Annotated in this window: 84 protein-coding genes, 1 tRNA gene and 1 riboswitch (2 of these 86 running past the window's edge); of the genes, 40 read left to right on the top strand and 45 right to left on the bottom strand. The window is 32.8% G+C overall.

Features of this window, described 5'->3' with window-relative positions; all coding sequences use genetic code 11:
* Positions 1–87, bottom strand: partial view of a hypothetical protein gene (locus GQR95_RS05860; RefSeq protein ID WP_159022275.1) — the start only. It extends 264 nt beyond the left edge of the window; 87 of the gene's 351 nt are visible here — the first part of the coding sequence; the start codon lies at positions 85–87; its stop codon lies beyond the left edge, outside the window.
* Position 88: 1 nt separating this feature from the next.
* The gene (locus GQR95_RS05865; RefSeq protein WP_159022276.1) at positions 89–649 is read right to left on the bottom strand and encodes a hypothetical protein; all 561 of its coding nucleotides are present in this window, start codon (positions 647–649) and stop codon (positions 89–91) included.
* A 233-nt stretch (positions 650–882) separates the two neighbouring features.
* On the opposite strand from GQR95_RS05865, the gene GQR95_RS05870 reads away from it, so the two are divergent.
* Both GQR95_RS05870 and GQR95_RS05875 read left to right on the top strand, forming a co-directional pair.
* A complete protein-coding gene (locus tag GQR95_RS05870) occupies positions 883–1,218 on the top strand; it encodes a single-stranded DNA-binding protein (RefSeq protein ID WP_159022277.1) in 336 nt (111 codons plus the stop codon).
* Between the two features lie 486 nt (positions 1,219–1,704).
* Positions 1,705–4,290 (top strand): phosphoenolpyruvate carboxylase, encoded by a 2,586-nt coding sequence (locus tag GQR95_RS05875; RefSeq protein WP_159022278.1) that lies wholly within the window; start codon positions 1,705–1,707, stop codon positions 4,288–4,290.
* Between the two features lie 311 nt (positions 4,291–4,601).
* On the opposite strand, the gene GQR95_RS05880 is transcribed toward GQR95_RS05875, so the two are convergent.
* The 6 genes from GQR95_RS05880 to metG form a co-directional block, all read right to left on the bottom strand.
* Positions 4,602–5,120 carry a ferritin gene (locus GQR95_RS05880; RefSeq protein ID WP_159022279.1) on the bottom strand — a complete coding sequence of 173 codons (519 nt, stop codon included), beginning with the start codon at positions 5,118–5,120 and terminating at the stop codon, positions 4,602–4,604.
* 56 nt (positions 5,121–5,176) lie between these two features.
* Entirely contained in the window at positions 5,177–6,064 is an 888-nt protein-coding gene (locus tag GQR95_RS05885; protein WP_159022280.1) for a DMT family transporter, read from the bottom strand.
* 236 nt (positions 6,065–6,300) lie between these two features.
* Entirely contained in the window at positions 6,301–7,206 is a 906-nt protein-coding gene (locus GQR95_RS05890; protein WP_159022281.1) for a histone deacetylase, read from the bottom strand.
* 1 nt (position 7,207) lies between these two features.
* On the bottom strand, positions 7,208–9,331 hold the full coding sequence (locus GQR95_RS05895; protein WP_159022282.1) for a Tex family protein: 2,124 nt from the start codon (positions 9,329–9,331) through the stop codon (positions 7,208–7,210).
* Positions 9,332–9,634: 303 nt separating this feature from the next.
* A complete protein-coding gene (locus tag GQR95_RS05900; RefSeq protein ID WP_159022283.1) occupies positions 9,635–10,393 on the bottom strand; it encodes a copper resistance protein NlpE N-terminal domain-containing protein in 759 nt (252 codons plus the stop codon).
* A gap of 27 nt (positions 10,394–10,420) precedes the next feature.
* Positions 10,421–12,508, bottom strand: coding sequence for a methionine--tRNA ligase (gene metG, locus GQR95_RS05905; RefSeq protein WP_159022284.1), 2,088 nt, complete (start codon positions 12,506–12,508; stop codon positions 10,421–10,423).
* Positions 12,509–12,623: 115 nt separating this feature from the next.
* Here metG and GQR95_RS05910 point away from each other — a divergent pair, with 115 nt between their 5' ends.
* The gene (locus GQR95_RS05910) at positions 12,624–13,586 is read left to right on the top strand and encodes an LD-carboxypeptidase (RefSeq protein ID WP_233266012.1); all 963 of its coding nucleotides are present in this window, start codon (positions 12,624–12,626) and stop codon (positions 13,584–13,586) included.
* A 139-nt stretch (positions 13,587–13,725) separates the two neighbouring features.
* Here GQR95_RS05910 and GQR95_RS05915 read toward each other — a convergent pair whose 3' ends face one another.
* Positions 13,726–15,633, bottom strand: coding sequence for a S9 family peptidase (locus tag GQR95_RS05915; protein WP_159022286.1), 1,908 nt, complete (start codon positions 15,631–15,633; stop codon positions 13,726–13,728).
* A gap of 223 nt (positions 15,634–15,856) precedes the next feature.
* Between GQR95_RS05915 and GQR95_RS05920 the strand changes: the two genes are divergently transcribed.
* The 5 genes from GQR95_RS05920 (at position 15,857) to GQR95_RS05940 (ending at position 20,197) form a co-directional block, all read left to right on the top strand.
* Positions 15,857–16,216 (top strand): YraN family protein, encoded by a 360-nt coding sequence (locus tag GQR95_RS05920; protein WP_159022287.1) that lies wholly within the window; start codon positions 15,857–15,859, stop codon positions 16,214–16,216.
* Between the two features lie 63 nt (positions 16,217–16,279).
* Positions 16,280–17,242, top strand: coding sequence for a D-2-hydroxyacid dehydrogenase (locus GQR95_RS05925; protein ID WP_159022288.1), 963 nt, complete (start codon positions 16,280–16,282; stop codon positions 17,240–17,242).
* Between the two features lie 240 nt (positions 17,243–17,482).
* The gene (locus GQR95_RS05930) at positions 17,483–18,370 is read left to right on the top strand and encodes a hypothetical protein (protein WP_159022289.1); all 888 of its coding nucleotides are present in this window, start codon (positions 17,483–17,485) and stop codon (positions 18,368–18,370) included.
* 101 nt (positions 18,371–18,471) lie between these two features.
* Positions 18,472–19,275, top strand: coding sequence for an aspartate/glutamate racemase family protein (locus GQR95_RS05935; RefSeq protein WP_159022290.1), 804 nt, complete (start codon positions 18,472–18,474; stop codon positions 19,273–19,275).
* A gap of 235 nt (positions 19,276–19,510) precedes the next feature.
* The gene (locus tag GQR95_RS05940; RefSeq protein WP_159022291.1) at positions 19,511–20,197 is read left to right on the top strand and encodes a GNAT family N-acetyltransferase; all 687 of its coding nucleotides are present in this window, start codon (positions 19,511–19,513) and stop codon (positions 20,195–20,197) included.
* Positions 20,198–20,305: 108 nt separating this feature from the next.
* Here the strand turns inward: GQR95_RS05940 and GQR95_RS05945 are convergent, their stop codons facing one another.
* Both GQR95_RS05945 and mfd read right to left on the bottom strand, forming a co-directional pair.
* Positions 20,306–21,607 (bottom strand): TlpA disulfide reductase family protein, encoded by a 1,302-nt coding sequence (locus tag GQR95_RS05945; protein WP_159022292.1) that lies wholly within the window; start codon positions 21,605–21,607, stop codon positions 20,306–20,308.
* A 5-nt stretch (positions 21,608–21,612) separates the two neighbouring features.
* Entirely contained in the window at positions 21,613–24,942 is a 3,330-nt protein-coding gene (mfd, locus tag GQR95_RS05950) for a transcription-repair coupling factor (protein WP_370514534.1), read from the bottom strand.
* A gap of 194 nt (positions 24,943–25,136) precedes the next feature.
* On the opposite strand from mfd, the gene GQR95_RS05955 reads away from it, so the two are divergent.
* Positions 25,137–25,568, top strand: a complete 432-nt coding sequence (locus GQR95_RS05955) for a TerB family tellurite resistance protein (protein ID WP_159022294.1) — start codon at positions 25,137–25,139, stop codon at positions 25,566–25,568.
* 66 nt (positions 25,569–25,634) lie between these two features.
* Here GQR95_RS05955 and fbp read toward each other — a convergent pair whose 3' ends face one another.
* On the bottom strand, positions 25,635–26,648 hold the full coding sequence (gene fbp / locus GQR95_RS05960; protein ID WP_159022295.1) for a class 1 fructose-bisphosphatase: 1,014 nt from the start codon (positions 26,646–26,648) through the stop codon (positions 25,635–25,637).
* Between the two features lie 112 nt (positions 26,649–26,760).
* Here fbp and GQR95_RS05965 point away from each other — a divergent pair, with 112 nt between their 5' ends.
* The 4 genes from GQR95_RS05965 (at position 26,761) to GQR95_RS05980 (ending at position 33,358) form a co-directional block, all read left to right on the top strand.
* On the top strand, positions 26,761–27,240 hold the full coding sequence (locus tag GQR95_RS05965; protein WP_159022296.1) for a GNAT family N-acetyltransferase: 480 nt from the start codon (positions 26,761–26,763) through the stop codon (positions 27,238–27,240).
* A complete protein-coding gene (locus GQR95_RS05970; protein WP_159022297.1) occupies positions 27,241–28,488 on the top strand; it encodes an aspartate kinase in 1,248 nt (415 codons plus the stop codon). It begins immediately after the preceding gene.
* Positions 28,489–28,510: 22 nt separating this feature from the next.
* Complete coding sequence (locus tag GQR95_RS05975; protein WP_159022298.1) at positions 28,511–30,361, top strand: lysophospholipid acyltransferase family protein; 1,851 nt, start codon at positions 28,511–28,513, stop codon at positions 30,359–30,361.
* A 312-nt stretch (positions 30,362–30,673) separates the two neighbouring features.
* Positions 30,674–33,358 carry an AsmA-like C-terminal region-containing protein gene (locus GQR95_RS05980; RefSeq protein ID WP_159022299.1) on the top strand — a complete coding sequence of 895 codons (2,685 nt, stop codon included), beginning with the start codon at positions 30,674–30,676 and terminating at the stop codon, positions 33,356–33,358.
* Positions 33,359–33,528: 170 nt separating this feature from the next.
* On the opposite strand, the gene GQR95_RS05985 is transcribed toward GQR95_RS05980, so the two are convergent.
* The 10 genes from GQR95_RS05985 to GQR95_RS06030 form a co-directional block, all read right to left on the bottom strand.
* Positions 33,529–35,742, bottom strand: coding sequence for an endonuclease (locus tag GQR95_RS05985; protein ID WP_159022300.1), 2,214 nt, complete (start codon positions 35,740–35,742; stop codon positions 33,529–33,531).
* A 249-nt stretch (positions 35,743–35,991) separates the two neighbouring features.
* Positions 35,992–36,930, bottom strand: a complete 939-nt coding sequence (locus GQR95_RS05990; protein ID WP_159022301.1) for a 2-hydroxyacid dehydrogenase — start codon at positions 36,928–36,930, stop codon at positions 35,992–35,994.
* A 132-nt stretch (positions 36,931–37,062) separates the two neighbouring features.
* A complete protein-coding gene (gene mgtE, locus GQR95_RS05995) occupies positions 37,063–38,436 on the bottom strand; it encodes a magnesium transporter (protein ID WP_159022302.1) in 1,374 nt (457 codons plus the stop codon).
* Positions 38,436–39,221, bottom strand: a complete 786-nt coding sequence (gene rsmA / locus GQR95_RS06000; RefSeq protein WP_159022303.1) for a 16S rRNA (adenine(1518)-N(6)/adenine(1519)-N(6))-dimethyltransferase RsmA — start codon at positions 39,219–39,221, stop codon at positions 38,436–38,438. Before rsmA ends, mgtE begins: the two co-directional genes overlap by 1 nt.
* Before the next feature lie 11 nt (positions 39,222–39,232).
* On the bottom strand, positions 39,233–39,556 hold the full coding sequence (locus GQR95_RS06005) for a DUF4286 family protein (RefSeq protein WP_159022304.1): 324 nt from the start codon (positions 39,554–39,556) through the stop codon (positions 39,233–39,235).
* 162 nt (positions 39,557–39,718) lie between these two features.
* A complete protein-coding gene (locus GQR95_RS06010) occupies positions 39,719–40,237 on the bottom strand; it encodes a GNAT family N-acetyltransferase (protein WP_159022305.1) in 519 nt (172 codons plus the stop codon).
* A 3-nt stretch (positions 40,238–40,240) separates the two neighbouring features.
* A complete protein-coding gene (locus GQR95_RS06015; RefSeq protein ID WP_159022306.1) occupies positions 40,241–42,019 on the bottom strand; it encodes a tetratricopeptide repeat protein in 1,779 nt (592 codons plus the stop codon).
* Positions 42,020–42,474: 455 nt separating this feature from the next.
* On the bottom strand, positions 42,475–43,746 hold the full coding sequence (gene serS / locus GQR95_RS06020; RefSeq protein WP_159022307.1) for a serine--tRNA ligase: 1,272 nt from the start codon (positions 43,744–43,746) through the stop codon (positions 42,475–42,477).
* A 238-nt stretch (positions 43,747–43,984) separates the two neighbouring features.
* Positions 43,985–45,298 (bottom strand): HTTM domain-containing protein, encoded by a 1,314-nt coding sequence (locus GQR95_RS06025; RefSeq protein ID WP_159022308.1) that lies wholly within the window; start codon positions 45,296–45,298, stop codon positions 43,985–43,987.
* Positions 45,291–46,229 (bottom strand): bifunctional riboflavin kinase/FAD synthetase, encoded by a 939-nt coding sequence (locus GQR95_RS06030; RefSeq protein ID WP_159022309.1) that lies wholly within the window; start codon positions 46,227–46,229, stop codon positions 45,291–45,293. Before GQR95_RS06030 ends, GQR95_RS06025 begins: the two co-directional genes overlap by 8 nt.
* A 178-nt stretch (positions 46,230–46,407) precedes the next feature.
* Between GQR95_RS06030 and GQR95_RS06035 the strand changes: the two genes are divergently transcribed.
* Positions 46,408–49,746: a reprolysin-like metallopeptidase gene (locus GQR95_RS06035; protein WP_159022310.1), complete on the top strand. Its 3,339-nt coding sequence runs from the start codon at positions 46,408–46,410 to the stop codon at positions 49,744–49,746.
* A 208-nt stretch (positions 49,747–49,954) separates the two neighbouring features.
* Here GQR95_RS06035 and GQR95_RS06040 read toward each other — a convergent pair whose 3' ends face one another.
* The 4 genes from GQR95_RS06040 to GQR95_RS06055 all read right to left on the bottom strand — a co-directional run bounded on the left by GQR95_RS06040 (position 49,955) and on the right by GQR95_RS06055 (position 54,347).
* The gene (locus GQR95_RS06040) at positions 49,955–51,946 is read right to left on the bottom strand and encodes a T9SS type A sorting domain-containing protein (protein WP_159022311.1); all 1,992 of its coding nucleotides are present in this window, start codon (positions 51,944–51,946) and stop codon (positions 49,955–49,957) included.
* A gap of 105 nt (positions 51,947–52,051) precedes the next feature.
* A complete protein-coding gene (gene pth, locus GQR95_RS06045; protein WP_159024245.1) occupies positions 52,052–52,618 on the bottom strand; it encodes an aminoacyl-tRNA hydrolase in 567 nt (188 codons plus the stop codon).
* 143 nt (positions 52,619–52,761) lie between these two features.
* Positions 52,762–53,382: a 50S ribosomal protein L25/general stress protein Ctc gene (locus tag GQR95_RS06050; RefSeq protein ID WP_159022312.1), complete on the bottom strand. Its 621-nt coding sequence runs from the start codon at positions 53,380–53,382 to the stop codon at positions 52,762–52,764.
* 29 nt (positions 53,383–53,411) lie between these two features.
* Complete coding sequence (locus GQR95_RS06055; RefSeq protein ID WP_159022313.1) at positions 53,412–54,347, bottom strand: ribose-phosphate pyrophosphokinase; 936 nt, start codon at positions 54,345–54,347, stop codon at positions 53,412–53,414.
* Between the two features lie 164 nt (positions 54,348–54,511).
* Between GQR95_RS06055 and GQR95_RS06060 the strand changes: the two genes are divergently transcribed.
* Both GQR95_RS06060 and GQR95_RS06065 read left to right on the top strand, forming a co-directional pair.
* Positions 54,512–54,593 (top strand) — tRNA-Leu (locus GQR95_RS06060).
* A 289-nt stretch (positions 54,594–54,882) separates the two neighbouring features.
* Positions 54,883–56,058, top strand: a complete 1,176-nt coding sequence (locus GQR95_RS06065) for a dicarboxylate/amino acid:cation symporter (protein WP_159022314.1) — start codon at positions 54,883–54,885, stop codon at positions 56,056–56,058.
* A gap of 205 nt (positions 56,059–56,263) precedes the next feature.
* Here GQR95_RS06065 and GQR95_RS06070 read toward each other — a convergent pair whose 3' ends face one another.
* The gene (locus GQR95_RS06070) at positions 56,264–56,638 is read right to left on the bottom strand and encodes a cupin domain-containing protein (RefSeq protein WP_159022315.1); all 375 of its coding nucleotides are present in this window, start codon (positions 56,636–56,638) and stop codon (positions 56,264–56,266) included.
* A gap of 558 nt (positions 56,639–57,196) precedes the next feature.
* Positions 57,197–57,384: riboswitch (cobalamin riboswitch) on the top strand.
* Between the two features lie 213 nt (positions 57,385–57,597).
* On the opposite strand from GQR95_RS06070, the gene GQR95_RS06075 reads away from it, so the two are divergent.
* Together GQR95_RS06075 and GQR95_RS06080 are read left to right on the top strand one after the other, a co-directional pair.
* The gene (locus GQR95_RS06075; protein WP_159022316.1) at positions 57,598–58,872 is read left to right on the top strand and encodes a ribonucleotide-diphosphate reductase subunit beta; all 1,275 of its coding nucleotides are present in this window, start codon (positions 57,598–57,600) and stop codon (positions 58,870–58,872) included.
* A 2-nt stretch (positions 58,873–58,874) separates the two neighbouring features.
* Complete coding sequence (locus GQR95_RS06080) at positions 58,875–60,668, top strand: ribonucleoside-diphosphate reductase subunit alpha (protein WP_159022317.1); 1,794 nt, start codon at positions 58,875–58,877, stop codon at positions 60,666–60,668.
* 110 nt (positions 60,669–60,778) lie between these two features.
* Here the strand turns inward: GQR95_RS06080 and GQR95_RS06085 are convergent, their stop codons facing one another.
* Positions 60,779–61,885 (bottom strand): permease, encoded by a 1,107-nt coding sequence (locus tag GQR95_RS06085; protein WP_159022318.1) that lies wholly within the window; start codon positions 61,883–61,885, stop codon positions 60,779–60,781.
* 5 nt (positions 61,886–61,890) lie between these two features.
* The gene (locus tag GQR95_RS06090; RefSeq protein WP_159022319.1) at positions 61,891–63,078 is read right to left on the bottom strand and encodes a histidinol-phosphate transaminase; all 1,188 of its coding nucleotides are present in this window, start codon (positions 63,076–63,078) and stop codon (positions 61,891–61,893) included.
* A 487-nt stretch (positions 63,079–63,565) separates the two neighbouring features.
* Here GQR95_RS06090 and GQR95_RS06095 point away from each other — a divergent pair, with 487 nt between their 5' ends.
* Positions 63,566–64,156, top strand: a complete 591-nt coding sequence (locus GQR95_RS06095; protein ID WP_159022320.1) for a DUF6515 family protein — start codon at positions 63,566–63,568, stop codon at positions 64,154–64,156.
* Between the two features lie 237 nt (positions 64,157–64,393).
* Here the strand turns inward: GQR95_RS06095 and GQR95_RS06100 are convergent, their stop codons facing one another.
* Positions 64,394–65,143 (bottom strand): DeoR/GlpR family DNA-binding transcription regulator, encoded by a 750-nt coding sequence (locus GQR95_RS06100; protein WP_159022321.1) that lies wholly within the window; start codon positions 65,141–65,143, stop codon positions 64,394–64,396.
* A 167-nt stretch (positions 65,144–65,310) separates the two neighbouring features.
* Between GQR95_RS06100 and GQR95_RS06105 the strand changes: the two genes are divergently transcribed.
* From GQR95_RS06105 to nagB, 7 genes are all read left to right on the top strand, one after another.
* Positions 65,311–66,417, top strand: coding sequence for an acyltransferase family protein (locus GQR95_RS06105; RefSeq protein WP_159022322.1), 1,107 nt, complete (start codon positions 65,311–65,313; stop codon positions 66,415–66,417).
* A gap of 138 nt (positions 66,418–66,555) precedes the next feature.
* Positions 66,556–69,741: a SusC/RagA family TonB-linked outer membrane protein gene (locus GQR95_RS06110; RefSeq protein WP_159022323.1), complete on the top strand. Its 3,186-nt coding sequence runs from the start codon at positions 66,556–66,558 to the stop codon at positions 69,739–69,741.
* A 10-nt stretch (positions 69,742–69,751) separates the two neighbouring features.
* Positions 69,752–71,242, top strand: coding sequence for a SusD/RagB family nutrient-binding outer membrane lipoprotein (locus GQR95_RS06115; protein ID WP_159022324.1), 1,491 nt, complete (start codon positions 69,752–69,754; stop codon positions 71,240–71,242).
* Between the two features lie 212 nt (positions 71,243–71,454).
* Entirely contained in the window at positions 71,455–72,915 is a 1,461-nt protein-coding gene (locus tag GQR95_RS06120) for a sodium:solute symporter (protein WP_159022325.1), read from the top strand.
* 17 nt (positions 72,916–72,932) lie between these two features.
* On the top strand, positions 72,933–73,757 hold the full coding sequence (gene murQ, locus GQR95_RS06125) for an N-acetylmuramic acid 6-phosphate etherase (protein ID WP_199269645.1): 825 nt from the start codon (positions 72,933–72,935) through the stop codon (positions 73,755–73,757).
* 39 nt (positions 73,758–73,796) lie between these two features.
* Positions 73,797–76,712 (top strand): glycoside hydrolase family 3 N-terminal domain-containing protein, encoded by a 2,916-nt coding sequence (locus GQR95_RS06130; protein ID WP_159022327.1) that lies wholly within the window; start codon positions 73,797–73,799, stop codon positions 76,710–76,712.
* Positions 76,713–76,771: 59 nt separating this feature from the next.
* Complete coding sequence (gene nagB, locus GQR95_RS06135; protein ID WP_159022328.1) at positions 76,772–78,703, top strand: glucosamine-6-phosphate deaminase; 1,932 nt, start codon at positions 76,772–76,774, stop codon at positions 78,701–78,703.
* A 52-nt stretch (positions 78,704–78,755) separates the two neighbouring features.
* Here the strand turns inward: nagB and nadD are convergent, their stop codons facing one another.
* From nadD to GQR95_RS06150, 3 genes are read right to left on the bottom strand one after another with little or no spacing between them, the layout of a single operon-like run.
* Positions 78,756–79,334: a nicotinate (nicotinamide) nucleotide adenylyltransferase gene (gene nadD / locus GQR95_RS06140; RefSeq protein ID WP_159022329.1), complete on the bottom strand. Its 579-nt coding sequence runs from the start codon at positions 79,332–79,334 to the stop codon at positions 78,756–78,758.
* Positions 79,335–79,340: 6 nt separating this feature from the next.
* Positions 79,341–79,916 (bottom strand): guanylate kinase, encoded by a 576-nt coding sequence (gene gmk, locus GQR95_RS06145; protein WP_159022330.1) that lies wholly within the window; start codon positions 79,914–79,916, stop codon positions 79,341–79,343.
* Position 79,917: 1 nt separating this feature from the next.
* Positions 79,918–80,775 carry a YicC/YloC family endoribonuclease gene (locus GQR95_RS06150; RefSeq protein ID WP_159022331.1) on the bottom strand — a complete coding sequence of 286 codons (858 nt, stop codon included), beginning with the start codon at positions 80,773–80,775 and terminating at the stop codon, positions 79,918–79,920.
* A 113-nt stretch (positions 80,776–80,888) separates the two neighbouring features.
* Between GQR95_RS06150 and GQR95_RS06155 the strand changes: the two genes are divergently transcribed.
* Positions 80,889–81,368 carry a thioesterase family protein gene (locus GQR95_RS06155; protein WP_159022332.1) on the top strand — a complete coding sequence of 160 codons (480 nt, stop codon included), beginning with the start codon at positions 80,889–80,891 and terminating at the stop codon, positions 81,366–81,368.
* 1 nt (position 81,369) lies between these two features.
* Here the strand turns inward: GQR95_RS06155 and GQR95_RS06160 are convergent, their stop codons facing one another.
* From GQR95_RS06160 to GQR95_RS06175, 4 genes are all read right to left on the bottom strand, one after another.
* Complete coding sequence (locus GQR95_RS06160; RefSeq protein WP_159022333.1) at positions 81,370–82,254, bottom strand: DMT family transporter; 885 nt, start codon at positions 82,252–82,254, stop codon at positions 81,370–81,372.
* Positions 82,247–82,600, bottom strand: coding sequence for an arsenate reductase family protein (locus tag GQR95_RS06165; RefSeq protein ID WP_159022334.1), 354 nt, complete (start codon positions 82,598–82,600; stop codon positions 82,247–82,249). The genes GQR95_RS06160 and GQR95_RS06165 overlap by 8 nt, the downstream gene beginning before the upstream one ends.
* 32 nt (positions 82,601–82,632) lie before the next feature.
* Positions 82,633–83,358 (bottom strand): DUF3298 and DUF4163 domain-containing protein, encoded by a 726-nt coding sequence (locus tag GQR95_RS06170; protein WP_159022335.1) that lies wholly within the window; start codon positions 83,356–83,358, stop codon positions 82,633–82,635.
* A 117-nt stretch (positions 83,359–83,475) separates the two neighbouring features.
* Entirely contained in the window at positions 83,476–84,222 is a 747-nt protein-coding gene (locus GQR95_RS06175; protein ID WP_159022336.1) for a glutamate dehydrogenase, read from the bottom strand.
* Positions 84,223–84,440: 218 nt separating this feature from the next.
* On the opposite strand from GQR95_RS06175, the gene gdhA reads away from it, so the two are divergent.
* Positions 84,441–85,784, top strand: coding sequence for an NADP-specific glutamate dehydrogenase (gene gdhA / locus GQR95_RS06180; RefSeq protein ID WP_159022337.1), 1,344 nt, complete (start codon positions 84,441–84,443; stop codon positions 85,782–85,784).
* A 66-nt stretch (positions 85,785–85,850) separates the two neighbouring features.
* Here the strand turns inward: gdhA and GQR95_RS06185 are convergent, their stop codons facing one another.
* The gene (locus tag GQR95_RS06185; RefSeq protein ID WP_159022338.1) at positions 85,851–86,876 is read right to left on the bottom strand and encodes a low specificity L-threonine aldolase; all 1,026 of its coding nucleotides are present in this window, start codon (positions 86,874–86,876) and stop codon (positions 85,851–85,853) included.
* Between the two features lie 218 nt (positions 86,877–87,094).
* Between GQR95_RS06185 and GQR95_RS06190 the strand changes: the two genes are divergently transcribed.
* From GQR95_RS06190 to GQR95_RS06230, 9 genes are all read left to right on the top strand, one after another.
* Positions 87,095–88,561, top strand: coding sequence for a circularly permuted type 2 ATP-grasp protein (locus GQR95_RS06190; protein ID WP_159022339.1), 1,467 nt, complete (start codon positions 87,095–87,097; stop codon positions 88,559–88,561).
* A gap of 6 nt (positions 88,562–88,567) precedes the next feature.
* Positions 88,568–89,512 carry an alpha-E domain-containing protein gene (locus GQR95_RS06195; RefSeq protein ID WP_159022340.1) on the top strand — a complete coding sequence of 315 codons (945 nt, stop codon included), beginning with the start codon at positions 88,568–88,570 and terminating at the stop codon, positions 89,510–89,512.
* Positions 89,513–89,566: 54 nt separating this feature from the next.
* Positions 89,567–90,415: a transglutaminase family protein gene (locus GQR95_RS06200; RefSeq protein WP_159022341.1), complete on the top strand. Its 849-nt coding sequence runs from the start codon at positions 89,567–89,569 to the stop codon at positions 90,413–90,415.
* A 61-nt stretch (positions 90,416–90,476) separates the two neighbouring features.
* Positions 90,477–91,587 (top strand): peptide chain release factor 2 gene (gene prfB, locus GQR95_RS06205; protein WP_159022342.1). Its coding sequence is split into 2 segments (ribosomal slippage): positions 90,477–90,539 and positions 90,541–91,587, totalling 1,110 coding nucleotides; the frame shifts between segments, so codons are not numbered across the junction.
* Positions 91,588–91,599: 12 nt separating this feature from the next.
* Entirely contained in the window at positions 91,600–91,941 is a 342-nt protein-coding gene (arsC, locus tag GQR95_RS06210; protein ID WP_159022343.1) for an arsenate reductase (glutaredoxin), read from the top strand.
* Between the two features lie 120 nt (positions 91,942–92,061).
* Positions 92,062–94,530 (top strand): TonB-dependent receptor domain-containing protein, encoded by a 2,469-nt coding sequence (locus GQR95_RS06215; protein ID WP_159022344.1) that lies wholly within the window; start codon positions 92,062–92,064, stop codon positions 94,528–94,530.
* Positions 94,531–94,643: 113 nt separating this feature from the next.
* Positions 94,644–96,983 carry an ABC transporter substrate-binding protein gene (locus tag GQR95_RS06220; RefSeq protein ID WP_159022345.1) on the top strand — a complete coding sequence of 780 codons (2,340 nt, stop codon included), beginning with the start codon at positions 94,644–94,646 and terminating at the stop codon, positions 96,981–96,983.
* Positions 96,983–97,702 carry a DNA repair protein RecO gene (gene recO / locus GQR95_RS06225; RefSeq protein WP_159022346.1) on the top strand — a complete coding sequence of 240 codons (720 nt, stop codon included), beginning with the start codon at positions 96,983–96,985 and terminating at the stop codon, positions 97,700–97,702. The genes GQR95_RS06220 and recO overlap by 1 nt, the downstream gene beginning before the upstream one ends.
* A gap of 21 nt (positions 97,703–97,723) precedes the next feature.
* Positions 97,724–99,751 carry a TonB-dependent receptor plug domain-containing protein gene (locus GQR95_RS06230; RefSeq protein WP_370514535.1) on the top strand — a complete coding sequence of 676 codons (2,028 nt, stop codon included), beginning with the start codon at positions 97,724–97,726 and terminating at the stop codon, positions 99,749–99,751.
* 431 nt (positions 99,752–100,182) lie between these two features.
* Here the strand turns inward: GQR95_RS06230 and GQR95_RS06235 are convergent, their stop codons facing one another.
* From GQR95_RS06235 to GQR95_RS06250, 4 genes are all read right to left on the bottom strand, one after another.
* On the bottom strand, positions 100,183–101,841 hold the full coding sequence (locus GQR95_RS06235) for a T9SS type A sorting domain-containing protein (protein WP_159022347.1): 1,659 nt from the start codon (positions 101,839–101,841) through the stop codon (positions 100,183–100,185).
* A gap of 487 nt (positions 101,842–102,328) precedes the next feature.
* Positions 102,329–102,820, bottom strand: a complete 492-nt coding sequence (locus GQR95_RS17075) for a lamin tail domain-containing protein (protein ID WP_370514549.1) — start codon at positions 102,818–102,820, stop codon at positions 102,329–102,331.
* 175 nt (positions 102,821–102,995) lie between these two features.
* Positions 102,996–103,895 carry a hypothetical protein gene (locus tag GQR95_RS06245; RefSeq protein WP_159022348.1) on the bottom strand — a complete coding sequence of 300 codons (900 nt, stop codon included), beginning with the start codon at positions 103,893–103,895 and terminating at the stop codon, positions 102,996–102,998.
* 477 nt (positions 103,896–104,372) lie between these two features.
* Positions 104,373–108,857 (bottom strand): choice-of-anchor D domain-containing protein, encoded by a 4,485-nt coding sequence (locus tag GQR95_RS06250; protein ID WP_159022349.1) that lies wholly within the window; start codon positions 108,855–108,857, stop codon positions 104,373–104,375.
* A gap of 192 nt (positions 108,858–109,049) precedes the next feature.
* On the opposite strand from GQR95_RS06250, the gene GQR95_RS06255 reads away from it, so the two are divergent.
* Positions 109,050–109,523, top strand: a complete 474-nt coding sequence (locus tag GQR95_RS06255; protein WP_159022350.1) for a regulatory protein RecX — start codon at positions 109,050–109,052, stop codon at positions 109,521–109,523.
* Between the two features lie 57 nt (positions 109,524–109,580).
* Here the strand turns inward: GQR95_RS06255 and GQR95_RS06260 are convergent, their stop codons facing one another.
* The 3 genes from GQR95_RS06260 to GQR95_RS06270 are packed head-to-tail and all read right to left on the bottom strand — an operon-like array spanning position 109,581 to position 112,849.
* A complete protein-coding gene (locus GQR95_RS06260; RefSeq protein WP_159022351.1) occupies positions 109,581–110,075 on the bottom strand; it encodes a DUF6646 family protein in 495 nt (164 codons plus the stop codon).
* Positions 110,076–110,116: 41 nt separating this feature from the next.
* The gene (locus GQR95_RS06265) at positions 110,117–110,980 is read right to left on the bottom strand and encodes a cupin-like domain-containing protein (protein WP_159022352.1); all 864 of its coding nucleotides are present in this window, start codon (positions 110,978–110,980) and stop codon (positions 110,117–110,119) included.
* Positions 110,981–111,028: 48 nt separating this feature from the next.
* Positions 111,029–112,849, bottom strand: a complete 1,821-nt coding sequence (locus tag GQR95_RS06270; protein ID WP_159022353.1) for a TonB-dependent siderophore receptor — start codon at positions 112,847–112,849, stop codon at positions 111,029–111,031.
* A 71-nt stretch (positions 112,850–112,920) separates the two neighbouring features.
* Here GQR95_RS06270 and GQR95_RS06275 point away from each other — a divergent pair, with 71 nt between their 5' ends.
* The gene (locus GQR95_RS06275) at positions 112,921–114,429 is read left to right on the top strand and encodes a PLP-dependent aminotransferase family protein (RefSeq protein WP_159022354.1); all 1,509 of its coding nucleotides are present in this window, start codon (positions 112,921–112,923) and stop codon (positions 114,427–114,429) included.
* A gap of 265 nt (positions 114,430–114,694) precedes the next feature.
* Positions 114,695–115,343: the 5' end (the start) of a sugar MFS transporter gene (locus tag GQR95_RS06280; protein ID WP_159022355.1), read on the top strand. The gene runs 692 nt beyond the window's last position; only the first 649 of its 1,341 coding nucleotides appear in the window; its start codon is at positions 114,695–114,697; its stop codon lies beyond the right edge, outside the window.

Below are 115,343 nucleotides of genomic sequence, written 5' to 3' on the forward strand. Positions count from 1 at the left end.
ATAGGCATTTCTGCAATAATCGTTACAAAACTTTTTGTCCGATCTCCCTATAATTTTTTCACCACATTCTAAACAAGCTTTATTCATATTAAAATAATTTAGAGACTCCAATAGCTAATACCCATGAGTCGTATTCATCAAATCTTAAATCGTAACCTATAGCTGCGCCAAGTTCAAAAGCTTTAGGAAGCTCTAAACTATATTCAACTTCACCTCGTATTAAAAATAAATCTTCTTCTTTTGCAAATTCTTCTCCAGCTCCAAGCATAAAAGTAAAGTGTTCTCCAGGTTTGTAGGCTGCCATAAGTGCTGGTGCAATAGGTAATTCACGTTCTAAAATTTCACTTTCTCCTTCGTTGGTTTCTTTCTGGATTTCATAAGTTTCTAGAATAAAATCTGTGTGTAATCCTACGGCCCAGTTTTTATTAAACCAATAGTTATAATTTAAACTTACCATAGGCACAACCAACCATCTATTATCTCCAACATCATGACCTTCGTCTATATGAGCATGACCAATCATAACTCCAATTTGGTGATGTTCAAAACCTTCTTCATTTTCTGCTTCGTATTCATTATCAGATTCTTGAGCATAAATTGTATAGGCTCCTAATTGAAGTAATATAAGTAAAAGTAATGTTTTTTTCATTGGTTGTTAATTTTTAGTTAAAGTTAAATAATAAATAGAGTTGAGGTCTGAAATGGAGTGTGTTTTTTATAATCATTTGTTTTTAAACGAATAATAAGCCGTTTGTAAACGACTACAATCGGATGTAAACGAATTCAATTAGTTTTAAACCGACTAAAATTTAGTTGCCGTTGCACCTTTGTAACGTCTTAATTAACTAAGATATAAACGGTTTAACATTTAAAAATATAATTATGAGCACACTTAAAAACAAAGTACAGTTAATTGGTAATTTAGGAAACGATCCAGAAATTATTAATTTAGAATCAGGAAGTATGTTGGCTAAATTTTCTATAGCGACTAATGAAAGTTATAAGAATAAATCGGGAGAAAAAGTTACCGATACACAATGGCATAACATTGTGGCTTGGGGTGCAACCGCAAAAGTGGTAGAGAATTATTTAACCAAAGGAAAAGAGGTTGCCATAGAAGGTAAATTAACATCTAGAAGTTACGATACTAAAGAAGGTGAAAAACGATTTATAACCGAAGTGGTTTGCAATGAAATTATTATGCTGGGAAAGCAATAAATAGCCTAAAGCGGGTAGTAATTTAAAATAACCCGCTTTGTTTTTTCTTTTTTTGTTTATTGCGATAAATCTGAAATAGCATATATATGGTAAAAAGAATAAGTATAGGAAGAATAATAACTAAATCAATTCTTATTATAACCTCTTCCTGATTGTTAGCCCAATTCATGACTAAAATTTCCCAAACTATAAAGGCTAACCAACATAGTCCAAGTATTATTTTTGATCTTTTTTTGCGCATAATATATCTTGTTTATATTCAATTAATTTTTGTGAGTGCTGTAAAACGAGCTAATTAGCTTATTGTTTTGCTGCTTCTTATTCTAAATTAATGCGTATTAATAAAAGTATAGCTTTAAATCTGTGCCATATTCATAATAATCAGATTATCTGATGGTATAACTTAAATTTACGTAAAATTTGTAAAACTATGATAGTCTATTGGCTAACCTTTAGTATTTTTATAGAAAATATAGAAGTTCGAAAATGTCAGTACAACCGAAATTAACCAGATTTAATCAAAATGTATTATCTAAATACCAGATATACAATAGTATTTTCATGACGTTACCGTTCGACTCGATTACTAAAACGGGTGTATTATTACCGCTTTTTCATGAAACCTGCGAGAAAGGGTTTCAAAATGGTGATAATCCTACTACGATTGTTGAGTCGTTTTTTGAAAAATATCAAGCGAGGCGTTCAGACGAAAGTCAAATTAATTTATTATTCAGATTTATTCAATATATAGAAAGACAAGTTGTGTTATTTGATGCTATTGAAGATGCTGCTTTTCCCGTAGTAAACAATATGGATGGGATTGGTACACTTCGTAGTTTAAAAGAAACAGCAAGTTCTGAAAACAGAACAGAGCTTTTAAAACAATATCTTGAAGAATTTAAAGTGCGTATAGTATTAACGGCGCACCCAACACAATTCTATCCTGGTTCTGTATTAGGTATTATTACCGATTTAACAGCTGCGATTCAAGAAAATAACTTGTTATTAATTAACGATTTGTTGGCTCAGTTGGGAAAAACACCATTTTATAAGCATGCTAAACCAACACCTTACGATGAGGCTATTAGCTTGATTTGGTATTTAGAAAATGTGTTTTATTATTCTTTTGGATCTATATACGATTACATTCAACAAAATATTTTTGATAATAAAGAGATTGATAACGATATTTTAAACATCGGATTTTGGCCTGGAGGAGACCGTGACGGTAACCCTTTTGTAACGCCAGAAATAACGCTTAAAGTGTCTGAGCGTTTAAAACAAGCCATTTTAAAGAGTTACTATCGTGATGCACGTAAATTAAAACGTAAATTAACTTTTAAAGGTGTTGAAGAACGTATTTCTTCAATCGAACAGAAGTTATATAATCACATGATTAATGTAGCCGATAATACAATCATTACTTTAGAAGAACTTAATTCAGAGTTAACTGCAATTATTTCAACTTTAGTAGAAAAACATCAATCATTGTATGTTACTGAAGTTAAAAGCTTCATTAATAAAATAAAATTATTCGGATTTCATTTTGCAGCGTTAGATGTAAGACAAGATAGTCGTGCACACGACCAAGTATTTACAGATATGGTTGAAGCTGTAATAGCTTCAGGAAGTGATATCTTTCCAGCAAACTATAATCAGTTATCGGCAGAAGAACAGGTTGCTATTTTAACTAAGGTTGAAGGCGCTGTAGATATGTCTATTTTTAAAGGAGAAGATGTTTTAAAAACATTAAACTCTATGGTTGCTATTAAGTACATTCAAGACCATAACGGAGAGAAAGCAGCGAATAGATATATTATTAGTAACAATCAAACAACTTTAAATGTTATGCAACTGTTTGCTATGTTAAAGCTTGTTGCTTTTCATGATAAACTAACAGTAGATATTGGACCGTTGTTTGAAACGATTACCGATTTAGAAAATGCCCATTTAGTAATGGAGGAATTATATACAAATCCTGCTTACAGTGCGCATTTAAAATCTAGAGGAAATAGACAAACTATTATGTTAGGTTTCTCTGATGGGACAAAAGATGGTGGATACTTAATGGCAAACTGGGCTATTTTCCAAGCTAAAGAGCGATTAACAGAAATATCTAGAAAATATGATGTTACCGTATTGTTCTTTGATGGACGTGGTGGACCTCCTGCTCGTGGTGGTGGAAAAACACATCAATTTTATGCCTCTCTAGGACCAACTATAGAAGATAAAGAAGTACAACTTACTATACAAGGACAAACTATTAGTTCTAATTTCGGAACTTTAGATTCGTCTCAATATAATCTTGAACAATTAATTAGTTCTGGTATATATAACCGTTTAAACGATACCAATGCAGCGATGTCTGCAGACAGTACTGTAGTAATGAGCGACTTGGCAGAAATTAGTTTAAAAACATACGTAGATTTTAAAAACCACCCAATGTTTGTGCCGTATTTAGAGCGTATGAGTACGTTAAAATACTATGCAAAAACTAATATTGGTAGTAGACCATCTAAACGTGGTAAATCTGAAGGTTTAGTCTTCGAAGATTTAAGAGCCATTCCTTTTGTAGGATCTTGGAGTCAATTAAAACAAAACGTACCCGGATTCTTTGGTGTTGGTACAGCTTTAAAGAAATATGAAGATGCAGGTGAGTTTGATAAAGTGGTAGCGCTTTACAAATCGTCTAGTTTCTTTAAAACATTAATAGAAAACAGTATGATGTCGTTGTCTAAATCGTTCTTCGATTTAACTAAATATATGGCAGACGATGCTGAATTTGGAGAATTCTGGGAAATTATTCATACAGAATACGAGGTTACGAAAAGTTTACTATTAAAACTTACAGGATATAAAGTATTAATGGAAGATGAGCCTGCAGGTAAGGCTTCTATCGATATTAGAGAATCTATGGTGTTACCTTTATTAACAATCCAGCAATTTGCTCTAAGAAAAATTCAGGAGTTAGAAAAAGCTGAGGTTAGAGATGAAGATAAAATTAAAATCTATGAAAATTTAGTTACCCGATCTCTATTCGGAAATATTAATGCAAGTAGAAATTCAGCTTAAAAAGCAAAGCTTATAAAAACAAAAAAGCCTCTAGAAATAGAGGCTTTTTTTATGCAACATTTTGAAGTAAATCGAAACATGGACATTTGCCACAACGCTTCTTTTCAGACTTCGTATATTTTTCACAACATTTGGTTTTACATTTGTTGGAAACTTTAACGCCGGCCATTAATAAAACGGCTTTTGCTTTTTTTAGTTCTTTCTTTTTAACTTTTTTGTCTTTCTTCTTGCCCAAAACTAATCTTAATTAGTGGTTTAGACTTCAAACATAGTTATTTTTACTTAATCTAAATAAGATTAAATGTTAAAAATTACATAGGGTTTTCAGAAGAGGCAGTACTTACTGTAAGTTGGTTTATATCTCTATCAAATAAATACAATCCACCTTTATCGTCTCCAATTAAATTAATTTTATCTAAAATGGTTCTAGCCATTGCTTCTTCTTCAATTTGTTCAGAAACATACCATTGTAAGAAATTATGTGTAGCGTAATCACGTTCTTGAAGAGAAATATGAACTAAATCGTTAATACTTTGACTTACAAAAACCTCATGTTTAAACAACATTTCAAACATGTCTTTAAATGTTTTAAATGATACTTCAGGAGCGTTTAGTTCCGAGATAAAAGCATGTCCGCCACGTTCATTAACAAACTTGATTAATTTTAGCATGTGCTCACGTTCTTCGTCAGATTGTTTGAACATAAAATTAGCGATACCTTCTAGTCCTTTTACTTCAGCCCAACAAGCCATGGCTAAATATATTTGTGAAGACTCCGCTTCAATTCTTATTTGCTTGTTTAATGCGTCTACTATAATATTTGATAACATATCCTTTCTTTTAAACAAAGTTAGATATAAAAAGGCTTGATTTTTAATAAATACTCTTAAAAGCTTCCTTTTTTAAGTATTCTAAATAGTATAATGTCTTTTGTGTAAAAAGTAATCCGGATACCAAAAAGTAGTATAATACCACCAAATATCATTTGTAATGTAATGGTTTCATTTAAAAATATCCAAGCTAATATAGATGCTAAAATACCTTGTCCTAATAAGCTTACAGAAACTCTTGTGGCTCTCATGTGTTTTGTGGCATAACTAATAAGTAGCCAAGCTAAAAGCTGACAAACAATACCCTGAATAACTAGAACAAACCAAGCAGTGTTTGAAAAACCAGAAAACGGTTGTCCCATAACAAAACTAATACAGCCTAAAGCTATTGCAGAAGAGACTACGCTAATAGTCATAAATGTTAATACATCTGTTTCTTCTAATACGCGTTTGCTCGTTAGCATATATACGGCATATAACATGCCTGATAGAATGGCAAAAAAGAAAGCAAGGTCGAAATCTAATTTGATAAAAAATTGAAATCCAACTAAGGTAATCATACCTATAATGGCAACGATAGTGCCAATCCAAAAGTTACGAGACGGTTTGTTTTTTAAAAATAAAAAAGCTCCAATACCAACCCAAACAGGAGATAAATTGGTTAAAAGAGAGGTTTGTGTTGCCGAAGATTCTTGTATGGCAATATTCCATACACCAACGTCTAAACCAAATACAACACCACAAAGTGATGCTAATAGTAATATTTTAGTTGAAGGGATTTTTAGCTGTTTTGTAATTAAAACATAAGGCAAAATAATAGCAGAAGCAATGGCCATTCTGTAAAATGCAGAAATTAATCCTGGCGTTAAACTTAATCGTACCAATACGGGGAATATAGAAATACAAATAATTCCAATTATAAGTGCTATTCTTGGTTTTGTCATAACAGTTTTATTATAAAAAAGCGAGCAAAAATATGCCGTAAATTTTTATAAAATTGATACTAAATATACTTAATGTAATGATATGTTATCCTAATTAATAAATATATCATTTTGATGAAAAAAATAATATTTGATTGGCATTCTGAATTTATTTCAAAATCACATATGTTTAATAAATAGTTGTTTAGAGTATTAAGATTAAAGACGGCTAGATTTTATTTTCGACTCTCAGATTTTTAAAAATAAAGTTCTTGTGCGAGTCTAAATGTATTGGTATGTGCTTCTAATATAGTTTTAATTTCTGGAGAATAGCCGCCACCCATACTGCACATAACGGGAATGGCGTGTTGTTTACAGGTTTCTAAAACAAAGCGGTCTCTTGCTTTAGAACCTGCTATAGAGAGCGCTAATTTTCCTAATTTATCTGAAGCAATAATATCTACACCACATTGGTAGAATATAAAGTCAGGTTGTTGATTTGCGATTAATTTAGGTAAGGTGTTCTTTAATATGTTTAGATAGGTTTCGTCGTTTGTATTATCATCAAATTCAATGTCTAAATCACTCTGTTCTTTTTCAAACGGATAGTTATTTTTTCCATGCATAGAAAAAGTAAACACACGCGGTTCGTCTTGAAATATTTCTGCTGTTCCGTTACCTTGGTGCACGTCTAAATCTACTATTAAAATACGGTTTGCTTTTCCCGAGTTTAATAAACTCGTAGCTGCAATAGCTTGGTCGTTTAACATGCAAAATCCTTCGCCATGATTTGAGTAGGCGTGATGCGTCCCTCCAGCAATATTCATGGAAATACCATGTTTTAAAGCATATTCAGAAGCTTGTAATGTGCCAGAAGCAATTGTTATTTCGCGAGCTATTAAGCGTTCACTTAATAAAAATCCAATTTTTAAAGCGGCACGATGATTTAGAGTTAGGTTTAATAAATCGTAAAAATACTCGGCGTCATGAACGTCTAAAATAGGTTTGTGATTTATTAAAATTTCGGGTTCAAAGAAATTTTCTGCTGTACACGTTCCTTCATATATTAATTGTAATTGAAGCAATTCATATTTTTCCATAGGAAACCGATGCCCTTTAGGAATAGGGTGATTATATGTGGGGTGGTACGCAATTTTTAGCATATTATTTTTCAAGTTTAAGCTGAATACGCTTTCTAGCTACATCAACCTCTAACACTTTTACAATTATTTGTTGTTGTAAACTCACATGTTCACTCACGTCGCTAACAAAAGTGTCTGCTAAATTAGAAACATGTATTAAACCACTTTCTTTAATTCCTATATCTACAAAACATCCAAAATTGGTAATATTATTTACAATTCCAGGAAGTAATTGCCCTTCGGTAACGTCTGCAATGGTTTTTATATCTTGGTTAAAGGCAAAGACTTGTGCTTGTTCTCTAATATCTAAGCCTGGTTTTTCTAATTCCTTAATTATATCTTTAAGCGTTGGTAGTCCAACAGTGTCTGAGCAGTATGTTTTAAGATCTATTTTTTCTAATACAGCCGAATTTCCTATTAATTCTGAAATACTTTTCCCTGAATCTTTTACCATTTTCTGAACAATAGCATATTGTTCTGGATGTACAGCCGAATCGTCTAACGGATTCTTTGCGTCTTTAATTCTTAGAAATCCAGCACCTTGTTCGAATGCTTTATCTCCTAAACGAGGTACTTTTTTTATGGCTGTTCGTGTAGAAAATGCTCCGTGTTCTGTTCTGTAATTCACAATGTTTTCGGCTAATTTTGGTCCGATTCCTGACACGTAACTTAATAACGATGTACTTGCGGTATTTACATTTACACCAACAGCGTTTACACAGTTTTCTACAACCAAATCTAAACTGCCTTTAAGTTTAGATTGATCTATATCGTGCTGATATTGACCAACTCCTATAGATTTTGCATCAATTTTAACCAGTTCTGCTAAGGGGTCTTGTAAACGTCTTCCTATAGATACAGAACCTCTTACAGTAACATCGTAATTGGGGAATTCGTCTCGTGCAATTTTAGATGCCGAATAAATAGAGGCGCCAGCTTCACTAACCACAAACACTTGAACATCTGTTTTAAACTGAATACGGCGAATTAAAGTTTCTGTTTCTCTAGAAGCTGTTCCGTTACCAATGGCAATGGCTTCAATGTTATAAGCTTCAACCATAGAGCTAATTTTATTAATTGCTCCTATATCATCATTTTTTGGTGGATGCGGATAAATAGTATCATTATGTTTTAAATCGCCTTGTGCATCTAAACATACAATTTTACAACCTGTTCTAAATCCAGGGTCAATGGCAAGTACACGTTTTTGTCCTAAAGGCGATCCTAAAAGTAGTTGCTTTAAGTTTTTTGCGAAAACATTTATAGCAGAATCATCTGCTTTGTCTTTTGCTTTTTGAAGCGCTTCATTCGTTAACGCAGGTAATAATAAACGTTTGTAGGCGTCTTTAATCGCTATAGAAATTTCATTTGCACAGGCATTGTTAGAACGTATAATTCGGTCTTCTGTTTTTGCTAAAACAGCATCGTCATCAATCGCAATTTTTATACGAATAAAACCTTCTTTTTCTGCTCTTAAAATGGCTAATAATCTATGCGATGGAATGCGACTTAAGGCTTCTGTCCAATTAAAATAATCTCTAAATTTTTGAGCTTTTTCATCGTCTGCTTTCGTTTTTATAACCTTGGTAGTAATGGTTGCTCTGCGTTCTAATTGAAAACGAATATTGTTTCTAATATCTGTGCGTTCGTTAATCCATTCAGAAATAATATGGCGCGCACCTTCTAACGCATCATCTGTAGATGCAACATCTCCTTTTACATATTTAAAAGCAATAGACTCTAGGTCGTTCGCATTCTGACTCATTATAATTTTTGCCAAAGGCTCTAATCCTAATTGTCGTGCTTTTTCTGCCTTGGTTTTTCTACTTTTTTTGAAGGGAAGATATAAGTCTTCAAGTGTAATTAAATCTGTTGTAGATTTTATTTTTTTCTGTAGTTCATCTGTTAAAGCCTCCTGTTCTGTAAGCGCTTTTAAAATAGTAGCTTTTCTTTTTTCTAAGGTTTCAAAAGCATCTTTATGTTTTACAATATCTGCAATCTGCACTTCGTCTAAATTTCCGGTTAATTCTTTTCTGTAACGGGATATAAACGGAATGGTACAATCTTCTTCTAGTAGTTTTAAGGTGTTTTTTACGCCTGTTTCAGGAAGATTGGTTTGGGAGATGATGTATTGTAAAATAGACATGTTTTAATTTTGAAAATGGTTTGTAAAGATAAGGTGTTAGACTGAAATTGATTTTACTTTTTCGAGATAAAATTTAGAAAGACGAATTTCTGTTTTAGGACATAATAGTGTTTGTTTTACCGTTATACTGAACTTGTTTCAGTATCTCATTATTTCTGAATATGATAAATGTTAAAGTGATTTTTTGTGACTCAATTCTAAAGTTGATTTCAGAAAAAATTCTAATGTAAAAACAGAAACAAAAAAAGACCTCTAGAATCGAAATTCAAGAGGCCTTTTAGTAATCTTATTTAGTGCAAAAATTTAGTTTACAAAATAGTCAACTTTAAATTTTGCCATAGTAGCCATGCGGCCTTTATTTAAATTTAAAACACCATTTACAAGTGTGTAATTATCTGCTACTTCTAACACTTTCATAAATTCAGATTCTACAGTCATGTTTGGACACGCCATCATGGTGTGCATCATTTTAGAGAATGTTATACGGTTACCTTCCTGTAATTCGTATTCGCCACCAAAACCGTTACAACTTGTGTTTCCGCTAACACGATTGTCGTCTGTGTTTAATATTAAAAATGGTTGTTTACTTACGTTTTCAATAGGTTTGCCGTAAAACTCAACTAATTTCCAAGGTTTATCTTTTAGGTCTTCAGCATTTTGTTTTTTTAGCATATATGAGTTTGCTAAATCTCCAGTAATTTTATCTCTAGAAGTATCTAAAAGTGCTATGCTTGTTTCTTCAACAAAATAGGTTTGAATTTGATTTTTAGTTTTTAAAATGACATTAGAACCTGTTTTGTCCCATGAAAACGCGCCGTTTTCAGTAATTACATCCATCGATTCTCCTAAATATTGCGTTTTTTTAGTGAATGTTAAATCGTCATTTAACTCAATTACAGTTTTAATACCTTCACAATCTGCACACGGAATAATACCTACATAAGTCGCATTCCAATCTAAATTAGACATGCTATTATCTGCATTAAGCGCCGCGTCTTTGTTTGTTTTGCAACTTGCAACTACAATGGCCATTATTAAAAAAGGTAATGCTTTCTTTATCATAATAATCTAATTTAAGAGATTAAAAATCTAGCTAATTTGTAATCCGTTAGTTACTTCTTTTTCATCTGGATTAACAAATACTAATTTACCTTCGGCTGTTTCGGTCATTAAAATCATACCTTCACTATCTACACCACGTAAAGCTCTTGGCGCTAAGTTTACAAGTACAGTAACGCGTTTTCCAACAATATCTTCTGGTTTAAAACTTTCTGCAATTCCAGAAACAATTGTTCTAACGTCTAAGCCCGTGTCTACTTTTAAAACCAATAGTTTTTTAGCTTTCGGCATTTTCTCTGCTTCTAAAATCGTACCAACTCTAAGATCTAATTTTGAGAAATCGTCGAATGTAATGGTATCTTTTTGGGGTTCAGTAACTTTATTTGCTGCCTCGTTTGCTTTTTTACTTGCAATTAATTTATCTAATTGTTTCTGAATCGTATCGTCTTCAATTTTAGAAAATAATAATTCAGCCTTTCCTATTTGGTGTGCTGCAGGAAGTAAAACATCTTTAGTTGAAATACTTTCCCAAGAATTTTCGTCTGAAATATTTAAAATTCCTTTTAATTTAGTTGACGTAAAAGGTAAAAAAGGTTCGCAAAGTGTGGCTAATCCTGAAGCAATTTGAAGTGCAACAAACATAATGGTTTGCGTACGCGCTTCGTCTACTTTAATCATTTTCCAAGGCTCTTCGTCGGCTAAATATTTATTACCAAGACGTGCTAAACTCATTAATTCTTGACTTCCTTCACGGAATCTGTAACGTTCTATAGAGCTTGAAATTACAGACGGATAGGCTTTTAAAGCCGCTAAAGTTTCTTCATCTATTTTAGAGAATTCACTTGGTGTTGGTACACTTCCGTTGTAATATTTATTAGTTAAAACGACAACACGATTAATAAAGTTTCCGAAGATAGCAACCAATTCGTTGTTGTTTCTCGCTTGGAAATCTTTCCATGTAAAGTCGTTATCTTTAGTTTCTGGCGCATTTGCTGTTAAGGCATAACGCAACACATCTTGCTGTCCTGGGAAATCTTCTAAATATTCTGGTAACCAAACGGCCCAGTTTTTAGAAGTAGATAATTTATTTCCTTCTAAATTTAAAAATTCGTTAGCAGGTACATTTTCTGGTAGAATGTAAGAGCCTTCTGCCTTTAACATGGCAGGGAAAATAATACAGTGAAACACAATATTATCTTTACCAATAAAATGCACTAAAGTGGTGTCTTTATCTTTCCAGTATGGTTCCCAATCTTTTCCTTCGCGAGCGGCCCATTCTTTTGTAGAAGAAATGTATCCAATAGGAGCATCGAACCACACATAAAGTACTTTTCCATCTGCACCTTCTAATGGTACGGGAATTCCCCAGTCTAAATCTCTGGTTACCGCACGAGGTCTTAAGCCGTCGTCTATCCAAGATTTTACTTGTCCGTAAACGTTAGGTTTCCAGTCTTTTTTATGTCCTTTTAAAATCCATTCTCTTAAGAAATCTTCGTGTTTGTCTAAAGGTAAAAACCAGTGTTTCGTTTCTTTTAAGGTAGGAACATTTCCAGTAATAGCCGATTTAGGATTAATTAAATCTGTAGCATTTAAACTGCTTCCACATTTTTCACATTGATCTCCGTAAGCTTCTTCATTCCCACATTTAGGGCAAGTTCCGGTAACAAAACGGTCTGCTAAAAACTGATTTGCTTCTTCGTCGTATAATTGCTCAGTCGTTTCTTCAGTAAATTCACCCTTATTATATAAAGTTGTAAAGAATTCTGATGCAGTATCGTGATGAATTTTAGCAGAAGTTCTCGAGTAATTATCAAAAGAGACACCAAAATCTTCAAACGATGTTTTAATAATCGCATGGTATTTATCTACAATATCTTGAGGTGTTACACCTTCTTTTTTCGCTTTAATAGTAATAGGTACGCCGTGTTCGTCACTTCCGCAAATAAAAAGAACATCGTTTCCTGTTAAGCGTAAATATCGTGCATAAATATCTGCAGGTACGTAAACACCGGCTAAGTGGCCAATGTGTATTGGGCCGTTGGTGTAAGGTAGCGCTGCTGTAATGGTATATCTTTTAGACATGTCTCGTTTCTGTTTTAAAGGCACAAAAGTACGCATTTCATTAACCATTTAGAAAAAAAATGTATTTTTACCAAAAGCACTTTTTATGTTACTTAATAGAATTTTTTTACCCCTATTTTTTATTGTTTTTAGTTTAAATATTAGTCCGATCATGGCACAGCAATCTACAAGTCAGTCTTTAGTGAATACTTCAAAAACGTATATTAAACCACCATATTTAAAAGTGGGTGATACTGTCGCTATTGTAGCGCCGTCTGGAGTGTTGAAAAATAAGTTTGATGATATAGAACGCGCCAGAGCCTTGCTCAAAACGTGGGGTTTAAATACGGTAGTTAGTGATAATCTTTATGCACAAAACGGACATTTTGCAGGTACAGATGAACAACGTGCTTCAGATTTCCAAACAGCATTAGACGATCCTAAGATAAAAGCCATTTGGTGTGCACGTGGCGGATACGGAACGGTTAGAATGATGGATATGTTAGATTATTCTAAATTTAAATTGAATCCGAAATGGGTTATTGGGTATTCAGATATTACAGCACTTCATAATCAAATTCACGATTTAGGATATCAATCTTTACACGCTATGATGTGTATTAGTTTAACTAAAAACATTGCAGATATTCCTTATACAGTTTCAACATTTAAAGATGCTATTTTTGGAAAACCATTGTCTTATACTTTAAAAGGTTCTAAATACAATAAAACAGGAGTGGTTACTGCGCCATTAACAGGAGGAAACTTAACATTATTACATACTATGTTAGGATCTGTGAGTACTATTGATACATCTGGAGAGATTCTTTTTATTGAAGAAGTTGGTGAATATGCTTACCATATAGACCGTATGTTACAAAGTTTAAAACGTGCTGGTTATTTTGAAAACTGTAAAGGTATTTTGGTTGGAGATATGAGTAGAGTTAGAAAAAATCCAACGCCTTTTGGAGAAAGCATAGAAGAAATTATTCTTAATATCGCTGCCGATTATGATTTTCCAGTAGCTTTTAATATGCCTGCAGGACATGAGAAAGATAATCGTGCCATGTTTTTTGGAAGAACTATTGAGATGAAGGTTACTAAAGATGATACAAAGATTGTTTTTAAAGACTAAGACGTTTGTTTGATAACTAATTTTACGGTTGTCGTACGTTATGCTGAGTTTATTTCAGTATCTCATCATTTATATATAATAAAAAAGGGTTTTACAATCTATTAAATTGTAAAACCCTTTTTTGTATTTCTGTTTTAAATTACAATGTTTCTTTTAGCCAACCAAAGAATTCGTGTTGCCAAACCAAAGCATTTTGAGGTTGTAATACCCAGTGATTTTCATCTGGTAAATACAATAATTTACTTTTAATACCTCGCAATTGTGCTGCTTGAAAAGCACTTAAACCTTGCTCTATTGGTACACGATAATCTTTTCCACCTTGAATAATTAAAATAGGAGTGTCCCATTTATTTACAAGAGTAATTGGATTAAACTCGTTAAACGCTTTTTGTGCAACAGTATTTGATTTGTCCCAGTAGTGACCACCAAAATCATGATTTACAAAGAATAATTCTTCTGTAGTTCCAGCCATTGTTCTTGTATCGAAAACACCATCGTGAGCGATTAATGTTTTAAAACGTTTGTTGTGAATTCCTGCTAAATAGAATATAGAATAGCCACCGTAACTTGCGCCAATTGCACCAAGTCTGTCCTTATCTACGTAAGATTCTTTAGCAACATCGTCTATTGCAGAAAGATAATCTCTCATAGATTGTCCGCCCCAATCTTTACTAATTGCTTCGTTCCATTCTACACCATGTCCAGGCATTCCTCTACGATTAGGTGCTACAATAATATAACCTTGAGACGCCATAAGTTGAAAATTCCAACGGTAAGAATAAAATTGTGAAAGTGGAGATTGTGGTCCACCTTGTGCGTATAATAACGTTGGATATTTTTTATTCGGATCGAAGTTAGGAGGTAAAATTACCCAAACTAACATTTGTTTATTATCTGTTGTGGTCACGTAACGTTTTTCAACTTTAGGTAAATCTAATTTGCTGTAAAAGTCGTCGTTAACCGTAGATAATTTTTTGAATGTTTCTTTCTTTAAATTGTAAGCATAAATCTCACTTGCGTGATTCATATCACCACGAGTTAGAATAAGTGTTTTACCAACTTCTGCAACAATACCTCTAACATCAAATTGGCCTTCAGTTAATTGTTCAACTACGGGAGCAATTCGTTTTTTTCCAGGATAGTTCACAGAAAATAATTGAATAGTTCCATCTACAGCAGCTGTAAAATAAAATTTAGAACCGTCTTTACTCCAAGTAAAACTATTTACTGTTCCATCCCATTGTTGGGTTAAGTTTTGTTTTATTCCGTTTTCTAAAACAATAATATCATTCTTATCGCTTTCGTAACCTGGCGTTTTCATTTGTAACCAAGCTAAAGCGCCTTTAGAAGAAAATGCAGGATTGGTATCGTATCCTTTATTATCTTCAGTAATATTGGTTGTTGTTTTAGTCTCTAAATCGTATTTATATATGTCTGTATTTGTACTTGTAGCATAAGCTTTTCCTTTTAACTTCTTGCTTACATAATAAATACTTTTACTGTCTGGAGACCAAATATAATCTTCGTCACCTCCAAATGGGCGTTGTGGCGAGTAATAAGGTTCGTTAGGCATAACATCTGTTGCAGACTCATCTTCAGCATTTACTTTTTTATAAAATACATGATCGTAAGATCCGTCGTTCCATGTGTCCCAATGGCGATTATCTAAATCTGTAAATACATAAGCATCTGCTTTGTCAAGATTTTTGTAAATATCTTTAGCTTTAATATCTTCTATATGTACAGCTTTGTTAAATACTTTATATGCACCATCTGGCGATATGTTTTTGTCTGAAACAGTGACATCTTCTTTTTTAATTTCTACAGCTTCACCACCATCAATTGGAATTTTAAAGTATGACGTATCATAACTATTGTCTTCAATATTTGGAATTTTTACACTATAAAAAATTTCTGAGCCATCTTGAGATACGCCCATAACGCCAATACGTTTTACGCTCCAGAGCAGTTCTGGATTCATAACATTTTGCGCCGATAATAAGTTGCTAGTAATCACAGCAGTTAGAATTAGGATTAATTTCTTCATTTTTATGTTAATTATACAACTCAAATATACGGATTTGAGGTTGTTTCATTTATTAAAATTATAATAAAGTCTAGTTCTGTTTTGTTGATTTAGGGTTGATACGATTAATATTTAAGATTACATTTTAATAAAACTTAAAACTTAGATTGCTTACGGTAACTTAAATTTTGAAACAGATTATTGATTAACTTGTAGGTGTAAAATTAATTTAGAATCTAACGGTATGGCAGAACACAACGAACTTGGTGAATTAGGTGAAGATATGGCTGTCGATTTCCTACAAAAAAAAGGTTATGAAATTCTAGAACGTAATTACCGTTACAGAAAAGCAGAAGTAGATATTTTGGCAAAAACAGATGATGTTCTTGCTGTTATAGAAGTTAAAACACGCTCGTCTGCATTTTTCGGTGATCCGCAAGATTTTGTAAAACCAAAACAAATTCAAAGATTAGTAACCGCTGTAGATGCTTATGTTGCCAATAATAATTTAGACTTAGAAGTCCGTTTTGATATTATTGCCATTGTAAAAACAAATAAGAAATTTGAGTTAGAACATTTAGAAAATGCGTTTTATCATTTTTAAAAACCAACTTGTAATTGCGATTGAATTAATAGAAAGATAAATTATATAAAATTTTAAAATAAAATGAAACTAGTTGTATTAGATGGTTATACTTTAAATCCAGGAGATTTAAGTTGGGACGCTTTAAACACGTTAACAGATGTAACAATTCACGACCGTATTGCTTTAGATCAAGCTTCAATTCTCTCGGCAATAGGAAATGCAGAAGCTGTTATTACTAGTAAAGTACCATTTACAAAAGAGTTGTTGGAGCAGTTGCCAAATTTAAAATATATAGGTGTTACGGCCACAGGTTTTAATATTATAGATATTAATGCTTCTAAAAAGCAAGGTATTGTTGTTACCAATGTTCCTGCATATAGTACGGCTTCGGTAGCACAGTTTACTATGGCGTTAGTCTTGGAACTTTGCCACCATGTTGGCGATCATAATTCTGCAGTGCAATCTGGCCAATGGGAGACATCTTTAGACTTTAGTTTTTGGAATAGCCCGCTTATAGAGTTGGAAGGGAAAACGATGGGAATTATAGGTTTCGGACAAATAGGAAGGGCTACAGCGGTTCTAGCACAAGCTTTTGGCATGCAAGTTTTGGTTTATAATAGAACTATTTATGCAGAATATGAAACCGAAACGTGTCATTTTGTTTCTTTAGACGAATTATTAGAAACTTCAGACGTGATTAGCTTACATTGCCCGATGACGGAAGATACAGCAGGGATTATTAATGCTAAAAACCTAGAAAAAATGAAATCTAGTGCGTTTTTAATAAATACATCTCGTGGCGGATTGGTTGTCGAAGCCGATTTAGCGAACGCTTTAAATAATGAAAAAATTGCAGGTGCAGCCGTAGATGTCGTTTCCGAAGAACCTATTATAAAAGAGAATCCGCTTTTAGGAGCTAAAAACTGTATTATTACGCCGCATATTGCTTGGGCGCCTTTAGAAGCTAGAAGTCGTTGTTTGCAAATTACTATAGCAAATTTTAGTGCATTTTTAAAAGGTGAAGCTCAAAATGTGGTGTCTTAAGCCTGTTTTTTTTTAAAATTTAATTTATATGAGTTTATTAATTTTAGATGCTTCAGAGTTTTAATTTATTAATAGGTTTTTATAAAATAGAGATATCAATAATTTAAAATCGTTTTTAGCTAAAATCACATATTTACAGAATGTTAATTGAGTGAGCTAAAACTCTTTTTTTTGAGGCTGTATGTAGGCTGTAAGCTGCTATGTTAAGATATAGTTGTATCTTAAAATCAAAAAAGTAAGATGAAAAAAACTATTTTGTTGATTGCCATTGTATTGGTTTATGGCTATTCTTTTGCTCAATCTACGTTTAAATTTCCGGAATCATATACGGTTTTAGAAGTAGAACCTTCAAAAACAGATTCAAGAATAGAAACCGCAAATACGCCGCATCTTGTAGTTTATAATAAAACCATAAAGCAAGGGAAGTTGCTGTTGTTTATGCCAGGAACAGGTGGAATTGCTTTGCGAGGGCCAAAGAATCTTTTTGAAACGGCTGTTAAACAAGGTTATCATGTTATTAATTTATCTTATATAAATACACCAGCTATTGCAAGAATATGTAAAGGAGAAACATTAGCTAGTAATTCTAACTGTGCTTCAGACTTTAGAGTAAACCGTATTTATGGAACTAATGTGTTTTCTTTTACTAATGATGCGTCTTATGATGCAATTGTAAATAGGTTTACAAAATTATTAATCTATCTTTCAGAACACGATAAAGACGGAAATTGGGATGCTTACCTAGATAATGGAAGTCCTAAATGGAGTGAAATTGCTGTTTCTGGTCAGTCTCAAGGCGGAGGAATGGCTGCTTTTATTGCAAAAGATTATCTTGTAGCTAGAGTGATAGATTTCTCTGGCGGATGGGATTATTCTGTGAAAAAAGAAATTGCTAAATGGTATTTCAAGGACAGTAAAACTCCTGCAAATTTATGGTATGGAACTTATCATGTTACCGAACCTATGGCAAGCGTTATTAAAGAATCTTATATCGCAATGCGTATTCCAGAAGATCATATTTATCCGTTTAACCTTCCTGTTCCGGAAGGAAAAAAAGGACATTCTAACGGTGTTAGAAATATAGGATACACGCCACAATGGATAGAATTATTAGGAAAGGGAAATTAGAGTAATAAATATGTCTATAAAAGCATGATTTTTGTCTTAAAGATATAAGACTAGAGCTGCGTTTTAGGATAGATTCACAACATTATAAGTTAATAAACATTATGAAAAAGTATATTTATGGGTTACTATTTTTAGGATTGACGTCTTATATCATTCCAAGTGAAAATACAGAAACAGATCCAGTAAAATTAGAAGTAAAAACACAAAAAATGAATACATTAGGATTGATAGGAGGAACATCTTGGCATTCTACATTAGATTATTACAGTACAATTAATCAAGCTGTAAACGATCATTTCGGAAATAATACAAATCCACCTTTGTTAGTTTATACACTTAATCAGGCTGAGGTGCATCGTTTTCAAAGAGAAGATAAATGGGATTCTATTGCAGGAATGTTAATACATGCGGGAAAGAGTCTTAATAAAGCAGGAGCAGAATCTGTAATGTTTTGTGCAAACACACCTCATAAAGTATATAAATCTGTTCAGGATCAATTAGATTTTCCTGTGATACATATTGCAGATGCCACCTCTAAGGCTATTCATAAAAAAGGCTTAAAAAAAGTATGTTTTATTGGTACTAAATATAGCATGACCGAAGATTTTATTACGGGAAGAATAGAAGATAACGGTTTAGAAGTTCTTGTGCCTAAAGAAGACAAGGTGATTAATGAATTACATAGAATTATTATTGAAGAACTTACTTACGGAGAGGTTAAACCAGAGTCTAAAAAATATGTGTTAAGCGTTATTAATAAAATGATAGCAGAAGGTGCAGAAGGTGTTATTTTAGGCTGTACAGAGTTTCCTTTAATGATTTTTGAAGACGATCTTAATGTTTCTATTTTCGATACAACTAAAATTCACTCTCAATCTGGAGTCGATTATATTTTAAACGAATAGATTTGTTTATTGTTAAGATAAACAGATTTAAAGCTGAACAATGCCTATGTTGTTCAGCTTTTTTTTGTTTTAATAAGGCGTTTTATGCGTGGTAAAAGCCTGATAATGGTTTAAGTTGTTATATAAGATCTCTAGTATTGATTTTTGAATTGATATTACTTTAAGTTTTTTAAATTTGATGTTTTAAATAAGTTAAGAATATTCAGCTTATTGAACCTTTAATATATTTATTATAATGATAGATTTAGAACAGCAATTAAAAAATCCGGTTTGGTATTCCTTAGAAGAAACACACAAAAAATTTGCTATTGAATTTAATGGAGTGCACTTTTATAACCCAGAAGTCTGTACGTTTGGTGCTTTTTTTGATGAAGTAAAAACGGCAAAAGCAGCAAGTGAATATTCTAAGAAATCTGATAAATTCTTCTTTGTTTCAGAAGATCAGACACCTGTAATAGATAATATGAATGTTCTTCTAGAGAAAAAAATTGATGGGTGCCAAATGGTTTTAAATAAGTTAACAGATGTTCTAATTACAGAAAACATTGTGCTGTTAGATGAAACATACATCGATGAAATTTATGATCTAATTTGGAAGGTTATGCCCGGTTTTTATCAGAAAAGGACCTTTGAAATGGGTAAATACTTTGGGATTTTTAAGGATGGTAAATTGGTTTCAATAGCTGGACAACGTATGCAAACTAATCATTTTATAGAAGTTAGTGCTGTTGTTACTCATCCCGATTATACTAGAAAAGGTTTATCTAAACAATTAATTTCTCATGTTACAAAAGAGATTTTAAAAGAAAATAAGACACCTATTTTACATACAAATAAAGGCAACTTTGCTATTTCTATTTATAAAAAATTAGGTTACGAATTAACTAGAGATATGAATTGGTGGTTATATTCTAAAAAATAAGATTGTATCTCGTAATACAATTATAAATCCTTAAGGGGGTTTAATAAAAAAGGCTGAACAATTTAATTATTGTTCAGCCTTTAGCTTTTAATACTATGTGGTAAATCTTTATTTATGCGTGTCTAAAAACGTCATTAATGCTTGTACATCATTTGGTTTAGAAATAATTTTTTTGTCTTTATCTAATACAAAAAACGAAGGTGTACCAGTAATTCCATACGCTACAGGAATTGGGTTATCCCATTTTCCTTGTGCATATATTTGTGTAAAATCTGGATAACTTGTAATTGTTTTTTCCCAATTAGGACGTTCGTCTTCTAGTCCTATAGCAAGTACTTGAATGTTTGTTTTGTCGCTTATATATTTTTTTAATACCGGCAATTCGGCAAGACAGTGAGAGCATGTGCTGCTCCAGAACGTTACAATGTAAAAATCTTTTCCGGTAAGTTTACTAAGCTTATCACTTCCTTGTTTAGAAGGCCAAGAAAAATCTGGAGCAACTACGCCAATGGCTGTATTTCTAAAGGCTTTCATATCAGATAAAAGTAATTCGTCTTTTACAGGGTCTAATAATTTTTCTAAATATTTTGAAGCAATGTAATTGGTTATTTCTTCGTTGTTGCGTTCTTTAAATTGATTCCATAACGATTCTAAAATTGATTTCTGAATCACTTTCTCTTTGATTGTTACGCGAACAACATCGTCTATATTATTTTTGTACGATACATTTTTATTTTGTTTATCTACAAATATGAAAGTGTATTTTAATGCAGAATCAAATAAGAAACTAGAATTTTGTAATATAGGATTATTAAAATCTATAGGTTTAAAATAATTGGCTTTGTAATTATTAAAGTAGGTTATAGCATCCTCGTAAGTTGTTGGAATGTATGGTTTTTCAGCTTTAATAAATTCATGAACTAACATGCCTTTAGATGCTTCTTCTGCATTATCCTGAATTGCTTTTAATTCTGAAATACAATCTGTGTATTCTGTTTCGTTTTGAGAATCGTTACCATAAAATGTATTGATTTTACCTTTAATGGTAAACATCTCACTACGGTAATTGTTTAATAATTTATTTTCTTTAGACGCTTGAAAAGCAATCCCTTGTTCTTTATTAAAGTCAAAGACAATATCTTCGTTATTATAAATAAAATCGAAATTGTATTGGTCTTGAGGTAAAGCGTAAACAATACGATACATTCCTGGTTTTTGAGAGGCGTCTAAATCCATTTCAAAATGACCATTTATAATTTTTGTGTTGGCTATGTAAATGTTTTTAGAAGGCTCTAATTTGTATAAAATAGCGGCTTTAAATTGATCTGCAGGAGAAAATGTTCCAGAAATTTTATGCTGAGCCAATAAAATTGTTGGAAGGAATAATAAAGCAAAAAGTATTTTTTTCATGAGTTTTATTTTAAAATAGGTTGTAAAGCAAGTAATGCTTGTTTTACAGTTTTAATATGTTCGAATGTTAATAATAGTCGTAAACCAGCACGTGTTTGTTTTTCTTTCATTTTACATGCTCTTGGGTGTGATTGTACAAATTTTAAAACGTTTGTAAAATTAGCACTTTGGTAGAACGAACTTTGCTGGTCGCTAACAAAATAACCAACCATTTTACCTTGTTTCATAACTAGTTTTTCTAATCCAATATGCGTAGCTAACCATTTTACACGTACACTATTTAGTAAGTCTACAACTTGTACAGGTAGCTCACCAAAGCGGTCTACTAATTCATTTTCGTAAGCAACTAATTCCTCTTCGGTTTTTAGTTTATTTAGTTGTGTGTATAAGTTTAAACGTTCTGTAATGTTGTTTACATAATCGTCTGGAAACAGTAATTCAAAATCGGTGTCTATGGTAATATCTTTAACGTATTCTTTAGGTTTACCTTCTTCTTCAGGATATAAATCTTTAAACTCGTTTTCTTTTAATTCGTCTATCGCTTCATTTAAAATTTTCTGATAGGTATCAAATCCAATATCATTTATAAATCCACTTTGTTCGCCTCCTAATAAATCTCCTGCGCCGCGAATTTCTAAATCTTTCATGGCAATATTAAAACCACTTCCTAATTCTGTAAATTGTTCTAAAGCGGTAATACGTTTTCTAGCATCTGCAGTCATAGAAGAATACTCTGGCGTAATAAAATAACAGAATGCTTTTTTGTTACTTCTACCCACACGACCACGCATTTGGTGTAGGTCGCTTAGTCCAAAATTATTGGCATTATTTATAAAAATAGTATTTGCATTTGGTACATCTAAACCACTTTCTACAATGGTTGTGCTCACTAAAACATCAAAATCACCATTCATAAAAGCAAGCATTAGTGCTTCTAGTTTTTTTCCTTCCATTTGTCCGTGACCAATACCTACTTTGGCATCTGGAACCAAACGTTGAATTAAGCCAGCAACTTCCTTAATGTTTTCAATACGGTTATGAATGAAATAAATCTGACCACCACGCTGTATTTCGTAACTCACAGCATCTCGAATGGTTTCTTCTTCAAAACGAATCACATTACTTTCTATAGGATAACGGTTTGGCGGTGGTGTTGTAATTACAGACAAATCTCGCGCTGCCATTAAGCTAAATTGAAGTGTTCTTGGAATGGGCGTAGCCGTAAGTGTTAAAACGTCTACATTATCTTTAAGCGTCTTTAGTTTTTCTTTTACAGCGACACCAAATTTTTGTTCTTCATCTACAATAAGAAGCCCTAAATCTTTAAATACAACACTTTTATTTACAAGTTGGTGTGTTCCTATAATAATATCTACATGTCCTTTTTCAAGACGTTCTAGTGTTTCTCTCTTTTCTTTGGCAGATCTAAAACGGTTAACATAATCTACAGTTACCGGGAAGTCTTTTAATCGCTCTCTAAACGTTTTGTTGTGTTGGTATGCTAATATGGTTGTTGGTACCAAAACAGCGACTTGTTTGCCATTATCTACAGCTTTAAAGGCTGCACGAATGGCAACTTCGGTTTTTCCAAATCCAACATCTCCACATACTAAACGGTCCATCGGGCGTTCGCTTTCCATATCGTTTTTAATATCGGATGTAGATGTGCTTTGGTCTGGTGTGTCTTCGTAAATAAAAGACGCTTCCAATTCGTGTTGCAAATGGCTGTCTGGATTGTATTGATACCCTTTTTCTAACTTACGTTTTGCATAAAGTTTAATTAGGTTAAAAGCAATTTCCTTAACGCGTGTTTTTGTTTTTTGTTTTAAAACTTTCCAGGCGTTACTTCCTAGTTTGTGTATTTTAGGTGGTTTGCCATCTTTACCGTTAAACTTGGTTATTTTATGAAGTGCGTGAATGCTTAAATATAAAATATCGCGTTCGCCATAAATAAGTTTTATAGCTTCCTGTTTTTTGCCTTCAACATCTATTTTTTGAAGCCCGCCAAAACGTCCCACACCATGATCTATATGGGTTACGTAATCGCCAATTTCTAAATTAGTAAGTTCTTTAAGTGTTATAGATTGCTTTTTAGCATATCCGTTTTTAAGACTGAATTTGTGATAACGTTCAAAGATCTGATGATCTGTATAGCATAACACTTTATTGATGTGGTCTATAAAACCTTGATGTAACGATAAAACTATAGTTTGGTACGAAACACCTTGCTCGATATCATTAAAAATATCGTGAAATCGTTTTGCTTGTTGTTCGCTAACGCAAGCAATATAATTGGTAAATCCTTTATTGTGATTGCTATTTAAATCTTCTATTAAAAGATCGAATTGTTTATTAAATGAAGGTTGAGGTGTGGTATTATAAACAATACCAGTGTCTATACTTTTAGTGAAATAATAACCGCTTCCAAATTCAACTACAGTGAATTCTAATAGTTGTTTTTTTAGTAATTCAGAATTACAAAATAGCTCGTTTGGCGTATTGTGTTTTATGTCTGAATTTAAGTTTTTGAAAGCGTCTTCTGCCTTACCAAAAAGGACATCGCTTCCTGAAAATAATAACTGACTGTTTTTAGAGAAAATAACCGTTTTAGACGACATGTATTTTATGAAACTCTCGCGGTTTTCGTCTAATAATTTGTTTTCAACATTAGGAATAATGCTAATTTTCTTAATTTGTTCTGTAGAGAGTTGGGTTTCTACATCAAAGGTTCTAATGCTATCTACATCGTCTCCAAAAAATTCTATACGATAAGGCTCGTCGTGCGAGAAAGAAAAGACATCTACAATTCCACCACGAACAGAAAACTCTCCGGGTTCTGTTACAAAATCTACACGTTTAAATTTATATTCAAATAAAATTTCGTTTACAAAATCTATAGATAAATTATCGTTTACTGCAATTTTTAAGGTGTTACGTTCTAGTTCTTTTTTTGTAACTACTTTTTCAAATAATGCATCTGTATACGTAACTATTATTGCTGGTTTTTTACGCGAGTTTATACGGTTTAAAACTTCGGCACGTAGTAATACGTTGGCATTATCTGTTTCTTCAATTTGGTAAGGTCTGCGGTAACTTCCTGGGTAAAAGAGTACATCTTTAGTATTTAAAAGCTGTTCTAAATCGTTTAAATAATACGCAGCTTCTTCTTTATCATTAAATATTAATAGAAAAGGTTTTTCTGCTTTTTTAAAAACTTCGGCAATAACTAAAGAAAAAGAAGATCCGATTAAGCCCTTTAAAACAGTTTTGTTTTCGTTTTTGGAAATAGCAAGTTGCAAATTTTGCGTTTGCAAAGTTTGTGCAAATGTTTGCAAGAGGTTATTTTTACTCAAGTCAATTTATTTTCTGCAAATATAAGACATGCATTTATAAATTATGTTAACGATTTATGAAATTAAAAGTTGACAATAATTTAATTTTCCTTAAATTAAAGATGAAAATTTAAGAAAAATTAAATATATTAACAATTAAACTTTATTTATATTAGTCGCCTTAAAAAAGAAAAGATATGTCTTATTCAAAATTATTTGGTAGCGGGTTTACAGAACGCAATAAAGATCATTTTGCAGCTATTGTTCGTGTAGCTATGGATGATGGTATAATCTCTGACGAAGAGAAAGCGTTTTTAGACAGAGTAGCTAGAAGCTTACACATAAACGAGGAAGAATACGCGCAGATATTAATAGATTATAATACGCATCCTATAAATCCTCCAGTGGAATATTCAGTACGTTTAGAGCGTTTGTACGATTTAGCTAGAATGGTAAATTTAGACCATATAAATGGTGATAGTGAAATATCCTTACTTCGTAAAATGGGACTTGGTTTAGGTTTTTCTTCACGTAACGTAAAATATATTGTAGATAAAGCTTTAGTGTTGGTTGAAGAAAAAGTAGATTTAGATACCTTTATTGTAGAAATGAAGAAAATGAATCAATAGTAATTTATTCTTTTACTAAAAATAATAAAAGCGACCATTTTAAAATGGTCGCTTTTTTATTTAAAATTATTTTTTTAATGCATTGCGTTCAAATTCTTCGGCTTTTTCAACCATATTTTTACTTCCACACATAAAAGGTACACGTTCGTGTAATGCTGTTGGTTTTATGTCCATAATACGAGTAAAACCATCACTAGCTTTTCCGTTGGCTTGTTCTGCTAAGAATGCCATAGGATTACATTCGTATAGTAAACGTAGTTTTCCTTTTGGATTTTTAGAACTTTTAGGATATAAATAAATTCCACCTTTAATCATGTTTCTATGAAAATCTGAAACTAAAGACCCAATATATCTAGACGTATAAGGTCTGTCGTCTTCTTCCATTTGGCAATATTTAATATAATCTTTTATGCCTTGTGGGAAATGAATATAGTTTCCTTCGTTACAAGAATAAATGTTCCCGTCTACAGGGAAAGACATATCTGGGTGCGATAAGTAAAACGTTCCAATAGCTGGGTTTAAAGTAAACCCATTTACACCCGCACCAGTAGTATATACTAACATGGTAGATGTTCCGTAAACAATATATCCAGCAGCCACTTGTTGGTGACCTTCTTGTAAGAAATCTTCAATTGTAACAGGTGTTCCTACAGGAGTAACACGTCTGTAAATAGAGAAAATAGTCCCTACAGATACGTTTACATCAATATTAGAAGATCCATCTAAAGGATCTATTAATACAATGTATTTGTTCTGGTTTTTAGAATCTTGACTGTTAATTGAAACAAAATCGTCTTCTTCTTCACTCGCAATACCACAAACAATATTTCGCTTAATAAGTGTCTGGATAAACACATCGTTAGCGTAAACATCTAGTTTTTGTTGGTCTTCACCCTGAATATTCACATCGCCAGCAGCACCAATGATGTCTACTAATCCAGCTTTGTTCACTTCGTGGTTTACAACTTTAGCAGCTAAACGAATAGAATTCAGTAATCTTGTTAACTCTCCTGTGGTGTATTTAAAAGCGGTTTGATTTTCGATTATAAATTCACCTAATGTTTTGTTTTGTTTTGACATTTATTGGTAACGTTTGTTTATGCAAATATCGTGTTTTTTGTCAAACTACAACGATTGAGTGAGAATTATAATCCATTCATTTTGCATATATTTGAAGACTTAAATAATAATTATGAATATTAAAATTAGACCAGCCAAAATTGAAGATATGGCAGGCGTGCTTGAGCTAATTTACGAATTAGCCATTTACGAAAAAGAGCCAGAAGCAGTAGAGGTTACCGTTAGTGACTTAGAGCGCGATGGTTTTGGAACAACACCTTTGTTTAAATGTTTTGTTGCAGAAATAGAAGAACAAATTAAAGGTATTGCCTTGGTTTATAATCGCTATTCTACTTGGAAAGGCCCTATTATTCATCTTGAAGATTTAATTGTAAATAAAGATTACAGAGGTACAGGTGTTGGTACTGCTTTACTTAATGAGGTTGTAAAATACGGGTATAGTAAAGGGGCAAAGCGTATTAATTGGGAAGTTATAGACTGGAATGAGCCTGCAATTGCCTTTTATGAAAGTAAAGGAGCAACAGTTTTGCGCGACTGGGATGTGGTGCAATTAAACGAATCTGCAATTAAAAATTATATCGATAATATTTAAATGAAAGTATTTAAATTCGGCGGTGCCTCTGTAAAAGATGCTGAAGGGGTTAGAAATTTATCAACAATTTTAAAGCAATATTCAAACGAATATCCTGTGGTTATTGTTTCTGCTATGGGGAAAACCACGAACGCATTAGAAGTTATTGCTCATAATGTACTGTATAATAAAACAGAATTAGAAGCTTCTATACAAGTTGTAGAAACATATCATAATACTATTGTTTCTGAGTTGTTTTTAAATGTAAATCATCCTGTTTTTAGTATTGTAAATGACCTTTTAGCAGATTTAAGAACCATTTTACAAACAAATGTTTCAACCAATTATAATTTTGTTTACGATCAAATAATAGGTTTTGGAGAATTGCTTTCTACTACAATTGTAAGTGAGTACCTAAACCAATTTGGTGTAGAAAATATTTGGTTAGATGTTAGAAATCATATAAAAACAGATGTTAATTACAGACGTGCAAATGTAGATTGGGAAATTACAGAGCAGCTTATTAAACCGCTTAAACACAACCATTCTATAGTGGTTACTCAAGGTTTTTTAGGTAGCGATACAAAAAATACCACCACACTTGGTCGGGAAGGTAGCGATTATACCGCTGCTATTTTTGCTTACTGTTTAGATGCAGAAAGTGTAACCATCTGGAAAGATGTTCCTGGTGTGCTAAATGCAGATCCAAGATATTTTAAAGAGGCCCAATTGTTGGAGCAGTTGTCGTATACAGAGGCTATAGAGTTAGCCTTTTACGGTGCAAGTGTTATACATCCTAAAACGTTACAGCCACTTCAAAAAAAGGGAATTACGTTGTATGTTAAGTCTTTTTTAAACCCGAAAGCAAAAGGGACTAAGGTTAACGCAGATCTTGGTATTACGCCTAAAGTTCCCTGTTATATTGTTAAAAAACAGGAAATTTTAATATGCATTTCTTCTTTAGATTTTTCTTACATTGTAGAAGAAAATATTAGCGATATTTTTAGTGTTTTGCATCGTTTTAAAATGAAAGTAAATCTTATTCAGAATTCTGCTATTAGTTTTTCTATTTGTGTTGAAGATATTTTTAACAATTTAGAACACGTTTTAGAATATTTTCGCGTTAGTTATAAAGTTTCATATGTTTCTAATGTGTCTTTATATACCGTAAGACATTATAACACTGATGCTACAAATTCAATAACAAAAAACAAAGACATACTATTACAGCAGCGTACACAAGATACGTTACAAATAGTAACTAAATAAACAAATCACTACATTTGCGACCATGGCGAAAAATGATGAAAAGGGATTAGTAACTGCAAGTGAAGTAGCAAGTGCGATCCATTTAGAGAAGTTAGGCTTTTTAGGCACATTTGTGGGCTGGAGTTTAATGAAGATTCTAAAAATTTCTACAATAAATAAATTTTACCTCGAAAATAAGCATCTCGAAAACACAGCGTTTTTAGATCGTATTTTAGAGGAATTTGATATTAAATTTGAGATTCCTGAAGAAGATTTAAAACGTTTACCAAAAACAGGAGCGTTTATTACAGTGTCTAACCATCCTTTAGGTGGTATTGATGGTATTTTGTTGCTTAAATTATTGCTAGAACAGCGCGATGATTTTAAGATTATGGCCAATTTTTTATTAAATAGAATAGAGCCATTAAAGCCATATATTATGCCTGTAAATCCTTTTGAGAACAGAAAGGACGTAAAATCTAGTGTTATAGGGTTTAAAAATGCACTTTTACATTTAAAAGATGGGCATCCTTTAGGTGTGTTTCCTGCAGGAGAAGTATCTACGTATAGAGAAGGGAAATTGGTTGTAGATAAGCCTTGGGAAGCTACGGCTTTAAAGTTGGTACAACGTGCAGAGGTTCCTGTTGTTCCTATTTATTTTCATGCTAAAAACAGTAAATTGTTTTATAAGATTTCGAAGATAAATGATACACTAAGAACAGCCAAATTACCATCTGAAGTGCTTTCTCAGAAAAGGCGTGTTATTAAAGTACGTATAGGAAAACCAATACCTGTAAAAGACCAAAAGGAGCATGCAACATTACCCGAGTATTCAGAGTTTTTAAGACGTAAAACATATATGCTAGCTAATGCTTTCGAAGAAAAATCTACCATTCTAAGAAGTTTAGCATCTACCATAAATTTAAAGTCTACTAAAGTACCTAAACGTATTGTTACTCCTGGAGATGCCATTTTGGTAGAAGAAGAAGTTGAAAATTTACGCGCTTTAGATTGCAGATTATTACAAAGTAAAAATTATGAAGTGTTTTTGGCGCCATCAAGCGATATGCCAAATATTCTTCGTGAAATTGGGAGATTAAGAGAAATAACATTCCGTGAAATTGGTGAAGGAACCAATGAATCTATAGATTTAGATAAGTTTGATAGTTATTACCACCATATGTTTCTTTGGGACGACGAGCAAAAAGTAATTGCGGGTGCGTATAGAATGGGGCTAGGTTCAGAAATATTTAAAAAGTATGGGATTGATGGGTTTTATCTTCAAGATTTATTCCGTTTCGAGCCTGAATTGCATAAAATGATGAGCGAATCCATAGAAATGGGACGCGCTTTTATTATAAAAGAATTTCAACAAAAACCCATGCCTTTGTTTCTGCTTTGGAGAGGCATTGTGCATACTACATTACGTTATCCAGAACATAAATATTTAATTGGAGGCGTAAGTATAAGTAATCAGTTTTCTAATTTCTCAAAATCGTTAATGATTGAGTTTATGAAATCTCATTATTACGATCCGTATGTAGCACAATATGTACATCCTAAAAAAGAATTTAAAGTTAAACTTACTGATGCCGATAAAGATTTTGTTTTTGATGCTACAGAAGCCGATTTAAACAAATTTGATAAGATTATTGATGAGGTAGAGCCTGGGAATTTAAGATTACCAGTATTGCTTAAAAAGTATATTAAGCAAAATGCTAGATTGGTCGCTTTTAATGTCGATCCGTTATTTAATAACGCAGTAGATGGTTTAATGTATATTAAGATTGCCGACCTGCCAGAAAGCACCGTGCGTCCTGTTATGGAAGAATTTCAGGAAGAGTTAGAACGTAAGTTTTCAAATGGAAACGGAGAGCAACCGCCAACACCTTAATCAGGATTTAAAATATAAGTTTCAATAAATTTGAAAATACATAATAACTAAAAAGACTGTCTGAAAAGATGGTCTTTTTTTTATTGCGTTAATAATAGAACTATAAACGCTCTAATGTTCGTATTTATTAGAGTTCCTTTGTATGGTTTTAATTCGTAAATAAGATGAATAAAATTTGAATTTCATACCAAGTATGCTCAATTTTGCATGAAACATATAAACTTATATTGAAGTATCGCGAGAAGTGTGAAAAACGCCTCATTTTTGTGGTGTAATTCTGTGTTATAAAAGTAATTAGTAAATAATATTAATATGAAAAAAGCGCTTAAAATAGTAGGTGTTGTAATTGGACTACTTATAGTTTTCTTAGTTGCTGCTCCTTTTTTATTCGAAGGAAAAATACTAGAAATTGTAAAAAGTACAGTAAATGAAAATATAGAGGGTGAGTTCGATTTTGCAGATGCAGATATCAGTTTTGTTAGAAACTTTCCAGAAGTTTCTGTTTCTGTAAACGATATGAGTATTGTAAATACGGGAGCATTTTCTGGAGAAACTTTAGTGTCTGCTAAAAGTGCGAATATAAGTGTCCCTTTTATGCAAATTTTTAATGGTGCAGGAGAATCTTATACTGTAAATTCGTTTAGTATAGATGGTGCTGTAGTTAATATTCTTATAGACGAAGGTGGTAATGTAAATTACGATATCGCTAAAAAAGATGCTACAGAAACGTCTGTTTCAACGACAGAAGAGCCTGCGAGTACCGTGTCTTTATCTGTTCAGAATTACGAGATAACCAATTCTCAAATTAAATATTACGACGAGCAAGGAAAGATGTTTTTTGAATTAGACGATTTTAATCATTCTGGAACAGGAGATCTTTCTGCTGTAAAATCGGAGTTAGATACAAAAACAAGTGGTTTAGTCTCTTTCGATATGGACGGTACAAATTACCTTAAAGAGACACCTGTGCAGCTAGATGCTAAATTGGGTATAGATTTAGATCAAAATATATATACGTTTTTAGAAAACAAAGCCACAATTAATCAATTAGAACTGATTTTTGATGGTTCTGTAAAACTTAACGACGCTAGTCAAGATGTAAATATTACATTTAAAACACCATCGTCAGATTTTAAAAACTTCTTAGCATTAATTCCAAAAGCATATTCTAAAGAAATAGATAATGTGCAAACCACGGGAGATTTTATTGTTCAAGGGGCTTTAAATGGCACTGTAGACGATACGCATATTCTTGCATTTAATATTGCAATTACGTCTAACAACGCATCGTTTAAATATCCAGATTTACCACAAGCGGTGTCTAATATTACTATAGATACGCAAATTGCTAACGAAACAGGATTATTAGAAAACACCTATGTAAATATAAATGCATTAACGTTTAAGATTGCACAAGATGTATTTAGTGCCAATGCTAATATTAAAGATTTAATGGGAAATCCGTTAGTGAAAGCGAATTTAAAAGGGCGTATTAATTTGGGTAACCTATCTCAGGCTTATCCGTTTTCTGTAGAAGAGCAATTAAAAGGAATTTTAGATGCTAATATAACAACGGCATTCGATATGAAAGCTATAGAAGATGGTAGATATCAGGATACAAAAAATAGCGGTTCGTTGGGATTAAGTGGTTTTGAGTTTAATTCTGAAGACATGAAAAATCCAATTCAAATCTCTAAAGCAGGACTTACATTTAATACGCAAAATGTGATTTTAAATACTTTTGAAGCCAAAACAGGAAGCACAGACCTTTCTGCTAAAGGGGCTATAGATAATTTATTAGGTTATATGTTTAACGACGAATTGTTAAAAGGAAACTTTACATTAAACTCTAATACGTTTGCTCTTAACGATTTTATGACGGAAAGTGAAACTCCCGAAGTTGCAGATAAAACAGAGTCTTCAGATTTAGAAAAACCAGAAACAGAAGCTGCTGTAAGTACAGAAGAGATTAAAATTCCATCCTTTTTAGATGCTACAATTGTCGCTAAAGCAAATACAGTACTTTACGATAACTTGACGTTAAAAGAAGCTTCAGGAACGTTACTTGTTAAAGACGAAACGGTAACTCTAAAAGATTTTAGTTCTAATTTATTTGGAGGGAAAATAGCTTTAAATGGTGAAGTGTCTACTAAAGCAGCAACACCAACTTTTAATGTAAAATTAGGCATGCAAAGTTTTGATATGGCACAGTCTTTTAAAGGCTTAGATATGTTAAAAGCTTTAGCGCCAATAGCACAGGCGTTTAAAGGGACGTTGAATTCTAATTTTGAAATTAAAGGAGATTTAAGTACCGATTTTACACCAAATCTTAGTACTATTTCAGGTAATGCATTAGCAGAAATGCTTGTAAGTGATGTAGATTCTAAAGATAATAAAGTGCTAAGTACGTTGGTAGATCGTTTAACGTTTTTAAATTTTAACGAAGATGAAACCAAAACCATAAATACAAACTTAACCTTTAAAGATGGTCAGGTTACTGTAAAACCATTTAATCTTAAATTTAAAGATATTGATGTTGAGGTTGCTGGTAGTCATGGTTTTGATCAAACAGTAAATTATACAGCTTCGTTCGATGTTCCTGCGAAATATCTTGGTAACGATGTAAAAAAATTATTAGCACAACTTAACGATTCGGATGCCGAAAATATTTCTGTTCCTGTTAAGGCTTTAATTGGCGGAAGTGTTAATAATCCATCTATTACTACAGATTTAAGTGCAACGGCAACAGCGTTAACGACTAAGCTTGTAGAGATGCAAAAAGCTAAACTTATAAGTGAAGGAAGCGATAAAGTAAAAGGTGCTTTAAATGATTTCTTAAACGGAAATACTAGTGCTACAAAAGATTCTACAAGTGTTAAAACGGAAGCAACAAAAACAAAAGATTCTGTGCAAACAGATAATATTAAAAAGGCTGCCGATAATTTATTAAACGGATTGTTTAGCAAGAAAAAAGACAGTACTAAAACAGGAAATTAAATTCTTGTAACATACTGCTATAGATTATAGTGTAATAAAAAAGCTGAAGGTTTAAAGCTTCAGCTTTTTTGTTATTATGTTCTTTTAATACTTGTATAATTATTCACTATTTGCAATGTTTTTTTAAATAAAGCTAGTGAAAACACGGGTGTAATGCGCGCTAATATTAATTAGTTCTTAATTAATTTCTTAGTAATAAATTGATTGCCTGAATTAATCTTTACAAGATATATTCCTTTAGATAATTTAGATACATCAATGTTGTTTTTACTTTTTGTAATTACTGTTGTTTGTATTAATTTACCTAGAATATTGTATATGTTAATTGTAGCATCTTCTGTAATACTAAAGAAAACCTGATCTTTATTTACAGGATTCGGAAACATTTTAAAAGATTCAAAAATTACATCTTCTGTACTTAAAGTAGCAGAGTGGCTACCAATACCATCAAATGTATTAGCTTCAAAAATGTCCCATTCGCTGGTTGTGTAAGTTGTATTTGGTACGGTAATAGTACTTTTTCTTCTGTAAGTTGCATTTTGTATATGGTTGCTAGAATTACCTTCTTCACCTATAATATCAATTAAAACACCATTTTTGAATAATCCTATTGGATCGTTACCATTAAAATTCATTGGAGAAGCATAAAGATAAGGTTCAGTTGTATTGCTTGGTACAACTAAATCTGCATTGTTTATTAAGTCAGAGTCAGAAGTTCCTCCGTTAATAATTACAAAAACATCATTTGGTACAATGCTCGTAACATTATTCACTAAGTATTCAGATTTGTCTAAAGGTAAATCGTCTACCCAAGTCCCTCCATTAGATTGTTTTTGTATGCTATAACCTGCTAAACTAATTGTAGTGCTCGATAAGTTTACAATTTCAATTACTTTATTGTTTCCTCCATCTGGTTCTACATATTCAGAAATAAATAATTCTGAAATTCCGTTAGAAGCACCATTTGTTGTTGTCGCGTTTATTTCTGTACTTTTTTCAGAAACATTGTTGTCTGCATCTCTCGATAAAATTTGTACTGTATATGTTGTAGAAGCATCTAAGTTTATTACTGAGTAAAAAAGGTCTGTTGTTGTTACAATAAAAGTATTATTCACATAAACATCGTAACTAGCAACGGCATTATTATCTGTGGCAGCAGACCAACTAACTTTAAAAGATGAATCTGATGCATTACTAATAACAACATCTGTTGGTATAGAAGGCGTTTCGGTATCTTGTAAAGTCGTACCATTTATAGCAGTACTTGCTGTAGAAAGGTTGTTTATAATATCTCTTGCAATAATGGTAAAACTGTAACTTGTGTTTGTGTCTAGACCCGTAATTACGGCAGTTGTAATTGTATTAGACGTTTGTGCTGTTAAAACACCATCTACATAAATATTATAACCAGTAACTTCTACGTTATCTGTAGAGGCTGTCCAAGAAATATCTATTGTTGTTAGTGTAATATTGCTTAAAGTTACATTGGTTGGAGTAGAAGGCGCTTCTGTATCGCTACTTGTGTATATTCCCCATCTGTCTTCTGCAGATTGTCCTCCCCAGATTCTTGTTGCAAGATATGGGTTGTCTATAAATGGATTTCTATTTCCTTGTGCAGCATAGTTGTCTGTATTTTCATGATATGCATTTCTAGCAATTTCTATTGCAGATACAGGATCTTCTGCATTCCATTCTAAAAATAAATCTATCATATCATCTGGTGTAAACTCATTACTACCAACTCCAACAGCTGTAGGTAAGCAAACATCGCCATAACTTAAATACATATACATTATCATTCTTGCAGCATCTCCTTTCCATTCGTCTCCTGGGTACCAAGCAGGAGTATCTGCACCGCTTAATCCGTTATAGGTGTCTGTAGAAAAATCAGAATTACCAGAACCTTTTCCGTATTTTCTATTATTTCTAGTAGAATTACGTGTTCTGTCTGCTGCTCTTAAATGATGTGCATCTGTAGAAGGTCCAGGAACGTCCGTGTCTAAAGCAATAGTTGCTAAAGATTTAGAAAAAACGTGTTCTCTATTCCAAACATCATCACTTCCTGTTCCTGCATCTTGAGCATTAATATCTCGATACAAATCGTTAGAAATGTCGTTATCAGATCCGTTTTCCCATCCATAATATAAAATTATCTCATTGCTGTTATCTGGGTTCACATCTGTAGCCATACAAGCATCCCAAACATCAGGGCCACTACTTGTGTACTCTAATAATCGGGTGTGCGTAGCTGTCATTTTTTTAGCTAAAGCTTCCTTTAAAGGAACTCCAGTTAGTGTTAAATCTACATCGCTGTAATATTGTTCTTGTGAAAAACAAAACGAGGTTGATGTAATAAAAATTAAAAAGAGTAGTTTTATTACCATTTATACAGTTTAAATTAAAAAATATTTTTATAAAAGAGTGATTTGAAGTTTCTAAAGATTAGAAATATGCACTATTTTTTTGTCGGACACAAATGTAAGCGCTTTACCTACTTAAGATGTTAAGTAATTATTAACTTGTTCTTGATTTTCTGAAGGTGTGACAGAATAAGTGATAAGAAATTAAAAGGAAGAAAGCACGAGTAGGACACTCGTGCTAGTATACTATTGTTTTGGTGTTAATACCAGAAATTATGCAAATTTTGCTTGTATTTTATCTACTATAGTTTGGGCTAGTTTTTCTTTACTTTCAATGGTCCATCCGGCAACGTGAGGTGTTAGTAATACGTTTTCTGATTGAATTAAATATTGAAAAGCTTCGGGCATATTATTTTCTGTAAATAAATTTTCGAAAGATGCTTTTTCGTATTCTAAAACGTCTAAACCTGCACCTAGAATTTGTCCCGATTTTAATGCTGAAACCAAATTGGTAGTAATCACACTTTTTCCTCTAGCGGTATTTAAGAACCAGAACGGTTTTTTGAATCCGTTGATGAATTCTGCATCAATCATGTTTTGCGTAAGTGGTGTTTGCGGCACGTGTAAACTCACAACGTCGACTTCTTCTTGAAACGTTTCTAGGTCTACTTGTTTTGCGTTCGCGTTACCAACACCGTCTTTAATATCGTAGCATAATACGTTAACATCAAAACCACGAAGCTTTTTAGAGAATGCATTTCCCATGTTTCCGTACCCAATAATTCCTACTGTTTTTCCGTCTAGTTCTAGTCCGCGATTATCTTCGCGCAACCATTTACCTTCTCGTACTTCGCGATCTGCTTTATTTAGTTTGTTAAATAGAGATAGGAGCATACCCAATGTATGTTCGCCCACAGCATTTCTGTTACCTTCTGGAGCAGAAATTAGATGTATACCTTTGGTTTTTGCATAATCGCAATCTATGTTTTCTAAACCAGCACCTACACGACCTATAAATTTTAGGTGCGTTGCTGCGTCTAGAAATTGTTTATCGATAGTAAATCTGCTTCTAATTATAATACCATCGTATTGATGAATTTTTGCTTCTACTTCTGATTTTGTTGATGTAAAATCGTCGTGATTCGTAAATCCTAAATCTGTTAATTGTTGTTTTAAAAGCGGATGATTACTATCCAAATGAAGAATGGTCATAAATTTGAAAATTAGACTTCAAATTTACAAACTTTTGCGTTAAGGATTGAGCGATTTGTTTAAGCTCTTTTTAGGTTTTTTTAGACCTAAAAAAGCGAGTCGCGAAAGCCTGACCCTTGGGTAACGCCTAAATTAAAACCCTAACATTGCTTTTGCTATTAAGAAATATATTAAGATTCCGAAAACGTCGTTACTGGTGGTTATAAAAGGTCCTGTTGCTACAGCTGGATCTACGCCGCGTTTTTCTAAAAGGATGGGTATAAATGTGCCTATAATTGCTGCCATTACAATTACTGCAATAAGTGCCATAGCTATGGTTATAGATACTTTATAGGGTGTGTGAAAAGCAAAATGTGTAACGCACAAGGCTATTAATGCAATGGCGACACCGTTTACAAGACCGAGTGTAAATTCTTTAAATAATTGTCTTAAAAGATTGCTGTCCATAGTGTTGTTTGCCAATCCTTGCACTACAATTGCAGACGATTGTACGCCTACGTTTCCTGCTGTTGCTTGAATAAGTGGTACAAAACTTAATAAGATAATGTATTGTCCCATGGCACCGCTAAATGTATTAATAATACTCGCTGCGCCTAAACCGCCAAACATACCAATTAATAACCATGGAAGACGTGCTTTTGTAAGTTTCCAGATGCTATCATCTGCTTCTACATCTCGGGTAATACCTGCGGCTAGTTGGTAATCTTTTTCGGCTACTTCTCGAATAACATCTACAATATCATCAATAGTAATGCGGCCTAAAAGAATCTGGTTTTTATCGACTACGGGAATGGCTTCCAGGTCGTATTTTTGCATAATATTCGCAACTTCCTCTACATCTTCGTTCACATAAACGTAGTCTACTTTAGGGATATATACATTAGAAATGTGTGTTCTTGGAGATGCAATTAATAAGTCTTTAAGAGATAGGCGACCTATAAGTTTGTCGTTATCGTCTACAACATAAATAGAGTGTACACGTGTAACTTCTTCTGCCTGTAAGCGCATTTCTTTTACACATTGGGTAATGGTCCAGTTTTCGTTAACTTTTACAAGTTCCTTGGCCATTAATCCTCCGGCTACGTTATCGGCATAACGTAATAAATCTTTAATATCTTGAGCATGCTCGCGATCTTCTATATGATTTATAACGTGTTGTTGGCGTTCTTCTGGTAATTCAGAAATCATATCCGCCGCATCATCGGTATCGAGTTCCTCGATTTCTTCGGCAATTTCTTTTGAAGATAGTGTTGCTAGAATTTTTTCACGAGTATCCTCGTCTAATTCCATTAAAACTTCTGCAGTCTTAACGCTATCTAACAGTTTAATGACATAGGTGGCGTGTTCTATGTCTATATCTTCTAGGATTTCGGCAATATCGGCATGGTGAATGTCATCTAATATGTCTAAGATCCTTATATTGTCTCTAGATTCTACTAGTTGTTCCACTTGTTCAATAAGTTCGTCACTTATTTTAAACTGAATATTGTCGTCGTTTTCCTCCACTATTCTTGTGATTTAAGATCGTTTTCTATGCGTTCTGTGAGCGAAATAAATTGTGCTACCGAAAGTTGTTCCGGACGCTGGCCAAAGATACTATCTTCTCTTAGATTATCGGACAGATTAAATGTTTTTAAACTGTTACGAAGTGTTTTTCTGCGTTGTTGAAAAGATGCTTTTACAACTTTAAAAAGCATGGCTTCGTTACAAGCTAATGTAAAGTTCTCTTTTCGTGTTAATCGCAACACTCCCGAGTCTACTTTTGGTGGCGGATTAAATACATGTGGTGGTACGGTAAATAAATATTCTGCATCGTAAAAGGCTTGTGTTAAGACCGATAAAATACCATAGGCTTTACTGCCTTCTTTTTCGCAAATACGTTGTGCAACTTCTTTTTGAAACATGCCCGAGAATTCAGGAATTTGATCCCGCATTTCTAAGGTTTTAAAAAGAATTTGTGTAGAAATATTATAAGGGTAATTTCCAATAATAGCAAAAGGTTCTCCTTTAAATATTTCGTTAATGTCGTATTTTAAGAAATCTTTTTCGATAACACGATCTGCTAAATTTAAATAGTTTGCCTTTAGGTAATCTACAGATTCAGAATCTATTTCTACAACGTATGTTTTTGTAGGCTTGTCAAGCAAATATTTAGTTAAAACACCCATCCCTGGACCAATTTCTAAGACATTCTTATAGCCTTGAAAAGATAAAGTGTTTGCTATTTTTTCTGCAATAGATTCGTCGTTAAGAAAGTGTTGTCCTAAGTGTTTTTTTGCTTTTACCGTCATATAAATTAGTGTTATTTTGTTACGCTGTATTCGTCTATAACTTCTAGTTCTGTTCTAAAAGCCAATACGTTTTCTCCAAACTTTTTAAAAGCTTCTGTGCGTAGTGATTCTGCAAATTCTGAATAATATGTGTCTAACGCTTCTCTTGTTTTTGCACGATATTGTACAGAATAGGTTTGTCCTCCCATTTCTTCTTCAATAAGAACGCGTGTTAGTTTTGCTTCGTAAAATGTGCCAATAGATAAGACCTGCGGAATATGCTCTTGTTTCATCCAAGCAATCCAGGTCTCGTGCACGGCATCGCTAACATTTGAGGTAACATTATAGATATACATGTAATTGAATTTTTTTGCAAATAACAACAACTCGTTGCCATGAACAAAATGAATTCTTGTTTTTTGGTAAGTTAGGTCTAATTTTCTAAGAAATTTAATCCAATCGCTATTAGTTGCTCATGTAATCTCTAAAATATTACGGATTATTAATAGTGTTAACCGTTATTTTTTAAACGTTTTAGAAAGGAGTAGTAATTCTTTCCCGTCTGAAAAAGGAACTATTCTTTTCTGATAGATTAATCCTAGTTTTTCAAGTAATTTAATAGAATTTGGGTTTTCGGGAGCAACTATAGCTACAACTTCGTTTAGTTTGAATTTTGTTTCTGCTAGTTTTAAAATTTCTGAAGCAGATTCAAACCCGAAACCTTTGCCTTCGTATGTCGGTAAAAATGCAAATCCAATATCTACTCCTTCAAGTTCTGGACGTTTTATTAATCCGCAGCAACCTATAGGTTTTAAGTCTTCAGATTTTAAAAGCAGTTTGTAAAACCCAAAACCATTTTCGCGATAGCTTTTTAAATGATTGTTTGTAATGTAGTTTGCTGCAGCTTGTATAGTATTAATGTTGCGATCTCCAATAAATTTTATCCAATTGGGGGTGTTTAATAATTCGAGAATAAAAGGTGCGTCGTCTGTATTTAATTCTTGTATATGTAACCTTTCGGTAGAAGATATGTGCATAAGTTATTGGTTTATAGCGTCGCCTCTTAATATTCTAAATTGTGTTCTGGCTTCTACAAAATAAATGCTGTCAGAAAAGTTAAATATTATGTATTCGTATAAAGATTTTGCTTTTTCAGGCAGATTAAGTTTGTCTTTATATAATTCTGCCAAGTAAAAATAGGCATCGTCTGTTAACAGGCCATCTTTGTTGTTTGCAATTAAATTAAGGTAATTGTTTTCTGCCTTGCTATACTCTTTTTGAGCTTCGAATAATTTGGCTTGTTTATATAAGGCTTGTTCTGCAATGGGTTCTATACCGTGATTTTGTAATAATGTATCTAATACAACAATGGCTTCTTTGGGTTTGTTTTGGTAGGCTAGTAAATCTGCTTTTGCGTATAGTTTTAAGGCAGCTTGTGTAGAGTCTTCATACTTATTGTCGGAAATTAAAAGTTTTAAGTCTAAGGCATCGTTTGCAATTAATTGCGATGTAGATTGTTTTAAAATATTTAATTGTGATTCTGCCCATTTAAAATCGCCTTTATAATAACTTGTTTTGGCAACTCTAAATCTTGCTTCTTGAGATATTACGCTGTTTTTTAAACTACGCTGGATTTGAGTATAGTAAATTAAAGCTTCGTTAAACTTTTCCTGTAACACTAAAATGTCTGCCAACTCCAACTTGATTTCTGCTTTTTGTTGATCTTTTAATTTTAGCTTTAAAGTTTTTTTTAAGAAAACCTCTGCTTCGTGAGTTTGGTGTAAGTAAAATGCTAGAAAATGACCGTAGGCAATCTGAAGCTTTAAAGTTTGTGTTTGCGTACCATAGGTTTCAAATAGTTTTAAGTATGTTGTCTGAATAGATTTATAGTCTTTCTCTGGAGCTAATTTGGTTTTAAATTGCAGTAAGTTATACTGTGCATTTAGTTTTGTGTCTGTATCCTGGGTGGTGTCTATAATGTAATTGTAAACTTTTGTTGCAGTAGCGTAATCTTCTTGTGCCGTCGCTATAGATGCTAGTTGCTCCATGCGATTTAAACTTTCTGGCTTTCTGTTATAAATGGCTTTTTCTTGTGTAAAAGCCTTATTAAATTCTTTTTGTTGTATGAATAACCAACTTAATAATTCGTTCCAGATTAGGTCTGGGTTTTGCTGAATTTTTCTAAGTAAGGTTTTTTTAAGAATAATGTTGTTTTCGTTCTCTGGATCTTCGCTTAAAAAATCATTAAAAATGCGTTTTAAGTCATCTTTGTAAATCGGTTCTTTTTCAATAAAATCTACATAACTAATAAACATTTTTTCAATATTACCTTGTTCTCCATAAAGTCTGGATAATTGTATTGTAAAATCTAAATCTTCATTTAAAGCGGTTGCTTTTTCATACGCACGTATGGCAAAATCTAGTAGTGAGTGGTCCTGAAATGTTTTTGCTATAGAATTTACATAACTTGTATTTATTTCTATGCTTTTTATGGCCTTTTCGTAATTTTCGTTCGCTTTTACTAAGTCGTTTTGTAACTGAAAATTATAACCTATTTCTATTAAAAATGCAGGATATTTAACAGCAGTTAATGCTTGGTTTAAAAGAGAATCAACTTTGGTGTATTGTTGTAATTGTTGAAGCGTTTCTGCAAGTGCATTAATATAAATTATATTGTTAGGTCTGTTATCTAGAAGTTTTTGGTAAGAGATTTTTGCTTTTTCATACTCACCTTTTTTAAAATACTGTTTGGCTCTTGTGTCTTCTTGAGAAAACATACAAAAACTTAAAAGCATACAACAAACAAATATAAATCTCATAGTTATTCTGGGTTGTTGTAAATATAGGAAAGTGCATATAACAAACGAAAAATAGGCGCATAAAAAATGCCTGATAAATCAGGCATTTTACACCAACCAAAATAAAAGTGCTATTAATCTACTGTCAATTCAAGTATGATTCAATTACTATGTTGGATTTCTTTATATTTTTAATTTAGAGTTCTTTGTCTGTTTTACAGTTTTAGAACTTGAAATTTTAAATTTCGATTTTTGTTGTTTTGCTTGCAGTTTCACTTAACATAACGCTCAAAAGACCTAATTTAAGCTTTTTTTATTTATATAAGTATAGTCTGCTTAAGCGAATTTCTAAAGAATTAATTAAATTTCAAAATTAAACTTCATATAATCGTTGAACAACGCTTTTACGTTGTATTTTATCGAATATGTTGTGGTTTTACCTTTGGTATTCGTAGGAAAAAACTTATAAATAAAATTTAATCAATAATTGAAAAACCTGTGTAAGGAATTAACGCATCCGGAATAACAATTCCTTTCTCTGTTTGGTAATTCTCTAATATTCCAGCTAAAACTCTAGGTAAAGCCAAAGAACTTCCATTTAACGTATGTGCTAACTCATTTTTACCTTCTTTATTTTTAAAACGTAATTTTAAGCGATTGGCTTGAAATGTTTCAAAATTAGATATAGATGAAATTTCTAACCAACGATCTTGAGCTGTAGAAAATACTTCAAAATCGAATGTTAAAGCAGATGTAAAACCAAGATCTCCACCACACAATCTTAAAATTCTGTAAGGTAATTTTAAGTCTTCAAGAATACTTTTTACATGATCTACCATGCCGTCTAATGCTTTGTATGAATTATCTGGATGCTCTACACGTAAAATTTCAACTTTATCAAATTGGTGTAATCTATTTAATCCTCTAACGTGTGCACCATAACTTCCAGCTTCACGTCTAAAACAAGGTGTATATCCTGTAATTCCTATTGGTAAATCGCTTTCGTTTAAAACCACATCTCTAAAAATGTTTGTTCCAGGAACTTCTGCTGTAGGAATTAAATATAAATTATCTGCAGTAACATGGTACATTTGCCCTTCTTTATCTGGCAATTGTCCTGTTCCATAACCAGAAGCTTCGTTTACCATAAGTGGTAATTGATATTCTGTATAACCAGCAGCTGTGTTTTTATCTAAAAAGTATGCAATTAAAGCACGTTGTAATCGGGCTCCTTTTCCTTTGTAAACCGGAAAACCAGCACCTGTAATTTTATTTCCTAGCTCAAAATCTATAATGTCGTATTTTTTCGCTAATTCCCAATGCGGCATAGCACCATCGTATAACGTAGGAATAGCACCTTCTCTAAAAATCTCTACATTATCATCTTCAGAATTTCCAGCAGGAACGCTATCGTTTGGTACATTCGGAATTTTATAAAGTAACTGAGTTAAAGCTTCAGATTTTTCGTTTAAAGTCTCTGTTAATTCTTTAGATAACTCTTTTAACTGACCACTTTTTTCTTTTAAAATATTTGCTTTTTGTGCTTCACCACTTTTATACAAATTCCCAATTTCTTTCGATAATGAATTTGCTTCAGCCAACGTGTTGTCAAGTTGTGCTTGTGTTGCTCTACGCGCTTCATCAAGATCAATCACTTCAGAAATCATATCTGTAGCATCAATATTTCGTTTAGCTAAATTTGTAATAATACGCTCTTTATTATCTCGTATAAAAGGTATTTGTAACATCTTGTTTTTTAATTTGGGCGTTTCTTGTTTATTGACAAGACCAGGCTTTTCGCTGTATCTTTTTTACTTTAATTAAAAGTGTTTTAGTCCAGTTAGTAAACTTTATTTTAGTCTAAAAAAGAATAGGGAAAACACAATAGTTGTAAAAAAGGATGCCGCTGCAATCCTTAACGCAGGGTGAAACTTATTTAAAAACAAAAGTAATAAGTTTTTAGGTTCAAAGAAATAAAATATAAACCTATTTTGAAGGTAAAATCCAATCGCTATGCTTCCAAGCAGACCATTCTACATTAGCTAAGTCTACCTTTGGATTAATTAAACGTTTTGCAGGTTTACCATTTACACTAACACGTGCTTTTACATACACCGAAATAGAATCTCCTTTTGCTGCATACACAGATTTTAAATGTTGCGAAAATTGCCACATTACATCTGGCTTGCTAAGCGCTAATTGTTTTTGTTTAGACGATAAGTAATCGCTTAGTTTTACGCGTTCTGTAGTGTGTTTTGTATGGTTTTTTATTACGTAAGTTGCATAGCCATTTTTGCTACGTAACATCATGCGCCAAGATAATCTATGGCCTTCTTCCGTCCAAAGTATATTGTCTTTTATAAAATGATTTCTTATAGGTAAAATTAATTGAATTAAGAAATACACATACATAATGCCTAAGCCTATATTTTTATGTTTTGGGACAATAACTTCTCCAGCATTGTAAAAGGTTTTTTTGTTTTTAAAAAAGATCTGGTGAATCTGTTTTGGTTCAAAAAAGAATAAAGTAAAAGCAAGAGACAGAAAAGGAAAAATTCCCACTTGAAAAACTATAGCATTAAATAAATGAAAGAAAATAGAGGCAAAGAAAGCCATTTTTCGTGTCCGCTTTATAAGTAATAACGGGATAATTAAACCATCGAATAAAATACCTCCATAAGCCAAAAAGTAATGTACTGTTTTTTCTTGTAGTAAATCGCCAATTAATATATAATGGGTTTTGGCTTGCATTAAGTGTGCAATAACGGTAGTGTCTAGCCAGTCCGGATAAATCTTATTAATAGAGCCGTAAGTGTAAACAATAAACATTTGTAAAATAAAGACAAAGCCACGCCATTGCGGCATAGAATTTTGTTTTATTTCAGGATACGAATTGGCATCAAAAGACATGAATGCATTTGCAGGTTGTATCGCCATTAATCCGCTTAAAAGCATCAATAAATAATAGTGATTGTTATAAGATGCTTTTTGCATAAAGTAACAACCAGCCCAAAGTATTGTAAAAGAAATAATACTAAAACGGTACTTGTAGCCCGCCATAATACATAGTGCTAATAATCCCATAAAAGCATAATAATAAATCATGCCGTTTCCTGGAAGTGGTTGTAACCACTCAAAGCCTATAAAAGTAAATGTAAAATCAGGGTCTATAAAAGCGTGTTTAACCCAACCTGTAAAAATAGCGCCAACGGTTTCAAAAAAACATAAAAACCCAAAAATAATTCTGAAGGCAATTAAAGCTGAATTGTCTATATGCTTAAATAGAAATTTATTAATCATTTAGTGTAGAAATAAAAAGAAGAGATTCTTCTTCGTCTTGTTGTAATTGGGACTTTAAATCTGCTATAGAATCGAATTTTTTTTCATCTCTTAAACGGTGCAACATGTCTATTCTTAATTGTTTCCCGTATAAATCATCATCAAAATTAAAGAAATGAATTTCTATATGTTGTAGCGAACTGTCTGAGACGGTTGGATTGGTTCCAATATTCATCATTCCAAAAACAGTTTTATTATCTATTTCAGATTTTACTACATACACACCATGCTTCGGGATCAGTTTGTAGGCTTCGCCTATTTTTAAGTTTGCTGTAGGATATTGTAATTGTTTGCCTATTTGTTTTCCTGTAATTACAGTTCCGTTAAGGCAAAACGGATAACCTAAATATGTGTTTGCTTTTTCAATATCTCCAGCGTTAAGCGCTTTTCTTATTTTAGTAGAGCTTACTGAAACTTCATCTACATCTTCAGCCGAAATTTCCTCAACTTCAAAATTATATAATTCACCAAATCGGCGTAAATCATTAATATTTGCAGAGCGATTTCTTCCAAAATGATGGTCGTAACCAATAATAACACGTTTCGCTTTTAATTGATCTATAAGAATTTCTTTTACAAAATCTTCTGCCGTTATTCTGGAAAATTCTTTTGTAAATTTTTGAACACATAAATAATCTAATCCAGATTGCTCTAGTATGTCACTGCGCTCTTCAATGGTATTTATTAATTTAATATTCGCATCGTTTTGAAGTACCATTCTTGGGTGTGGGAAGAAGGTAAGTACAACAGATTTAAGATGCGTTTCTTTGGCGGTGTTTACCAAACGTTTTAATATTTTTTGATGACCTAAATGCACACCGTCAAAGGTGCCTATGGTTACAACTGTTGAAATCTTGGAGTCTAGATTGTTAAAGTTTCTGACTTTTTCCATTTATTAAAAGAGTAATCGTTAAGTAATTATTAAAAAAGTTTAAATTAGCCCATCTTAAAGTATACATTTATAAGATAATACACAATGTAAAGCAAAGCTACGTCATGTTTTTGCAATGACCATGATTTTTGTAATATTAAAATGTGGTTTATATATGTATTGTCAAAGATTTAAATTTATGAAACAACTCTACACAAAAAAGTTTTTCTTGCTTTTATTAGTGTCTCTTTATACCAGTTTCCTCTCTGCCCAATCTTCATCAAACTTTTGGAAGAAAGCAACAACGTCAAGTTCTAAAAGTGAGTCTTTAAGTAGAAAAACACATCCAGATACTTATCAGGTTTTCGAATTGGATTTAACTGGATTTAAAGCTGCTTTACTAAAAACACCTTTAAGCGATAATTATAGGAATACTTCTGGACAAATTCTGGATTTTCCCATGTCCGACGGTACATTTCAGCAATTTGAAGTTACAGAATCTTCTATTATGGAATCTAAACTTGCTGCTAAATTTCCTGGAATAAAAACATATAAAGCTGTTGGAGTAGATGATAAAACAGCAACCATGCGCTTTAGTGTGACACAAAATGGCGTGCATGCTTTCTCTCTTTCAGGAAAACGAAGTTCTGAATTTATAGATCCGCAGACAGTTGCAGGAGATACTTACATGGTTTATAACAGAACATCTTTAGGTATAGATACACAAGATTCTGAATGCTTAACAGAAGACAATGTTAACTTAGAGTCTTTAAAAACAGATACGGGTTCCGAAATTTCTAATACTAACGATAGTACTTTAAGAACATTTCGTTTGGCATTAACATGTAATGCAGAATATGGTGCTTTGTTCGCTGGATACGGAACAGATCAAGAAAAGAAAGCTAATATTTTAGCACAAATGGTTGTAACGATTAACCGTGTAAATGAAATTTACGAACGCGATTTAGCAATTACCTTGAAGTTTATAGATAGAAACGATGAGCTGATTTATTATGATATTGATAACGATCCTTGGGAATCTGAATTTAATGCCAAAACACAGGAAGTTATTTCATCAACTTTAGGAGATGAATCTTTATACGATATCGGACATAATTTTAATACAACTAATGCAGGGAATTCAGGATGTATTGGTTGTGTTTGTGTAGATGCAGAAGCACCTTACACTAACGAAGTGTCTAAAGGGCGTGGTTATACGGGATCTACAAATCCTACAGGAGATGCTTTTGATATTGATTTTGTTGCTCACGAAATGGGACACCAATTTGGAGCTTGGCACACCATGAACACATGTTCGCGTTCTGGAAATGGAATTTCGGAAGTAGAGCCTGCTTCAGGAAGTTCTATTATGGGGTATGCTGGAATTTGTGGTGCAAATAATATTCAAGAAAATTCTGATGCCCATTTTAATTACGTTAATATTCGTGATATTTCTGAAAACATACAGCCAACAGGTGTTAGTACGTGTGCCGAAGAAACAGAGTTAGAGAATACACCGCCTGTGGCAAATGCAGGAGCAGATTATACAATTCCTGTTTCTACCCCTTTTGTATTAAAAGGAAAAGGAGACGATGTAGATGGTGTTTATACATTAACATATAATTGGTCGCAAAACGATCCGGAACGTGCTCCCGATGAAGGTGCTCCTCAATCTACATGGACAGTTGGGCCATTATACCGTTCTATATTACCAACAGATTCTCCAAATAGATATATGCCTAGTTTAACAGATGTTATAGATGGCAATATTACGCCCGAATGGGAAGTCACACCTTCTGTTGCGCGAACTATGAATTTTGCACTAACAATTAGAGATAATGGAAGCGGATTTCCGTTAGGTATAGGTCAAGTAGATACAGATTTAATGACTGTAACTGTTGTAGATGGTACACCTTTTAGAGTATCTAGCCCAAATACTTCAGCTCCTTGGTATGTTGGTGTTTCTAAAGAAATAACATGGGAAGTTGGAGAGACAAATGTTGCGCCTATTAGTAGTAATAAAGTAAATATAAAACTGTCTTTAGATGGCGGATTGACTTACACTGTTGTTTTAGCTTCAGATGTAGATAATGATGGTTCTGAAACGATATTAGTTCCGGATTACATGAGTGAAACATGTAGAGTGCTAGTAGAAGCTGCAGATAATATTTTTTATGATATTTCTGATGAAAATTTTAGTATAGAACAAACCGAACCTATTTTTACTTTAGATCTGGAAGATGAAGATCAAGTATATTCTATTTGTAATAATGATACAAGTTTAGATATACCATTTAGGTATACTACCGTTTCTGGGTTTAATGAATTAACAACCTTTAGTGCTTCTAATTTGCCAGATGGTGTAGTCGCTACGTTTACTCCAAGTTCTGCACAAGAAGATATAGATGTTATTTTAACACTAGAAACGTTTAATGATGCGGCTATAATGTCTCATGATATTAATATTATAGGAACAGCGAGTTCGTTAACGCAAACCATTGTAACGACAGTAGATATTGAATCGTCACAACTTGAAAGTCCGAATTTATCAAGCCCAGTAAATTGTGAGACAGAAGTTTCGGAATCTGATAGGTTAACTTGGGAAGCATCAGATTATGCTTTAGAGTATGAATTAGATATTTCTTCTGTTTCAGATTTTTCTGAAAATGTTAGTACATATACAGTAGAAGATACCTTCTACGATGTTACAGGTTTAGACGGTATAACAACCTATTATTGGCGCGTACGAGCAATAAATACATGTGGAGAAAGTGTTAATTCTGAAGTGTTTAGTTTTACTACAAGTTTATGTACACGATGTACCTCTTATGGAATAGATTCTATTGCTTCTTTAGAAACATCTACTACACGAGTCATTTTTAATTCAATGGACAATGCTTCGGGTAAAACAGGATATAGTGATTTTACATCTATAGAAAATAGTGTTAAAGTAGGGGAGACTTATCCTATTTCGATTTACGTTAATACCTCAGGAAATTATACAACTAAAACAGTTGTTTGGATTGATTGGAATAATAATTGTGATTTTACTGATTCAGGTGAAATGTATGAATTGGGTGAAGCTACAAATGTTACAGATGGCATTACAGGCGGTTCTCCTTTAGAAATAACGGTTCCTGCAGATGCTGTTTTAGATGGAAAAACAATTATGCGTGTTACTACTAAATATAGAATTAATCCGGAGCCCTGTGAAACTGAATTTGATGGGGAAGTCGAAGATTATATGTTAACGGTAAACTCCTCTACATTAAGTATAGAAGATCAGACTTTTAATGATTTTAAAATTTGGCCAAACCCTAATACAGGTACTTTCTCAGTGTCGTTAATAGCGTCTTCGTCTAATGATGTTATTTTTGTATTATATGATATTAGAGGGCGAAAAGTGTTTACTAAATCGTATAAAAGTAGCTATGCTTTTAATAAGCGTATAAGTTTAAATAATGTTGCTTCTGGATTGTATTTATTACAAGTTAGTAATGGCGAACAAAAAACAGTTAAGAAGATTATAATAGAATAAAATATACTTTAAAGTATTATAATTAACAAAGGGCGTCTAAATTTAATTTTAGATGCCCTTTGTTGGTTTTATACATCAGTACATAGTGAATGGAGGTAGGTTTTATTAAGTGGTAATCACTATGTTTTAGTATGTTTTTATAAGGCATAAAAAAAGGGGTTTTGAATATAATTCAATCCCCCTTTTTTCTGATTAATAGCAATTACTTTTATTCTTTAATAAAACGTAGTGAAACAGAGTTTGCACTATTGGTAAGTTTTATAAAGTACATGCCGCTTTGTAATTCTGAAGCGTTAATTTTTAAATCTGTAGCTGTATTTATTTTTTCTTGTTTAACTAATTGACCTAATATATTGTAAATCTGGTACTGTGTAGGTAATTCTGTTGCGTTGCTAAATTTAATATTTAAATTATCTTCAACTGGATTAGGATAGAGTTTTATGTTTTCTGAATACTCTTCGTCACTAACACTTAATGTTTTTGTAGAAATATTTATTCTGTCTTCGTCTGTAAATTCTCCACCGGTGTAAATTACTGTGCCTTCGCTTGTAGATAAGGTGTAGTAACCTTCTCCGTTACTACAGCAAATTCCGTTTCCTCCAGCATCGTAGATAACAAAAGTATAACACTCGTCTCCGCTAACTTCAAACGATTCTGTAACTTCTAGGTTTCCAAAATAATTTCCGCCACCTTCTTGAAGGACTTCATTATTGCTGTTTAAAAATTGCCATGTTGTTTCAGATGCTTCTAAATCTGTCTTAAGATTTAAATTAATTATAGTTGTTGTTGCAAAAACGGTATTCAATGTTATGTCTTCAGAAATTTCATTATTACATGTTCTAGCATCTGTTTCTCCATTTGGACTATTAATGCTAATGGTATATGTAACGGTTGTATTAGAAACTGTTATGCTAGGAAGTGTTACGTTTTCAGATTCTTCAGGATCTAAGTTTCCTGTCCAGTTATAATCTGAAGTTGTACCATCTGCAATTTCTGAAGTAATTGTTAAAGATGTTAAAGGGGTTGTACCGTAATTTGTTAATTGTACAGTTGCAGAAACGTCAGAGCCACATGCTGGAATATCTATATCTACAAAAGAAATACTAACGTCGTTATCTACTGCATCAGGCGCTTCCGACTTGTTAGATGTTACTAATCCTTTACGTCTTGGTGAGTTTTCTAATACCGCAAACACTCTTTCTTTTTGTCCTTCGGTAAAAATATTCATACACTCATCGTTGGTGTAGTCCATGTAGTTTTCTACCATGTCGTATACCACTTCAGAACCTTCTTCACCGGTACAGGTGTCAATTACAGGACACCCTGTGTTAGAACTTCCTGAATCGGGTGTGTCTTCTACATAATCATCTACAGTACAATCTCCGTCTCCCCAAATGTGTCTTAATCCAAAAAAATGACCAACTTCGTGAGTCATTGTTCGTCCTTTGTCGTAAGGAGCGGTTAAGTTAAAACTACCATCGTTATAATCTTCACTACCAAAAGAGTTATATCTGCAAACTACACCATCTGTAGAAGCCTCTCCTTCGTTTTCAGATAATCCTTCTAATTGAGAGCTAGAAGGAAATTGAGCATATCCTAATAAATCTGTACGAGTAAATACTACAGACCACATATTCATGTATTGTGTAGGATCCCAAATTGTAGCAGGTTTAAGAATGTCTTCTATGTCGTCTGTGCTCCAGTCTTCTCGTCCCATATCTACACGGTTAATACCGTTTGTAGGACAACCTTCTGGTGTTTGTTGTGCTAAAACAAATTCTATTTCTAAATCTGCACCTACAGCATTATCGTTATAACCAGGTGTGCCGGCCATACGTCTAAAATCTTCAGTCATTACAGTTAATTGAGACTGTACTTGGCTATCTGTAATATTTTCATCTACACCGTAATCGTCTCCGTTATGAATAACGTGTACAACAACAGGTATTGTTATAATAGAGTTTACTGTTTTGTTTGCTAATCTTTCAGATTTTATTTCTTCAACTTTTGGTGCTATCCAGTTTTCAAATTGATCTTTACTTAAACGGTAAGGGTTGTTATTTTGTAGTCGATTTTCGCTAGCTATAAAGCCACAGTGCTCGCCGTTTTCGGGAGTAAGGACTTTATTAGAGTTCTGTGCTTGTATGCTAAAAGAAAATATAGAGCAAAGCGTAAATAACGTAAAAGTAAAAATTTTCATATGTTAGGTTTTTAGGAGGTAATAATCGCAAATATATTTTAATTTGTGACTATTAATGCGTTTAACTCCTGTTTTTTGTATAAATAAGAATGTAATTATTGATTTTTACTTCCCGTTAAAAGTGTTCATCGTATTATTTAATCCAGCTGTTCCGAAAGATTTTATAAGTTCTACAGATTTCTCTAAACGTTCCGGAAGTTTATCATTTTCTTCAATGGTCCATTCTCCTAACACGTAATCGATTTGCTTTCCTTTACTAAAGGCGTCACTAATACCAAATCTAAAGCGGTTGTATTTTGTGGTTTGTAATTTTTCTTGGATGTCTTTTAATCCGTTATGGCCACCATCGCTACCTTTTCCTTTTAAACGAATGCTTCCAAATTCTAAATTTAAATCGTCTGTAATAATTAAGACATTCTCTAAAGGTATGTTTTCTTTGGTCATCCAGTACAATACTGCTTTTCCGCTTAAATTCATAAACGTACTTGGTTTAAGCAAGATAAACGTTCGTCCTTTAAATTTGTAGGTGGTTAAATCTCCTAATTTTTGAGTTTCAAAAGAAAGATCTTCTTTTTTTGCTAAGTGATCTAACACTTTAAAGCCTATGTTGTGGCGGGTATTTTTGTATTCGTCACCAATATTTCCGAGGCCAACAATTAAAAATTTTTTCATAGCATCTTGATGGTTTATGTTCGTTTGTGTAGGTTTAAAACGTGTTTTAAATAAACGAAACATAGTGTATTTAATTTTTGGCTAAAATAAAAAAAAGCATCCTGTTTACAGGATGCTTTTTAAAAATTTAGATTTTCTAAAGATTATGCTTCGGTAGTAGCCTCAGTAGCTGCTGCTTCTGCTCCTTCTTCTTCTTCTTCCTCATCATCTGCAACTGCTGTTCTAGATGTTTTAATAGAACATACAACTGTGTTGTCTGTGTGTAAGAATGTATATTTTTCGTTTGCTATTTCGCTAACAGATATTTTATCACCAATTTTTAAAGGAGTAATATCTACTTCAATAAAATCAGGAAGGTTTTCTGGTAACGCTTTAACACGTAATTTACGATTGTTTCTACGTAAGATACCACCACTTTTAACACCTTTAGCATTTCCTATAAAGTGTACAGGAATAGTAAGTGCAATTTCTTTATGGTCGAATAATTGGTAGAAATCTACGTGTAGAATTCCGTCTGTTACTGGGTGAAATTGAATGTCTTGTAATACGGCATTTAATGTTTCACCACCTTCTAAATTAATCACAACAGTATGCGCACTTGGTGTGTATATTAGTTTAGAGAATGATAATTCTGGTGCTGAGAAATGAACTGGCTTATCTCCTCCGTATAATACGCAAGGAACCTGACCAGCATTACGTAAGGCTTTTGTTGCTTTCTTGCCTACGCTTTCTCTTTGAGATCCGTCGATTGTAATTGATTTCATTTTTATTTATATTAAGTATTAAATTATATTTACATTACAAATTTAGAACTGATTGATTTATTGTAGTGTACGTTTTGCATCACTGCAGAAAATAAATCGGCACAAGTAAGTACTCTAATCTTATCGCTTTTTTTAGTTAAAGGAATAGAGTCTGTTACTATTAATTCTTCTAATTTTGAGTTTTCTAATTTTTGGTAAGCGTCTCCAGATAAAATAGGGTGTGTACAAATAGCTCTTACGCTTAATGCACCACGTTCCATCATTAAATCTGCTGCTTTAGTTAATGTTCCTGCAGTATCTACCATGTCGTCTACTAAAACAACATTCTTACCTGTTACATCACCAATTAATTCCATGTAAGAAATAACATTGGCTTTTGCACGTTGTTTGTAACATATTACAACATCGCTTCCTAAAGCTTTAGAGTAAGCATAAGCACGTTTTGAACCTCCCATATCTGGAGATGCAATGGTTAAGTTGTCTAAGTTTAGAGATTTTAAATAAGGTAAAAAGATTGTGGAAGCAAAAAGGTGATCGACTGGTTTTTCGAAAAATCCTTGAATTTGATCAGCATGTAAGTCCATAGTGATAATACGAGTTGCACCAGCTGTTTCCAACATTTTAGCAACTAGTTTAGCTGCAATTGGCACTCTAGGTTTATCTTTACGATCTTGTCTTGCCCAACCAAAATAAGGTAAAACAGCGGTAATGTGTCTTGCAGATGCACGCTTAGCAGCATCTATCATTAACAACATTTCCATTAAGTTTTGTGGCCCAGGATGTGTAGAACCGATAATAAAAATACGAGTTCCTCTAATAGACTCTTCGTAAGAAGGCTGGAATTCACCATCGCTATATGTTGAGGTAATAACATTTCCTAAGTGAGTTCCGTAAGAAGCAGCGATTTTCTCTGCTAATTCCCGACTTTGATTACAGGTAAATATTTTAGCTTCAGTTAAAGGCATGTGTAACGTGTTGTTTATTAGTGTTAAACACTTTGGGTGTTTCAATTTGGGTGCAAATTTAGGCTTTTATTTCAACTAGGAAAGAATTATATGCTGTATTTTTAGGAAGTTTCCATAAAAATGGATTATTTTTGCACCTTCTTAGAAGATAACTTCTATTATTTGCTCAAGTGGTGGAATTGGTAGACACGTTGGATTCAAAATCCAATGTCGCGAGACGTGCGGGTTCGATTCCCGCCTTGAGTACTTTAAAACCCTTATAAGCTTTGTGTTTATAAGGGTTTTTCTTATTAGTAATAATACGTTTAGTCAGTCTTTATTTCGTCTAATCCTAGCTTTATAAGTTGCTATTTTTCTTCAAAAAAAATCAGATATAAGTATTTTGTTTCTTTAGTTTTTAAATTTTAAACAAACTTGCATAGGAAAAAAATAGGCTGATCTTCTTATTACTTCTTCTCAATGGCTGTATATTAGCGAACTTAAAAAAAATATTCGCTGCAAAGCGACTAAAGTCTTCTGCAAATTTATATAGAGTATGAAACATTTATTTTCGAATTTACTATTTAAAGTTTTTTTAGCCATTATATTGGGAATTGTTTTTGGACTCTATTTACCGGAATCTGTAAATCGGATTTTTACCACTTTTAATGCGTTTTTTGGTCAGTTTTTAAGTTTTGCTATTCCTTTAATTATTCTAGGATTAATCATGCCGGCTATTTCCGATTTAGGTAAAGGTGCCGGGAAGTTATTATTGCTAACGGCTGCTATTGCTTATGGTTCTACTTTATTTTCAGGATTTATGACTTATTTTACGGTGTCTAATATCTTTCCTCAGTTATTAGCGTCTCATGTTAACGATGCTGCTCAGATTGCAGATTCTGGCCGCGAGTTATTGCCCTATTTTAGTGTTAAGATTCCGCCGCTTATGGATGTGATGACGTCTTTAGTTTTGGCGTTTGTAGTGGGTTTAGGATTGTCTTATCAAGGAGAATCAACTTTAAAATCGGTAGTTAAAGATTTTGAAACTATAATTATGCAAGTTATAGAAAATGTTATTATACCGCTCTTGCCGTTATTTATTTTGGGAATATTTACGAGTATGGCATTTAGTGGCGAAGTGTTTTCAATACTATCTGTTTTTATAAGTATTATAGGTGTAATTTTTGCTTTACATATACTGTTATTACTGCTACAATATTCTATTGCGGGTGCGCTTACAAAAAAGAATCCTATAAAATTATTGCTTACCATGATGCCTGCTTATTTTACAGCATTGGGTACCCAATCTTCTGCGGCAACTATTCCTGTAACCTTAGAGCAATGTTTAAAGAATGGTGTTTCAGAAAAAATTGCTGGATTTGTAGTGCCGTTATGTGCTACCATTCATTTATCTGGAAGTATTATGAAAATTACAGCTTGTGCTATGGCTTTAATGATATTGCAAGGAATGCCGTTTGGTTTTACGTTATTTGCGGGTTTTATATGTATGCTTGGAATCGCTATGATTGCCGCTCCTGGAGTTCCTGGAGGAGCAATTATGGCAGCTGTCGGAATCTTACAATCTATGTTGGGGTTTACAGAAGAAATGATCGGACTCATGATTGCGTTGTATATTGCCATGGATAGTTTTGGTACAGCTTGTAACGTTACTGGAGATGGTGCAATTTCTTTAATTGTAGACAGTATTACCAAGGATAAAAAAGTAGCATAAGTTTTATTAATTTTTTTTGAATAGATTTTAAGAAACACATTTAAAGAGAGATAATACAGAAGCTAAGCTTCGAAATAAAAAAACAGCCAACACTATTATAAGTGTTGGCTGTTGTATTATAAGGTGTAAGAAGTTGTAACCAAATTTATATAATGCAAGAGTGTTGTTTTCTTGCTTATTTTAGGTTGGTTAATAAATGTGTCTCTTAGTCTTTATCTGCAAAATAAGATGGTCCATCTCCTGTTAAGAAATCTTCTCTTACCGGGCTAAATGTATCAATTAGTTGTCCTTCTTCTAAACAAACTGCACTATGTAGTAAATTAGGTTCAATATATACACCGTCTCCAGCTTCTACAATTTGCTTTACTCCATCAATTTCAAATTCAAATTTACCTGAAACAACATATGTCGCTTGAGTATGAAAATGTTGATGTGGTGCACCTAATGCGCCTTTGTCAAATTTCACACTTACCATCATGATTTGGTTATCGTAACCTAAGAATTTTCTTGAAACTCCACCACCAAGTACTTCCCATTCCATGTCTTTTGTAATGATGTACTTTTCGCTTAATCTTTTCATTTTGTTTATATTTTTGTTTAATAATTTGTAAAATAACAATGATATAAGCAAGATAATTAATTTCTAATAATTAGAGAAGTAAGAAATAGAATTTTTAGCACTTTAACCTTTTGTGTTTTAAATACATTATTTACTTTGTTTAATAAATAACACACTTACAAAGTCTTAATCTTGGTGTTTCTTCTTCATTATGTATATAGTGTAATAGTTTTTATTTTTCTGTTTAATTGTCTTCAGGTTAAAATTTCTAAAATCATACTATATTCGGGGTTTTATGGTAAAAAAATCAATATTTATATGTCTTTGTTTCGTAAATATATTTTTATCATAATTATTGTGAGAATTGTTTTTCTATTCAGCTTAAATAAGACTTGATGGCTGTGTTACAATTAAATATAAAATATTGGGATGAATTGGGTAAAGCTTATAAGGATAGTCTTTTTTTGATTAAATCCTACGTTTAGGCTAAAAATGTTATTAACATTAATAATGAAATATTCGTGAAAAATAACTCGTGTAAGATGGTTTAAAAGTTATAAATAGTAGATAAATTTGTAACCTGTTTTAACTGTTATTGGTTATCAAGTTTAACGCCTTGATATTAAAAAGGGAATCCGGTGAAATTCTGGAACTGTCCCGCAGCTGTAAACTCTAAACTATGCCTAATAAAGATTCTTTTTTTTTATAAAGAGAGCGTCTGGGTAAGGGAGCAAGTCAGAATACCTGCCATTAATTTTTAATAATTCGTTTAGCTTTCGTGGATTGAAGCTGGAATTAGAAGTTGATTATACTTTATACATATCAACATATTACTAGTTCTACTTTGAAAGCCAAAATTAAATAGCAGATTAAACATGATTAATAACTAGTTTGTTAAAATCTGAAACAATGATTTCTTACTTTTTTTGAAAAGTTTGAATCTTATTAATGATTTTTAAATCAACTTAATATGGTATACCATGGAAATAATACAAATAATTAAGAGAAATTTTAAGTCTAAACCTTTTGATCTTAAAAAAATCACAGGTGCTGTAACAAAAGCGATGTTGGCAGTCGAGCATGGTACTAGAGAAGATGCAGAATTAATTGCTAAAGATGTACATACAGAATTACTTAAACGTAAAGACGATGATAGCGATTATGTACCCACTGTAGAAGAGGTGCAAGATATTGTTGAGCAAAAATTAATGCATAGTGAATTTCATGATGTTGCAAAGGCTTATATTATTTATAGAAATAACCAGACGCAAAGTAGAAAAAGTAACATTTTTGAAAAGCGTATTAACTTAAAACCTTATGAGTATCCGCAGCTTTACGAATATGTTCCTGCAATAAGACATTCATATTGGATTCATACAGAATTTAATTTCACTAGCGATATTCAGGATTTTAAATCTACACTTACTCCGGTAGAACAAAGTGCTATAAAAAATACCATGTTAGCTATTTCTCAAATAGAAGTTGCTGTAAAAACATTTTGGGGAGATATTTATCATAGGCTGCCTAAGCCGGAAATAGGATCTGTAGGTGCAACATTTGCAGAGAGTGAAGTAAGACATCACGATGCGTATTCTCATTTATTAGAAATTCTAGGATTAAATAATGAATTTGAGAAGCTTAAGAAGAAACCCGCAATAATGAAGCGTGTTCAGTATCTAGAAACAGCTTTAAAAAATGCTAAAAGCGAGAATAATGAAGAATATGCAGAATCTGTTTTATTGTTTTCTTTATTTATAGAACATGTGTCTCTTTTTTCTCAGTTTTTAATAATAATGGCCTTTAATAAGCACAAAAACATGCTTAAAGGTATTTCTAATGTTGTTGAAGCAACATCTAAGGAAGAACAAATTCATGGTGATTTTGGTATTGATATTATCAATATTATAAAAGATGAACACCCAGAATGGTTTAACGATACGTATAAAAACATGATTAAGCAGCTTTGTGAAGATGCTTATGCTTCGGAAAGTAAAATAATAGATTGGATTTTTGAAAAAGGAGAGCTGGATTTTATACCAAAATCTGTTATTAATGAGTTTATTAAAAATAGATTCAATAATTCTTTAGAGAGTATCGGAATCGATAAAATATTTGATATTGATCAGAAATTATTAGCACAAACAGAATGGTTTGATGATGAAATTATAGGAACAAAACACGGTGATTTTTTCGTTAAACGATCAATTAATTATAGTAAAAGAGCACAAAGTATAACCAGCGACGACTTATTTTAAAAATGGAAAACAAAACATACAATCAAGAGCCAGTAGCAACTTCAGAAAATAATAATACTCAAAATTTAGTAGATGCTAGACATGCAGTATTAACGTCTAAAAATGAAGCTAAAGACACTGAAGAGTTTACATGGTTAAACGATAACAGTCGTAAATTTTTAGAATCAGGATACCTTACAGAAGGTGTTTCGCCAGAAGGACGTATAAGAGAAATTGCAGATAGAGCAGAGCGTATATTAAAAATGCCTGGATTTAGCGATAAATTTTATGGTTATATGTCTCAAGGTTTTTACTCGTTAGCTTCTCCTGTTTGGTCAAATTTTGGTCAAAAAAGAGGATTACCAATTAGTTGTTTTGGATCGCATGTAGACGATGATATGGGAAATATTCTTTTTACGCAATCTGAAATCGGAATGATGTCTAAACTTGGAGGTGGAACTTCTGGGTATTTTGGTAAAATTCGTCATAGAGGTGCTGCTGTTAAGAATAACGGAACTGCATCTGGAGCGGTACATATTATGAGGCTTTTTGAATCTATGGTAGATGTTGTAAGTCAGGGGTCTGTACGTCGTGGTCGTTTTTCTCCGTATTTACCAATAGACCATAAAGATATTATGGAGTTTTTGGAAATAGGTTCTGAAGGAAATGCAATTCAAGAATTAACACACGGTGTAACCGTTACTAATGCTTGGATGGAAGATATGATTGCCGGAGATGTTGAAAAAAGAACAATCTGGGCAAAAGTATTACAGAGTAGAGGAGAAATGGGATATCCATATATTTTCTTTACAGACAATGCAAATAATGGTACTGTAGATGTATATAAGGATAAGAATCATCCTATTTATGCTAGTAATTTATGTACAGAAATTATGTTGCCTTCTAGCGAAGATTGGTCTTTTGTATGTGTGCTATCTAGTATTAACTTATTAAATTACGATAAGTGGAAAGATACAGATGCTGTAGAAACTATGGTTTATTTCTTAGATGCTGTGATTTCAGAATTTATAGAAAAATTAGAATCTTACAGAGATTCTGATGATAGAGCAGATCGCCAAACGTTTTTATTTATGGAACGTGCTTATAATTTTGCGAAAGACAATAGAGCTTTAGGCTTAGGTGTTTTAGGATGGCATTCTTTATTGCAATCTAAATCGTTGTCTTTTAGTAGTCAGGAGGCTTTCAATTTAAATAGTGAGATATTTAAAACTATAAAAGAACGTTCTTATGCCGCTTCAGAAGCGCTTGCAAAAGCACTAGGAGAACCAGAACTTCTTAAAGGTTATGGCAGACGAAATACAACATTAAATGCTATTGCACCTACAACGTCTTCTGCATTTATTTTAGGACAAGTTTCTCAAGGTATCGAACCTATTTGGTCTAATATTTACGTGAAAGATATTGCGAAGATTAAGACGACCATAAAAAACCCTTATTTAGTCAAGCTTTTAGATGAAAAAGGGATGAATACTCACGAGGTTTGGAATGATATACGTAGCAGAGATGGTTCTGTACAGCATTTAGATTTTTTATCAGATCATGAAAAGGATGTTTTTAAAACCTATTCAGAAATCGACCAAATGGATATTATTTATCAGGCAGCTAACAGACAAAATCATATAGATCAGGGGCAGTCATTAAATATTATTGTACACCCAGATATGCCTACAAAAGACATTAATAAAATTCATATTAATGCATGGAAATTAGGGTTAAAATCTTTGTATTACCAGCACAGTATGAATGCTGCTCAGAAATTTAAACAAAAGAAAGATTGTGCAAGTTGCGAAGCTTAGACTAATCTTTTAATTATATTTAAGAATAAAAAACCTCATGTTATATTAACATGAGGTTTTTTTATAATGTGTTTTTAGTAATGTATTTATTATTTGTTTTTACTAAAATGTTACTCAGCTTTTGAGAAGCTTATGTTAAGTGATTTTCCTTTCTTTAGCCTACTGTAAGCTGGGAAAATTAATCCTAATCCAAGAATAATAAAGGCAAAGATTAATATGTTAGGAACCTTAGTAAATGTGTTTCCTGTAGTTAAAATACCTAAAATAAGTAATACAGACATTGGTAAAGACAAGGCTAAAATGGATAGTGCAAAATCTACGTGAAACGTTTTCTTTTCTTCTGCAACATCTATTTCTTTTGATGCAATGCTAGAAATATGTGCAAATGGCCAAAAGCTGCAAGCGCTTAATGCAAAAACAAGCATAAGTAAAATGTCTTTAGAGTCTGGTATAGGAATTATGGTAATAATACTTCCTATTACTAAAAGTGTAATACCGTATTTAAGCATTAATAAAGAGAAAATTTGACTAATCTGTTTTTTCTTAATTACAACAGCAAGTCCTATAAATAAAAGAACTAAAGGTGTCATTATGCCACTTAAACGTGTTAAGTTATCCTGAATAAAGAAAGGTAAGTTAGACATATTTATGCCTAAAAATACAAAAATAAGAGCTGCTAAAATAAACATGTTTACAGGCTCTAAAAGCATTACTTTTCCTAAAGCTTTTAGCTTTGTGCTTATAGGTTCTGGTTTGCTTGTTTGATTTTTGTAATACCATGTTATGGCAATAACATACAGTATAAACAATACAAAAAACTTATTTCCTAAATCGGCCATAGCGGCTTTACCTAAATATGTTGGTCCTAGAAATTCCAATATAAAGGGAAAGCAAGATAATCCTGGTGCTAGAGAAGGAATTAGTAATTTTGCTGTGTTCCTGGTAGATTTGTCTGTTATTCCTATTGCGTTTAATAGTAAAGGGGTTAAAAAGTATAGAAAAGCATTAAACCCTAATGCTATTACTGGTAAGATTAAAAGCTCTGTATTTAAATTAACCTTTAATAAAGCGATAAAAATTGTAGCAGGCAAAGCCAGTAAAAGGATAATCTTTTTCAATCCGTTGGTTTCAGCCTTTGAGGTAAATTTCTTTTTTATAAGAAACCCTAAAAGGATGAATGTAATAAATGAAAGTGCTTTTACATGTGCTTCTGTCATAATATTTATATAACTTGATCTAAAGCTTCAGTGAATAATTTCATTTCGTCCATAGTTCCTATGCTTACGCGACACCAGTTTTTGTCCCAAAAGTTGAATGCCTTAACACCGACGCCTTGATCAAACATTTTTTTCAAGAATTGTTTTCCTTCTGTAGAAATTTCAAAAATGATAAAATTGGTTTGAGATGGTAGATATGATAATCCTTTTTTGTCTAAATGTTTTTTAGTATAGTCTCTTGCTTCTGCTATTTTAGACTTAGACATGTCTAAGAATTCTTTGCCTTTTAAACTTGTAGTTGCAGCCATAATAGATGGACCTGTAATTCCCATTCCGCCACGCGTAATATCGTTTAATCTTTTTAGAGTTTCAGGTTGTGCAACTAGGTATCCTATTCGTAATCCTGCCATTCCGTGTATTTTAGAGAACGTACGAGCAATCATTACATTTTTACCTTGATTAACTAAGTCTACCATACTGTCTTTTAGTCCGTTGTCAGATAAATCAATGTAAGCTTCATCTACAAAAACAGGAACTTTTTCTGATACACGACTACAAAATGCTTTAAGTTCTTTGGCGTCTGTTATTGTTCCGGTTGGGTTGTTAGGGTTACAGATGTATACTAATTTAGTGTCTCCATTTATTGCGGCTTCCATTGCAGGAAGATCATGTTGAGAATCTGCTAATAGTTTGTACGATTTCCATTTTCCTCCTACAGCTTTAGATACATTAATTAAAGACATGTAGCTAGGATCTGCGCTAATAACATCTCCTCCTTCTTGAAAAAATACCATTGCTACTTTTTCTAATATATCTGAAGATCCTGGAGCCATTAAGATATTATCGGTAGCAACGCCTTCTTTTTTTGCAATATCTTCAATTAAAGTGTTTAGGGTTTCCCAAGCATATCGGTTTCCTGTAAATACTTCGTCTTGAAAAGCTTTGGCTGCTAGTGGTGGTGGGCCATAAGGATTCTCGTTAGCTAAAAGCCTGGCTTTTATTTTTGTTTCATCTATAATTGGAGGTGTAAACTCATTAAATGTATTTGATGTGTCAAAAATAAATGTTGCATTTTTTTGTTGTGCAATCTCTACCGATTTTGCCCATATTTCTGTAGGCATTAAGGCAAGACCTGCCATTGTTAAACTTCCTCTTTTTAACCAATTTCTTCTGCTAATATGTGATGAATCCATTTTAATAACTGTTTAAGTTTGAATTAAAATTAGAATTTTAACTGATTATAAACTGTTAAAAAGTTGATTTTAGTTAAAATATGTATGTTAATTGTGAAATTAACTGATAGTGTGTTAATATTTGATGTTTTGGTAAAATACATATGCGCAAATTGTGATTGCTTTAATGACTTAAAAGGGAAGTGTGCTTGTTTTTTGTAGGATTTTTCTGTTTAGATTAAGTGATTTGGCTTTAAAAGGTCTAGGTATCCGTTTTTTGTTAAATAATAGGTTTGTTAATAGTGTTAAAATTTATAGGATAGATTAATTACCTCTTTTTGTATTGTTTATTTTAGTGTGTTGAACTAAAACAAGTTAAGAACACGTTATGGTTTTATGTTGTAAATCTGCTTTTGTTAATGTTTTCAGAAAGGTGAAATTATAATTAAACTATTGAATTTACAAGGAGTCTTATAATAAAAGACGTTTAATCTAAAACCTTATAATTATGAAATCATTTATTAAAACTTACTTTGTGGCAGTGTTTTTTTTGTTGGCAATTACAACTCAAGGTTTTTCGCAAAAAAAATCAAATTCTTCAAAAGGAAAAGTTGTTAAGACAACTGTAGTTACTAGAACTAGCGTTAAAAGGGTGCCTAGTAGTAGGGTAACTTATAAAAAGAAATCACATAAAGTGACTTCAGTAAGAACTATACCTAATAAAACGGTTATTAAACATAATGGAGAGAGTTATTACTACTCAAACAATAAATTCTATACACAATCTAGAGGTAGTTATGTTGCTATTGCTCCAAAGATTGGATTTAAAGTAAAGGTGTTGCCTGCAAATTATAAAAAGATTAAATATAACTCAAGAAATTATTATAATGCTAATGGGACATTTTATATACAAATAAATAATCAATATGAAGTTGTAGATCCGGAAATTGGAACTATAGTTTATGATCTTCCTGATGGTTATGATAAAGTAGAAATAGATGGCTTGTCGTATTATGAGTATGCAAATATTCTATACGAAAAGGTACAAGTTGATGGTACGAGAGCTTATGAAGTTGTTGGTATTATCGACATGGATTAATACACGAGATTCTGTTTTATAAAATATAAACGCATTTATTATGTGTTTAAGAAATATCGAAGATGCGTCTTCGGTATTTTTTTTGTTTAAACGTTAAATAGATGATGTTAATGGGAGGGATGTAAAATCAACTATTTTATTTGATTTATATTTTAATATTAATGAATCCTTAAAAAGGCTTAAGTTGTTATTAACGTGTTTAGGGGGTGTTCATTTAAAAGGCTTTAATGATTTTTATTATAATATGTGTAAACCGGCAGATATATATGGACTAAGTTCGGGAGCATCTACATCTAAATCTGTAACTACAGTATCAATTTGTTTTAGATTGCAAACATCGTATCCTTGTCTTAAATTTAATTTGTTAGAGGTCGTTAAATACACAATGTGCTCTGAAGCTTTTATCATGGCTTTCTTAATAAGTGAAACTTCATATCCATCTTCTGTAATTCCTGTTTCTAAATCTAGTCCGCTTACACCCATAAAGCAAATATTTGCTCTAATGTTAGACAAATACTGAATTACATCTATACCAATGGTTACCATTGAGCTTCTGTAAATTTTCCCGCCAATAAAAATAGTTTCTACTAAAGGATGCTCTATTAATTGCATGGCTAGTGGAAGACTATATGTGTAAACCGTTAGTTTTAAATTTTTGGGAAGCAGTTTTGCGAGCATTAAATTGGTAGTACCACCGCTAATAATAATAACCATGTTATCTTTTATTAGGGAAATCGCTTTTTGTGCAATACGAATTTTATTCTCTCTGTTATATATAACATCTTCGTTATAATGGTAAAGCTTTTGTATGTTAGATATTGCTCCCCCGTGAACTTTTGTAATTATACCTTTATCATGTAATTCTTTAATATCTCGTCTTATGGTGTCTTCAGAAACATTAAGTTTTTCTGATAAAAAACTAGAACTCACCTTCCGGTTTATGCTTACTTCATCAATCACTTTTTGTTGTCTCTCCTTTTTCTTCATGTAAATAATTTTTTCAAAAATAAGATTAATTTAAAATTAGCTGTATAAAATAGGGGGTGTTAAAATACGCATTATTTTGCATGTTTTAGTTCTTAAACGTGCAAATGTTTTTAAAAAATAAATATATTTGAACGTATTAGCTAATTTTTAACAAACAATTTAAAATTATGTTAAGTTCAAATAGGCTCATTTCTTTAGATGTTTTAAGAGGAATTACAATTTCTTTTATGATTTTAGTAAACACTCCTGGTAGTTGGAGTTATGTGTATGCGCCCTTAAGACATGCGGAATGGCATGGTTGTACGCCTACAGATTTAGTCTTTCCTTTCTTTTTATGTATTGTAGGTATTTCTGTTTGGTTTTCTTTTTCTAAGTACGCAATAAAAATATCTAAAGTAAGTGTTTTAAAGATTTTGAAGCGCACAGTTATTATATTTCTTTTAGGCTTTTTGTTAAATCTGTTTCCGTTTTTCGATTTCGAAAATGTGCGAATCATGGGTGTGCTTCAGCGTATTGCTATTGCTTATGGAGTTGGAGCTATACTTTGTTTAAGTTTTAAAAGAAGTAACTTATTAATTATTCTAGGTGCTATTCTGTTAGGATATTGGGCCTTGCTTTTCTTTGGAAGTGAGTCTGGGCCTTATACTTTGCATGAAAATGTAGTTAGAAAATTTGATTTATTTCTGTTTGGATCGCACCATATTTATGGTGGTTTTGGTATTCCTTTCGATCCAGAAGGTTTATTGTCTACAATTCCGGCTGTTGGTACAGTTATTATAGGGTTTTTAATAGGCCACGTTGTTAGTGAAGTCCAATCGTTGGTTGTTAAAGTTAGAAAATTATTAATGTTCGGATTCTTATTAGTGTTTCTGGGAAGTGTGTGGCGTTTTGTTTTTCCTATAAATAAGGCGTTATGGACAAGTTCTTATGTCTTGTTTACAAGCGGATTATGTGCTATTCTTTTTGCTGTTTTAATATTTATTATCGATTTAAAAGGATTTAGTACTTGGTCTAAACCTTTTGTGCATTTTGGTACTAACCCGTTATTTATATTTGTTTTCTCTGGGTTGTATGTGAAATCAATTAATTACTTAATAAAAATACCAATGCCTTCAGGAGAAGAGGTTTCTGGTTATAAGTACCTGTTTAATAATGTATTTTCTCAAATAGCAGGTAATCTTAATGGTTCTTTATTGTTTGCTTTAACTCATATTGTTGTTTTTTGGTCTATCTGTTATCTATTATATGGAAATAAAGTATTTGTAAAAATTTAGTTTTTAGTAAGGTTTGTTGCCGAAAAAGAGATGTATTTCGGTTTTGTTTATCAAAAACTGCATGTTTATGCAAAAAAGATGCTGTTTTTTCGATTATTTCTTGTACGTTTATAAATGTTAACTAAAATACTAACTCATATGAAAAAATATTATGCTCATTTAATCACTATGATAGTGTTGTTTTTTGTGCAAAGTTCTTTTGCCCAAGTAGCGACTATATCTGGTACTGTTTCCGAGAAAGGTACAGATATGCCTTTAGTAGGTGTTAGTGTTTCTATAGAAGGAACATCTAAAGGTGCTGTTACTGATTTTGATGGAAACTATTCCATTCAAGCAGATAATACAGAAGGAAAGTCACTTAAATTTAGTTTTATGGGGTTTAAGCCTATTTCTGTAGTACTAACGGGAAGTAGTCAGGTTGTTAGTCTTTCTATGGAAGAGGATGCAACTAGTTTAGACGAAGTTGTTGTAACTGCTTTAGGGATTAAACGTGAGAAAAAATCATTAGGATACTCTATAACAAAAGTAGGGGGCGATGATCTTGCAGAGGTTAAAACTGTAAGTGCAGTAAATTCTTTACAAGGTAAAGTTGCTGGTGTAAATATTACCTCAGGTAGTGGTGGTGCTTCTTCGTCAACTAGAGTTATTATTCGTGGAGCGAGCTCTTTAACAGGAGATAACCAACCGCTTTACGTTGTAGATGGAATACCTATTATTAATAATACAAGTGGTTCTGTTGTAGGTGCTACAAATGATGGTACTGGAGATGGTGGAGATGATATTTCGTCTATAAATCCAGACGATATTGAGTCTGTTTCTGTACTTAAAGGAAGTTCTGCAGCCGCACTATATGGGTCTTTAGCTTCTAATGGAGTTATTATGATTACAACAAAAACAGGGAAAGGGCAAAGAAGTTTAGGTGTAGAGTATTCAAGCTCTTTTTCTTTTGATAAGATTAATACTGGGTTGCAAAATATGCAAACTAAATATGGACAAGGTATTAATGGTTTAAAACCGGGTTATGAGTTTGACGATAATGGGAATGCTGTAGAAATGGCAGCTGCGGATGCTATTGATGATTCTTATGCTTATACATTACAATCTTGGGGAGCATTAATGGATGGTTCTCAAGTTTATAATTGGGATGGTACAAAAAGAGCCTATTCTTATCAAGGAAGTAATCTAGATAAATTCTATGATACAGGTACAACAGCAGTAAATACAATTGCATTGTCTAAAGGTGGTGAGGATTACAATTACCGTTTTTCAATGACTAATTTAGATAATAAAGATATTTTTCCTGGAACAACTTTAAACAGAAAGTCATTTTCTTTAAATGCATCTGCTAAAATCAATCCGAAATTAACATCTACTATTAATGCAAAATATATAATTGAAAAAACTCATAATCGTGTTAATCTAGGAGATACTCCTGGTAATGCAAATACAGTCGCTTATGTTTTGCCTGGGAGTTTAGATATTAATGATTTGAAGCCGGGATCTAACGAAGATGGTACAGAGCTTTCATTTCAACCTAGTGAGTTTATAACAAATCCATATTGGGTAGTTAATAACTTTAATAATGATGATAAAAAAAATAGATTTACAGGTTCTACCGTATTGCAATACGATGTCACAGATTGGTTATATGTTTTAGGTCGTGCCGGTATAGATACTTACAATTTGTCTAGAACTAATGTAACTCCTTTTGGAACAGCATATCAGCCAGCTGGTCAGATGACGCAAAGTAAATCTACATATACATCTGTGAATTCAGATCTTATGATAGGTATTGAAAGACCAATTACTAGTAAAATATCTTCTAACTCTATTTTTGGTGCGAACTCAAGAACAAATACTTTTGAGCAATTGTCTGCAACTGGATACAATTTTATTGTTGAAGGTTTAGAAGATTTAAATAATACAACTTTACCAGTACCAACAAATAGTTATTATAAAACCAAAACAAATTCATTATACGGTTCTGTAGAGTTTGATTACGAAAAGTTTTTATATGTTACATTTACAGGGAGAAACGACTGGTTCTCTACCTTGTCTTATCCAGGAAAAGACACGCCTAACAATGATTTTTACTGGTCTTTAAGTACGAGTTTGTTATTAAGCGATGTTTTAACGTTGCCAGATGCATTTAATTATACTAAAGTAAGAGCGAGTTATGCTCAGGTAGCAGGAGGAGCGAGCGATGCGTATTCATTAAACTTAGACTATGCTATAGCAGGTTCTTTTCAAGGGCAATCTTATGGTGCAATAAATAGTACTTCAATTCCTAATCCTGCTTTAACTCCGTTTCAAAAAACAGAATATGAATTTGGTTTAGAGTCTAACTTCTTTAATAATCGTTTAGGGATAGATTTTGCTTACTATAGTAATAAAACAACTAACGATATTGTTACGGCTTCTGCTTCTGAAGCTTCAGGATATTCTTCAGCGATATTAAATATTGGTGAATTGTCTAATAAAGGTGTAGAATTCTTAATTCGAGGAACACCTGTTCAAACCGAAAATTTCTCTTGGAATACATCCTTTAACGTTGGTTATAATGATAGTAGAATTGTACATACAGATGATGAGAACACCTCTATTAATGTAGATGGTAGTGAGTCGCGTTCTAGAACAGCAATAATAGCACATATAGTAGGTGAACATTATGGTGTTATATATGGATCTTCTTATGAAAGAGATGATGCTGGAAATATTGTTTACGATAATACAGGGAGTATTCCTAAAGCGGTACAAGGTGAAAATAAAATTCTAGGTCAAGGTGTTGCTCCATATACATTAGGATTTCATAATTCATTTAAATACAAAAACGTGTCTTTAAGCTTTTTAATTGATGCTAAGTTTGGTGGTAGTGTTCATTCGGGAACAAACAGAGAATTAATGATGAGAGGTTTGCATAAAAAAACCTTAAAAGGACGTGAAGACGGATTAGTTGTTTCTGGAGCAGATAGCGAAACGGGAGAGCTGTTTACCACTACTGTAACTCCAGAAAATTTAAGATTTTTCTATGGTTATATCGGGGCAGAAAGTGCAGGTATCGCAGAAGAGTTTGTATATAGTACAGATTTTATAAAATTTAGAGAATTAAGTCTAGCTTATAATCTACCTAAAGACATATTATCTAGTGTTTTTATAGAAGAATTAAGATTTTCTTTAATCGCTAGAAACTTGTTTTATATTTCAAAGGCTATAGATAATGTAGATCCGGAAGCATCTTTAAACAATCTTAACTCACAAGGTATAGAGCGTTTTGGAGTGCCTTCAACTCAAAGTTTAGGTTTCGCTGTAAATATTAAATTTTAAAAAACACAAGATGAAAAAAATACTTATTTTATTAGCAGTAGTTGCGATATTTGGATCGTGTGATAATGGTTTTGAGGAACTTAATGTTAATCCAACCACAGCAACAGATCTAGATCCGTCTACAAAATTAACATATATTCAATTATATACAGGAGGTAGTAGTTATGTTGCTACATTGTTTTACGATGTTATTCATTTAATGCAAGATGTTCAGCAACTTAATGCAACGTCTTACGTGTCTTTTTTATACCAAGAAGGGAGTACAAATCACTTTTTTGAAGAACAATATCCAAATACAGTGAAAAACTTGATAGACCTAGAGACCGCTTTAGAGTCTAGTGAAGAACCTACTGCCGCAGTAGATTTGGCAATTGCAAGAGTACAAAAAGTACTTATATTTAGCAGAATTACAGATCTTTATGGAGACATTCCTTATAGTGAAGCTGGTTTAGGCTACTTAGAAGGTGTTCGTTTCCCTACGTACGATTCGCAAAGTGCTATTTACTTTGACATGTTAGCAACTCTAGAAAGCTCTGTAACTATTTTAAACACAGGAGGAGAAAGTTCTTATGGATCTGCCGATTTATTATATGGAGGAGACACTACGAAATGGGCAAAATTTGCCAACTCATTAATGTTGCGTTTAGCAATGCGTATGGTAAAGGTAGATAATAGTTCTGCACAAGAATGGGCTGCAAAAGCTATTAGTGGAGGCGTTATGACGAGTAATGATGATATCGCTTATGTACAGTATGAAGACAATGCAGATGATTCTGGACCAAATGTAAACCCGCTTACAAAATCATTTTCTTCAAGAGCAGATGAACAACTAAAGATTTCAGCAACGCTTATGGATTATATGAAAGACAGAAACGACCCTAGAGTGTCTGTGTTAAGTTCTACAATAGACGGAGATACGTCTTTCGATCTTCAGTTCGGACAAGATATAAATGATGATTCTAGAGGGACAGCTAATTCAAAACCAAATATTAATATTTTCGGAGGAAGTGGTATCGTTATTTATGATGCGCCTTTATTTTATCAAACCTATGCGGAAGTTGAATTTATGGTTGCAGAAGCGGCAGAACGATGGGGAACAGGAGATGGCAATGTAGAAGCACATTACAATGCAGGTGTTACTGCAGCTATGGATTATTTATCAATATACGGAAACGGAGTAGTGCCAATAACATCAGATCAAATTAACACCTATTTAGCAGCGAATCCTTTCGATTCGTCTCAAGCTTTAAAAATGATTAATGAGCAATATTGGGTGGCTACTTTTGGTAATGGTATAGAAACATATTCTAATTGGAAAAGATCTGGATATCCAGAATTGGTTGCTGCAGATGTAGCAGATCTTCTTACTGGAGGTCAAATCCCAAGAAGATTTCCTTATCCAAGTTCGGAAGAATTAAATAACCCAGACGCTGTCGCAGCTGCTATAGCAGCACAAGGAGGAGATGGTCTCTTGGATAGAATATGGTGGGATGTAGAGTAATGCGTTTAAGCAAGAAATAATTTCTATAAATAAAATATTAATATTTAAGCTAATAATCCTCCCATTTCTAATTAATAGCTAGGTGAGAGAAATATTCCATTTCTCTCACCGTTTTTTAAATCGTCTAAAACATTGGTGTTTATAACCTAATCACATAATAAATATAGAATTAAAATGCATTTACTCTTTAACCTTTTAATGTATAAAAATACATGAGCGCAACACTTATCTTGATAATTATAGCATCGTATTTTGGGGTATTACTTCTTATATCTCATGTGGTTTCTAAAAATACTAGCGATGATTCTTTTTATACAGGAGATAGAAAATCGCCTTGGCAGGTTGTCGCCTTTGGAATGATCGGAGCCGTCTTATCGGGCGTTACATTTGTATCTATTCCAGGTATGGTGGGGACTAATTATTTTTACTATTTACAGTTTGTTTTTGGTAACGTTGTTGGTTATGTTTTTATCACTTATGTCCTTGTTCCTATTTATTACGATTTAAAATTAGTTTCAATATACTCTTATTTAGAGTCGCGTTTTGGGGTTAAATCTTATAAAACAGGATCCCTCTTTTTTTTAATTTCCCAGTCGTTTGGAGCAGCTCTTAGGCTTTTATTGGCAGCAAAAATTTTACAATATGCTGTTTTTGATGCTTTCCATATTCCGTTTTTTGTAACGGTTCTTATTATACTAGTTCTAATTTGGTTATACACACATAAATCAGGAATTAAAACTATTGTTTGGACAGATACATTACAGACATTCTTTTTGTTATTGTCTGTGGGAGTTACTATTTATGTGGTTAAAAGTGCTTTAGGTTTAAGTCTTGTAGAAACCACCTCTGCTGTAGTTAATCATGATTATTTTAAAGTGTTTAATTGGGATTTTAATTCAGGAAGCAACTTTTTTAAACAGTTTATTTCAGGAGTTTTAATCGCAATTGCCATGGTTGGATTAGACCAAAATATGATGCAAAAAACACTTACCTGTAAAAATAAAAAAGAGGCGCAGCGAAATATTTTAACCTTCAGTTTAATCTTAGCAGTGACTCAATTTCTGTTTTTAGGATTAGGAGTGATGCTGTATTTGTATGCAGATAAATTCGGAATACATTTAGACATAGAGAATGGGAAATTTATTAATACAGATACGTTGTTTCCAATGCTGTCTTTAAATCATTTTGGAACGCTAGCCAGTTTAAGTTTTATTTTAGGTATTACGGCAGCTTCATTTTCCAGCGCAGATTCCGCTTTAACGGCCTTAACAACGTCCTTTACTTACGATTTTTTAGATATTCAGCATAAAGATTCAACAGAAAAAAAGGAAATGAAAAACCGTGTATTGTTCGGATTTTCAATAGTTATTTTTGCTATTATTATGCTCTTTTCTCAAAGTAAAGGGAATGTAATTTCACTAATATTTAAAGTTGCAGGATATACTTATGGTCCGTTATTAGGGCTTTATATGTTTGGAATTTTTACCAAAATAAAAGTAAAAGATGCAGCTGTACCAATTATATGTATAGTTATGCCTATAGTAACCTATCTTTTAAACCATTATTTTATTATTTGGTTTAATTTCGATTTTGGTTTTATGAACATATTTGTTAATGCTTTTTTAACAGTAATATGTTTAATCCTTTGTAAGGATAAAAGAATTTTAAATTAAATTGAAAAATGCTCAGAATGAAAAATAAACTAACAACAGAACAAGCATCAGATTATAATAATTTGGAAAAAATGAGCACTAATGAGTTGCTTACAAATATGAATTCTGAAGATAAAACCGTGCCTCTTGCCATTGAAAAAGCGGTACCGTCTATTGAGAAATTGGTAGATGTTATTTATGAAAAAATGAATGTCGGTGGACGATTATTCTATATAGGAGCAGGAACTAGCGGACGATTAGGTGTTTTAGATGCTTCTGAGTGCCCGCCAACCTATGGCGTTTCAGACGATTGGGTTATTGGTTTAATTGCAGGAGGTGATTTTGCACTTAGAAAAGCTGTAGAAAATGCTGAAGACGACACTGATTTAGCTTGGAAAGATTTAGAAAAATATAATATTACAGAGAAAGATGTTCTTGTTGGTATTGCGGCTTCAGGTACAACGCCTTATGTTATTGGTGGTGTAAAAAAAGCAAAAGAGCATAATATTGTTACAGGTTGTGTTACTTGTAATCAAGATTCTCCTTTATCATTAGAGGTAGACTATCCTATAGAGTTGGTTGTAGGGCCTGAGTTTGTTACAGGAAGTACAAGAATGAAGGCTGGAACGGCACAGAAATTAGCGTTAAATATGATTTCTACAACAGTTATGATAAAGCTAGGCCGCGTGAAAGGAAATAAGATGGTTAATATGCAGTTATCTAATAAGAAGCTTGTAAATAGGGGTGTGAAAATGATAGTAGACGAGTTGAATATTGATGAAAAACTCGCTAAAAAATTATTAATTGAACATAAAAGCGTAAAAGATACCCTCGATTTTTATCAAGCAACATACGTTAAATAAAATTCTGTGTAAATTGATCAGAAGTAAAATTAAATGTCAATGAAAAAGTTAATTATTGCTAGTGCCTTTTTAATGTGTATTACTATGTATGCACAACAACATAAGCCACTACAAACTCCAAATCCAGAGCTTCAAAAAAAGTGGGTAGATAGTGTTTTTAATACACTAACATTAGACCAGAAAATTGGTCAGCTTTTTATGATTCAGGCATACTCGAATAGAGATGCAAAGCAGACTGCTTTTATCAAAAAAATGATAAAAGAGTTTCAAATTGGAGGACTTATTTTTATGCAAGGTACTCCAGAAAAGCAAGTCGAACTTACTAACTTATATCAGTCTAAGTCTAATATTCCTTTACTTATCGGATTCGATGGAGAATGGGGACTGGATATGCGATTAAAAAATACATTCCGTTATCCGTGGAATATGACCTTAGGAGCTGTAGAAGACACTGCCTTAATTGAAGAATTTGGAAAACAATTAGGGATACATTGTAAGCGCGTTGGGATTCATATTAATTTTGCTCCAGTTGTAGATATTAATACAAATCCAGAAAATCCTATTATAGGAAATCGTTCTTTTGGAGAAGATAAATATAACGTTACCGAAAAAGCAATTGCGTTTATTAAAGGTATGCAAAGTATGGGCGTACTTGCCAATGCAAAACATTTTCCTGGACATGGAGATACATCTACAGACTCTCATAAAACCTTACCATATTTAGATTTTAGTATGGATCGTTTAGATTCAATTGAATTGTATCCGTATAAAAAATTATTTAAAACAGACCTCGCAAGTGTTATGATTGCGCATTTAAATGTGCCTGCTTTAGAGCCTAAAGAAGGTGTTCCGACATCTGTTTCTTATAATGTAGTTACCAAACTCTTAAAAGAGAAAATGAATTTTAAAGGTCTAATCTTTACAGATGCTTTAAACATGAAAGGTGCTGCAAATTATGCACAACCAGGAGATATTGATCTGGCTGCATTTGTTGCCGGAAACGACATGCTTCTTATTCCGGAAGATGTGCAAGCTGCTGTTTTAAAATTAAAAGAGGCATTAAAAAATAATGTGATTACAGAATCGCGTTTAGATGAGTCTGTTCATAAAATATTAAACGCAAAATATTGGGCAGGATTAAATCATTTTACACCAATTAAAACCGTAAATATTAAGGAAGATATTATTACAGCAAAAGACAAAGTGTTGTATAGATCTTTAATGAAAGAGGCTGTAACGCTTGTTCAAAATAACAATGCAGCACTTCCTATTCAAGATTTGGTTAAGTCTAAAATTGCTTATGTAAAATTAGGTGATTCTGATAATGAAAGCTTTGTAAATACATTGAAAAAATACACAGATGTCGATGAGGTTTCAGATGAAAACCTTCCGGGATTACTTAAAAAATTAGAAGCATATAATACGGTTGTTATTGGGGTTCATAAATCTAACGAGACACCTTGGAAAAGTTATAAAATGACTGGTGAGGAATTAACTTGGTTGCAAGAAATTTCAAAAACAAATAAGGTTATATTAGATGTTTTTGCTAGTCCGTATGCATTATTAAAAATTTCTGATTTTTCTAATATAGATGCCGTTATGGTGTCTTATCAAAATAGTGAAGTGTCTCAAGAAATTTCTGCTCAAATGATTTTTGGAGCATTAGAAATTAAAGGGAAGTTACCGGTTTCTATAAATGATATATTTCCTGTAGGAACATGTGTAGAAACGCCTAATTTATTAAGATTGTCTTATACCATTCCTGAGGCTGTAGATATGGATAGTAATGTGCTTTCTAATATAGATGCTATAACACAAATGGTGGTAGACTCTACTGTGGCTCCTGGCGGACAAGTATTAGTTGCTAGATATGGGAAAGTCATCTATCATAAAAGTTTTGGTTACCAAACTTACGCTAAAAAGCAAAAAGTAAAAGTTACAGATCTTTACGATTTAGCTTCGCTAACTAAAATATTAGGAGGTCTGCCTATGATTATGAAAAGCGAAGAATTAGGACTTTTAAATATAGATAGTACACTTGGCGAAATTTTACCATACCTAAAAGGGTCTAATAAAGATACCATTACCATTAAAGAAGCACTGTCTCATAATGCAAAAATAAAACCTTGGATTCCGTATTATTTAGAGACTATAGATACGGTAACTAAAATTCCTTATAGCAAATATTATAGTAAAACTAAGAACAAGGATTTTTCTATTAAAGTTGCCGAAGATTTGTATTTAGTTAATTCGTACACAGATTCAATTTATAAAAAAATAGCAGAAGCACCACAAGAAACTAAAGCAGGTTATAAGTATAGTGGTTTGGTATTTTATTTATTCAAAAAGTATATAAAAGATACTTATGGAGAGGACATGGATGTTTTAGATGAAAAGGAATTTTATAAACCTTTAGGGGCAAATACACTAACGTATAATCCTTTAAATAAATTTGATAAATCTGTAATTGCTCCAACAGAAGATGATGATTATTTTAGAAATCAATTACTTCAAGGTTATGTGCATGATATGGGAGCTGCAATGATGAATGGCGTAAGTGGTAATGCAGGATTATTTAGTAATTCTAACGATGTTGCTAAGATGATGCAAATGTATTTACAAGATGGATATTATGGCGGAAAACGCTATTATGAATCTAAAACCTTACATAAATTTAATCACAGATATTTCGAAAAAGAAGGCGTAAGACGAGGTCTTGGTTTCGATAAGCCTCAACTAGATCCAAAAATATTAGCAAGTAGTAAGTATGCGTCTTCAAATAGTTTTGGTCATTCAGGTTTTACCGGAACTTATGCGTGGGCAGATCCAGATACTGGTATTTTATATGTCTTTTTATCGAACAGAGTATATCCAACAATGGCAAATAATAAAATAGGCGAAAGAGATATTAGAACACGTATTCTTGATGTTATTTATGAAGCCATTTTAGAATAATAAATCAATACCATAAGAAAGTAGTAAAAGGAATAAAAATTTTATAAAAAAGGAATATTATGCTAAACAGTAAGATTGACAAAGCCACCGGATTTGAAAAACGATTCGAAAATATAGGAACTGTAGTTTACGAAAATTCAATTTCAGGGTCAAAGGCTGTAGCAAAAGAAATAGCCGATTTAATAAAGGTTAAAGCTTCACAAAAACAACCTTGTATTTTAGGGTTGGCAACAGGATCTTCACCAAAAGGATTGTATGCAGAATTAGTACGTTTACACAAGGAAGAAGGTTTGAGTTTTAAAAATGTGATTTCATTTAATTTGGACGAATACTATCCTATGGAGCCAGACTCTGTGAATAGTTACGTGCGTTTTATGAAGGAATTATTGTTTAATCAAGTCGATATTTTACCTGAAAATTGCCATGTTCCAGACGGAACCTTAACTAAAGCAGAAATTGCTAGTTATTGTAACGATTACGAAGCAAAAATTGAAGCATTAGGAGGTCTTGATTTACAGATTTTAGGTATTGGAGGAAATGGACATATTGGTTTTAACGAATCGGGATCGTTACAGAATTCTAAAACCAGATTAGTCGCTCTAGATCATATTACAAGAGTTGCCGCGAGTAGCGATTTCTTAGGCTTAAATAATACACCAAGAACCGCAATTACGTTAGGAGTAAAAATGATAATGGAAGCCCAACGTGTTATTTTAATGGCTTGGGGAGAAGGGAAATCTAACATTATAAAACAATCTGTAGAAGGTCAAGTCACGAACCTTGTACCAGCATCATTTTTACAAGAACATGACAATGTGACATTTGTATTAGATAAAGAAGCGTCTTCTAAATTAACACGTATTAATACGCCTTGGTTAGTCGAAAAAATAAGTTGGAGCGATAAACTTATTCGTAAAGCGGTTTTAGGTTTAGCACAACATTTAAAGAAACCTATTTTAATGTTAACAGATGCCGATTATATTGAAAACGGTATGAGTGATTTGTTAGCCGATTCTGGACCGGCTTACGATATTAATATTAAAATCTTTAACAGATTACAAAATACCATTACAGGTTGGCCAGGAGGAAAGCCCAATGCAGACGATTCTAATCGTCCAGAACGTGCAGAACCTGCAAAGAAACGTGTGCTTATATTTAGTCCGCACCCGGATGATGATGTAATAAGTATGGGAGGAACCTTTAAGCGATTGCAAGTCCAAGGTCACGAAGTTCATATTGGTTATCAAACTTCAGGAAACATCGCTGTAACAGACGATGAAGCACTTCGTTTTGCTGGTTTTGTATGTGATTATAACGAGAAGTTCGGAATAAAAAACATAGAGGCAGAGAATATCTATAAAAAGGCATTAGCTTTTTTGGAAAATAAGAAAGGAAGTGAGATTGATATTGAAGAAGTAGTAAGATATATAAAAGGATTAATACGAAAAGGAGAAGCGCATGCTGCCGCTAAGTTTATAGGTCTTCCGGATTTACATATTCATTTTATGGAATTACCATTTTATGAAACTGGAGCAATCGAGAAAAATCCTTTAGGGAAAGAAGATATTGAAATTACTATGGCGTTAATCGATAAGATTAAACCACATCAAATCTATGCAGCAGGAGATTTAGCCGATCCGCACGGGACACATAAAGTGTGTTTAGATGCTGTTTTTGCAGCTGTAAAAGCATTAAAACCTAAAAAGTATATGGACGACTGTTGGGTTTGGTTATACAGAGGTGCTTGGCAAGAATGGAGTGTAGACGAGATAGAAATGGCTGTACCAATGAGTCCAGACCAAGTGTTAGAAAAGCGTCATGGAATCTTTAAACATCAATCTCAAAAAGATGGAGTTGTGTTTTTAGGAACAGACAGTAGAGAATTTTGGCAACGTGCAGAAGATAGAAATAAAGAAACCGCAGAGGTTTATCATCAATTAGGATTGTCTCATTACGCAGCCATGGAAGCTTTTGTAAGATGGCATTTTTAATAAAATTTTAAACATAATGAATAAAAAAATCGAGGTTTTAGCCTCGATTTTTTTATTTATAAAAATTCATAATATCTATATAGTTCCAGACAGGTTCTGGGAGTAAAGGCTTGCAGTTCCTTCCGTCTCGTATTGCTTGTCTTATAAATGTTGAAGAAATTTCTACAACAGGAGCGTCTATACGGTGTATTTTAGGATGACTTAAAAGCTTGTTTTCTGTTTTACCTTCAGAAATTCTAGGATAGACATAAATGTTATGGTTTTCTAAAATGATATCATTGTTTTTCCATTTATGAAATCCTTTCAAATTATCTTCACCCATAATTAATGAAAATTCATAATTAGGATGTTTTTCTATAAGATATGTTAGTGTATCAATCGTATAATTGGGCTGTGGTAAGTTAAATTCTATATCACTAGCATTTAGCTTATCGTAATCTTTAATAGCCTGATGCACCATGTCTAACCGGTGGTGGTTGTCTAAAAGTGTACTTTTCTTTTTAAAGGGATTATGTGGTGTAACAATAATCCAAACTTGGTCTAAGTCGCTATATTCTGCCATGTGATTGGCAATAATTAAATGCCCCGCATGAATAGGATTAAAAGTACCAAAATAAAGCCCGATCTTCATAAATTATTAGTCTTTATTTATAAAATCAAATACTACTTTTTCTGCTTCAGTAAGTGCATGCTCTAATGTGTCGTTTTCAATAATACAATCAAAAAGAGGTGCTGTAGCTAATTCTGCAGATGCTTTTGCAACACGCATATTTATTTTATCTTCAGTTTCTGTTTTACGCTTTTTTAAACGAATTTTCAACTCGTCTATACTTGGTGGTTTTACAAAAATAGAAAGTGTTTCTTCTGGAAATTTACGTTTTATACGCAGTCCTCCAGAGACATCAATATCAAAAATAACATGTTTACCTTGTGCCCAAATACGCTCTACTTCGGTTTTTAAAGTACCGTAAAAATTATCTCGGTAGACTTCTTCCCATTCTAAGAAAGCATCTGTTTTAATATTATTTTTAAATTCTTCTAACGATAAAAAATAATAATCTTTAGCGTGTTCTTCTGTACCGCGTTTTTCGCGAGAGGTTGCCGAAATTGAGAATTCTAAATTCAATTTTTCTATTCCTAGAAGGTGCCTCACTATAGTTGTTTTTCCTGAACCAGACGGTGCTGAAAACACGATAAGTTTCCCTTTAGACATGCTATAAAACGTTTAAAAGTTGTTCTTTAATTTTTTCTAATTCGTCTTTCATTTGCACAACTAATTTTTGCATAGGTGCATAATTACTTTTAGAACCAATGGTGTTAATTTCACGTCCAAGTTCTTGACCAATAAATCCTAGTTTTTTTCCGTTAGAGTCTTCAGAGTTTAAAGAAGATGTGAAATAGTCTAGATGATTTTTTAATCGTACTTTTTCTTCTGTGATATCATATTTTTCAATATAATATACTAATTCTTGTTCAAATCTGTTTTCGTCAACTTTCTCTTTTAGGTCTTCTACACCTTTGCGTAAGCGCTCTCTAACAGCTTCAATACGTTCTGGGTCTATTGTTATTACTTGTTCTAAAAGATCTTCTATAATTGCTATTCTTTTCTTAAAATCTGCTTCTAAAACTTTACCTTCATCTAAGCGATAGTCACTAATATGATTTAATGCTGCATGGATTTCTTTTAAAATGGTTGCCCATTCATTTTCGTCCATATCTTCACGTTCTGTGCTTAATGCATCAGGAAAACGAACAGCCATTTTAAGTAGTTCGGTTTCATCACCATCAACTATATCTCGAAGTTGTTTTAAGTATTCTTTTACAACAGGTTTGTTTATTTGAGTAGAGGTTTCTTCTCCTGTTATTTCAACAAAAATTGAAAAATCTATTTTTCCACGTACTAGTTTATCTGCAATAAGCTTGCGTAAATTCAATTCTTTTTCTCTGTAAAAAGAAGGCATTCGCGTATTCAAATCTAAGTTTTTACTGTTCAGTGATTTTATTTCTATAGAAATTTTTTTGGTAGGTAATTGTATCACAGATTTACCGTAACCTGTCATTGAATATATCATAAACTATAATTAAAAGTTATACAAAGGTAGTTAAACTTAAGCGTATAGAAAATTCTAAAATTGATAAGAGTACACCGTTTTATTTTTTTATTTTTGAAATAAATATAATAGATATGTATACAAAGCAATTTGAAATTCGTTGGAGTGATATTGATGCTAATCGCCATTTAGCAAATTCTGCTTACACCAATTTTATGAGTCATACACGTATGGCATTTTTGTTAGAAAGTGGATTTTCTGCTAAAGACATGGCGAAACATAATATTGGACCCGTTGTTTTTTACGAGCATATGTATTATTTTAAAGAAGCTTTTTTAGGACAACCAATTACAGTAGGACTAGAAGTATCTGGAATAAGTGCCGATGGAAGATTTTTTAAATTCGAACATAATTTTTATAATGAAACCGGAGAAAATATTGCGCACTGCGAAATGTTAGGCGGTTGGATTGATTTAAAGGAAAGAAAATTAACTTCACTACCGGAAGTGTTATTAACCTTAGCTAATTCGTTCCCTAAAACAGAAGATTTTAAAGTGCTTACAAAAGCAGATACTAGAGTCTTTAATAAAGTACCGAAGCCTTTAAAAAAGTAAACTATTTAGGCTTTTTTGTAACTAAATAAACGCCTGTAAAAATTAGAATTGCTGTTATTATTTTTACAATGTTAAGGTTGTCACTTCCTATAATTAAAGCAAAAATTGCTGCAATTACAGGTTGTATGTATACAAATGTGCTTGCTGTAGAGGCTTTTAATTGGGTAAGTCCTAATATGTTTAATAAGTAGGCACCAAAGGTTGCGAAAAACACAACAAAGAAGGCAGAAAAAGCAATGTAAGGTGTAAAGGTGTGCCATTGTACTTCTCTAAATTCCTGAAACCCGAATGGAGTTGTAAGTATTAATCCTAGTAGAAAAAGCCATTTTATAATAGTGAAAGGGTGATATTTTCCTGTTAATTTTTTTGCTATAATAAGATACACGCTAAAAGCTGTTGCATTTAGTAAAATGAGACAATTTCCTAAGAAAATATTGTCTGCGGGATGAATAGATTTACCATAAATACTTAAAATTATAGCTCCCGAAAAGCCTAAAAATATTCCTAGAATTTTTAAAGGTGTAATTTTTTCTTTTAAATAAATTGAAGATAAAACCAGTACAACAATGGGTGTAACTGTAGCTATTACAGAAGCATGTATTGGCGTTGTGTATTCTAACCCTTTAAAAAAGGAAAGCATATTTAAGCACATTCCAAAGAATGCAGCTGCTAGAAAAGTTAGGTAGTCTTTTTTATCTATTTTTTCTTTAGGCATAAATAAGCCGAAGAACCAAAGTAGGCAAGTTGTTCCTAATAGTCTAAGCAAGATAAAACCAAAAGGTTTTATGTAGCCTGCATCTATTACATCGTTAGCAAATGAATAATTTAGCCCGTAAAAAACCTGAACTAAGAAAAGTGCAATTAAGGCTAATATCCGTTTATTCATGTATCGCGGCTTTAGCTGCTGCAACGATTTTTTTGCTATTTCCTATAAATATATGTGCGTTGTAAATTAATACAGGACGACTTAGAAAGGTATAATGTTCAAGGATGTAGTTTTTGTAATCAGCTTCAGTTAAAGTCTGATTTTTTAAATCCATTTCTTTATATAGTTTAGCCCGCTTACTAAATAAGGCTTCGTAACTGTTAGATAATTTGTGCATTTCTTCTAATTGAGAAACAGTAATAGGCGTTGTTTTAATGTCTTGAAGAACGACGTCTTGAGGCAATTCTAATTCCTTAATAATACGCATACAAGTATTACAAGTCTTTAAATAATATATTTTTTTCATAAAGAATGCTTTAGAGTTTTGTAAAACGTTTATTAAAGTCCGCTAATATTTAAGTATGAATTTGCTTCATCAAAAGGAATAACAAATTCTGTTATACCTGTAGTATATGGGGCAATTTCATAGGTGTTATATAGTAGTATTAAACCATCTTCACTGTAGCCTATGTTTTGAGGTAGAACAAAATTGTCTGTATCTAAATACATGTCTTTCTTATCTAAAATTTCATCATCAAAGTATGGATTCGCAAATTGCGTGAATTTATCTTTATCTTTAAATAATTGCTCGTTTTTTATAAGTTCTCCCGTTTGTGCATTGAAATTTAAGAAGGTAATAACTAATGTACCGTGTGCTCCTCCAGTATTGGTGTAAGATGTTAATGAAATACTGATTAATTCAGGAGACTTAAACATAACCTCTCCATCTATTTGAGCTTCCCATTCTTGAGCACTTTCTGGAAATTGATTTTTAAAATTTATATATTCTGTATTGAAATTACTAATGTTTTCCTCAATAGAATTTATTGTCTTATTATCGTCTTGATTAAATTGTAAAGCAGTAGCAACATATTGTTTCAAGCTCTCATTTATATATAATGCAACTTGATTTTTTCCTTCAGCCTTTGGGATATTAATATCCACAATAGTATTGTCTGGAGTTGTAATAGATTGTTCTGAAAAAGAAATGTCCTTAGTTTCGGTACATGAAGCTAAAATAAAAAGGCCGAAAAGGATAAAAAATGGGTGTGATTTTGAACACATAATGTAACTTTATTATTCGCAAATAAAGGTACATATTGAAGTTTGATAATTGAAGATAAATTTAAACTTTATATAATTAAAATACGACTTTAAGAAAAAACATAAAGTGGTAAGCGTTTAATTTAAATAGTATACGTAACCAAAGTTAATCCAAATTAATGAATCGTTATTTTTGTTATATTCTAATTGATGGTTTAATCCATCTACCCAGTCACTATTAAAGAATTGCCATTTAGCTTCTATTAAAAAGTCTGAATATTCACTTACTTTATATCTAACACCAATACCTGTGTTTAAAGCAGCAGTGTAAAAAGAATCTGTATTTACAGAACCTGCATCCCATTGCGAGAAAAGTTGATCTGAACTTGTAATGTTTGTGCCAGGACTAGCATAAGTATATTGAGCTCCTAGAATTACATAAGGTGAAAAATCGAAAAAACCATAATAGAAGTTTCTTAAACTTAGTGGGTAATATTCAAGACCAGCTCCTAAATTAATGTTTTTAGATTCACCAGTTTGATTTCTTAGTCTATTAGAGTCTTCACTAGTTTTATCATCGGCTACATATTGGCCATAATGTTGCAAACTAGTTTTGTTGTAAGATAAATCTAAACGAATTTTAAAATGGTCATAGGCGTAATCACGCCTCGAACCCCAAAAGATCGGATTAATGTCAAACATTAGCCCTGCACCGAAACCTATGTTTCCTGAATTAGTTTCTGAATCACCTTTTAATCCAAAATCAGAACGCATCTGAACAGGACCCGCCAAAAAACCTATTTCATACCCTGTCATTTGTGCGTAGAAAAAATTGATTGAACCAAAAAGTATAATAAGTGTGAGTAGCTTTTGTTTATAGAGCATTTTATTTACGTTCAATAGATGCTGTTAGTAGCATTAATAGCAGTTACAAATATATAAAATGATTTTTATCAAAAAAATAAAACTTAAAATATGTGTTAAGATTTGTTTTTTGAGAAAACAATTACGTTATAAGGGTTAAAAGCCTTTGTTATTTGTAGATAACGTATATTTGTAGTTCAAAACTAATGATTGCTTAGTGTTATCGTAATTTTTTTAAAATGAAAAAACAAATAGATGCTTTTTTAGAGCTTGTAAAACAGACTAATGAATACGAACCAGAGTTTCTTCAGGCTGTTCACGAAGTTGCAGAAACTGTAATTCCGTTTATTGAAAACAATCCAAAATACAAGGGTAAAAAATTGTTAGAACGTATGGTAGAGCCAGAACGTACTATAATTTTTAGGGTCCCTTGGCTTGATGATAAAGGTGAAATACAAGTTAATCGCGGATTTAGAATAGAATTTAATTCTGCTATTGGTCCTTATAAAGGAGGTTTACGTTTCCATCCTTCAGTGAATTTAAGTATTTTAAAATTTTTAGGATTCGAACAAACTTTTAAAAACGCTTTAACAACATTGCCAATGGGTGGTGGAAAAGGAGGAAGTGATTTTAATCCTAAAGGGAAAAGTGATAATGAAGTGATGCGTTTTTGCCAATCATTCATGTCAGAATTATCTCGTCATATCGGACCTAATACAGATATTCCTGCTGGAGATATAGGTGTTGGTGGTCGTGAAATAGGATATTTATTTGGACAATATAAAAGACTTCGTAATGAGTTTACTGGTGTGTTAACTGGTAAAGGAATGGAATATGGCGGATCTTTAATTAGACCAGAAGCTACAGGTTATGGAGCTGTGTATTTTGCTAAAAATATGTTAGCAACACGTAACGAATCATTTACAGGAAAAACAGTTGTTATTTCTGGATCTGGAAATGTTGCTCAATATGCGTGTGAAAAAGCTACAGAATTTGGAGCTAAAGTTGTAACGTTATCTGATTCTTCAGGGTACATATTTGATGAAGACGGAATAGATGCTGAAAAATTAGCGTTTATTAAAGATCTTAAAAATGTAAAACGAGGACGTATAAACGAATATACTAAGAAATATACTTCAGCAAAATTCTTTGCAGGAGAAAGACCTTGGTCTGTTAATTGTGATGTTGCCATGCCATGTGCAACTCAGAATGAATTAGAAGCTGCCGATGCAGAAAAATTAGTAGCAAACAATGTACTTGCTGTAACAGAAGGTGCTAATATGCCAACAACTCCAGAAGCAATTGCAATTATTCAAGGTGCTAAATTATTATTCTCTCCAGGGAAAGCATCTAATGCAGGTGGTGTTGCAACCTCTGGATTAGAAATGAGTCAGAATGCTTTACGTTTAAACTGGACAAGAGAAGAGGTTGATGCTAAATTGCATCAAATCATGAATGATATTCATGCATCTTGTGTAAGTTATGGAACTAGAGAAGATGGATATATAGATTATGTAAAAGGTGCAAACATTGCCGGTTTTGTTAAGGTAGCAAATGCTATGTTGGCTCAAGGTGTAGTTTAAACTTTAGTCCTTAATATATAGAAGCCTTCAAAATTTAATTTTTGAAGGCTTTTTTTATGTCTTGTTTTAAAATGTAATGGTGCTAAGTATGTTTAAAACTGTATCGTGCATTTGGTCTGTATAATCAAGGTGTGTTACGAGTCGTAATTTGCCTTGTCCCATATCGCTAATTAATATATTATGTTCTTTTAGTTTCAATATAAAAGCATTGCTATCTACATTGTCTTGAACTTCAAAAATCACAATATTTGTTTCCGACGGTTCTACATGTTTTATAGGTGTTAATGTTTTTAGGTGTTCGCCTAGTTCTTTTGCTTTTTTATGATCTTCTGCTAAGCGTTCTATATTATGGTCTAAAGCATAAATTCCTGCAGCAGCTAAAAATCCTGCTTGTCTCATGCCGCCACCTAACATTTTTCTTATGCGTAAAGCTTTGGTCATAAATTGGGAATCTCCTACCAATACAGATCCAATTGGGCAACCTAAGCCTTTGCTTAAGCACACAGAAATAGTATCGAATAAATCTCCATATTGTTTAGGTGTTTCCTTTTTAGCAACTAAAGCATTCCATAAACGAGCACCATCTAAATGGTAACCCAGATTGTTTGTTTTGCAAACAGCCTTTATTTTTTCTAGCTCATTTATATCCCAACATGCGCCTCCGCCTTTATTAGTTGTGTTTTCTATTTCTACTAGAGCAGATAGCGGACTGTGGTAAAAATCTGGTGGATTTATAGAATTAATAACATCTTTAGCGGTAAACATACCTTGATGTCCGTCTATTAATTTACAAGATACGCCACTGTTAAAAGAAGCGCCACCTCCTTCGTAATTATATATGTGTGCGTATTTGTCGCAAATTACCTGTTCGCCAGGATTTGTATGTAGTTTAATTGCTGTTTGGTTTGCCATTGTTCCGCTAGGGAAAAACATGGCATGCGATTTTCCAAACAGGTTCGCGATTTTCTCTTCTAAAAGGTTTATGGTTTCATCTTCCTTGTAAACATCATCTCCAACTTTTGCAGACATCATTGCATCTAGCATTTCTGGTGTGGGTTTTGTTACAGTATCGCTTCTTAAATCAATAATCATAAGTTTGTTTTTATAAAAAGAATTAAGCAAGAAAGTTAATAGATTCTAATCAAATTGTTTTTTAAAAATTCAAATTTAATTTCGAAGGATTATTATTGTGAAATTTTTATTAAGGTGTTGTTTTTTTTGTTAAAAAGAAGTTAATATTGTGAAATTAATATTTTTTTTTCATCAAATAGATAAGAAATATTGCCTAATTTAGAAAAAACGTAAAATGCATGAAGCCAACTAATTTTAAGCATCTTTTTTCTTCATATGATGGGAATGAAAATTTGTTTGATGAAATTTTCGATAAAAAGCAAAATGTTAGAAAAGTGTATCAAAAATTGTTTGATATATATAATGATCAATCTATTGAAGAATTCATTAATTTAAATAATAAAGCAAAAACATCCTTTTTTAATCAGGGTATTACATTTCAGGTTTATAATGAGGAAAAAGCCCAAGAGAAAATATTTCCTTTCGATTTATTTCCAAGAATTATAGATGCAGACGAATGGAAAATAATAGAGCATGGTGTGCTTCAGAGATGTAGAGCATTAAATGCGTTTATTTGGGATATTTATCACGATAAGAATATTATAAAAGCAGGCTTGGTTCCTATGGAATTAATTAGTTCTTCGGCTAATTATTTAAGACAAATGGACGGTTTAGATCCTGTTGGCGGGATTTATAATCATATTTCAGGAACAGACCTTATTAAGCATTCCGATGGTAAATATTATGTGTTAGAAGATAATATACGGTGCCCCTCTGGTGTGAGTTACGTTGTTTATAATCGTAATGCATTAAAACGTTCTTTGTTTGGTGTTTTTAATCATTATGATATTCATACTGTTACAGATTATTCAGAAAATTTATTAGAAATTTTAGAATCTGTTAAACCAAAAGGTGTAGATGTGCCTACCTGTGTTGTTATTACTCCAGGTGTGTATAATTCGGCCTATTTTGAGCATTCTTATTTGGCTAAAACCATGGGGATTGAATTGGTTGAAGGTCGCGATTTAGTTGTAGAGAACGATTTTGTGTATATGAAAACCATTAGCGGACTTACAAAGGTTGATGTAATTTACAGACGTATAGACGATGGTTTCTTAGATCCGTTAGAGTTTAAAAAAGATTCGGCTATTGGTGTTCCAGGATTATTTGCTGCCTATAAAAAAGGAAATGTAACACTTGTAAATGCACCAGGAACAGGAGTCGCAGACGATAAGGCTATTTATACTTACATGCCCGAAATTATTAAATTTTATTTAGGAGAAAAACCTATTTTAAATAATGTACATACATACCATTGTAGCAGAGCAACAGATTTAAAGTTTGTTTTAGAAAACATTCATAATCTGGTTGTAAAACCTGTAGATGAAGCTGGAGGTTATGGTATTTCTATTGGAAATAGATTAACTAAACTAGAAATAGAAGCCGTTAAAAAAGTTATCCTTCAAAATCCAAGAAAATATATAGCACAACCTATCATGTCCCTTTCTGTTCATGCCACTTATATTGAAGATTGCCAGTCTTTCGAGCAGCGTCATGTAGATTTAAGAACATTTACATTGCTTGGTCAAGATAAAGAATTTGTGTTAAAAGGAGGATTAACGCGTGTCGCCTTGAAGAAAGGAAATTTAATAGTGAATTCGTCTCAAGGTGGAGGATCTAAAGATACTTGGGTTTTAAAAAAATAATAATATATGTTAGCAAGAATAGCCAATAACTTATTTTGGATGGGTCGTTATATTGAACGCGCAGAACATACTGCACGTTTTACAAATGTAAATTACTTTTCGTCTTTAGATGCGCCCAATAAATTATCTAGAGACCGTCAATTTGTGCTTCAATCTATTTATGAAATGGTTGGAGAAGAAGAAGAAAATGAAAAAGCACTAATAGAGCAAGATGTGCTTTATAATGCAGCTTTAAACCCAGAGAAACATTATTCAATATTAAATTGTATAACCTATGCGCGAGAAAATGCAAATAGTTCTAGAGATTTAATATCTAATGATTGTTACGAAACAATCAATACCTTTTACCATTCTGTAATGAATTACTCTAAGGAGTATTTTGTAACACGTGGGCTTCATGATTTTACAAGTCATATCATGCATCAATCTACCATTTTAAAAGGTAAGATTAGAAGCACAATGTTACATGATGAGGTATATGCGCTTATTAAATTAGGTATAAATATAGAGCGAGCGACACAAGTAACTCGTGTGTTGCAAATTAAATATGATGCTGCAGAAAAAGTGACTTTAAGTAAACCAAAACACTTAAAAAAGAGTTATGAGTGGACTACACTTTTAAAATGTGTAGATTCTTTCGATATTAATCGTAGGGTGTATAGAAAGGCACCAACACAAAGTACGGTTATAGAATTTTTAATGCTCAATCCAAATAGCCCGAGAACAGTCTTGTATTGTTTAAATCAGATACAAATGCACATTGCAATGTTAGACCCTTTAAAGGTTCATGAAAAAGATACAGCGTTGTTTTTAATTGGTAAAATGAAGTGTGAGTATAAATATAAAACGGTTGAAGATATACAAGATGATGTAAAGGAATTTATAGCGCATACATTTTCAAGTTTAGTTGAATTAAGTAAAAAACTAGAAGATGAATATTTTTATCATTAAAAGAAATTTATAGTAATAAATTGTTTTAATTTGAAATCCTAATTTTCTTAAAAGATGTACAACTATACAATAAAATATTCTTGCGTAAATACTTATGAAAATCCTGTTTTCGAATCGTTTTGGCAATATATCGTTACACCCCAAAATAATTCAACTCAAGAATTAAGTTCTGGAGTGTTTTCAGTGTCTAATGATGCTGTAATAGAGAAGTCTATAAATGGCTATAATTTTGAAACGGCAAGAATTCACACCAAGAAACCTTTTGAGTCTCTTACGTTTGAAGCTGTTTTTAAATTGACAAAAACTAAAGATAATCCGCTTAAAATAGATCCGAAATATAAAATTGAAGATGGTTATAAAGCGCTTAAAGAACTTGATTTTCAGGTAGATTATGAAGCCTTTTTAAACACGACAGAGCTTACCACTTTGCCTAAAGAACAAGTTAGTCTTTTTGATTTTGATACCTCTAAAAGTATTTTAGATAATTTAAAAAGATTAAATAATTGGGTACATAAATATATAGTTTTTAAAGCAGGAGAGACCACCACAGAAACACTTTTAGAAACTGTTATAGAAAAAAAGAAAGGATTAAGTCCAGACTTTACACATTTGTTATGTGCTATTGCACGTGTTAATAAAATTCCTGCACGTTATGTTTCTGGATATTTACACCAAGGCGATGGACTTTTGGGAGATTCGCAAATGTGTGCTTGGGTAGAAGTTTTAGTGCCTAATTTAGGATGGATTGGTTTAGATCCTGTAAATAATTTACTTACAGATCATAACTATATTAAAGTAGCTCATGGTAGAGATTATAAAGACTGCGAGCCTTTAAAACAACTGTTGTTTTCTTATGGCGAGAAGACATCTAAATGTGTTGTCGAGGTAACATACGAGCAATAAATTGCTTCCATATTTATTTCTTGAAAAAAAGTGTAGTACTTTTGAGTAAAATAAAATATATATGATAACAGCAGATCAAATTAAAGATCTTTTACACCGCCTTACGTCGTTAAGGCAATATCTTTGACATAGATGCCAAGCTTATAGAAATACAAAACGAAGAAGAACAAACCTTCGATCCTGATTTTTGGAACGACTCCAAAGCAGCAGAAATAGTAATGAAGTCGCTTCGTGTTAAAAAAAAGTGGGTAGAAGATTTTAATACTGCAACCACACTCGTAGGAGACTTAGAGGTTTTGTACGAGTTCTACAAAGAAGGTGATTCTTCTATGGAAGAAGTTACTGAACAATTCGAAAATGCACAAAAACTTTTAGAAGACATCGAGTTTAAAAATATGTTGTCTGAAGAAGGAGACAGTTTAAGTGCTGTACTGCAAATTACTGCAGGAGCAGGAGGTACAGAAAGTTGTGATTGGGCAAGTCTGCTTATGCGTATGTATTTAATGTACGCAGAAAAAAGCGGATTTAAAGTTAAAGAGTTAAACTATCAAGAAGGCGATGTTGCAGGTATAAAAACGGTGACTTTAGAGCTTGATGGAGACTTTGCTTTTGGTTGGTTAAAAGGAGAAAATGGAGTACATAGATTAGTGCGAATTTCTCCGTTTGATAGTAATGCGAAACGCCATACTAGTTTTGCTTCTGTTTACGTCTATCCACTTGTAGACGATACCATAGAAATAGATATAAATCCCGCAGATATAGAAATTACTACAGCACGTTCTAGCGGTGCAGGAGGGCAAAATGTTAACAAGGTAGAAACTAAAGTTCAGTTAACTCATAAACCAACAGGTATTCAAATTTCATGTTCAGAAACCAGATCGCAACACGATAACAGATCTAGAGCAATGCAAATGTTGAAATCACAATTGTATGAAATTGAATTACAAAAACAATTAGCACAGCGTGAAGATATTGAGGCAGGAAAGATGAAAATCGAGTGGGGAAGTCAGATTCGAAATTATGTTATGCATCCATACAAGCTAGTAAAAGATGTTAGAACAGCACATGAAACAGGAAATGTAGATGCTGTTATGGATGGACATATCGAGCCCTTTTTAAAATCGTATTTAATGATGATGGGACAAAAAACAGAAGATACTAATAACTTATAATCACAATTAAACATGATTACAATTTATCATAATAACAGATGTAGTAAATCTCGTGAAGCACTCCATATTCTTGAAGCTTCAGGAAAACCATTTACTGTTGTAAAATATTTAGAACAGGTCCCTACAAAGGCAGAATTAACTCATATAATTAATTTGTTAGATATTATGCCAATTGATTTGGTGCGTAAAAACGAAGCAATTTGGAAGGATAATTACAAAAACGAAAATCTTACAGACAATGCAATTATAGATATAATGTTAGAGCATCCTAAACTTATAGAACGCCCTATTGTTGTAAACGGAGAGTGTGCCATAATAGGTAGGCCACCGCAAGATATTACCAATATTTTATAAATATTAAAGCCTCTAATTCAACTCAAGAATTAGAGGTTTTTTTGTTTTAACAATCTTTTAACTAATTTAGGTTAAACCAATTTTGTTTCTTGCGGTCTTATTTAATTAAAACTACATCACATGAATTTTGTAAAACAAGTAGTGCCTACTCTGCTTCTTTTTATTTTATGCTTTAATGTACAAGCACAATCCGTTAAGAATGTTACTATAACGGGGCATGTTATAGAACAGGAAACAAGTCTTCCTCTTGAATATGCTACAGTTGCTTTTAGAGACAGTAAAGATAATACCGTCGTTACGGGAGGTATCACAGATGGTAAAGGTAAATTTAGTATAACGGTGCCTGCAGGAACATACAATGTGTCTTTCGAATATATTTCGTTTAAAAAACAATCACTTCTAAAAAGAAGTTTATTAAAAAACACCGATTTAGGTAATATTAGTTTAGCGTTAGATACCGAGTCTTTAGATGAGGTAGAGATCATAGCAGAAAGAACTACCGTAGATATTAGGCTCGATAAAAAAGTGTATAATGTTGGTCAGGATTTAACCGTTAGCGGAGGAACTGTAAGTGATGTTTTAGATAATGTACCTTCAGTTTCTGTAGATGTTGAAGGGAATATTGCTTTAAGAGGAAATGATGATGTAACTATTTTAATTAACGGAAAACCATCAGGTTTAGTTGGTTTAAGTTCTAATGAAGCATTAAATCAATTACCAGCAGATGCAATTGAGCGTGTAGAGGTTATTACGTCTCCATCTGCAAGATATGATGCAGAAGGAACAGGAGGGATTTTAAATATTATTTTAAAACGAAGTAAGCTACAAGGACTTAATGGTTCTATAACAGCAAACACAGGATATCCAAATGCTGCAGGTATTTCTGGGAATATTAATTACCGTACAGGAAATTTTAATTTCTTTAATACCACAGGGTATTCTTACAAAGAATCTCCTGGAGAATCTACTACAAAAACAGAATATTTTAATTCAGAGTTTGATGATGATGGGAATATTATAGACGATTCTCCTAATACATATTTAAATGAATATCGCGATTACGATAGAGTTAGAAAAGGAATCAATACCAATCTAGGTGTAGAATGGTATATTAACGATAATACATCTGTAACGGGATCTGTATTTTATAAAGATAGCGATAACACTACAGAAACAAAAAATGATATTTTTGAGGTTGATAACGTAGGTGATATTTTAAATGAAACGTTTCGTTTAGATCCGGAAACTGAAGACGATAAAACGGTTCAATATGCTTTAAATTTCGATAAGCAGTTTGGAGATAAACCAGGTCATAAATTAACATTCGATTTTCAATATGAAAATACATCAGAAGATGAAAACTCACTTATTACTGAAAACGGATTAGATTCTGAACAAGTAAGCACTTTAGAAGATCAAGATCGTCTTCTATTACAAGCAGATTATGTACTTCCGTTAGGAGACGATAGTCAGTTTGAGTTTGGTTACCGTGGAAACTTCAATACATTAGATACAGATTATACATTAGCTTATTATGAGGGAGATGCATTTGTGACAGATACCGATGTAAGCAATAATTTAATTTATAAAGAACGTATTAATGCTGTATATACACAATACGGAAATAAAATAAAAGATAAATTTTCTTACTTATTAGGATTAAGAATGGAGTCTACTGGAATCGTAATAGATCAGAAAACAAGTGATGATTACGACGATAAAGATTATTTAGGATTATTTCCTACAATAAATTTAGGCTACGAAATTTCTGAAGATCAAAGTATCATGCTAGGGTATAATAGAAGAATTAGAAGACCAAGATCGCGTTATATAAATCCGTTTCCGTCTAGAAGTAGTACAACAAGTTTGTTTCAAGGAAATCCAGATTTAGATCCTAGTTATTCTTCTGCAGTAGATTTAGGATATTTAAATAAATTAGGAAAAGTAACTTTAAATTCTTCAATTTATTTTCAACATGCCACAGACGTGTTTACATTTATTACAGAAGCAACAGGAGAAACAGTATTGGTTGGAGGTACAGAAATACCAGTAATTAAAAGTGCTCCAATTAACTTAGCAACTAACGATCGTTATGGGTTTGAGCTTACCGCTACCTATAGAGTAAGTAAGAAATGGAATATGAATGGTAATTTTAATTTCTATAATTCTATTACTCGAGGCGATTATAATGGTGTTAATTTTGATGCAGATAACTTAAGTTGGTTTATAAGATTTAATAATAAAGTGACCTTGCCTGGGGAAATCGATTGGCAAACACGAATTATGTATCGTGGCCCATCTGAAGATGCTCAAACAAAAACAGACGGTATGTTTTACAGTAGTTTAGCGTTTAGTAAAGAAGTGTTTAATAAAAATGCATCTATAACTTTTAACGTTAGTGATGTTTTTAATTCAATGCGAAGATCAAGACTTTCTACTACAGAAACTTATATTAGTGATAACGATTTTCAATTCAGACAACGTTCATTTAATTTAGCATTCACATACAGATTTAATCAGCAAAAAAGTCGTCAAGACCGTCGCGAAAGTAGTGAAGGGGGAGATGATGATATGGGGTTTGAAGGATAATCTCGGTTAAAACTTTAAAAAGCTTCTTGTTACAAGAAGCTTTTTTCTTTAATATATTATTTTGCTATAAAACTCGTTACTTATAAATATATTTGAAACATTAAAAATCATCTATGTTTAAACGTTTTCTTATCCTTTTCTTGGCAGTGTGTCCTTTAATTGTAATGGCACAGGATTATTCCGATTCTTGGGAAGGTTATTTTTCGTATAACAATATTAAAGATGTAACGGCTAGTTCAGATAAAATATATGCGGTTGCAGAGAATGCTGTTTTTGTATACGATATTTTAACTCAAGAAACCAGTTCGCTTTCTACAGTACAGGGGCTTGCTGGAGAAGTTATTTCTACACTTCATTATAGTACTGCGTATAAGGCTTTGGTTATTGGTTATGAAAGTGGTTTAATAGAAATTGTTTTAGATGAAGACTCTAAAGTATTAAGCGTTGTAGATATTGTAGAGAAGTCTACTATTCCCTCGGTAAATAAGCAAATTAATCATTTTAATGAATATGACGGTTTACTGTATATATCTACAAATTACGGCGTTTCTGTATACGATTTAAACAGATTAGAGTTTGGAGACACCTATTATATTGGAAATGGAGGAAGTCAGATTATAGTTACACAAACTACAGTATCCAATGGGTATATATATGCGTCCTGTATGGATAATACAGGATTAAAGCGTGCAGAAGTAGCAAATAGTAATTTAATAGATTATAGCCAATGGACTACGTTAGCTACTGGTAATTTTAGTGCTGTAGAAGCTGTATCTAATAATGTGTATGCTGTAAATACTAGTCGTGCAATTTTTAAAGTTAACGGATCAAATCTTACAAATTTATATATTTTTCCTAACACGCCTTTAGATGTTAAATCTGCTAATAACGAGCTTGTCGTTACCACCAAAAACCATGTGTATTTATATTCTAGTACATTTAGTTTATTAGAAGAAGTAGGTACTAATAGTAATTTTAGTACTAATTATACTTCTGCAATTACTACGGTAGATGATTTTTATATAGGATCAGATAGTTATGGCGTTTTAAAAACGGCTATAGGAAATACGTTTTCGTTTGAAGAAATTCATCCAGACGGACCTTTAATGAATTCTCCGTTTTCTGTAGAAGCCGAGTATAATAACGTTTGGGTTACTTTTGGCGACTATAGCGTTAGTTATAATCCTTTTCCGATTAGAACTCGTGGGATTAGTCATCTAAAAAATGAAACTTGGAAAAATATTCCAACAGACAGTATTTTAGGTGCAAAAAACTTAACAAACATAAGTATTAATCCCAATAAGGTAAATCAAGTTTTTATTAGTTCTTTTTACGATGGAATTTTAGAAGTGGAAGCAGATGTGGTTACAACATTACACGATGAAACAAATAGCGGACTAGAACCTATTGAGGTTGCTGGTTCAACAGATATTCGTGTTAATCCATCTACGTTCGATAGCGATGGTTTGTTGTGGAGTTTAAGTGGCCGTGTGTCTAGTCCGTTAAAGTCTTACAATCCTGATACAGGAGCATGGAAGTCTTATAGTTTTGAAGGTTTATATACCGATGGTGTAAATGGTGAATGGGGTTTTTCAGACATCGCTATAGATAATTCTGGAGTGGTTTGGACTGGTGGTTACGTAAACGGATTGGTTGGTTACGATTATAAATCGGGAACGTCGCAAATTAGAAGCTTAAGTGAAGAGTCTCAAAATATGCCTACTACTGTTGTAACTGCTGTAACAATAGATAATCAAAATCAAATCTGGATAGGTACAATTAGAGGATTACGTGTACTTTATAATACCTCTACTTTTTTTACCGCAAGTACAGTAGAAGTTAGTGAAATAGTTGTTTTAGACGATGGTGTTGCGAGTGAGTTGTTGTCTCTAGAGTATATTACAAGTATAGAAGTAGATGGTTCTAACAATAAATGGATAGGAACTTTTGGTTCAGGCGTGTATTATTTATCGTCAGACGGTCAGGAAACTATTTTTCATTTCACAAAAGATAACTCACCATTACCATCAGATAATATTACAGATATTAGTATTGATAATTCTAACGGAAAAGTACTTATTGCTACCGAAAGTGGTCTTGTTGCATACAATTCAGGAAGCTCGTCTACCGAAGATTCTTATGAAGATGCCTATGTATACCCTAATCCAGTACGACCAACATTTAATATTACAGAAGATTTAGTAAAGATTAAAGGACTTACAGATAGTGTAAATATTAAGATTACAGATATTGAAGGTAATCTGGTTGCAGAAGCACAATCTAACGTGAATTCAAGATATAGTGGTTATAATTTAGAAATTGATGGCGGAACAGCGTTTTGGAATGGTAGAAACTTGGCTAATAATGTGGTGCATTCAGGCGTGTATATAATCATGTTGTCCGATACCGAAACGTTCGAAACTAAAGTGCTTAAATTAATGATTATTCGCTAATGTTCTATTCTTCAAGTGCCATTGTATTATCTAAGCTTAAGTATCGAGATAACGATCTTATTGTAAGCTGTTATACTAAAGAGTTTGGAATTGTAAGTTTCTTGCTTCGTGGCGTTTTAAAAAGTAGAAAAGGTAAAGCTAGAGTAGCTTATTTTCAGTTGTTGTCTCAAATTCAAATAGAAGCAGATTTTAAACAAAACAGGTCTTTACAAACACTAAAAGATGTCAAAATAAATGTATTGTATGCTACTTTGCACACGCAAGTTATAAAAAGTACAATTGTTATGTTTTTAGCCGATGTTTTGGCTATTGTTTTAAAAGAAGAAGAGGCAGATACAGAGTTGTTCGAGTTTTTAGAATCTACACTTCTAGTTTTAGATGAAACCTCAGATCCTGCAAACTTTCATTTGGTGTTTTTAGCACAGTTAACTCGGTTTTTAGGAATTTCTCCAGATACAACGCATAGTAATTATAATTACTTCAATTTGTCTACCGGTCAATTCGAAAAACAATCCACCAGTATATATTCTATAACGGGAGATAATTTAAAGTATTTTAAGATCTCATTAGGCATACTTTTTGATGATTTAGAGGCGATGAAAATGAATTCTAAACAGCGACAGTCTTTCTTAGATATGCTACTGTTGTATTACGAATTGCACCTTGGGCATTTTAGAGAACCAAAATCGTTAGCCATTTTTAGTCAAGTATTTAATTAATAATCGACCTAATTATTCTATATGAATAAAAAATTACTCTTAGGATTACTTTTTCTTTTATCCTTTTCAATTCAAGCTCAAAATATTACTATTTTAAACAGTCAGACCCAAGAACCTATTTCTGGTGTAGCCGTTTTTAATATAGATAAAACACAGAGTGAAATATCCAATATAGAAGGTGTTGTTTCTTTAAAAGCGTTTGTAAATAACGATGTGCTTTTTTTTAAGCATTTGTCTTTTATTGAGTTTTCTATAGCAAAATCTGAGTTAAGTAATATTTCAAAAATATATTTAGAACCTTCTACAGAAGGGTTAGATGAGGTTTTAATTTCGGCATCTAAATTCGGACAAATGAAACGTGATATTCCTCAGAAAGTGGTGTCAATATCTGCAGATGAAATCACAATTAATAATCCGCAAACCAGTGCAGATCTTTTAGCAAACACAGGAAATGTATATGTGCAAAAAAGCCAGTTAGGTGGCGGAAGTCCAATGATTCGTGGATTGTCTACTAACAGATTGTTAATTGCTGTTGATGGTGTACGAATGAATAATGCCATTTTTAGATCTGGAAATCTTCAAAATGTAATTTCAATAGATCCTTTTACCATTCAGAATACAGAAGTTATTTTAGGTGCGGGATCTGTGGTTTACGGTAGTGATGCCATTGGTGGTGTTATGAGTTTTTATACTAAAAAACCGCAATTAGCTTTTGTAAATAATCAGGAGTTTTCTGCCAATTCAGTAGTACGTTATGCAACGGCTAATAATGAAAAAACAGGGCATGTAGATTTTAATATCGGATTAAAAAAATGGGCGTTTTTAACAAGTGTGAGTTATACAGATTTTGACGATCTAAGAATGGGAAGTCATGGTCCGGACGAGTATTTACGTACAGAATATGTGGTTACAGAAAATGGAGTAGATAGTACTGTCGAGAATCCAAACCCTAAAGTTCAAAATCCTACAGGATATAACCAAATTAACCTGATGCAAAAAGTGAGATTTGCACCAAATGAAGACTTAAGTTACGATCTAGGTTTGTATTATTCTGCAACCTCGGATTATTCAAGATACGACAGATTAATAAGATATAAAGACGATCACTTACGTTCTGCTGAATGGAATTATGGCCCGCAACGTTGGTTTATGTCTAATTTTCAAGTCACAAAAATTAACAAGAGTTCGAATTTTTACGATAAACTTCAGGCTAATGTAGCATATCAAAATTTTCAGGAAAGCAGAATAGATCGCGATTATCAATCTTCAATTAGAAATTCTACAGAAGAACATGTAGATGCCATTTCCGCGAACATAGATTTAGAAAAAGAGCTCAATTTAAAAACAGAATTGTTTTATGGCTTAGAGTACGTTTTTAATAAAGTACATTCTTATGGTGAAGAAGAAAATATTGAAGATAATACCGTTGTAGATGCTATTTCAAGATATCCTAACGGTTCAGATTGGTCTTCTATGTCTGCTTATGCAAACTTAAAATATAAGCCAAGCGAGCAGTTTGTTTTGCAAACAGGCTTACGTTATAATCATGTATTTGCTCATGCAGATTTTACAGAAAACAATGTGTTTTTAGACTTGCCTTTCGATACTGCCAAAATTAATACAGGAGCACTAACAGGAGCAGCTGGAATAAGTTGGATTCCTGCGGAAGTGATACAATGGAAATTAAATTTTTCAACCGCATTTAGAGCACCAAATATAGATGATGTTGGTAAGGTTTTCGATTCTGAACCCGGTGCTGTTGTGGTTCCTAATGACGATTTAAATCCTGAATATGCCTACACTGGAGATTTAAGTGTTTGTGTTAATTTAGATAATAAAATAATTATCGATGCAGCAACATATTATACATTTTTAGACGATGCTTTGGTGCGTAGTGATTTTGAATTAAACGGAAACACGTATATCGATTATAATGGTGAGTCAAGTCGTGTGCAAGCTATGCAAAATGCTGCCGAAGCTCGTATTTATGGTTTTGAGGCAGGACTACAAATTCATTTTTCTGAAGCTCTAAAACTAACCCCAGTATAATGTTATTGGTGGTTATGAAGTAGAAGAAGGTGAGCAATATTCGTTAAGACACGCCGCTCCTAATTTTGGAAATACACATCTTACTTGGCAGCGTAACAAGATTACTATTGATGCATTTGCTATTTATAATGATGAAATGTCGTATACAGATTTAGCACCTTCAGAACAAAGTAAAGATTATATTTATACTAGCGATGCAGATGGTAATCCCTACTCGCCATCTTGGTATACCTTGAATTTAAGAACACAAATATAAATTTAACTCTGAATTGTTATTTACAGCAAGTTTAGAGAATATCACAGATCAACGTTACAGACCATATTCTTCGGGAATTTCTGCTCCAGGTAGAAATTTAATATTAGCTCTTAAATATACATTATAAAAAAAGCCTCATTATTAAATGAGGCTTTTTCGTTTTTATTCTAAAAATTTAATTTTTTTTCACCGCTTTTTTGCTAATTGTTTGTCCGTTAGATAGCGTCACTTTAGCGATGTAAGCTGCTTGGCTAAGTCTAGATAAGTTATATGTTTCGCTAGAGCTATCTCCTTTTAAGTTGTAAATACGTCTACCTAGCATATCTGAAATTTCAACATTTGTAATGGTTACATTTTTGTTTGTATAAATCTTTACTTCACCGCTTTTTAATTCTATAATTCTAATGTCGTTAGAAGAAAGCATAGCATCATCTATAGAAAGCGTCATTGGTGTAAACATAATTTCAAAACGATCATCAAAAACACCACTATCCGAGGTAAATGCATAGTTGTTTTCAGAAATGTCTTGTACAACATTAAGAAATTTGTCGTTTAAATATATTGCGTTTCCATTCATAAAAGCACCTTCAGTTTGAGGAATAGAAAAGGTGTAAATTGTAGGCTCTTCTATGGATGTGTTAAAACCAAACGGAATCACTTCTTCTAAAGATAAACTGCTTGAATGTTTAGCTTGTATGACATATTTAGCTTCTGGCGATGTTGGTATAAACGAATATATTACAGCATTAACGTCTTCGTAAGTCCCTCGTTTAATATCGTAAAAGGTACCGTCTTCGCTGTCTGAAGCTCCATCTAAATAAGCAACAAGAATTTGGTTTGCTACGCCGTTATCGGTAGTTAAATTTACCCATAATTTGTTGGCTTCATCTGTGGTTGTTGTTCTAGAAAACTTAGCGTTATTTCCTGTGACTCTCATGCTATTGTTAAAAACGACGTTTGTAGTTTTAATATCGCCTGAAACTACAGTAGAAGCAGCTGCATTATCCATAGATACAAAGAAGCCTTGGCCAGAAGGAATATGTCTTGTTGGCATTACACCATCTCCTCCCATAGTTTGTCCAGTTCCATTAATAATAGCGTAATCACTTTGTGCGTAATTATAACCTTGGTTACCATTGCTATTTTTGTCTGCAGCAGTGGTTTGAGACCAAAGGTAAATGGCTCCAATGGTTTGAGTTATATTTGTGTTTTCTGCTAAAAATGAATCAGCATCTAAAGCAGAGGGATAAGGGTTTCCTATTAAATTCCAGTTGTTATCATTAGTCTCTGAATCGTTTCTGTATATTGGGACATTATAAATTCCGTTATTAAATGCACCTTCAAAAGTGTATGTGAATTGCCCAGGAAAAGTACCTGACGAGTTTTGTGTGGCAGCGTACCCCACACCTGGAGCCATTACAGTTGCCGTTGTTGCATATTGCCAATCATCTCCATTGTCATCCACATCATCTTGTCCATCTAGTGTAGTGTTATCATTAGCAACTTCTCTAGTGGCATCTAAATAATTTTGTCCATTATACCAAAAGGTTCTAGAGGTGTTTGCTTCTGCTAAACCATCACCTATGGTTTCATTAAAAACAGGAGCGCTCCAATAGGTGTATTCTTCAGCAGACCCTAGGTTTGAGGTTTCTTTTTCAACTTTAATTTTACTTTTATCGGTTAATACATTACCGCCTATAATGGCATCATCGTTAACTTGTACAAACGAACCGTCTGTTTTAACAATAATATTTCCGTTTACAGTAAGATTATTATCAACTGTAACGTAGGTGTTATCTCTATAGTTAATGTGTTCGATGCGTTTATAGTACAATTACAAGCTTCGAAACTGGTTTGTGGCCTCCTGTAGAAGTGTCGTAATCTGAATTGATAATAACATTGGTACTTAATGTAGGCATTGTGTTTATTACTGTACCATCATCCCAGGTCCAATCAGAACCATTCCAAGTTGCACCTATTAAAACGGCTTGTGTGGCATTAGAAGATTCATAACATAAGGCATCGTTCTCTTACTTCGCAATAATACTGATAGTCTAAAACACTACTCACATCAGAAATAACTAAATCTGGAGATGTGCTTGAGGTGGTGTAAATACCACCATCAGATATGCTTTGCCATCCTAAAAGACTATCTGGATTGTATGCATACCAATAATATAGTAATGCATTTCCGCCAGCATAGCCTTCGGTTGCAGATATGCTTAGAGTGCTTTCGTTACACGCTGTAGCGATGCTTGTAATGCTGTTTATTATAGGGGCGGTTCCTGTAGAAAAATCATAAGTCCCAATATCGCTATAATCTACAGGTGTAAAACTATCCCAATCACTATCGTTCCAGGTTGTACTAGGTGCTGTGATGCCTGTGTTTTTCTTCTGTAGGTGTAGTCTTTAGAAGCGACAGTAAATGCATTTCCAGAGGTGTCTCCCCAAAGATCTATCCAAGTGTTAGATTTATAAAGTCTAATGTTATCATCATCATTAACACCTCCAACACCACTAACCTGATCATAACCGTGAGTGGCGTTGGCATCTGTAGCTTGACTACCTCCAACTGCTAGTACAAATACATCATCGTTTGCTATAGTTCCTGATAAAGAAATTGTACTTGTTGCAGCTGCACCACCGTTATTATGTATTCTAATTTCATAGTCAGATAAATTTACACTAGCTCCCGTACCGTTATAAATTTCGATATAAGAATGTGATCCATCTCCATTATCTGTAATTTCACTAATAAATAAATCGTTTGGTGCTGTAGCGTTTCCTTCGAAACTAGAAATTAATTGATCTATAACAGTAAAAAATACAGAGTTTACACAGCCTAAGTCGTTTGTAAAACAATACTTCCTGTGGTTGCTCCCAGCGGAATAGTCACTTCTAACTCTGATGATGAGCTTACGTTTACTGTTGCCAAAATCCCATTTATGGTAGCTGTGGTTGAGCCTCCAAAATTACCTTCTGAAGATGTTATATTGACTTTGGTACCAATTGGTCAACAGAAAGCGAAAGCGAAAGAGAGGCTGATACGCAATCTCCAGTTCCTTGTACTTCAAAAGTATAAGGACTTTCGTCTGCGTCGTTACTTAAAATAGTTATGGTGGCTGTTCTTGTGCTTGCTCCAATGGGTAAAAATGTAATTTCAAATTCTTCTTTCGTATCTGCTGCAATTGTTGTTGGCAAAAGTGTTGTTGGCACAGGGATTATTGAAACCGGAAACTCTAAAGGGTTAGAAGATGTTATACTTGTTATATTCAGGTTTGCTGTACCTTCATTGTTAATGTTGTATGTTTTTGGAGATGTCGCATTGCCTATCGAGGTTTCTGCAAAAATGGTGTTGTAACCTGTACTTGCAATAGATCCATTTGGTATTGTGGCCCCTGTGTTACGTTCTATATCAATTTCGGGTGCTGGAGTATAGCTTTCTCCTGTTAGGGTAATGTTGTTAATTTGTAGTCGTATGGTTCCAGCAGTTTGCTTCCATCTTATTTTATTATTGGTTCCAGAAAGTGTGCCTATGTTGTAGATGTAGTCTGTGTTGGTGTCTTCTACAGTGATTACAGTATATGAACCAGCAGTCCAAGTAGATCCACCGTCATCTGAAATTTCGATTGTACAAGTTGCAGGGATTAAGTAATTTCCATTAGATCTTAGGTTTGAGACTAATTCTAAATTTTCATAAGCTCCGAAGGTTTCACTTATAACATAATCATCATAGTTACTGAATCGCCAAGTTTCATCTAGTTGTTCTATACTATTAAAAGTCCAACCTTCTGTTGGAGCGGAGCAGTCGTTGTCAAATATTTGCGAAAAACCAAAAGATATGGTACAGCAAATTAGTATTACTGTTAAGAAGTAATTTTTTTTCATGGTGGGAGGAGTTTTTATTGAAAATGGTTTTGTGAGATATGTGTATATCTATATCTTGTAAATCATGCTTTTTTTTTTAGTTAAAATATTAGTTATTAGTAATTTAAGACAATTTTAATGAAAATGAGTATAATTAATGGTGTATATGAAATATATTTTTTTTCGATTAAAAGCCTGTTTTCTTATAATTAGATACATGTAAAACATATACTGTAGAAGCCGAAAAGAGAGCCTTAAAATAGTGTTATGATTACCAAGAACATTGCCATAAAGCTAAACAGAAAAAAAAGGAGGCGGACACGTATGATTTCTGATACTTTAGTAGTCTATAAATGTGAATTAATAAAAGAATCTAATACATATAATAAACGGAAAAAGTTAGCAGATTATTTGTTGTATCTCGGTTGGAAATTACCTATGGTTTAAAAGAATAAAGGAGACTCAAAGAGAATCTCCTTTTATTTAGTTTCTAAAAATTTAATTTTTTTTCACCGCTTTTTTGCTAATTGTTTGTCCGTTAGATAGCGTCACTTTAGCGACGTAAGCTGCTTGGCTAAGTCTAGATAAGTTATATGTTTCGCTAGAGCTATCTCCTTTTAAGTTGTAAATACGTCTACCTAGCATATCTGAAATTTCAACATTTGTAATGGTTACATTTTTGTTTGTATAAATCTTTACTTCACCGCTTTTTAATTCTATAATTCTAATGTCGTTAGAAGAAAGCATAGCATCATCTATAGAAAGCGTCATTGGTGTAAACATAATTTCAAAACGATCATCAAAAACACCGCTATCCGAGGTGAATGTATAGTCGTTTTCAGAAATGTCTTGTACAACATTAAGAAATTTGTCGTTTAAATATATTGCGTTTCCATTCATAAAAGCACCTTCAGTTTGAGGAATAGAAAAGGTGTAAATTGTAGGCTCTTCTATGGATGTGTTAAAACCAAACGGAATCACTTCTTCTAAAGATAAACTGCTTGAATGTTTAGCTTGTATGACATATTTAGCTTCTGGCGATGTTGGTATAAACGAATATATTACAGCATTAACGTCTTCGTAAGTCCCTCGTTTAATATCGTAAAAGGTACCGTCTTCGCTGTCTGAAGCTCCATCTAAATAAGCAATAAGAATTTGGTTTGCTACGCCGTTATCGGTAGTTAAATTTACCCATAATTTGTTGGCTTCATCTGTGGTTGTTGTTCTAAAAAACTGTGAGTTATTCCCTGTGACTCTCATGCTATTGTTAAAAACGACGTTTGTAGTTTTAATATCGCCTGAAGCTACAGTAGAAGCAGCTGCATTATCCATAGATACAAAGAAGCCTTGGCCAGAAGGAATATGTCTTGTTGGCATTACACCATCTCCTCCCATAGTTTGTCCAGTTCCATTAATAATAGCGTAATCACTTTGTGCGTAATTATAACCTTGGTTACCATTGCTATTTTTGTCTGCAGCAGTGGTTTGAGACCAAAGGTAAATGGCTCCAAAGGTTTGAGTTATATTTGTGTTTTCTGCTAAAAATAAATCAGCATCTAAAGCAGAGGGATAAGGGTTTCCTATTAAATTCCAGTTGTTATCATTAGTCTCTGAATCGTTTCTGTATATTGGGACATTATAAATTCCGTTATTAAATGCACCTTCAAAAGTGTATGTGAATTGCCCAGGAAAAGTACCTGACGAGTTTTGTGTGGCAGCGTACCCCACACCTGGAGCCATTACAGTTGCCGTTGTTGCATATTGCCAATCATCTCCATTGTCATCCACATCATCTTGTCCATCTAGTGTAGTGTTATCATTAGCAACTTCTCTAGTGGCATCTAAATAATTTTGTCCATTATACCAAAAGGTTCTAGAGGTGTTTGCTTCTGCTAAACCATCACCTATGGTTTCATTAAAAACAGGAGCGCTCCAATAGGTGTATTCTTCAGCAGACCCTAGGTTTGAGGTTTCTTTTTCAACTTTAATTTTACTTTTATCGGTTAATACATTACCGCCTATAATGGCATCATCGTTAACTTGTACAAACGAACCGTCTGTTTTAACAATAATATTTCCGTTTACAGTAAGATTATTATCAACTGTAACGTAGGTGTTATTCTCTATAGTTAATGTGTTCGATGCGTTTATAGTACAATTACAAGCTTCGAAACTGGTTTGTGCGCCTCCTGTAGAAGTGTCGTAATCTGAATTGATAATAACATTGGTACTTAATGTAGGCATTGTGTTTATTACTGTACCATCATCCCAGGTCCAATCAGAACCATTCCAAGTTGCACCTATTAAAACGGCTTGTGTGGCATTAGAAGATTCATAACATAAGGCATCGTTCTCTCTTACTTCGCAATAATACTGATAGTCTAAAACACTACTCACATCAGAAATAACTAAATCTGGAGATGTGCTTGAGGTGGTGTAAATACCACCATCAGATATGCTTTGCCATCCTAAAAGACTATCTGGATTGTATGCATACCAATAATATAGTAATGCATTTCCGCCAGCATAGCCTTCGGTTGCAGATATGCTTAGAGTGCTTTCGTTACACGCTGTAGCGATGCTTGTAATGCTGTTTATTATAGGGGCGGTTCCTGTAGAAAAATCATAAGTCCCAATATCGCTATAATCTACAGGTGTAAAACTATCCCAATCACTATCGTTCCAGGTTGTACTAGGTGCTGTGATGCCTGTGTTTTTTCTTCTGTAGGTGTAGTCTTTAGAAGCGACAGTAAATGCATTTCCAGAGGTGTCTCCCCAAAGATCTATCCAAGTGTTAGATTTATAAAGTCTAATGTTATCATCATCATTAACACCTCCAACACCACTAACCTGATCATAACCGTGAGTGGCGTTGGCATCTGTAGCTTGACTACCTCCAACTGCTAGTACAAATACATCATCGTTTGCTATAGTTCCTGATAAAGAAATTGTACTTGTTGCAGCTGCACCACCGTTATTATGTATTCTAATTTCATAGTCAGATAAATTTACACTAGCTCCCGTACCGTTATAAATTTCGATATAAGAATGTGATCCATCTCCATTATCTGTAATTTCACTAATAAATAAATCGTTTGGTGCTGTAGCGTTTCCTTCGCAACTAGAAATTAATTGATCTATAACAGTAAAAAATACAGAGTTTACACAGCCTAAGTCGTTTGTAATAACAATACTTCCTGTGGTTGCTCCCAGCGGAATAGTCACTTCTAACTCTGATGATGAGCTTACGTTTACTGTTGCCAAAATCCCATTTATGGTAGCTGTGGTTGAGCCTCCAAAATTACCTTCTGAAGATGTTATATTGACTTTGGTACCAATTGGTCCAACAGAAAGCGAAAGCGAAAGAGAGGCTGATACGCAATCTCCAGTTCCTTGTACTTCAAAAGTATAAGGACTTTCGTCTGCGTCGTTACTTAAAATAGTTATGGTGGCTGTTCTTGTGCTTGCTCCAATGGGTAAAAATGTAATTTCAAATTCTTCTTTCGTATCTGCTGCAATTGTTGTTGGCAAAAGTGTTGTTGGCACAGGGATTATTGAAACCGGAAACTCTAAAGGGTTAGAAGATGTTATACTTGTTATATTCAGGTTTGCTGTACCTTCATTGTTAATGTTGTATGTTTTTGGAGATGTCGCATTGCCTATCGAGGTTTCTGCAAAAATGGTGTTGTAACCTGTACTTGCAATAGATCCATTTGGTATTGTGGCCCCTGTGTTACGTTCTATATCAATTTCAGGTGCTGGTGTATAACCTTCTCCTGTTAAATTAACGGTACAAGAGCCTTCGTCTACATCGTTATTGTTTATGGTGATGCTTCCTGTTCTTGTCCCTGTGGTAGTAGGTGTATATCTTACTGTAACTGTTTGTGTATTGCCAGATGTTATGCTAAATGGAGTCGCTGGAGAAACAATAGAATAATCTCCTGTAACGTTAAACGAGCTCACATCTAAATCTGCACTACCATTATTTTCTATATCAAAAGTAAGATCTGTATTGGTTGAAGTGGCTTGACTACCAAAATCTATAGTGTAACCACAGTTTTGATTTGTAGATGTGTTGTCTACTAATTGTAGTTCTGGATTAGGGGTTCCTGAATAACAGGTCCAGCTTAGATTTGAAATTAAAGTTCTATTTCCGCTGTTACGTAACTCGACATTTATTGAACCTGTAACATTTATTGTTGCAGTAAATGTGTTACTAGATGTGTCATATACTGTAATGTCACCTCCATATTGAGTACCATTAACGAAAACTTTTAATGTTGAATTTCCAGAATATATTTTTGCGTAATCAAATGTTATAACACCACAGCCACTAGGGAAAGAACTATCATTAGTTAGTGAGCCTGTTCTTATTCCTATGGCTTCTTTTCCATCTAAATCTTCATCTGTTCTAGTATCTGTAGCGGTCCAATCGATACCGTTGTCTCCTGTCCAATTTCTTGTTAAATAATTACCTACATCTCCTGAATTATTAAAAGATTCGCTAGCACAATCACCGCTAGAAGCAATAGCATTGCCTGTTAAGGTTATGTTGTTAATTTGTAGTTTTCTGGTTCCAGCAGTTCTCTTCCATCTTATTTTGTTATTGGTTCCAGTTAGTGTACCAATGTTGTGTGTGTAAGAGGTGTTGGTTGACGCTACACTGGGTATTATATATGATCCAGCAGTCCAAGTCAATCCACCGTCATCTGAAATTTCGATTGTACAAGTTGGAGCGATTAGGTTATTTCCATTACCTCTTAAGCTCGAGACTAATTCTAAATTTTCATAAGCTCCAAAAGTTTCACTTATAACATAATCACTGTCGTCATCTAAGAGCCAAGTATTCCCGTTTAGTGTTACATTATTAAATGTCCAAGTTGCTGTTAGAGAGGAGCAATTGTTTACAAATATTTGTTGTGCAAAACCAAAAGATATGGTGCAGCAAATTAGTATTACTGTTAAGAAGTAATTTTTTTTCATGGTGGGAGGAGTTTTTATTAAAAATGGTTTTGTGGGATATGTGTATATCTATATCTTGTAAATCATGCTTTTTTAGTTAAAAAATTAGTTTTTAGTAATTTAAGATAATTTTAATAAAAATGAGTATAATTAGTGATATAATAAAATATATTGTTATTTTTTCGATTAAAAGACTGTTTTTTTATAAATAAAATGGAGACACACAAAACGTATACTGTAGAAGAAGCTAAGAGAGCCTTAGAGCATTATTGTGCTTACCAAGAGCGTTGCCATAAAGAAGTACAGGAAAAATTAAGAGGCATGCGTATGATTCCGGATGCTATTGATGCTGTTATTGTGCACTTATTAACGCATAATTTTTTAAATGAAGAACGCTTTGCGAAGGCGTATGTTCGAGGAAAATTCAAATTTAAACACTGGGGAAGAAATAGATTGACACTAGAATTAAAACGGCGTCAAATTAGTCGTTTTAATATACAAATAGGACTTAAAGAATTAGATGCTTTAGATTATTATGGCACTTTTGATGCTTTAGCAGCTCGTAAATGCGAGTTAATAAAAGAGTCTAATACCTATAAGAAACGGAAAAAGCTAGCAGATTATTTGTTGTATCGCGGTTGGGAATCGTCTATGGTTTACGAAAAAATAAAGGAATTGATTCCATAAAAAAAAGGAGTTTCAAAATACATTGAAACTCCTTTTATATGTTGTTTAAAGTTGTACTTATAAGTTAAAAGAAGCGCCTAAACTAAATACAAATTGGTTGTTTAATTTTTTTTCAGGATCTAAACTTGAAATATCATTGTCATATTTCGCGATAGGGAAATTCATTTCAGTATATACTCCAAATCCGTCAGAGAAGAAATATCTGGCACCAACATGGCCTCCAAAATTTCTAGTACTGAAACTTAATCCAGGATATACATCTAATTCATCCATACCAATAACAGAAGATAAGTTCGCGTTAAAACGGGCTTTAATATCAAAACGATCAAAAAAGACTGCATCTAAATCGTCGTTAACACCTAATAAGTATGTTGTAGATACTCCAAACGAAATATTTTCGCCTACACCAAAATCGTAGGTACCGTTAATTCCTGTGCCATTGTCTTGAAAGCTAGCGCCAATTTGAAATTTCTGATCACCTTTGCCTCTAAAAGCTTGTGCATTTGCGAAGGAAACCACGCATAAACATGCGATTAATAATAGATTTTTCATGGGTTTTAAATTTTGGTCAAATATAGGTTTTATACTTAAGTTTAGAAATTATATTTAGAAGTTCTCGTTAGGGCTTGTTTATTTTTCCAATCTATCCATTGCTGCCCTTTAATTCTTCGCATAATATTATCGAAGGTTCTCATTATAAATACATTGTAAATAGCTGTGCTTAAATTTTTTGGATGCCGTGCTATAGCACGCAGACTCATAGAAAAACCAGGAGTAATGTAATGCATATAGTGCCAATACCCTTCAGGCATATACAGCACTTCGCCGTGATTTAGTTCGGTTTTAAACCCTTTGGCATGTTTTAAAGCTGGCCATTTTTTAAAATCTGGATTATGAAAATCGATGTCTTCTCGCGTAATTAATGCGTGTGGTACTTTGTATAAATACTTGCTTTGCTTTTGGTCGAATAAGATAATTTCCTTTTTTCCTTCAAAATGAAAATGAAAAATATTGGCTAAGTCAATGTCGTAGTGCATAAATGTATACGAATCTGTTCCGCCAAAAAACAACATGGGTAATTTTTTCATAAGGCGTAATCCAAAATCTGGGAAAGAGAAATCGTTTTGTAATTGTGGGACTTCTTTTAAAATATTCCAGAGAAATATTCTAAATTTTGTGGGTTCACGTTTCAATAAATCAATGTATGCGCTCATTTTCATTTTAGCATGCGCTTGATTAAATCCGTCTTTATAATTTACGGGTCTATCATCGTAAAGCGGAACCGTTTTGTCTCCTGCAACAGATTTTATGTACTCCAAATTCCATTTAGAATATGCGGGCCATTCGTCTATAAAATGGGCGATTACCACAGGCTTTTGTGGTTTAAAGTAGTTTTTTATAAAGTCCTCTTTTGTAATGGTTTTTACACGAGGTATATCTTGCAGGTTTAATCTCAAAAGTAAAAATAATTAAACCTGCAAGTTAAGAAAATGTTAGATATTTATTTATCTAAACGTGTATTTTAGACCAAACACAAGGTTTCCTTTTGGCATAGGTACAAGGTTAGATTCTGTGTAATCTTCATTTAAAATATTGTTTGCAATAACAGAAAATTCTAAAGAATTTAAAGTGTAATTAAGACTTGCATCTACTACAGAATAACTATCTCCTGAAGTACGTTCAGCATATTTATAAATAATAGAGTGCGATACATTTTTAATAAATTGAGAACTGTATCTCGTTACAAAATGATGCTTTAAAGAGTTAATAGAATATCTTGAGAAATCAGAATTAATATCCTGAACTTCGTCTTCTATATAGGTGTAAGATGTATGTAATGTTTGGTTAAACGTCCCAATTGTAAAGTTGTAATTTAAGTAAGCATCTAATCCTTTAGTATTTAATTCTCTAATGTTTGAAGCTTCCCATAAATCGTCTTCATTTTCCTTAGTATAGTCTATCAGGTTTTTAGAATCACGATTAAAAACAGCTAAAGAAGCAGAAAAATGACCTTGATTGTATTTAAGTCCTATTTCTTCGGCAATGGCTTCTTCTGGATCTAAATTTTCATTTCCAAGTGTTGTTGGATCGCTGTAATATAAATCTGTGTAAGTCGGAATTCTATACGTATACCCCATGTTTCCGTAGACTTTAAAATTAGAATTTATCTCGTAACCTAAATCTACACCAGGAAAGGCATGCCATTTAAAATCTGAAAAATACGTTACAGCAATTCCAGGTGTAATATCTAATTTGTCATTTAGCATTTTAAACTGATGTTCTAAAAACATAGACGCCATAAAACGGTTGTGGTCGCCTAAATTATTACTCACAATATATACTTTAGATAAGTCTACACCAAAACCTGTAATTCCTAAGTCGGAGGTGTAAGATCCGTTAAGTTCTGTGCCTACTTTATTTGTGATGTGTAAATTTCTGTAACCCGTTGGTTGGTCTCTGGTATACAAATACATGTCTTGATTTCTTCTCCAATATACTTGAGGTTTAAACACCCAATTGGCGTGTTTTATTTTTGTTGAAACACCTATTAAACTGGTTTGTGTTTCTTCGTATTGTTCGGTAGCACTTGGTGTTGCGTAGAAACCGTTGGCACCAAATTTACGTTCAGACATGGAAGCCAATACATTAATAGGAAGTTTGCTTTTATTAAATGTGCTCTTTAGAAAGTAATTCTGATTATCGTAATCGGTGTTATGTCTATAGCCTTCAGATGTGTTTCTGGATACATGCACAAGATGATTAGAATCTTTTAAATTGATTCCTCCAGTAATTGCTCCATTAAGCGTGTTAAATGATCCTGCTTGAGCATCTACAGAAAGCATATCTTCCGTTTGTTTTTTAGTGACAATATTTACAGCTCCCGTAAATGCATTCTGACCGAAAACACGAGCTGCCGGACCAGAAATAATTTCAATACGTTCTATAACATCAATAGGTAAAGCCATGTTTAATGTATGGTGTCCCGTTTGTGCATCGTCTACTTTTATACCATCAATAAGTAGTAGCGTTTGGTCAAAACTTCCGCCACGAATATATAAATCGGCTTGCATACCGGCAGTTCCGCGACGGCGAATATCTACTCCGGCAACTTGCTGTAATAAATCTGCAACATTTGTAGCTCCTGCAGCTTTAATGTCTGAAGAAGTAATAATATTTATAGATCTAGAGTTTTTAGAGAATGGTAATTCAATTCTGCTAGAGGTTATAATAACTTCCTCTAATTCTTCTTGTTGCATATCTTCTTGAGATAGTGCTAATGTTGTAGTTAAAATGGCTAACGTAGATAAAAATTTGGTTGGTGTCATGTTCAAAAATTATAAAAACGTTACAAATGTCGTAACTTTACGGACTATTAAACTAGTCCAGTTTTAAAACAATGAATAGTCCGGTTGAAGCCCTTCTTATAAAATTAATAGATTTTGATAAAACGAAATCCAAACCGCTATACATTCAAGTTTCAGAACAGATAGTGAACCTAATACAGCGTGGTTATTTAATAAAAGGGACATTGCTTCCTGGAACCCGAGTTTTAAGTCAGTTATTAAACGTGCACAGAAATACAGCTGTTGCGATTTACGATGAACTAGACGCTCAGGGTTGGGTAGAGATTTTACCTAATAAAGGGACTTTTGTATTGGTTCCTGAGCAAAAAACAGCTAAAATTAAAGCCACTGTACAGCAATTTAATCAGGCGTATTCGTATTCTGAAACCACAGGATTTCCATTTCAGAACTCACTGCATTTGGCGTCTACACAACAGCTCACTAAAGCAGATTATGTAATTAACGACGGGAAACCAGATTTACGTTTACATCCAACCATTCAGTTTTCTAGATGGTATAGTAGTGCGATGAAACGGAAACCGTTAATTAAAAAATGGAATCGTGCAGGCGATGGTTCGTATTCAGAATTTGAAAATCAGTTGTGTAATTATTTAAATGCAACACGCGGTTTTCATATAAAACCCAAAAACCTAATAAGTACACGAAGTACCGAAATGAGTTTATATATTGTTTCGCAATTACTTATTAAAAGAAACGATGTGGTTCTGGTGGGAAATTTAAGTAATTATGCTGCAAACATGATTTTTCAGCAAGTTGGTGCAACCATAAAAACAATTCCTGTAGATCAGGATGGATTAGATGTAGATTATATTGAAACGCATTTCCAGAAGGGTAAAATAAGATGTGTTTACATTTGTGCGCATAGAGATTATCCTACCACAATTACTTTAAGTGCAGCGCGTAGATTAAAATTGTTACAGTTAGCAAAACAGTATAAGTTTGCTATTATTGAAGACGATTTTGATTACGATTTTCAGTTTGAAGGTTCTGCCATGTTGCCTTTGGCGAGTTCAGATGCTAACGGACTTGTTATTTATTTAGGAAAGTTAGGGCAGTCTTTGTTTCCTAGCTTTCAAACCGGATTTGTTGTGGCTCCAGAAAACTTAATTTCTGAAGCCGAAAATTATTTGCAATTATTGGATCAGCAGGGCGATTTAATTCAGGAACAAATGCTTTCTGAATTGATTTATGAAGGTGAAATTTATCGCTTAATTAAGAAAAACATCATCATTTATAAGCAACGTCGCGACTGTTTATGTGAATGTTTAAAGATGTATTTTGGAGATAAAGTTTATTGGGAATTACCTTCTGGCGGATTAGCAATTTGGCTGCAGTTTAAACCAGAAATTTCATTGTTAAAACTTGCTGAAGAAGCAGAGAAGCATAATGTGTTTATTCCTAAAACCATTCTGTATCAAGATAAAAATACGTGTGCCATTCGTTTTGGCTTTGGGCATTTAAATGAAGCAGAAATTGAAACTGTTGTAAGTACTTTAAAACGGATTTATGATCGTGTTGTTTTGCAGAGTTTAGAGGCTTAAATAACAGGTTTTCTAATCTATAAATATTGATTTTATTGTCTCCCAAATGTGTTTTAAACCTAAGTATTTACTGTGTTTAAAAAGTGTTCTTTTAAAATTTTTATACAACTTTCAATGTTTTCTTGTAATTTGTATTCAAGTTGTTTGCGGTCTATATTTTAAACATATATTTAATTGACTGATTGTCATTGTTCTAAATGTTTTTTTGTTTAGGCTTAAGATTTAAACTTCTTCTTTTTAACTAAAAACCACTCACTAAATCATTATGTCTAATACAACAGAACTTCATGAAACACCAAAGAATACGTCTTTAGTGCCAATATTAATTATTGCTGGATTATTTTTTATTTTCGGATTTGTCACTTGGATTAACGGCGCATTAATTCCTTTTATGAAAACCATAAATGAATTAACCGATGCGCAGTCTTATTTAGTGGCTTCGGCATCTTATATTTCGTTTGTCGTTATGGCTTTACCTGCATCTTATATAATTGAAAAAGTAGGGTATAAAAAAGGTATGTCTTTTGGTTTAGCTCTTATGGGAATTGGTGCATTAGTATTTATACCTGCAGCAGAAGCACGAACATATACGTTGTTTTTAACAGGGATTTTTATTCAAGGTTTAGGGATGACATTATTACAAACAGCATCTAATCCATACATCACTATTTTAGGACCTATGGAGAGTGCTGCAAAACGTATTGCCATTATGGGAATAGCAAATAAAATTGCTGGAGCCTTAGGATCTTTAATTTTTGGAGCTATTTTACTGTCTGGTATAGATGAAATTAAAGAGAAGTTAACTACTGTCTCTTTAGATGAAAAGACAACACTTCTAAACGAAATGGCAGATAGTGTGGTGATGCCTTATATTATTATGGCTGTTGTATTATTTATTTTAGCGATATTAATTA

This window comes from Formosa sp. L2A11 (genome assembly GCF_009796865.1).
Taxonomy (GTDB): Bacteria; Bacteroidota; Bacteroidia; order Flavobacteriales; family Flavobacteriaceae; genus Formosa.

What these genes read in the sequence shown, in the direction of transcription:
- GQR95_RS05865 (WP_159022276.1), bottom strand. Translation starts at nt 649, where the DNA reads ATGAAAAAAACATTACTTTTACTTATATTACTTCAATTAGGAGCCTAT.
- GQR95_RS05870 (WP_159022277.1), top strand. Translation starts at nt 883, where the DNA reads ATGAGCACACTTAAAAACAAAGTACAGTTAATTGGTAATTTAGGAAAC.
- GQR95_RS05875 (WP_159022278.1), top strand. Translation starts at nt 1,705, where the DNA reads ATGTCAGTACAACCGAAATTAACCAGATTTAATCAAAATGTATTATCT.
- GQR95_RS05880 (WP_159022279.1), bottom strand. Translation starts at nt 5,120, where the DNA reads ATGTTATCAAATATTATAGTAGACGCATTAAACAAGCAAATAAGAATT.
- GQR95_RS05885 (WP_159022280.1), bottom strand. Translation starts at nt 6,064, where the DNA reads ATGACAAAACCAAGAATAGCACTTATAATTGGAATTATTTGTATTTCT.
- GQR95_RS05890 (WP_159022281.1), bottom strand. Translation starts at nt 7,206, where the DNA reads ATGCTAAAAATTGCGTACCACCCCACATATAATCACCCTATTCCTAAA.
- GQR95_RS05895 (WP_159022282.1), bottom strand. Translation starts at nt 9,331, where the DNA reads ATGTCTATTTTACAATACATCATCTCCCAAACCAATCTTCCTGAAACA.
- GQR95_RS05900 (WP_159022283.1), bottom strand. Translation starts at nt 10,393, where the DNA reads ATGATAAAGAAAGCATTACCTTTTTTAATAATGGCCATTGTAGTTGCA.
- metG (WP_159022284.1), bottom strand. Translation starts at nt 12,508, where the DNA reads ATGCGTACTTTTGTGCCTTTAAAACAGAAACGAGACATGTCTAAAAGA.
- GQR95_RS05910 (WP_233266012.1), top strand. Translation starts at nt 12,624, where the DNA reads ATGGCACAGCAATCTACAAGTCAGTCTTTAGTGAATACTTCAAAAACG.
- GQR95_RS05915 (WP_159022286.1), bottom strand. Translation starts at nt 15,633, where the DNA reads ATGAAGAAATTAATCCTAATTCTAACTGCTGTGATTACTAGCAACTTA.
- GQR95_RS05920 (WP_159022287.1), top strand. Translation starts at nt 15,857, where the DNA reads ATGGCAGAACACAACGAACTTGGTGAATTAGGTGAAGATATGGCTGTC.
- GQR95_RS05925 (WP_159022288.1), top strand. Translation starts at nt 16,280, where the DNA reads ATGAAACTAGTTGTATTAGATGGTTATACTTTAAATCCAGGAGATTTA.
- GQR95_RS05930 (WP_159022289.1), top strand. Translation starts at nt 17,483, where the DNA reads ATGAAAAAAACTATTTTGTTGATTGCCATTGTATTGGTTTATGGCTAT.
- GQR95_RS05935 (WP_159022290.1), top strand. Translation starts at nt 18,472, where the DNA reads ATGAAAAAGTATATTTATGGGTTACTATTTTTAGGATTGACGTCTTAT.
- GQR95_RS05940 (WP_159022291.1), top strand. Translation starts at nt 19,511, where the DNA reads ATGATAGATTTAGAACAGCAATTAAAAAATCCGGTTTGGTATTCCTTA.
- GQR95_RS05945 (WP_159022292.1), bottom strand. Translation starts at nt 21,607, where the DNA reads ATGAAAAAAATACTTTTTGCTTTATTATTCCTTCCAACAATTTTATTG.
- GQR95_RS05955 (WP_159022294.1), top strand. Translation starts at nt 25,137, where the DNA reads ATGTCTTATTCAAAATTATTTGGTAGCGGGTTTACAGAACGCAATAAA.
- fbp (WP_159022295.1), bottom strand. Translation starts at nt 26,648, where the DNA reads ATGTCAAAACAAAACAAAACATTAGGTGAATTTATAATCGAAAATCAA.
- GQR95_RS05965 (WP_159022296.1), top strand. Translation starts at nt 26,761, where the DNA reads ATGAATATTAAAATTAGACCAGCCAAAATTGAAGATATGGCAGGCGTG.
- GQR95_RS05970 (WP_159022297.1), top strand. Translation starts at nt 27,241, where the DNA reads ATGAAAGTATTTAAATTCGGCGGTGCCTCTGTAAAAGATGCTGAAGGG.
- GQR95_RS05975 (WP_159022298.1), top strand. Translation starts at nt 28,511, where the DNA reads ATGGCGAAAAATGATGAAAAGGGATTAGTAACTGCAAGTGAAGTAGCA.
- GQR95_RS05980 (WP_159022299.1), top strand. Translation starts at nt 30,674, where the DNA reads ATGAAAAAAGCGCTTAAAATAGTAGGTGTTGTAATTGGACTACTTATA.
- GQR95_RS05985 (WP_159022300.1), bottom strand. Translation starts at nt 35,742, where the DNA reads ATGGTAATAAAACTACTCTTTTTAATTTTTATTACATCAACCTCGTTT.
- GQR95_RS05990 (WP_159022301.1), bottom strand. Translation starts at nt 36,930, where the DNA reads ATGACCATTCTTCATTTGGATAGTAATCATCCGCTTTTAAAACAACAA.
- rsmA (WP_159022303.1), bottom strand. Translation starts at nt 39,221, where the DNA reads ATGACGGTAAAAGCAAAAAAACACTTAGGACAACACTTTCTTAACGAC.
- GQR95_RS06005 (WP_159022304.1), bottom strand. Translation starts at nt 39,556, where the DNA reads ATGTATATCTATAATGTTACCTCAAATGTTAGCGATGCCGTGCACGAG.
- GQR95_RS06010 (WP_159022305.1), bottom strand. Translation starts at nt 40,237, where the DNA reads ATGCACATATCTTCTACCGAAAGGTTACATATACAAGAATTAAATACA.
- GQR95_RS06015 (WP_159022306.1), bottom strand. Translation starts at nt 42,019, where the DNA reads ATGAGATTTATATTTGTTTGTTGTATGCTTTTAAGTTTTTGTATGTTT.
- serS (WP_159022307.1), bottom strand. Translation starts at nt 43,746, where the DNA reads ATGTTACAAATACCTTTTATACGAGATAATAAAGAGCGTATTATTACA.
- GQR95_RS06025 (WP_159022308.1), bottom strand. Translation starts at nt 45,298, where the DNA reads ATGATTAATAAATTTCTATTTAAGCATATAGACAATTCAGCTTTAATT.
- GQR95_RS06030 (WP_159022309.1), bottom strand. Translation starts at nt 46,229, where the DNA reads ATGGAAAAAGTCAGAAACTTTAACAATCTAGACTCCAAGATTTCAACA.
- GQR95_RS06035 (WP_159022310.1), top strand. Translation starts at nt 46,408, where the DNA reads ATGAAACAACTCTACACAAAAAAGTTTTTCTTGCTTTTATTAGTGTCT.
- GQR95_RS06040 (WP_159022311.1), bottom strand. Translation starts at nt 51,946, where the DNA reads ATGAAAATTTTTACTTTTACGTTATTTACGCTTTGCTCTATATTTTCT.
- pth (WP_159024245.1), bottom strand. Translation starts at nt 52,618, where the DNA reads ATGAAAAAATTTTTAATTGTTGGCCTCGGAAATATTGGTGACGAATAC.
- GQR95_RS06050 (WP_159022312.1), bottom strand. Translation starts at nt 53,382, where the DNA reads ATGAAATCAATTACAATCGACGGATCTCAAAGAGAAAGCGTAGGCAAG.
- GQR95_RS06055 (WP_159022313.1), bottom strand. Translation starts at nt 54,347, where the DNA reads ATGCCTTTAACTGAAGCTAAAATATTTACCTGTAATCAAAGTCGGGAA.
- GQR95_RS06065 (WP_159022314.1), top strand. Translation starts at nt 54,883, where the DNA reads ATGAAACATTTATTTTCGAATTTACTATTTAAAGTTTTTTTAGCCATT.
- GQR95_RS06070 (WP_159022315.1), bottom strand. Translation starts at nt 56,638, where the DNA reads ATGAAAAGATTAAGCGAAAAGTACATCATTACAAAAGACATGGAATGG.
- GQR95_RS06075 (WP_159022316.1), top strand. Translation starts at nt 57,598, where the DNA reads ATGGAAATAATACAAATAATTAAGAGAAATTTTAAGTCTAAACCTTTT.
- GQR95_RS06080 (WP_159022317.1), top strand. Translation starts at nt 58,875, where the DNA reads ATGGAAAACAAAACATACAATCAAGAGCCAGTAGCAACTTCAGAAAAT.
- GQR95_RS06085 (WP_159022318.1), bottom strand. Translation starts at nt 61,885, where the DNA reads ATGACAGAAGCACATGTAAAAGCACTTTCATTTATTACATTCATCCTT.
- GQR95_RS06090 (WP_159022319.1), bottom strand. Translation starts at nt 63,078, where the DNA reads ATGGATTCATCACATATTAGCAGAAGAAATTGGTTAAAAAGAGGAAGT.
- GQR95_RS06095 (WP_159022320.1), top strand. Translation starts at nt 63,566, where the DNA reads ATGAAATCATTTATTAAAACTTACTTTGTGGCAGTGTTTTTTTTGTTG.
- GQR95_RS06100 (WP_159022321.1), bottom strand. Translation starts at nt 65,143, where the DNA reads ATGAAGAAAAAGGAGAGACAACAAAAAGTGATTGATGAAGTAAGCATA.
- GQR95_RS06105 (WP_159022322.1), top strand. Translation starts at nt 65,311, where the DNA reads ATGTTAAGTTCAAATAGGCTCATTTCTTTAGATGTTTTAAGAGGAATT.
- GQR95_RS06110 (WP_159022323.1), top strand. Translation starts at nt 66,556, where the DNA reads ATGAAAAAATATTATGCTCATTTAATCACTATGATAGTGTTGTTTTTT.
- GQR95_RS06115 (WP_159022324.1), top strand. Translation starts at nt 69,752, where the DNA reads ATGAAAAAAATACTTATTTTATTAGCAGTAGTTGCGATATTTGGATCG.
- GQR95_RS06120 (WP_159022325.1), top strand. Translation starts at nt 71,455, where the DNA reads ATGAGCGCAACACTTATCTTGATAATTATAGCATCGTATTTTGGGGTA.
- murQ (WP_199269645.1), top strand. Translation starts at nt 72,933, where the DNA reads ATGAAAAATAAACTAACAACAGAACAAGCATCAGATTATAATAATTTG.
- GQR95_RS06130 (WP_159022327.1), top strand. Translation starts at nt 73,797, where the DNA reads ATGAAAAAGTTAATTATTGCTAGTGCCTTTTTAATGTGTATTACTATG.
- nagB (WP_159022328.1), top strand. Translation starts at nt 76,772, where the DNA reads ATGCTAAACAGTAAGATTGACAAAGCCACCGGATTTGAAAAACGATTC.
- nadD (WP_159022329.1), bottom strand. Translation starts at nt 79,334, where the DNA reads ATGAAGATCGGGCTTTATTTTGGTACTTTTAATCCTATTCATGCGGGG.
- gmk (WP_159022330.1), bottom strand. Translation starts at nt 79,916, where the DNA reads ATGTCTAAAGGGAAACTTATCGTGTTTTCAGCACCGTCTGGTTCAGGA.
- GQR95_RS06150 (WP_159022331.1), bottom strand. Translation starts at nt 80,775, where the DNA reads ATGATATATTCAATGACAGGTTACGGTAAATCTGTGATACAATTACCT.
- GQR95_RS06155 (WP_159022332.1), top strand. Translation starts at nt 80,889, where the DNA reads ATGTATACAAAGCAATTTGAAATTCGTTGGAGTGATATTGATGCTAAT.
- GQR95_RS06160 (WP_159022333.1), bottom strand. Translation starts at nt 82,254, where the DNA reads ATGAATAAACGGATATTAGCCTTAATTGCACTTTTCTTAGTTCAGGTT.
- GQR95_RS06165 (WP_159022334.1), bottom strand. Translation starts at nt 82,600, where the DNA reads ATGAAAAAAATATATTATTTAAAGACTTGTAATACTTGTATGCGTATT.
- GQR95_RS06170 (WP_159022335.1), bottom strand. Translation starts at nt 83,358, where the DNA reads ATGTGTTCAAAATCACACCCATTTTTTATCCTTTTCGGCCTTTTTATT.
- GQR95_RS06175 (WP_159022336.1), bottom strand. Translation starts at nt 84,222, where the DNA reads ATGCTCTATAAACAAAAGCTACTCACACTTATTATACTTTTTGGTTCA.
- gdhA (WP_159022337.1), top strand. Translation starts at nt 84,441, where the DNA reads ATGAAAAAACAAATAGATGCTTTTTTAGAGCTTGTAAAACAGACTAAT.
- GQR95_RS06185 (WP_159022338.1), bottom strand. Translation starts at nt 86,876, where the DNA reads ATGATTATTGATTTAAGAAGCGATACTGTAACAAAACCCACACCAGAA.
- GQR95_RS06190 (WP_159022339.1), top strand. Translation starts at nt 87,095, where the DNA reads ATGAAGCCAACTAATTTTAAGCATCTTTTTTCTTCATATGATGGGAAT.
- GQR95_RS06195 (WP_159022340.1), top strand. Translation starts at nt 88,568, where the DNA reads ATGTTAGCAAGAATAGCCAATAACTTATTTTGGATGGGTCGTTATATT.
- GQR95_RS06200 (WP_159022341.1), top strand. Translation starts at nt 89,567, where the DNA reads ATGTACAACTATACAATAAAATATTCTTGCGTAAATACTTATGAAAAT.
- arsC (WP_159022343.1), top strand. Translation starts at nt 91,600, where the DNA reads ATGATTACAATTTATCATAATAACAGATGTAGTAAATCTCGTGAAGCA.
- GQR95_RS06215 (WP_159022344.1), top strand. Translation starts at nt 92,062, where the DNA reads ATGAATTTTGTAAAACAAGTAGTGCCTACTCTGCTTCTTTTTATTTTA.
- GQR95_RS06220 (WP_159022345.1), top strand. Translation starts at nt 94,644, where the DNA reads ATGTTTAAACGTTTTCTTATCCTTTTCTTGGCAGTGTGTCCTTTAATT.
- recO (WP_159022346.1), top strand. Translation starts at nt 96,983, where the DNA reads ATGTTCTATTCTTCAAGTGCCATTGTATTATCTAAGCTTAAGTATCGA.
- GQR95_RS06230 (WP_370514535.1), top strand. Translation starts at nt 97,724, where the DNA reads ATGAATAAAAAATTACTCTTAGGATTACTTTTTCTTTTATCCTTTTCA.
- GQR95_RS06245 (WP_159022348.1), bottom strand. Translation starts at nt 103,895, where the DNA reads ATGAAAAAAAATTACTTCTTAACAGTAATACTAATTTGCTGTACCATA.
- GQR95_RS06250 (WP_159022349.1), bottom strand. Translation starts at nt 108,857, where the DNA reads ATGAAAAAAAATTACTTCTTAACAGTAATACTAATTTGCTGCACCATA.
- GQR95_RS06255 (WP_159022350.1), top strand. Translation starts at nt 109,050, where the DNA reads ATGGAGACACACAAAACGTATACTGTAGAAGAAGCTAAGAGAGCCTTA.
- GQR95_RS06260 (WP_159022351.1), bottom strand. Translation starts at nt 110,075, where the DNA reads ATGAAAAATCTATTATTAATCGCATGTTTATGCGTGGTTTCCTTCGCA.
- GQR95_RS06270 (WP_159022353.1), bottom strand. Translation starts at nt 112,849, where the DNA reads ATGACACCAACCAAATTTTTATCTACGTTAGCCATTTTAACTACAACA.
- GQR95_RS06275 (WP_159022354.1), top strand. Translation starts at nt 112,921, where the DNA reads ATGAATAGTCCGGTTGAAGCCCTTCTTATAAAATTAATAGATTTTGAT.